Origin of the sequence: Micromonospora sp. NPDC049047 (assembly GCF_040649135.1) — a bacterium.
Classification (GTDB): domain Bacteria; phylum Actinomycetota; class Actinomycetes; order Mycobacteriales; family Micromonosporaceae; genus Micromonospora.
The window spans coordinates 18,371-131,252 of the sequence record NZ_JBEZEY010000007.1 but is presented as its reverse complement, the minus strand read 5'-3'; the positions used below and the strand labels follow the sequence as shown (position 1 = coordinate 131,252).

106 protein-coding genes and 1 tRNA gene (1 of these 107 only partly in view) are annotated in these 112,882 nt (G+C 71.2%); 48 read left to right on the top strand and 59 right to left on the bottom strand.

Going from position 1 to position 112,882, the window contains the following annotated elements; genetic code table 11:
* The 3 genes from AB0B86_RS13910 to AB0B86_RS13900 all read right to left on the bottom strand — a co-directional run.
* Nucleotides 1–444, bottom strand: partial view of an ABC transporter ATP-binding protein gene (locus tag AB0B86_RS13910; protein ID WP_357418036.1) — the beginning only. Its footprint begins 447 nt before the window's first position; 444 of the gene's 891 nt are visible here — the first part of the coding sequence; it begins with the start codon at nt 442–444; its stop codon lies beyond the left edge, outside the window.
* A gap of 183 nt (nt 445–627) precedes the next feature.
* Nucleotides 628–1,491: a hypothetical protein gene (locus AB0B86_RS13905; protein ID WP_357403629.1), complete on the bottom strand. Its 864-nt coding sequence runs from the start codon at nt 1,489–1,491 to the stop codon at nt 628–630.
* A gap of 37 nt (nt 1,492–1,528) precedes the next feature.
* Nucleotides 1,529–3,373, bottom strand: coding sequence for a phosphoenolpyruvate carboxykinase (GTP) (locus AB0B86_RS13900; RefSeq protein ID WP_357403631.1), 1,845 nt, complete (start codon nt 3,371–3,373; stop codon nt 1,529–1,531).
* Nucleotides 3,374–3,800: 427 nt separating this feature from the next.
* On the opposite strand from AB0B86_RS13900, the gene AB0B86_RS13895 reads away from it, so the two are divergent.
* From AB0B86_RS13895 to AB0B86_RS13885, 3 genes are all read left to right on the top strand, one after another.
* Nucleotides 3,801–4,349 carry a GtrA family protein gene (locus tag AB0B86_RS13895; protein WP_357403633.1) on the top strand — a complete coding sequence of 183 codons (549 nt, stop codon included), beginning with the start codon at nt 3,801–3,803 and terminating at the stop codon, nt 4,347–4,349.
* Between the two features lie 63 nt (nt 4,350–4,412).
* Complete coding sequence (locus tag AB0B86_RS13890; protein ID WP_357403635.1) at nt 4,413–5,111, top strand: GtrA family protein; 699 nt, start codon at nt 4,413–4,415, stop codon at nt 5,109–5,111.
* Complete coding sequence (locus AB0B86_RS13885; protein ID WP_357403637.1) at nt 5,108–5,827, top strand: MaoC/PaaZ C-terminal domain-containing protein; 720 nt, start codon at nt 5,108–5,110, stop codon at nt 5,825–5,827. Before AB0B86_RS13890 ends, AB0B86_RS13885 begins: the two co-directional genes overlap by 4 nt.
* A gap of 102 nt (nt 5,828–5,929) precedes the next feature.
* Here the strand turns inward: AB0B86_RS13885 and AB0B86_RS13880 are convergent, their stop codons facing one another.
* Both AB0B86_RS13880 and AB0B86_RS13875 read right to left on the bottom strand, forming a co-directional pair.
* A complete protein-coding gene (locus AB0B86_RS13880; RefSeq protein ID WP_357403639.1) occupies nt 5,930–6,502 on the bottom strand; it encodes a PH domain-containing protein in 573 nt (190 codons plus the stop codon).
* Nucleotides 6,503–6,688: 186 nt separating this feature from the next.
* On the bottom strand, nt 6,689–7,564 hold the full coding sequence (locus tag AB0B86_RS13875) for a biotin--[acetyl-CoA-carboxylase] ligase (protein WP_357403641.1): 876 nt from the start codon (nt 7,562–7,564) through the stop codon (nt 6,689–6,691).
* Nucleotides 7,565–7,648: 84 nt separating this feature from the next.
* Between AB0B86_RS13875 and AB0B86_RS13870 the strand changes: the two genes are divergently transcribed.
* Nucleotides 7,649–9,232 (top strand): acyl-CoA carboxylase subunit beta, encoded by a 1,584-nt coding sequence (locus AB0B86_RS13870; RefSeq protein WP_357403643.1) that lies wholly within the window; start codon nt 7,649–7,651, stop codon nt 9,230–9,232.
* Nucleotides 9,233–9,243: 11 nt separating this feature from the next.
* On the opposite strand, the gene AB0B86_RS13865 is transcribed toward AB0B86_RS13870, so the two are convergent.
* From AB0B86_RS13865 to AB0B86_RS13850, 4 genes are all read right to left on the bottom strand, one after another.
* Complete coding sequence (locus tag AB0B86_RS13865; protein ID WP_357403645.1) at nt 9,244–10,098, bottom strand: hypothetical protein; 855 nt, start codon at nt 10,096–10,098, stop codon at nt 9,244–9,246.
* Nucleotides 10,091–10,591, bottom strand: a complete 501-nt coding sequence (locus AB0B86_RS13860) for a SigE family RNA polymerase sigma factor (RefSeq protein WP_357418033.1) — start codon at nt 10,589–10,591, stop codon at nt 10,091–10,093. The genes AB0B86_RS13865 and AB0B86_RS13860 overlap by 8 nt, the downstream gene beginning before the upstream one ends.
* Before the next feature lie 62 nt (nt 10,592–10,653).
* Nucleotides 10,654–11,637 carry a 2-dehydropantoate 2-reductase N-terminal domain-containing protein gene (locus AB0B86_RS13855; protein ID WP_357403649.1) on the bottom strand — a complete coding sequence of 328 codons (984 nt, stop codon included), beginning with the start codon at nt 11,635–11,637 and terminating at the stop codon, nt 10,654–10,656.
* Between the two features lie 165 nt (nt 11,638–11,802).
* Entirely contained in the window at nt 11,803–12,546 is a 744-nt protein-coding gene (locus tag AB0B86_RS13850; RefSeq protein WP_357403651.1) for a M50 family metallopeptidase, read from the bottom strand.
* Nucleotides 12,547–12,647: 101 nt separating this feature from the next.
* Here AB0B86_RS13850 and AB0B86_RS13845 point away from each other — a divergent pair, with 101 nt between their 5' ends.
* Together AB0B86_RS13845 and AB0B86_RS13840 are read left to right on the top strand one after the other, a co-directional pair.
* Entirely contained in the window at nt 12,648–13,199 is a 552-nt protein-coding gene (locus tag AB0B86_RS13845; RefSeq protein ID WP_357403653.1) for a Uma2 family endonuclease, read from the top strand.
* A gap of 125 nt (nt 13,200–13,324) precedes the next feature.
* Nucleotides 13,325–14,077, top strand: a complete 753-nt coding sequence (locus AB0B86_RS13840) for a GH25 family lysozyme (RefSeq protein WP_357403655.1) — start codon at nt 13,325–13,327, stop codon at nt 14,075–14,077.
* Between the two features lie 81 nt (nt 14,078–14,158).
* On the opposite strand, the gene AB0B86_RS13835 is transcribed toward AB0B86_RS13840, so the two are convergent.
* Entirely contained in the window at nt 14,159–14,386 is a 228-nt protein-coding gene (locus tag AB0B86_RS13835) for a hypothetical protein (RefSeq protein ID WP_196928367.1), read from the bottom strand.
* Nucleotides 14,387–14,451: 65 nt separating this feature from the next.
* Nucleotides 14,452–16,452 (bottom strand): protein kinase, encoded by a 2,001-nt coding sequence (locus AB0B86_RS13830; RefSeq protein WP_357403657.1) that lies wholly within the window; start codon nt 16,450–16,452, stop codon nt 14,452–14,454.
* Between the two features lie 90 nt (nt 16,453–16,542).
* On the opposite strand from AB0B86_RS13830, the gene AB0B86_RS13825 reads away from it, so the two are divergent.
* From AB0B86_RS13825 to AB0B86_RS13800, 6 genes are all read left to right on the top strand, one after another.
* On the top strand, nt 16,543–16,737 hold the full coding sequence (locus AB0B86_RS13825; protein WP_357418030.1) for an acyl-CoA carboxylase subunit epsilon: 195 nt from the start codon (nt 16,543–16,545) through the stop codon (nt 16,735–16,737).
* 89 nt (nt 16,738–16,826) lie between these two features.
* Nucleotides 16,827–17,285, top strand: a complete 459-nt coding sequence (locus tag AB0B86_RS13820; protein ID WP_357403661.1) for a hypothetical protein — start codon at nt 16,827–16,829, stop codon at nt 17,283–17,285.
* Nucleotides 17,282–18,649, top strand: coding sequence for a hypothetical protein (locus tag AB0B86_RS13815; protein ID WP_357418028.1), 1,368 nt, complete (start codon nt 17,282–17,284; stop codon nt 18,647–18,649). Before AB0B86_RS13820 ends, AB0B86_RS13815 begins: the two co-directional genes overlap by 4 nt.
* A gap of 11 nt (nt 18,650–18,660) precedes the next feature.
* Nucleotides 18,661–19,797: a type VII secretion-associated serine protease mycosin gene (gene mycP, locus AB0B86_RS13810; protein ID WP_357418118.1), complete on the top strand. Its 1,137-nt coding sequence runs from the start codon at nt 18,661–18,663 to the stop codon at nt 19,795–19,797.
* Nucleotides 19,798–20,001: 204 nt separating this feature from the next.
* Entirely contained in the window at nt 20,002–20,670 is a 669-nt protein-coding gene (locus AB0B86_RS13805; protein ID WP_357403665.1) for a Maf family protein, read from the top strand.
* Nucleotides 20,667–21,320: an O-methyltransferase gene (locus AB0B86_RS13800; RefSeq protein WP_357403667.1), complete on the top strand. Its 654-nt coding sequence runs from the start codon at nt 20,667–20,669 to the stop codon at nt 21,318–21,320. The genes AB0B86_RS13805 and AB0B86_RS13800 overlap by 4 nt, the downstream gene beginning before the upstream one ends.
* Nucleotides 21,321–21,521: 201 nt before the next feature.
* On the opposite strand, the gene AB0B86_RS13795 is transcribed toward AB0B86_RS13800, so the two are convergent.
* The 3 genes from AB0B86_RS13795 to AB0B86_RS13785 form a co-directional block, all read right to left on the bottom strand.
* Nucleotides 21,522–22,277: an ABC transporter permease gene (locus AB0B86_RS13795; RefSeq protein ID WP_357403669.1), complete on the bottom strand. Its 756-nt coding sequence runs from the start codon at nt 22,275–22,277 to the stop codon at nt 21,522–21,524.
* A 17-nt stretch (nt 22,278–22,294) separates the two neighbouring features.
* Nucleotides 22,295–23,254 (bottom strand): ATP-binding cassette domain-containing protein, encoded by a 960-nt coding sequence (locus AB0B86_RS13790; protein WP_357403671.1) that lies wholly within the window; start codon nt 23,252–23,254, stop codon nt 22,295–22,297.
* 123 nt (nt 23,255–23,377) lie between these two features.
* Nucleotides 23,378–23,986: a PadR family transcriptional regulator gene (locus AB0B86_RS13785; RefSeq protein ID WP_357403759.1), complete on the bottom strand. Its 609-nt coding sequence runs from the start codon at nt 23,984–23,986 to the stop codon at nt 23,378–23,380.
* 139 nt (nt 23,987–24,125) lie between these two features.
* On the opposite strand from AB0B86_RS13785, the gene AB0B86_RS13780 reads away from it, so the two are divergent.
* Together AB0B86_RS13780 and AB0B86_RS13775 are read left to right on the top strand one after the other, a co-directional pair.
* Entirely contained in the window at nt 24,126–25,877 is a 1,752-nt protein-coding gene (locus tag AB0B86_RS13780; protein ID WP_357403673.1) for a biotin carboxylase N-terminal domain-containing protein, read from the top strand.
* 124 nt (nt 25,878–26,001) lie between these two features.
* Nucleotides 26,002–27,441: a GuaB1 family IMP dehydrogenase-related protein gene (locus AB0B86_RS13775; RefSeq protein ID WP_357403675.1), complete on the top strand. Its 1,440-nt coding sequence runs from the start codon at nt 26,002–26,004 to the stop codon at nt 27,439–27,441.
* A 142-nt stretch (nt 27,442–27,583) separates the two neighbouring features.
* Here AB0B86_RS13775 and AB0B86_RS13770 read toward each other — a convergent pair whose 3' ends face one another.
* The gene (locus tag AB0B86_RS13770) at nt 27,584–28,135 is read right to left on the bottom strand and encodes a TetR/AcrR family transcriptional regulator (RefSeq protein ID WP_357403677.1); all 552 of its coding nucleotides are present in this window, start codon (nt 28,133–28,135) and stop codon (nt 27,584–27,586) included.
* 84 nt (nt 28,136–28,219) lie between these two features.
* Between AB0B86_RS13770 and AB0B86_RS13765 the strand changes: the two genes are divergently transcribed.
* From AB0B86_RS13765 to AB0B86_RS13750, 4 genes are all read left to right on the top strand, one after another.
* Nucleotides 28,220–28,666: a DoxX family membrane protein gene (locus AB0B86_RS13765; RefSeq protein ID WP_357403679.1), complete on the top strand. Its 447-nt coding sequence runs from the start codon at nt 28,220–28,222 to the stop codon at nt 28,664–28,666.
* A 24-nt stretch (nt 28,667–28,690) separates the two neighbouring features.
* Nucleotides 28,691–29,173, top strand: a complete 483-nt coding sequence (locus AB0B86_RS13760) for a MarR family transcriptional regulator (RefSeq protein ID WP_357403681.1) — start codon at nt 28,691–28,693, stop codon at nt 29,171–29,173.
* A complete protein-coding gene (locus tag AB0B86_RS13755; RefSeq protein ID WP_357418024.1) occupies nt 29,167–30,900 on the top strand; it encodes an ABC transporter ATP-binding protein in 1,734 nt (577 codons plus the stop codon). The genes AB0B86_RS13760 and AB0B86_RS13755 overlap by 7 nt, the downstream gene beginning before the upstream one ends.
* A 146-nt stretch (nt 30,901–31,046) precedes the next feature.
* Complete coding sequence (locus AB0B86_RS13750) at nt 31,047–32,969, top strand: ABC transporter ATP-binding protein (protein WP_357403761.1); 1,923 nt, start codon at nt 31,047–31,049, stop codon at nt 32,967–32,969.
* A 63-nt stretch (nt 32,970–33,032) separates the two neighbouring features.
* Here AB0B86_RS13750 and thrS read toward each other — a convergent pair whose 3' ends face one another.
* A complete protein-coding gene (gene thrS, locus AB0B86_RS13745; RefSeq protein ID WP_357418022.1) occupies nt 33,033–34,250 on the bottom strand; it encodes a threonine--tRNA ligase in 1,218 nt (405 codons plus the stop codon).
* A 520-nt stretch (nt 34,251–34,770) separates the two neighbouring features.
* On the opposite strand from thrS, the gene AB0B86_RS13740 reads away from it, so the two are divergent.
* The 3 genes from AB0B86_RS13740 (at nt 34,771) to AB0B86_RS13730 (ending at nt 37,035) form a co-directional block, all read left to right on the top strand.
* Nucleotides 34,771–35,391, top strand: a complete 621-nt coding sequence (locus AB0B86_RS13740) for a DedA family protein (RefSeq protein ID WP_357403687.1) — start codon at nt 34,771–34,773, stop codon at nt 35,389–35,391.
* Between the two features lie 94 nt (nt 35,392–35,485).
* Nucleotides 35,486–36,232 carry a phosphotransferase gene (locus AB0B86_RS13735; protein ID WP_357403689.1) on the top strand — a complete coding sequence of 249 codons (747 nt, stop codon included), beginning with the start codon at nt 35,486–35,488 and terminating at the stop codon, nt 36,230–36,232.
* Nucleotides 36,233–36,381: 149 nt separating this feature from the next.
* Complete coding sequence (locus tag AB0B86_RS13730) at nt 36,382–37,035, top strand: DUF998 domain-containing protein (protein WP_357403691.1); 654 nt, start codon at nt 36,382–36,384, stop codon at nt 37,033–37,035.
* Between the two features lie 40 nt (nt 37,036–37,075).
* Here the strand turns inward: AB0B86_RS13730 and AB0B86_RS13725 are convergent, their stop codons facing one another.
* A complete protein-coding gene (locus AB0B86_RS13725) occupies nt 37,076–38,479 on the bottom strand; it encodes an NAD(P)H-quinone dehydrogenase (RefSeq protein ID WP_357403693.1) in 1,404 nt (467 codons plus the stop codon).
* A gap of 106 nt (nt 38,480–38,585) precedes the next feature.
* On the opposite strand from AB0B86_RS13725, the gene AB0B86_RS13720 reads away from it, so the two are divergent.
* On the top strand, nt 38,586–39,041 hold the full coding sequence (locus AB0B86_RS13720) for a gamma-glutamylcyclotransferase (RefSeq protein WP_357403695.1): 456 nt from the start codon (nt 38,586–38,588) through the stop codon (nt 39,039–39,041).
* A gap of 75 nt (nt 39,042–39,116) precedes the next feature.
* Here AB0B86_RS13720 and AB0B86_RS13715 read toward each other — a convergent pair whose 3' ends face one another.
* The 3 genes from AB0B86_RS13715 to AB0B86_RS13705 all read right to left on the bottom strand — a co-directional run bounded on the left by AB0B86_RS13715 (nt 39,117) and on the right by AB0B86_RS13705 (nt 41,552).
* On the bottom strand, nt 39,117–39,860 hold the full coding sequence (locus AB0B86_RS13715) for a hypothetical protein (protein ID WP_357403697.1): 744 nt from the start codon (nt 39,858–39,860) through the stop codon (nt 39,117–39,119).
* An 80-nt stretch (nt 39,861–39,940) separates the two neighbouring features.
* On the bottom strand, nt 39,941–40,915 hold the full coding sequence (locus tag AB0B86_RS13710; protein ID WP_357418018.1) for a hypothetical protein: 975 nt from the start codon (nt 40,913–40,915) through the stop codon (nt 39,941–39,943).
* Nucleotides 40,916–40,919: 4 nt separating this feature from the next.
* Entirely contained in the window at nt 40,920–41,552 is a 633-nt protein-coding gene (locus AB0B86_RS13705; RefSeq protein WP_357418015.1) for an MBL fold metallo-hydrolase, read from the bottom strand.
* A gap of 113 nt (nt 41,553–41,665) precedes the next feature.
* Here AB0B86_RS13705 and AB0B86_RS13700 point away from each other — a divergent pair, with 113 nt between their 5' ends.
* The gene (locus tag AB0B86_RS13700; RefSeq protein ID WP_357403703.1) at nt 41,666–42,709 is read left to right on the top strand and encodes a DUF4349 domain-containing protein; all 1,044 of its coding nucleotides are present in this window, start codon (nt 41,666–41,668) and stop codon (nt 42,707–42,709) included.
* Here the strand turns inward: AB0B86_RS13700 and AB0B86_RS13695 are convergent.
* Together AB0B86_RS13695 and AB0B86_RS13690 are read right to left on the bottom strand one after the other, a co-directional pair.
* Nucleotides 42,666–43,925, bottom strand: coding sequence for an amidohydrolase (locus AB0B86_RS13695; RefSeq protein ID WP_357403705.1), 1,260 nt, complete (start codon nt 43,923–43,925; stop codon nt 42,666–42,668). The two genes, AB0B86_RS13700 and AB0B86_RS13695, sit on opposite strands and share 44 nt — an antisense overlap.
* Before the next feature lie 444 nt (nt 43,926–44,369).
* The gene (locus AB0B86_RS13690; protein WP_357403707.1) at nt 44,370–45,953 is read right to left on the bottom strand and encodes a methylmalonyl-CoA mutase family protein; all 1,584 of its coding nucleotides are present in this window, start codon (nt 45,951–45,953) and stop codon (nt 44,370–44,372) included.
* A 205-nt stretch (nt 45,954–46,158) separates the two neighbouring features.
* On the opposite strand from AB0B86_RS13690, the gene AB0B86_RS13685 reads away from it, so the two are divergent.
* Both AB0B86_RS13685 and AB0B86_RS13680 read left to right on the top strand, forming a co-directional pair.
* The gene (locus tag AB0B86_RS13685) at nt 46,159–48,219 is read left to right on the top strand and encodes a serine/threonine-protein kinase (protein WP_357403709.1); all 2,061 of its coding nucleotides are present in this window, start codon (nt 46,159–46,161) and stop codon (nt 48,217–48,219) included.
* Between the two features lie 47 nt (nt 48,220–48,266).
* Nucleotides 48,267–49,943 carry a phospho-sugar mutase gene (locus tag AB0B86_RS13680; protein ID WP_357403711.1) on the top strand — a complete coding sequence of 559 codons (1,677 nt, stop codon included), beginning with the start codon at nt 48,267–48,269 and terminating at the stop codon, nt 49,941–49,943.
* Between the two features lie 130 nt (nt 49,944–50,073).
* Here the strand turns inward: AB0B86_RS13680 and AB0B86_RS13675 are convergent, their stop codons facing one another.
* Both AB0B86_RS13675 and upp read right to left on the bottom strand, forming a co-directional pair.
* The gene (locus tag AB0B86_RS13675; RefSeq protein WP_357403713.1) at nt 50,074–50,751 is read right to left on the bottom strand and encodes a GPP34 family phosphoprotein; all 678 of its coding nucleotides are present in this window, start codon (nt 50,749–50,751) and stop codon (nt 50,074–50,076) included.
* A 74-nt stretch (nt 50,752–50,825) separates the two neighbouring features.
* Nucleotides 50,826–51,458 (bottom strand): uracil phosphoribosyltransferase, encoded by a 633-nt coding sequence (gene upp, locus AB0B86_RS13670; RefSeq protein WP_357403715.1) that lies wholly within the window; start codon nt 51,456–51,458, stop codon nt 50,826–50,828.
* Between the two features lie 123 nt (nt 51,459–51,581).
* Between upp and deoC the strand changes: the two genes are divergently transcribed.
* The 10 genes from deoC (at nt 51,582) to AB0B86_RS13620 (ending at nt 63,416) form a co-directional block, all read left to right on the top strand.
* Nucleotides 51,582–52,541: a deoxyribose-phosphate aldolase gene (gene deoC, locus AB0B86_RS13665; protein WP_357418012.1), complete on the top strand. Its 960-nt coding sequence runs from the start codon at nt 51,582–51,584 to the stop codon at nt 52,539–52,541.
* A gap of 6 nt (nt 52,542–52,547) precedes the next feature.
* The gene (locus AB0B86_RS13660; protein ID WP_357418010.1) at nt 52,548–53,978 is read left to right on the top strand and encodes an aldehyde dehydrogenase family protein; all 1,431 of its coding nucleotides are present in this window, start codon (nt 52,548–52,550) and stop codon (nt 53,976–53,978) included.
* Nucleotides 53,971–54,795, top strand: a complete 825-nt coding sequence (locus AB0B86_RS13655) for an aldehyde dehydrogenase family protein (RefSeq protein ID WP_357403721.1) — start codon at nt 53,971–53,973, stop codon at nt 54,793–54,795. The genes AB0B86_RS13660 and AB0B86_RS13655 overlap by 8 nt, the downstream gene beginning before the upstream one ends.
* 438 nt (nt 54,796–55,233) lie before the next feature.
* Nucleotides 55,234–55,695 (top strand): BlaI/MecI/CopY family transcriptional regulator, encoded by a 462-nt coding sequence (locus tag AB0B86_RS13650; protein ID WP_357403723.1) that lies wholly within the window; start codon nt 55,234–55,236, stop codon nt 55,693–55,695.
* Nucleotides 55,696–55,705: 10 nt separating this feature from the next.
* Nucleotides 55,706–56,611 carry a M56 family metallopeptidase gene (locus AB0B86_RS13645; RefSeq protein ID WP_357403725.1) on the top strand — a complete coding sequence of 302 codons (906 nt, stop codon included), beginning with the start codon at nt 55,706–55,708 and terminating at the stop codon, nt 56,609–56,611.
* Between the two features lie 308 nt (nt 56,612–56,919).
* Nucleotides 56,920–58,173 carry a cytochrome ubiquinol oxidase subunit I gene (locus AB0B86_RS13640; protein WP_357403727.1) on the top strand — a complete coding sequence of 418 codons (1,254 nt, stop codon included), beginning with the start codon at nt 56,920–56,922 and terminating at the stop codon, nt 58,171–58,173.
* A gap of 18 nt (nt 58,174–58,191) precedes the next feature.
* The gene (locus AB0B86_RS13635; protein ID WP_357403729.1) at nt 58,192–59,199 is read left to right on the top strand and encodes a cytochrome d ubiquinol oxidase subunit II; all 1,008 of its coding nucleotides are present in this window, start codon (nt 58,192–58,194) and stop codon (nt 59,197–59,199) included.
* Entirely contained in the window at nt 59,196–60,872 is a 1,677-nt protein-coding gene (cydD, locus tag AB0B86_RS13630) for a thiol reductant ABC exporter subunit CydD (protein WP_357418007.1), read from the top strand. Before AB0B86_RS13635 ends, cydD begins: the two co-directional genes overlap by 4 nt.
* Nucleotides 60,869–62,674 carry a thiol reductant ABC exporter subunit CydC gene (gene cydC / locus AB0B86_RS13625; RefSeq protein WP_357403733.1) on the top strand — a complete coding sequence of 602 codons (1,806 nt, stop codon included), beginning with the start codon at nt 60,869–60,871 and terminating at the stop codon, nt 62,672–62,674. Before cydD ends, cydC begins: the two co-directional genes overlap by 4 nt.
* A gap of 67 nt (nt 62,675–62,741) precedes the next feature.
* Nucleotides 62,742–63,416 (top strand): permease prefix domain 1-containing protein, encoded by a 675-nt coding sequence (locus AB0B86_RS13620; RefSeq protein ID WP_357403735.1) that lies wholly within the window; start codon nt 62,742–62,744, stop codon nt 63,414–63,416.
* Nucleotides 63,417–63,510: 94 nt separating this feature from the next.
* Here AB0B86_RS13620 and AB0B86_RS13615 read toward each other — a convergent pair whose 3' ends face one another.
* Nucleotides 63,511–63,852 (bottom strand): helix-turn-helix transcriptional regulator, encoded by a 342-nt coding sequence (locus tag AB0B86_RS13615; protein ID WP_357403737.1) that lies wholly within the window; start codon nt 63,850–63,852, stop codon nt 63,511–63,513.
* Nucleotides 63,853–64,012: 160 nt separating this feature from the next.
* On the opposite strand from AB0B86_RS13615, the gene AB0B86_RS13610 reads away from it, so the two are divergent.
* Together AB0B86_RS13610 and AB0B86_RS13605 are read left to right on the top strand one after the other, a co-directional pair.
* Nucleotides 64,013–64,969 carry a DNA primase gene (locus tag AB0B86_RS13610; protein ID WP_357403739.1) on the top strand — a complete coding sequence of 319 codons (957 nt, stop codon included), beginning with the start codon at nt 64,013–64,015 and terminating at the stop codon, nt 64,967–64,969.
* 39 nt (nt 64,970–65,008) lie between these two features.
* Nucleotides 65,009–67,435, top strand: a complete 2,427-nt coding sequence (locus AB0B86_RS13605; protein ID WP_357403763.1) for a transposase — start codon at nt 65,009–65,011, stop codon at nt 67,433–67,435.
* A gap of 255 nt (nt 67,436–67,690) precedes the next feature.
* Here AB0B86_RS13605 and AB0B86_RS13600 read toward each other — a convergent pair whose 3' ends face one another.
* The 4 genes from AB0B86_RS13600 to AB0B86_RS13585 form a co-directional block, all read right to left on the bottom strand.
* Entirely contained in the window at nt 67,691–68,284 is a 594-nt protein-coding gene (locus AB0B86_RS13600; RefSeq protein WP_357418005.1) for an ATP/GTP-binding protein, read from the bottom strand.
* Between the two features lies 1 nt (nt 68,285).
* A complete protein-coding gene (locus AB0B86_RS13595; protein WP_030329021.1) occupies nt 68,286–68,663 on the bottom strand; it encodes a DUF742 domain-containing protein in 378 nt (125 codons plus the stop codon).
* Nucleotides 68,664–68,761: 98 nt separating this feature from the next.
* Nucleotides 68,762–69,166, bottom strand: coding sequence for a roadblock/LC7 domain-containing protein (locus tag AB0B86_RS13590; protein ID WP_030329023.1), 405 nt, complete (start codon nt 69,164–69,166; stop codon nt 68,762–68,764).
* Nucleotides 69,163–72,780 carry a nitrate- and nitrite sensing domain-containing protein gene (locus tag AB0B86_RS13585; protein ID WP_357418002.1) on the bottom strand — a complete coding sequence of 1,206 codons (3,618 nt, stop codon included), beginning with the start codon at nt 72,778–72,780 and terminating at the stop codon, nt 69,163–69,165. Before AB0B86_RS13585 ends, AB0B86_RS13590 begins: the two co-directional genes overlap by 4 nt.
* A 503-nt stretch (nt 72,781–73,283) precedes the next feature.
* On the opposite strand from AB0B86_RS13585, the gene AB0B86_RS13580 reads away from it, so the two are divergent.
* Nucleotides 73,284–73,577, top strand: coding sequence for a hypothetical protein (locus AB0B86_RS13580; protein ID WP_231924438.1), 294 nt, complete (start codon nt 73,284–73,286; stop codon nt 73,575–73,577).
* A gap of 6 nt (nt 73,578–73,583) precedes the next feature.
* Here AB0B86_RS13580 and AB0B86_RS13575 read toward each other — a convergent pair whose 3' ends face one another.
* Together AB0B86_RS13575 and AB0B86_RS13570 are read right to left on the bottom strand one after the other, a co-directional pair.
* Nucleotides 73,584–74,657: an adenosine deaminase gene (locus AB0B86_RS13575; protein ID WP_357418000.1), complete on the bottom strand. Its 1,074-nt coding sequence runs from the start codon at nt 74,655–74,657 to the stop codon at nt 73,584–73,586.
* A gap of 63 nt (nt 74,658–74,720) precedes the next feature.
* Entirely contained in the window at nt 74,721–75,137 is a 417-nt protein-coding gene (locus AB0B86_RS13570) for a PPOX class F420-dependent oxidoreductase (RefSeq protein WP_357412022.1), read from the bottom strand.
* A 58-nt stretch (nt 75,138–75,195) separates the two neighbouring features.
* Between AB0B86_RS13570 and AB0B86_RS13565 the strand changes: the two genes are divergently transcribed.
* Nucleotides 75,196–75,690 (top strand): MarR family transcriptional regulator, encoded by a 495-nt coding sequence (locus tag AB0B86_RS13565; protein WP_357412021.1) that lies wholly within the window; start codon nt 75,196–75,198, stop codon nt 75,688–75,690.
* 1 nt (nt 75,691) lies between these two features.
* Nucleotides 75,692–76,675 (top strand): putative RNA methyltransferase, encoded by a 984-nt coding sequence (locus AB0B86_RS13560; protein WP_357412020.1) that lies wholly within the window; start codon nt 75,692–75,694, stop codon nt 76,673–76,675.
* 4 nt (nt 76,676–76,679) lie between these two features.
* Here AB0B86_RS13560 and AB0B86_RS13555 read toward each other — a convergent pair whose 3' ends face one another.
* The 3 genes from AB0B86_RS13555 to AB0B86_RS13545 form a co-directional block, all read right to left on the bottom strand.
* Nucleotides 76,680–77,360: a DUF4272 domain-containing protein gene (locus tag AB0B86_RS13555; RefSeq protein WP_357412019.1), complete on the bottom strand. Its 681-nt coding sequence runs from the start codon at nt 77,358–77,360 to the stop codon at nt 76,680–76,682.
* 112 nt (nt 77,361–77,472) lie between these two features.
* Nucleotides 77,473–78,756: a thymidine phosphorylase gene (locus AB0B86_RS13550; RefSeq protein WP_357417998.1), complete on the bottom strand. Its 1,284-nt coding sequence runs from the start codon at nt 78,754–78,756 to the stop codon at nt 77,473–77,475.
* Between the two features lie 136 nt (nt 78,757–78,892).
* Nucleotides 78,893–79,603 (bottom strand): cytidine deaminase, encoded by a 711-nt coding sequence (locus AB0B86_RS13545; RefSeq protein WP_357412017.1) that lies wholly within the window; start codon nt 79,601–79,603, stop codon nt 78,893–78,895.
* An 89-nt stretch (nt 79,604–79,692) separates the two neighbouring features.
* Here AB0B86_RS13545 and AB0B86_RS13540 point away from each other — a divergent pair, with 89 nt between their 5' ends.
* Nucleotides 79,693–80,286, top strand: coding sequence for a TetR/AcrR family transcriptional regulator (locus AB0B86_RS13540; RefSeq protein WP_357412016.1), 594 nt, complete (start codon nt 79,693–79,695; stop codon nt 80,284–80,286).
* Nucleotides 80,287–80,290: 4 nt separating this feature from the next.
* Entirely contained in the window at nt 80,291–81,301 is a 1,011-nt protein-coding gene (gene gap / locus AB0B86_RS13535) for a type I glyceraldehyde-3-phosphate dehydrogenase (RefSeq protein ID WP_357412015.1), read from the top strand.
* Nucleotides 81,302–81,395: 94 nt separating this feature from the next.
* Here gap and AB0B86_RS13530 read toward each other — a convergent pair whose 3' ends face one another.
* The 5 genes from AB0B86_RS13530 to AB0B86_RS13510 all read right to left on the bottom strand — a co-directional run bounded on the left by AB0B86_RS13530 (nt 81,396) and on the right by AB0B86_RS13510 (nt 87,531).
* On the bottom strand, nt 81,396–82,676 hold the full coding sequence (locus AB0B86_RS13530; RefSeq protein ID WP_357412014.1) for an ABC transporter permease: 1,281 nt from the start codon (nt 82,674–82,676) through the stop codon (nt 81,396–81,398).
* Between the two features lie 3 nt (nt 82,677–82,679).
* Nucleotides 82,680–84,050: an ABC transporter permease gene (locus AB0B86_RS13525; protein WP_357412013.1), complete on the bottom strand. Its 1,371-nt coding sequence runs from the start codon at nt 84,048–84,050 to the stop codon at nt 82,680–82,682.
* Nucleotides 84,047–85,594: an ABC transporter ATP-binding protein gene (locus AB0B86_RS13520; RefSeq protein WP_357412029.1), complete on the bottom strand. Its 1,548-nt coding sequence runs from the start codon at nt 85,592–85,594 to the stop codon at nt 84,047–84,049. Before AB0B86_RS13520 ends, AB0B86_RS13525 begins: the two co-directional genes overlap by 4 nt.
* A gap of 249 nt (nt 85,595–85,843) precedes the next feature.
* Nucleotides 85,844–86,911 carry a BMP family ABC transporter substrate-binding protein gene (locus AB0B86_RS13515; RefSeq protein WP_357412028.1) on the bottom strand — a complete coding sequence of 356 codons (1,068 nt, stop codon included), beginning with the start codon at nt 86,909–86,911 and terminating at the stop codon, nt 85,844–85,846.
* A gap of 278 nt (nt 86,912–87,189) precedes the next feature.
* Nucleotides 87,190–87,531, bottom strand: coding sequence for a hypothetical protein (locus AB0B86_RS13510; RefSeq protein WP_357412012.1), 342 nt, complete (start codon nt 87,529–87,531; stop codon nt 87,190–87,192).
* A 212-nt stretch (nt 87,532–87,743) separates the two neighbouring features.
* On the opposite strand from AB0B86_RS13510, the gene AB0B86_RS13505 reads away from it, so the two are divergent.
* The gene (locus AB0B86_RS13505; RefSeq protein WP_357412011.1) at nt 87,744–88,790 is read left to right on the top strand and encodes a LacI family DNA-binding transcriptional regulator; all 1,047 of its coding nucleotides are present in this window, start codon (nt 87,744–87,746) and stop codon (nt 88,788–88,790) included.
* A gap of 245 nt (nt 88,791–89,035) precedes the next feature.
* Entirely contained in the window at nt 89,036–89,404 is a 369-nt protein-coding gene (locus tag AB0B86_RS13500; RefSeq protein WP_357412027.1) for a VOC family protein, read from the top strand.
* Between the two features lie 9 nt (nt 89,405–89,413).
* Here the strand turns inward: AB0B86_RS13500 and AB0B86_RS13495 are convergent, their stop codons facing one another.
* The 6 genes from AB0B86_RS13495 to AB0B86_RS13470 all read right to left on the bottom strand — a co-directional run bounded on the left by AB0B86_RS13495 (nt 89,414) and on the right by AB0B86_RS13470 (nt 94,100).
* On the bottom strand, nt 89,414–89,851 hold the full coding sequence (locus AB0B86_RS13495) for a hypothetical protein (RefSeq protein WP_357412010.1): 438 nt from the start codon (nt 89,849–89,851) through the stop codon (nt 89,414–89,416).
* 79 nt (nt 89,852–89,930) lie between these two features.
* On the bottom strand, nt 89,931–90,299 hold the full coding sequence (locus AB0B86_RS13490; RefSeq protein WP_357412009.1) for a GntR family transcriptional regulator: 369 nt from the start codon (nt 90,297–90,299) through the stop codon (nt 89,931–89,933).
* Nucleotides 90,300–90,316: 17 nt separating this feature from the next.
* A complete protein-coding gene (locus AB0B86_RS13485) occupies nt 90,317–91,243 on the bottom strand; it encodes a YhjD/YihY/BrkB family envelope integrity protein (protein ID WP_357412008.1) in 927 nt (308 codons plus the stop codon).
* A gap of 79 nt (nt 91,244–91,322) precedes the next feature.
* Nucleotides 91,323–91,904: a 2'-5' RNA ligase family protein gene (locus tag AB0B86_RS13480; RefSeq protein ID WP_357412007.1), complete on the bottom strand. Its 582-nt coding sequence runs from the start codon at nt 91,902–91,904 to the stop codon at nt 91,323–91,325.
* A 12-nt stretch (nt 91,905–91,916) separates the two neighbouring features.
* Complete coding sequence (trpS, locus tag AB0B86_RS13475) at nt 91,917–92,942, bottom strand: tryptophan--tRNA ligase (RefSeq protein WP_357412006.1); 1,026 nt, start codon at nt 92,940–92,942, stop codon at nt 91,917–91,919.
* Between the two features lie 33 nt (nt 92,943–92,975).
* On the bottom strand, nt 92,976–94,100 hold the full coding sequence (locus tag AB0B86_RS13470) for a hemolysin family protein (protein ID WP_357412005.1): 1,125 nt from the start codon (nt 94,098–94,100) through the stop codon (nt 92,976–92,978).
* 248 nt (nt 94,101–94,348) lie between these two features.
* Between AB0B86_RS13470 and galE the strand changes: the two genes are divergently transcribed.
* Nucleotides 94,349–95,281, top strand: a complete 933-nt coding sequence (galE, locus tag AB0B86_RS13465) for a UDP-glucose 4-epimerase GalE (protein ID WP_357412026.1) — start codon at nt 94,349–94,351, stop codon at nt 95,279–95,281.
* On the top strand, nt 95,278–96,447 hold the full coding sequence (gene galK / locus AB0B86_RS13460) for a galactokinase (RefSeq protein ID WP_357412004.1): 1,170 nt from the start codon (nt 95,278–95,280) through the stop codon (nt 96,445–96,447). The genes galE and galK overlap by 4 nt, the downstream gene beginning before the upstream one ends.
* A 199-nt stretch (nt 96,448–96,646) precedes the next feature.
* Here galK and AB0B86_RS13455 read toward each other — a convergent pair whose 3' ends face one another.
* The 8 genes from AB0B86_RS13455 to AB0B86_RS13420 form a co-directional block, all read right to left on the bottom strand.
* The gene (locus tag AB0B86_RS13455; protein WP_357412003.1) at nt 96,647–97,942 is read right to left on the bottom strand and encodes a GTP-binding protein; all 1,296 of its coding nucleotides are present in this window, start codon (nt 97,940–97,942) and stop codon (nt 96,647–96,649) included.
* Nucleotides 97,942–98,853 (bottom strand): sulfate adenylyltransferase subunit CysD, encoded by a 912-nt coding sequence (cysD, locus tag AB0B86_RS13450; RefSeq protein ID WP_357075637.1) that lies wholly within the window; start codon nt 98,851–98,853, stop codon nt 97,942–97,944. The genes AB0B86_RS13455 and cysD overlap by 1 nt, the downstream gene beginning before the upstream one ends.
* Before the next feature lie 75 nt (nt 98,854–98,928).
* Nucleotides 98,929–99,759, bottom strand: a complete 831-nt coding sequence (locus AB0B86_RS13445; RefSeq protein ID WP_357417994.1) for an inositol monophosphatase family protein — start codon at nt 99,757–99,759, stop codon at nt 98,929–98,931.
* 135 nt (nt 99,760–99,894) lie between these two features.
* The gene (pth, locus tag AB0B86_RS13440; RefSeq protein ID WP_357412001.1) at nt 99,895–100,488 is read right to left on the bottom strand and encodes an aminoacyl-tRNA hydrolase; all 594 of its coding nucleotides are present in this window, start codon (nt 100,486–100,488) and stop codon (nt 99,895–99,897) included.
* A gap of 94 nt (nt 100,489–100,582) precedes the next feature.
* Nucleotides 100,583–101,281 (bottom strand): 50S ribosomal protein L25/general stress protein Ctc, encoded by a 699-nt coding sequence (locus AB0B86_RS13435; RefSeq protein ID WP_357412000.1) that lies wholly within the window; start codon nt 101,279–101,281, stop codon nt 100,583–100,585.
* Nucleotides 101,282–101,615: 334 nt separating this feature from the next.
* Nucleotides 101,616–102,596 (bottom strand): ribose-phosphate diphosphokinase, encoded by a 981-nt coding sequence (locus tag AB0B86_RS13430; RefSeq protein WP_030329105.1) that lies wholly within the window; start codon nt 102,594–102,596, stop codon nt 101,616–101,618.
* Nucleotides 102,597–102,654: 58 nt separating this feature from the next.
* Nucleotides 102,655–104,187: a bifunctional UDP-N-acetylglucosamine diphosphorylase/glucosamine-1-phosphate N-acetyltransferase GlmU gene (gene glmU, locus AB0B86_RS13425; protein ID WP_357411999.1), complete on the bottom strand. Its 1,533-nt coding sequence runs from the start codon at nt 104,185–104,187 to the stop codon at nt 102,655–102,657.
* A gap of 110 nt (nt 104,188–104,297) precedes the next feature.
* A tRNA-Gln gene (locus tag AB0B86_RS13420) sits at nt 104,298–104,369 on the bottom strand.
* A gap of 370 nt (nt 104,370–104,739) precedes the next feature.
* Between AB0B86_RS13420 and AB0B86_RS13415 the strand changes: the two genes are divergently transcribed.
* Together AB0B86_RS13415 and AB0B86_RS13410 are read left to right on the top strand one after the other, a co-directional pair.
* Nucleotides 104,740–105,705 carry an acyl-CoA desaturase gene (locus AB0B86_RS13415; protein WP_357411998.1) on the top strand — a complete coding sequence of 322 codons (966 nt, stop codon included), beginning with the start codon at nt 104,740–104,742 and terminating at the stop codon, nt 105,703–105,705.
* Nucleotides 105,706–105,925: 220 nt separating this feature from the next.
* Nucleotides 105,926–106,615 (top strand): TetR/AcrR family transcriptional regulator, encoded by a 690-nt coding sequence (locus tag AB0B86_RS13410; RefSeq protein ID WP_357411997.1) that lies wholly within the window; start codon nt 105,926–105,928, stop codon nt 106,613–106,615.
* Between the two features lie 7 nt (nt 106,616–106,622).
* Here the strand turns inward: AB0B86_RS13410 and AB0B86_RS13405 are convergent, their stop codons facing one another.
* The 6 genes from AB0B86_RS13405 to AB0B86_RS13380 form a co-directional block, all read right to left on the bottom strand.
* On the bottom strand, nt 106,623–107,099 hold the full coding sequence (locus tag AB0B86_RS13405; RefSeq protein ID WP_357411996.1) for a DUF4383 domain-containing protein: 477 nt from the start codon (nt 107,097–107,099) through the stop codon (nt 106,623–106,625).
* Between the two features lie 207 nt (nt 107,100–107,306).
* Nucleotides 107,307–107,762 carry a DUF4383 domain-containing protein gene (locus AB0B86_RS13400; RefSeq protein WP_357411995.1) on the bottom strand — a complete coding sequence of 152 codons (456 nt, stop codon included), beginning with the start codon at nt 107,760–107,762 and terminating at the stop codon, nt 107,307–107,309.
* A 102-nt stretch (nt 107,763–107,864) separates the two neighbouring features.
* Complete coding sequence (locus tag AB0B86_RS13395) at nt 107,865–109,670, bottom strand: ABC-F family ATP-binding cassette domain-containing protein (protein WP_357411994.1); 1,806 nt, start codon at nt 109,668–109,670, stop codon at nt 107,865–107,867.
* A 119-nt stretch (nt 109,671–109,789) separates the two neighbouring features.
* A complete protein-coding gene (locus AB0B86_RS13390) occupies nt 109,790–110,740 on the bottom strand; it encodes a 4-(cytidine 5'-diphospho)-2-C-methyl-D-erythritol kinase (protein ID WP_357417990.1) in 951 nt (316 codons plus the stop codon).
* A 77-nt stretch (nt 110,741–110,817) separates the two neighbouring features.
* Nucleotides 110,818–111,687: a 16S rRNA (adenine(1518)-N(6)/adenine(1519)-N(6))-dimethyltransferase RsmA gene (rsmA, locus tag AB0B86_RS13385; RefSeq protein ID WP_357411992.1), complete on the bottom strand. Its 870-nt coding sequence runs from the start codon at nt 111,685–111,687 to the stop codon at nt 110,818–110,820.
* A 46-nt stretch (nt 111,688–111,733) separates the two neighbouring features.
* Nucleotides 111,734–112,633, bottom strand: coding sequence for a TatD family hydrolase (locus tag AB0B86_RS13380; RefSeq protein WP_357411991.1), 900 nt, complete (start codon nt 112,631–112,633; stop codon nt 111,734–111,736).
* Nucleotides 112,634–112,882: the final 249 nt, after the last annotated feature.

Sequence of the window (112,882 nt, the reverse complement as noted above, 5' to 3'; positions counted from 1 at the left end):
CGGGCCGCCGGCCAACGCGAACGCGAACCGGGCCCGCTGCGCCTCCCCACCGGAGAGTCGGTCCAGCCGACGATTCGCCTGGCCGGTCAGCCCCGCCGTCGTCAGGATCCGATCGGTGGCCGACGGGCGCGGATACAACGCGCGGGCCAGCTCGATCACCTCTCGAACGGTGGCGGCGGACACGGCCCCGGCCCCCTGCGGCATCGCGCCGACCCGGCCGGCCCGGGCCGCCTCGGTGGGAGACCCGCCGAACAGGGCCACGGTCCCGGCATCGGCCAGGGCGAGACCGAGCATGATCGAGATGGCTGTCGTCTTGCCCGCGCCGTTGGGCCCGAGCAGCGCGACGATGCTGCCCCGCGCGATGCTCAGGTCGATGCCGGCAAGGGCTCGCACAGGTCCGAACGATCGGGTCAGTCCAGTGAGACGTACAACGATGTCACCCATGCCCAGAACGCTACGAACGCCCAGAGCCCGCCGGCAGAGCCGCCAATACCGGCCGGGCAGTGACAAATGTCCCAGGCTACCGCCCCCCGACCGCTATTTTGCACTTCTGTCGCCGCTTAGCACCTTTCGCACCTGTTTGTCGCGACAGAGCCGTGCAAGATCGACGGGGGCCAGGGTGGGGGGTCAGGGTGGGGTTGGGGCGGGGTGCGGGGCGTGGGCCGCGCGGCGCAGGCCGTAGAGCGTCAACGCCGCGGCGGCGAGCAGCGGGGCGCCGTCGCGGACCAGGCCGTCCACGCCCAGCAGCCACCAGCACAGCGGCAGATCCACGGCGAGCACTACCACTGTGACACCGACAAGCAGGCCCCGCGCCCAGTCCTTGCCGCGCATCAGGAACGCGGTGCAGAACAGCACCGCGTAGCTGGCCGCGATGCCGGCGCCGAACCAGAACAGCACGGCCGGCAGCGCGGTCAGTCGACCGTCCAGGATCGAACCACCGGCCACCAGGGCTGGCACCAGCATCAGTGGGCTGTAGGTGAACGCCGCCACCCGGCTGGTCAACAGCCAGGCGTTCGCCTCCGGCCGGCGCGGCGGGGTTTCCCGCCAGGAGAAACCGTCGCGGTCGATGACCAGCCGGGGCCGATGTCGGACGAGGTGCCCGGCGAGCGCCGACGAGCGGTACAACAGCCAGACCACCGCCACGCAGAGCGTGGTGAGCACGGCGAAGCCGAGCAGGCCGGGCAGCGGCGGCACCCCCTGCCGGGGCACGATCAGCCGCCCGACCGCGAAGACCGTGGTGACCGCGAGGATCAGCCCGAACGGGCGGGCCACCGTCCGACCCCGACGCACGTGCCCGATCAGCAACAGGAAGCCGAACGAGCGCAGCATCGCCCAGCCGGTCCGCACGGCCAGCCCGAAGCCCTGCTCCGGGGCGTACCACCAGTTGAGCAGCTCGACCACGACGGTGGCCGCGGCCGTGGTGGCGAGCAGGATGGTGAGCACCCGGACGGCGGACGGCCGCCGGACCTGGGTCTCGGCGGCCGTCCTCATGGGATCAGATGATGCCCGCGCGGGGCGATCTTCACACCTACCGCTGCGGCTGCGTGGCGTCCAGGCGGGCGCGCAGCGCGTCCAACTCGGCCCAGAGCACGCCCGGCAGCTTGTCACCGAACTTCTCGAACCACTCGGTGATCATCGGCAGCTCGTTGCGCCACTCGTCGGGGTCGACCTTCAGCGCGATGCGGACGTCCTCCGGGGTCATGTCCAGACCCTCGACGTCGAGCGCGTCCTGTGCCGGGACCATGCCGACCGGCGTCTCGACCGCGTCGGCAGTGCCCTCGATCCGCTCGACGATCCACTTGAGCACCCGGGAGTTCTCCCCGAAACCCGGCCAGAGGAACGAGCCGTCGGGGTCCTTGCGGAACCAGTTGACGTAGTAGATCTTCGGCAGCTTCGCCTCGTCGCCGTCGGTGCCCTTGCCCATCTCGATCCAGTGCCGGAAGTAGTCGCCCGCGTGGTAGCCGATGAACGGCAGCATGGCCATCGGGTCGCGGCGGACCACGCCGACCGCGCCGGACGCGGCGGCCGTCGTCTCCGACGACAGCGTCGCGCCCATGTAGACGCCGTGCACCCAGTCGCGGGCCTCGGTCACCAGCGGGATGGTGTCCTTACGGCGGCCACCGAAGAGGATCGCGTCGATCGGTACGCCGTTCGGGTCGAAGTACTCGTCGGCGAGGATCGGGCACTGGGTGATCGGGGTGCAGAACCGGCTGTTCGCGTGGGAGGAGAGGCTGTCGCTCTCCGGCGTCCAGTCGTTGCCCTTCCAGTCGATCAGGTGCGCCGGTGGCTCCCCCATGCCCTCCCACCAGACGTCCCCGTCGTCGGTGAGGCCGACGTTGGTGAAGACGGAGTTGCCCCGGTCCAGGGTGCGCATGGCGTTGGCGTTGGTCTTCCAGTCGGTGCCGGGCGCGACGCCGAACAGGCCGTACTCCGGGTTGACCGCGTAGAGGCGGCCATCCGGGCCGAACCGCATCCAGGCGATGTCGTCGCCGATGGTCTCGACCTTCCAACCCGGGATGGTCGGCTCCACCATGGCCAGGTTGGTCTTGCCGCAGGCCGAGGGGAACGCGCCGGCGATGTGGTGGACCTTGCCCTCCGGCGAGGTGATCTTGAGGATCAGCATGTGCTCGGCGAGCCAGCCCTCGTCGCGACCCATCACGCTGGCGATCCGCAGCGAGTAGCACTTCTTGCCGAGCAGCGAGTTACCGCCGTAGCCGGAGCCGTACGACCAGATCTCCCGGGTCTCCGGGAAGTGCGAGATGTACTTGGTCTCGTTGCACGGCCAGGCGACGTCCTGCTGACCGGGGGCGAGCGGGGCGCCGATCGAGTGCAACGCGTGCACGAAATTGGCGTCGTCGCCCATCGCCTCCAGGACGCGGGTGCCCATCCGCGTCATGATGCGCATCGAGGCGACCACGTACGGGCTGTCCGTGATCTCGACACCGAACATCGGGGACTCGGCCTCGACCGGGCCCATCACGAACGGGATCACGTACATGGTCCGGCCCCGCATCGAGCCGCGGTACAGCTCGGTCATCGTCCGCTTCATCTCGGCCGGCGCCATCCAGTTGTTGGTGGGGCCGGCGTCCGCCTCGTCGACGGAGCAGATGAAGGTGCGTTCCTCGACCCGGGCCACGTCGGTCGGGTCGGTACGCGCGTAGAACGAGTTGGGCTTCTTCTCCGGGTTCAGCCGGATCAGGGTGCCGGCTTCGACCAGCTCGTCGGTGAGGCGGCGCCACTCCTCGTCGGACCCGTCCACCCAGACGACCCGGTCGGGGGTGGTCAGTTCCGCGACCTCGCGGACCCAGGCGAGCAGTTTCGGATGGGACGTCGGGGCCTGATCAATACCCCGCACAACAGCCGGAGCAACCATGACACATCTCCTTGTGGTCGACGCTGACCGATCTATGGGATGCACGAGACTCGGCGGCGCGATGCGTCGCCTTCGTGGAAACCTGGGATTGGCCTCAGCGTAAACCGGGCAGCCTTCCGAGTCAGTGGGACTGGTTGTGAAGAACTGCACAAGCTACGGTCACGCTGCGGCATCACGATCTGATACCCGCTTTCCTGCGCAGTTTCACGCAAATCTTGTTGTGCACCCCGGCAGACGCTTGGTGTGGTCGGGCCGTGGACCTGCCCCGCCGACCGGTGCGTGGATTCCCGCTCCGAGCCGCGTCAGTCCTCCCAATTGGTTACGCTGCGTACGACGGTTTCGCGCACGGTGATCAGCTCCGTCGGCCGACCACGCCCGCTTGCGGTAGCTACCCCGCTGACCGGTCCAGAGCCGGTAGGCTCGCTCCGTGGCCGCCACGATGACCGGGGAGCAACCGGGTCCCCGGCAGACCCGACGGGGTCTCGCTGGCAAGCTGCTGGACCGCTTCGGTCACCTCGTCCGCGAGCTGAGCAAGTTCGCCACGGTGGGTGGCATCGCCTTCCTCGTCGACTTCGCGCTCTTCAACTACCTGACGAGCACCCGCGACGTCGAGGAGCTGACCGCGAAGACGGTCTCCACCGTCATCGCGGCCACCGTCGCCTTCGTGGGCAACCGGTTCTGGACCTGGCGGCACCGCCAGCGCAGCAACCCGGCCCGCGAGTACGCGCTGTTCTTCTTCTTCAACGTGGTCGGCCTCGGCATCGCGGTGGCCTGCCTGGCCATCAGCCGGTACGGGCTCGGCAGCATCTGGCCGGCAGTGTTCCAGACGCGCCTGGCGGACAACGTCGCCAGCTACATCGTCGGCACCGGCCTCGGCACGCTGTTCCGATTCTGGTCGTACCGGCGGTTCGTCTTCGTCGAAGCGGGAACCCGAACCGTTCCGCAGGTAAGACCCGACCCCGACCTCGGGGCGTGACCTGCCGCTCACCCCGTTTGGCCGGTGATCGCCGGTCACACCGACTGCCCTAAGGTGTTTCGCATGCGTCTTGTCCGTCTGCTGCCTGAGCGCTGGCAGAAGTTCATCCACGAGGCGCTCAAGTTCGGCATCGTCGGTGGCATCAACACCGTCATCAATTACGCGGTGTTCAATGCCCTTGCACTAACCGTTTTCGTCAACGGTCAGCTGAAGGCGACGGTGATTGCGACAGTCGTCGCCACTATCACCTCGTATCTGATGAATCGGCACTGGACGTACCGGGATCGCCCGAAATCGGCGTTGCGCCGGGAGTACGTCCTGTTCTTCCTGTTCAACGGGGCTGGCCTGCTCATCGAGCTGGGTGCCGTGGCGGCCGCCAAGTACGGCCTCGGCGTCCATGGCCTGCTGGCGCTGAACGTGGCAAAGACCGCCGGCGTCCTGCTGGCCACGCTGTTCCGCTTCTGGTCGTACCGGACCTTCGTCTTCCAGCCCGTCACTGGCGAGGACGAGACGAAGCCCGAGCCCACCTGGCACGACATCCCGCGCGACGAGTGGGACACCATGGCGGGGATGGACCCGGTCGCCGAGCTTGCCGAGTCCGTCTCGGAGTTGGAAGAGGCGGAGGCCGCGCGCCGCGCCGACCCACCGCCCGGCGCACCCACCCAGGGCCGCCCCCGCTTGAGTGTCAGCCCCGCCGCCGACCTTGACGCGGAACTCGCCGCGGAGTTGCACGTCGGCACTCGCCGCGCGCCCCGCCGGTGACGTCTCCCGACGCCCGCTCCGGCACCGGGCAACCCGCCGAGCTGTTCTTCGAAGATCTTGTCCCGGGGCTCACCGTCGACCTCGGTGTGGTCACCGTGGAGGGCGACGAGATGGTCGCCTTCGCCCGCCGCTTCGACCCGCAGTGGTACCACGTCGACGCCGACCTGGCCGGGGCCAGCCGGCACGGTGGGCTGATCGCCAGCGGCTTCTACACGGTAAGCCTGTTCATGCGCGCCTACGTCGACCATCTGCTGTCCCGGGCGGCCGCGGACGCGTCCCCCGGCCTGGAGGAGCTGCGCTGGCTCGCCCCGGTACGCGCCGGTGACCGGCTGGCCGTTCGGGTCGACGTGATGGGCGCCCGACCGTCGACCGCCCGTCCGGGGCTCGGCACCGTCAGCCTCACCGGCACCATGCTGCGTCTCGGCCCGGACGGCAGGCCCGAGCAGGAGGTGCTGCGGACCCGCTTCCGCGGCTGGTTCGCCGTCCGGCCAGCCGACGCCGACCCAGCCGCAGTTGACCCAGCCGCAGTTGACCCCACCGGGGCCGATCCAGCCGCAGCCGACCCCACCGCAGCCGGCCCGGCCAAGACCGACCCCGCCGAGGGTGGATCGTCCGACGCCGGCCCGTCGGCCGGTGGGCCAGCCGACGCGGGCCCGGCCGAGATCAGCCCCGAACGACCAGGAAACGGCCCGCCCCGGACCGAACCACCCGACTGACCCGCCCCGACCCTTGGGGTCCGGTTCATAAGAGCTGGCCGGCCGCCCTTATGAAACAGACCCTGGGCCCCAGGGGCGGGCCTCGACCGCGGTCGACCCGGATCAGGTGGTGGTGTCCCGCAGCGGCTTGCCCTCGCGCATGTCGGCGAGGATGTCGCGCATCTCCCCGTCGCCCAGCGAGTGCTTGTCGTGCTGCGCCTCGACCAGCTCGTAGAGGGTGGTCTGCACCCGGCTGACACCCGGCACGTCGGCGAGCACCGACTGGCCCCGTTCGCCTGCCGACTCGATGGTGAGCGTGCCGCAGCCGAGCAGACGCTCGACGAACCGCTGGTTCATCGAGTGGTCGTTGACCCGGGTGAGCGGGAGATCCCGCCGGTCGCGGGAGAAGACACCCTGCTGGATCAGCACCCGCTCGTTGGTGAACAGGTAGTGGGTGGTGCGCCAGACCAGGAACGGCCACAGCCCGAGCCAGAGCACCCCGACCAGGGCGATCACTCCGATCACGGCCAGCGCGATCGAACCACCGCTGCTCTCGGGCAACAGGAGCACACCGACCACCACCGCGGCGATGGCCAGCACCAGCACCACGATCGGCCGAATCAACGCCTTCCAGTGCGGGTGCAGATGGAGCACGACATGCTCGTCCGCGGTGAGCACGTCTTCAGGAAACGCCACGACAACCTCCATCGCCATTTTTCCGACGCGCAGACGGTAAGCCCCCAGGACGCGCCAGCACATCCGCCACGCGGCCCCACCCGAGTCTTCACGATCTTGCGCGCCGCTCGCCGCTCGCCGCGCGCCGCTCGCTGGCCTCCGCCCGTTCGACCCGGGGCAGCGGGCGCGGCGCCCCGGATCGGGTGGTCAGCGCAGGTGCAGGACGTCGCCGGCCGCGAGCGTCCGGGGCCCCGTCGGGGTGCTGAGCTGGAGTTGGCCGTCCGGGTCCACGCCGGTGGCGGTGCCGGTCAGGGTCTCGCCGTCGGGGAGCAGGACGCGTACCTCACGGCCGACCGTCGCGCAGGCCGCCAGGTAGGCGTCGCGCAGGCCGCTGGCCACCGCGTCCCCACCCGCCGAGCGCCAGCGGTCGTACCAGTCGGCGACCCCCCGCAACAGCGCCCGCAACAGCGGATCCCGGTCGGTCGCCGCCGCACCGGCCAGTTGGAGCGAGGTGGCCGACAGCCCGGTCGGGTTCACCGGCAACTCGTCGGCGCGCAGCGTCACGTTCAGCCCGATGCCCAGCACGATTGCCGGCGGCTGCTCCGGTGCCCGACCGGGCACCGCCTCGGCCAGCACGCCCGCGCACTTCGCGTCGTCGACAAGCAGGTCGTTCGGCCACTTCAGGGTGGCGTCCAGCTCGGCCAGCCGGGCCACCGCCTCGACCAGCGCCACGCCGGCCAGCAACGGCAGCCACCCGTACCCGGTGGGTGGCACCGGCAGCCAGTCGCGGTCCGGCACTGCCGCACCGGGCCGCAGCAGCACGCTCGTCGCGATGCCGGCCCGCGCCGGTGACTGCCAGACCCGTCCGCGCCGACCACGCCCGGCGGTCTGCCGCTCGGCCACCACCACCAGACCCTCGGGTTCGCCGGACCGGGCCGCCTCGGCCACGTCGGCGTTCGTGGAGCCGGTCTCGGCGCGCAACTCCAGGCGGGCCCACGGTCCGTTCGGCGCGACCAACGCCCGGCGCAGCCGGGCCGCCGACAGCGGCGGACGGTCCAGATCGGTGTACGGGGAGCCCGACATTCCGCCAGCCTACGACGGTGGCGGCGTCGACACTGAGGGGTACTGCACAGCGGCACCTACCTGAACCATCGTTATATTCCGTGGGTGACTACCGAGACCGGGACCAACATCCACAGCACCGCGGGCAAGCTGGCGGACCTGGAGCGCCGGGTCGACGAGGCGGTGCACGCCGGGTCGGCCCGTGCCGTGGAGAAGCAGCACGCCCGCGGCAAGAAGACCGCCCGCGAGCGGATCGAGATGCTGCTCGACGAGGGCTCCTTCGTCGAACTCGACGAGCTGGCCCGGCACCGCTCCACGGCGTTCGGGCTGGAGCGCAACCGCCCGTACGGCGACGGTGTGGTCACCGGCTACGGCACTGTCGACGGCCGGCAGGTGTGCGTGTTCGCGCAGGACTTCACGGTCTTCGGCGGTTCGCTCGGCGAGGTCTTCGGCGAGAAGATCGTCAAGGTGATGGATCTGGCCATGAAGATCGGCTGCCCGGTGGTCGGCATCAACGACTCCGGCGGTGCCCGCATCCAGGAGGGAGTGGTCTCGCTCGGTCTCTACGGCGAGATCTTCTTCCGCAACGTGCGGGCCTCCGGTGTCATCCCGCAGATCTCCCTGGTGGTCGGGCCCTGCGCGGGCGGCGCGGTCTACTCCCCGGCGGTCACCGACTTCACGGTGATGGTCGACCAGACCTCGCACATGTTCATCACCGGCCCGGACGTGATCAAGACGGTGACCGGCGAGGACGTCGGCATGGAGGAGCTGGGCGGGGCCCGCACGCACAACACGCGCAGCGGCAACGCGCACTACCTCGCCACGGACGAGGACGACGCCGTCGACTACGTCAAGGCGCTGCTGTCGTACCTTCCGTCGAACAACCTCGACGAGCCGGTGGTCTTCGAGGCGCCGGCCGACCTGGCGATCAGCGACGAGGACCGGGAGTTGGACACGCTGATCCCGGACTCGGCCAACCAGCCGTACGACATCCACACCGTCATCGACCACGTCCTGGACGACGGGGAGTTCCTGGAGGTCCAGCCGCTCTACGCGCAGAACATCGTCATCGGCTACGGCCGGGTCGAGGGCCGGCCGGTGGGCGTGGTCGCCAACCAGCCGATGCACTTCGCCGGCACCCTGGACATCGCCGCGTCGGAGAAGGCCGCCCGGTTCGTGCGCACCTGCGACGCGTTCAACATCCCGGTGCTGACCTTCGTGGACGTGCCCGGCTTCCTGCCCGGCACCGGCCAGGAGTGGGACGGCATCATCCGCCGGGGCGCCAAGCTCATCTACGCGTACGCCGAGGCGACAGTCCCGAAGGTCACCGTGATCACCCGCAAGGCGTACGGCGGGGCGTACGACGTGATGGGTTCCAAGCACCTCGGCGCGGACCTGAACTTCGCGTGGCCGACCGCCCAGATCGCGGTGATGGGCGCGCAGGGCGCGGTGAACATCCTCTACCGCTCCGAGCTGGCCGGTGCCGACGATCCGGCGGCGGTCCGGGCCGAGAAGATCGCCGAGTACGAGGACACCCTGGCCAACCCGTACGTGGCCGCCGAGCGCGGGTACGTCGACGCGGTGATCCCGCCGCACGAGACGCGTACCCAGATCGTCCGCGCACTGCGGGTGCTGCGCACCAAGCGGGAGACGTTGCCGCCGAAGAAGCACGGCAACATCCCGCTCTGATCGGGCCGGGGTCAGCAGGCCGGGTTGGCGGCGACGCACATCCGGCGCGCGGCGACCTCCGCCAGCTCGCGTAGTTCCCGCTCGGTGCCGGCCTGCCCCAGGCTGAGCACGGTGATCAGATCGCCCACCCGGACCACAGCCGTGGTGGTCGGCCGGGGGGCCGCACCGATCGGCTCGCCCGTCTTCTGGTCGACGGGCGGCGAACCGGTGTGCCGCAGCAGCGCGGCCCCGTCGCCGGCGAAACCCCGTTGGACCACCGTCCAGCGGTGCGTCGCCGCTCCGGTGCCCGTCGCACCCCCCACCTTGTACCCTCCGACGCTTGTCCACTCGGCGCACGGGGCGACCACGTCGTCCAGGGTGGCGAGCAACTGGACGGCCTCGTCGGGAGTCAGCCGGAAGAGATCCTGCGTGACCAGACCGTCCGCCTCGGTGAGGATCGTCGAAGCTCGCTTCGGCAGCAGGGTCTGCGAGCGGGACAGGATCGACATCTGCCAGCCGTCCGACAGCCCCTGGCTCGTCCGGCACGAGCCGAGCATCGAATCCAGCAGCACCGGCTCGCCCAGCCCTGACTGGCTGAGCTGCACGTGAACCGGCTGCGGCAGGTCGGCCGGCTGCAACAGGGCGTCGGTGGTGATCTCGTGCCGGGCCGGCGGGGCCGAGGCGACCGGCTGAACCGGTGGCGGGGACTGCCGCGGCGCGGCGACCGCCACGGCGGACACCCCGGCGACGGCCAGCACGACGGTGGCCACCACCACTCGGCGCTGGCTGCGGCGGCGGGCCCTGGAACGGAGTTCCTCCGGGGCCAGCCAGCGCACGTCCCGCAGGTCCCGCTGAACCTGTTCGACGAATCCCGGTTCGTCACGCATCGGTGGCCTCCTCCAGATCAGAGACGGCAAGCAGCCCGGCGAGCGCGGTCCGCCCCCGGGAGAGTCTGGCCTTGACCGTGCCCACCGGCGCGGCGGTCTCCCGTGCCACCTCGGCGACCGGCATACCCATCAGGTAGTAGAGGGCGATCGCGGTGCGTTGCTCCTCGGGCAGCCGACGCAGGGCGGCCACCACCTCGACGGTGTCGGTGCCCGGCCCGGGAACGGTTTCGGTGGCCCCGTGCCGCAGGTACGCGCGGGCGCGGCTGCGCAGACTGCGCCACCGGCTGACCGCGATCCGGCTGGCCACCACCCGCACCCACGCCTCCGGTTCGTCGTACGCACGGACCGTCGACCAGCGCTGCCACGCCCGGATGTACGCCTCCTGCACGGCGTCCTGAGCCTCGACCCGGTCACCGGTCAGGGCGTAGACGAACCCGAGCAGCCGTTGCCGGCTCCCCCGGTAGAACTCGTCGAACTCGTCGACGTCCGGCACCCGCTACCTCCCCGTGTCGGTCGCAGGGAACACGCGCCGCGACGGGCCGTCGGTTGCCCCGATCAGGAGATCATCTTGTCCAGTTCGGCGAGCGGGAACGCGCCGGCCGCGATCCGCTCCCGAACCGCCCGGCGTACGGCCCGCTGGACGGCCACGTTTGCCGGCGTCGGTACGCCGTGCAGCCGGCCGAGCAGCGCGATCTCACCGTTGAGGTGGTCGACCTCTGTCGAGCCGGCGCCCCGGGCCAGACTCTGCCAGGTGGAGCCACCGGAGCGGGCCTCGCCGTCGACCGGGCGGTGCTGCACCAGGTCACCGCGTTCGGCCTGCTCCTGCTCCGGCGTGGTGTGCGCGATCCCGGCCGCGGCAAGCGCGGCGACACCTTCGGCGCGTACCCGCTCGGCCAACGCGTCCGGGATGTCCCGGCCGAGCAGCGCCTGGAGGCCGTTGCCGAGGTTGCTGAGCAGCTTGCCGTACTTCCAGCGCAGCACGTCCGCGCGGACCGGTGCGACGAACCCGGCGGCGCGCAGATCGGCGGCGATGGCCCGGTCGGTGTCGTCGGCCCTCTCCGGGTACCGTCCGATGTGGAGCATCCCCGGGTGCGGGTAGCCGTTGGCAACCACCACACCCGGGTCCAGGTGGGTGGCCGGCAACCAGACGCAGACCGGGTGCACGTCGGCGAAGAGCCGCAGCGCGGCCCGCTCGTTCGCCACCCCGTTCTGGGCGGTCACCAGGGGCAGCCGCTCTCCCGCCGTGCCGCCACCGACCACCGGCGCGTCCACCCAAGCGGCCAGCGCAGCTGCGGTGTCCTGCGACTTGACGGTGAGGATCAGCACGGTATCCGCCGGCAACGGCTGGTCGCCGGGCCCGGCCAGGGCGGCGAGCCGGGCGGTGACCTCCCCGTCGGGCTGCCGCAGGGTCAATCCCCGCGCCCGGATCGCCTCCAGGTGGGCACCACGGGCCACCACTGTCACGTCCCGCCCGGCCCCAGCCAGCCGCACGCCGATGGTCCCGCCAACCGCCCCAGCCCCGACAATCACGTATCGCATGCGCCTAATCCTCCCCTCCCCGCCCCCCGTCCCGCCCCACCCTCCAACCCCGTCGATCATGGAGTTGTGGTGCCCGAGTCAGGAGTTTTTGCGGCTTTTATTACCACCACAACTCCATGATCGACCGCGTGAGGGGGCGGGGGTGGGGGCGGGGGCGGGGGGCGGTCAGAGCGTGGGGTCGGGGTTGGTGACGATGGGGCCGGCTAGCAGGAGCGCCCCGGCGACCAGGGCGAGCACGTTGACAATGGCGAAGACCGTCACCCAGAAGAACGCCGGAAACGGGGTGAGGCCGGCGAGCTGGTCGGCGTCGGAGGCGGGCATCCGGCCCCGCGACCGCAGCCGTTGCAGCTCGACCACCGGTCGCACCCCGCCGAGCAGCAGGAACCACACCCCGGTGTACGCGAACGCGGCCTGGACCTGCGGTGTCGCGTACCACGAGACGGCGAACACCAACGCGCCGGTGACAAGCAGTGACACCACGCCGAAGGCGTTGCGGATCATGATCAGCATGGCGAGCAACAGCACCACCGCCACCCAGAGCAGCAGGGTGATCCGGTTGCCGCCGAGCAGCCAGGCACCGGCCAGCCCGACCAGCGGCGGGGCGACGTAACCGGCGAGCAGGGTGAGGATCATGCCCGGTCCGGTGGGACGGCCGGCGGAGAGCGTCAGGCCCGAGGTGTCCGAGTGCAGCCGGATGCCGCGCAGCTTGCGGCCCGTGAGCAGGGCGACGAGGGCGTGCCCACCCTCGTGCGCGATGGTGATGGCGTTGCGGGCGATCCGCCACGGCAGCCGGGTCGACACCACCACCAACGCGACAGCCGCGGTGATCAGCACCAGCAGCGGGGGCGGGTCCGGCTGAGCGCCGAACAGCGTGTCCCACTTCTCGCCCAGCCCGTCGATCGACATCATGGGGCGCGAGCCTACCGGCGGCGTTCCGGGTCGCTCCCGGAGCACCGGCTCGTATCCTGGAAGACTGATCGGGTGGCGAGTGAAACGGGAGGTGAGCGCCGATGAGTGCGGAACCCCTGGAACACCACGTCGGGCTCTGGACCGAGGCCGATTATTTCGCCCTGGGCGAGACGCCGGACCGCATCGAACTGCTCGACGGGAGCCTGCTGGCGAGCCCTGCCCCGAGCCGACGGCACCAGCGGGTGTCGCGCCGGCTGGCGAACAGCATCGAGGCCGCAGCAGATCCCAATGGCCTCCTGGTCTACGACGCGATCAACGTCCGGCTCGGCATCGACCGGGTCGTCATACCGGATCTCGTCGTGACCGACTTGGACGACGAGGGCACTTTTCTCGACGCCGACCGGGTGTGCCTGGTTGGGGAGGTCGTCTCGCCCGGCAACGCCGCCGCGGACCGGCTGGTCAAGATGCAGCTCTACGCCATCGCGCGGATCCCCTGGTATCTGCTTGTCGAGCAGGACGGCGACGACCATTCGTTGCGGCTGTTTCGGCTCGACGGTGAGCACTACGTCGAGGACCAGGTGGCCAAGCCCGGAGAGACGCTGAGCGTCGTCGAGCCGTTCCGTTGGCAGCTCGACCCGGCCACGCTGCGCTGACCCGTCCCGCCCCGGCCATCGGGCCTTCACGATCCGTCAATGAAGCTTTTTTCAGTCACCCTTGCGATCTAGGGCACTTATCTCCAAAGATGGTTGTCGATAGAGCGACCCTCTTGGAGGCACTCATGGCCCGTACCCCGTCATCGCTGCGCCGCGCCCTCGCGGCCAGCCTCACCGTCCTCGCCACCGCGGCGGCGGCCCTGGTCGCGACCGCCGGACCGGCCGCCGCCGCCACCACAGCCGGCGTCGACGTGTCCCGCTACCAGGGCAGCATCAACTGGACAAGCGTCCGCAACGCGGGTATCGAGTTCGCGTTCATCAAGGCGACCGAGGGCACCAGCTACAAGGACCCCAACTTCAACGCCAACTACGTCAACGCGTACAACGCCGGGGTGATCCGCGGGGCGTACCACTTCGCCCGGCCCAACATCTCCGCCGGCTCCACCCAGGCCAACTACCTGGCCTCCAACGGCGGCGCCTGGTCGGCGGACAGCCGCACCCTGCCCGCCGCGCTGGACATCGAGGGCAACCCGTACGCCGGTGGCTACTGCTACGGCCTCAGCACGACCGGCATGCGCAACTGGGTACAGGACTTCCTGAACACCTACCGCTCCCGCACCGGCCGGTACGCGGTCATCTACACCACCACGAGCTGGTGGAACCAGTGCACCGGCAGCTGGACCGGCCCGTGGGCGAACCACCCGCTCTGGCTGGCCCGCTGGGCGAGCGCGCCCGGCACCCTGCCGGCCGGCGCTCCGGTGTGGAGCTTCTGGCAGTACACGAGCAGCGGCGCCGTCTCGGGGATCAGCGGCAACGTGGACCGGAACTACTGGAACGGTGACCGCAGCCGACTCATCGCACTGGCCAACAACACCTGATCGGGTCGTTGGCGGCAGCGGGATCGACGGTCACCACACGGTTGACAATCGGTCCGGCTGCCGCCACACACCGGTTGCGGGTCAGGCCCGCCGTCGGCTCAACGCCGGCACCACGGCTTCCTCGCGGGCCAGCGCGCCCCGGCGGGTCAACCGCCAGGCGGCCACGCCAAAGCCGGCAACGATCACGACGCCGAGCAGTGCGACGAGCACCGAAACCCCCGCGCTGACCAGCAGCAGGATCGCGTCGCCGAGCGCCACGAGCATCCACAGTGCCAGCCGAGGCCGGGTGTCCCTCCGTCGGTAACCCATGTCGTGCCTCCCTCCGTCGTCGACTGTCAATTACCCAGAACGACAGAGAGTCATGCGAATGAGTTTCAGTCCTGGCGGTCGGGCACGAACCCCTTGGCGATCCGGTCGAAGTTGGGCAGGTTGGCCTGCCAGTCCTTCTCCGCGATCTCCCACCGCAGTGCGTAGCCGCGGTTACTCGCAGTCACGAACCCGCGGTTACGAACGTGGATGCGCGTCCCGTCGCGGGTCTCCAGCCACTCCCAGTCGGCGCAGGTCTTCCAGAAGTTGCAGTGCTCGATGCTGAGGTACTGGTAGTTCGTGACTTCGTCCTTGCGGTAGCCCTCGATGCTTTGCCAGTCGGCATATGCGTCCTTCTTCGGCGTGGGGGTCCACTGCACGAGCAGCTCCCCCGGCCCGTTGGACTCGTCGAAGACGACGGTGTCGCTGCGGGGCTGCCGGCGCACCCAACCGTCGGGGATCGGCAGGGCGAAGCCGGCCGGGTCCTTGTGCAGCTTCCAACCCGCCGGCAACGCGTTCGGGTCGACCGAGGGCGAGGCCGAAGGTGTCGGACTCGGTGCGCCAGCGGTGGGTGGGGGCACCGCAGCGGCCGAGGTCGGCGCCGCTGCCGATGTCGCGGCGGCCCCGGTCGGGTCGGCCTGCGGGGTCTTGTCGTCGTCGCCTTTGCTGAGCAACGGCACGACCACCGCGAGGCCGATCAACAGCAGGACGACCACCGCCCCGATCAGCAGGTTGCGCCGGGTGTTGTCCGGCTTCGTGCCGTCCTGCAGCGGCACCGCCGCACGACCGGAGGGACCCACCGGGGGCATCAGCGCCGTGGGCGTCGACGGCTTGCGCTGCTCCGGTGCCACCGGCGGACCGTCGACGACAGTCGGCTCGTCGTCGTCGGTCGTCGTACCCCCGCCGGTCGTGTCGCTCGTCGCCGTGACCTTCGCGGTCGGGTCGGCGTCGGACGAGGCCGGTCGGTCGATCGTGGCGGTCGGCTCCGACGTGGCCGGGTCGGCGGCCGCACCGGACGCAACCACTGCGGTGGGGGTGGCGTCGGTGGCCGTCGGCGTGGCGGCGGCCGGAGCCGGGTCAGCGGCCGGGGTGACGGCGGCGGCCGAAGCGGCGGCGGCCGGTGGCGGCGACACCGGGCGGTCGGCCCGCTCGGCCGGTCGCGGTGCCGGCACCAACGGCGGGCGCGGCTCGCGCGGACCGTTCGGCCCCGGTCGGCGTACGCCATCAAGCAGCGAGATCCCCCGCGCACGCTTGCCACCGGCGCGGCGCAGCAGGCGTTCGGCCACCTCGGCGGTGATCCGCTCGTTCGGATCCTTCCGCAGCAGCCCGTTGAGCACCGCCTTGAGTGGACCGGCGTTCTTCGGCGGCGGAATCGGCTCCGTCGCCAGCGCCGCGAGGGTGCCGATCGCCGACGGCCGGGCGTAGGGCGACTTACCCTCGACCGCCGCGTAGAGGGTCGCGCCCAACGACCACAGGTCCGCCTCCGGACCGGCGGTGCCGTCGCGGGCCCGCTCCGGCGAGATGTACGCGGGCGAGCCCAGCACCATGCCGGTGCGGGTCACGTTCGGGTCGCCCGGGATGGTGGCGAGACCGAAATCGGTGAGCACCACCCGACCGTCCTCGCCCAGCAACACGTTGCCGGGCTTGACGTCGCGGTGCATGACGCCCGCCTTGTGCGCGGCGCTGAGCGCACCGAGCACGCCGAGGCCGATCTCCACAGTGCGGGCCACCGACACGGGACCATCTTCGGCGAGGGTGTCCTGCAACGACTTCGACGCCACGTACTCCATCACGATCCACGGATCGCCATCGGTGCGCAGCACGTCGAAGATGCGGACGACGTTCGCGTGGTTGAGGCGGGCGATGGCCCGCGCCTCCCGCAACGAGCGCTCGCGCATCTCCCGGCGCTCCTCGTCGGTGAGACCCGGCGGCGGCACCAACTCCTTGATGGCGACGTCCCGGTGCAGCACCTCGTCGCGCGCCTTCCACACCCGGCCCATGCCACCCTGGCCGAGCGGCGACAGAAGCCGGTATCGGTCAGCGACGAGTTGGGGAAGCGCGTTCGACATCGGTGAGACGGTACCCGGACCCGCCGACGCTCACACCGCCGGCACGCCACTGTCCGCATCCCGTAACTTCGCGCCGCGTACCCTGGCGTCATGTCTGCCGAAGAGCCGCTGTTCCGGGTCGTCCGGGGCGTGCCCACCGCGGAGGAATTGGCCGCCCTGGTGGGGGCGGTCATCATGCGATCCCGCCCTGCCGCCGCACCCACGCCGCCGGCCACGTCCGCCTGGGCGCGCAGCGGCCGGCCGGTCGGCCCCGGCGGGTGGCGCAGCACCGGCCTGCCCCGCTGACCCGACCCTCCCGGGCGGGGGCTGCCAGGGGCGCGTGCAGCGGTTACCCTCACTCAGGGAGACGGCGTCGTGACAGTTAGGGAGGGCCCGTGATCCCCGAAGAGGACCGGCCAGCGCCCTGGTTACGCGACTACGGCGGCATCGAGGCCGACATCAGCCAGCTCAGAGAGTTCGCCGACCGGCTCGCCGACGAGGTCGAGAGCAACTACGCGCCGCACCTTCCGTACATCGCCGAAGACATGTCCGCGCGGCTACCCAACCCGTGCGACGCCTTCATCGAGCTGGTCCACTTCCTGCACGCGCACCACGAGACACAACAGGCCACCGCCGACATGGTCTACGCGGTCCGCGGCGCCACCGGCCACCTGGCCGCCGCCGCCAACCAGGTCGCCACCCGGTACGCCGACAGCGACGCCTTCACCGCCGCGCGAGTGGTGGACGTCCGACAGGCCCTCGCCGACCCGACAAGCATGCTGCCCGGCGGCCCGACACCGCTGCTTACCGACCCGACCGGCCCCGACGTCGAAGGCCCGGTGATCCTGCCATGATCGAACGGGGCGCCGGCCGCACCTCCGGCCTCACCGACTGGCAACTGATGGACGTCAACAGCATGTGGGCGTGCCTTCAGGACCACGACACCGACAACCACTGGAAGCAGGTCGCCGGCTGGCGCAAGGTCTGCGACCTGGCGCAAACCCACCTCAGCCGCCTCCAGGAATACCGGCGCGGGCTCGCCGCGGCATGGCCGCCCGAAACCAGCGCCGCCGCCAGCGTCTACCTCGCCGAACTCGACGAGCTGATCGACAAGGTGCAGCGCACCCACGACGCCGCCGCCGCGAACTACACGGCGCTCGCCGCCGCCACCCAGGCCATCGGCACCACCCGCGCCGCGCTCCGCAGGATCCACGAGGAGTACGCGACCAAGTCCCAACAGAAGCAGGCATTCGAATCGATGGCCGCCGACCCGAAGGCGGTGATGGGTAATCGGGTCACCGAAACGCCCGTTACCGACGGGGACCTGGAACGGCTCAACGTTCAGGCCCGGACAGCCATGTTCAACCTCAGCGGCGAACTCCAACAAGCCCAAGCAACCCTCCAAAAACCACCAGCAGTTAGGCCTCCGATTCAGGCCGGGGATCCCGACGCTTTAGGCGCTACGCCCACGGCGCCAATCATTCCGCCAATCCTGCCAATACCCATGCCAACAAGCGACAGCCGCACAGCAGGCCGACATATAGCACCCGATACGGGCACGCCGATCCCTCGGACGCAAGGCGTCGGGCCAGTGCTGGGAGGCGCAGTCGCTGGCCTAACGAGCAATCCCACAAACCCGAACGCAGCGCCCGCATTTCCGCCAGCATCGACTGGTCCAAGTTCAAGCCTAGCGATGCCACCCGGCGCGCCCTTGCCGTCCCGCCTCACGGGGAAATCGAATTCGAGCAACCAATTCACGGGCGATGCCCTAAGGCGGCCTCATACGTCGACGCCGCAACACTCAGTTCCTCGCGGCGGAGTAATCGGCAGCATGCCGAGTCCAGGCGGTGGCCCTGTTGGGCCCAATGCGACACAACCTCGCAAGATCAATCCGATTGGCGGAGTAATTGGTGGCGGCGGCGGGGCGGGCACCGGGCCCACGGGCGGCGCCGGCTCTCGCCCGGGTAGCGGCCGTTCACCTCTCGCCCCAATCGGCGGCCCAACCCCCATCGGCGGTGCCCCGACAATGGGCGGCAACCCAAGCGTCGGGCACCCCCCAGGACCACGGCGTCAAGATCAGGAATATAACAGCGATGCCGCGAGCCGGTGGGACGCGGACAATCCATGGGAGACCGACCAAGGGGTTCCTCCCATTGTTCAGTCAAGCGACGAGCAGGGCCCGATCGATCCCGGCCCGGCCATTGGCTTCAATCGGTGAGAACAGGGCCTATCGGGCTGGTAGCAGCGTTTTCTACAGTAGTCACCCTCGCAGCGCCGACAATGCTCGCCTCATCCCCGAGTCCAGCAACCCCCGCCGCATTAATCCGCGACAAGCAGTGGCACCTCGCCTACTTGAGGGCAACTGAGGCCCAGAAGGTGAGCCGCGGCTCCGGAGTCATTGTTGCTGTGCCAGATACCGGAGTAGATCCGCATCCCGACCTTCGGAATAATTTACTCCCCGGAAAGGACACCATTCCTGGAGGAGTCGGCGATGGCCGAAGAGACTTGGACAGTCATGGCACATCAATGGCAGGACTTATTGCAGCTCACGGCCAAGGGGGAAATTCGGGGGCCCTAGGCATAGCACCCGAAGCGAAGATTCTGCCTATATTCGATTCTCCGCCTGGCGGCAACGGCGAGCCCGACGATTTGGCACAAGGAATAGAATTTGCGATCGCGAACGGCGCGGATGTAATAAGCATTTCTTCTGTTGGGAGCAGCAGCTCAAGACTGCGTCAAGCGGTGCGCGCCGCCCGGGAATCAAACATTGTTATTGTGGCTGGTGTAGGCAACCTCCCTCGGGATCAAACCATTGGATACCCGGCAAGCGAAGAGGGCGTAATCGCCGTTGGGGGTATCGGTCGAGACGGACTGCATGCCGCCATCTCGGTGACCGGGCCCAGAGTCGACGTGGCTGCTCCCGCTGTTGACATCTACAGCACCAGTTACGACGGAAAGTATTCGAAGGGTACTGGCACATCTAGCGCCACGGCGATTGTGGCGGGGGCGGCGGCGTTGATTCGGTCCAAGTACCCGCACCTGCCGGCGCGGGAGGTGGCGCACCGGCTCACTGCGACGGCGATCGACAAGGGTGCGCCTGGGCGTGACGACGAGTACGGCTATGGCGTGATCGATCTGGTGGCGGCGCTGACTGCGGACGTACCGCCGCTGGGGTTTGAATCTGTGACCGCGTCGGCTGGTGCTGGCCCGACGACGGCTGTTGCACAGCCCGGCGGCGACGAGGGTGCCGCGACGGCGCGCGGGCTGGCCACGCTTGGGGTGATTTTGGCCGCGGGGGTCGGATGGGCGGTGGTGGCGCGGCGGCGTCGGCGCGGTGATGATCCGCCGCCCAGGATTAGCCGCTGATTGGTCGGCGGTCTGGCGATCAACTCGGGTTTCTTGATGTCGCGGTGTCCGGGTCGCTGGGATGCCCCGATATCAGCGAAGGCGAGTCGATCATCGCGCGGCGGGCGCGGCGGACAGCGGACAGCGGACACGGCGGGCGCGGGCGCGCGGTGGTTGCGTGGCGGGAGGTCGTTGTGGGGGTGGGTAGCCGGTAACGTCGGACGGGTGTCTGAGAATCTGCCGCTCCGCCTTGTGCTCGCCTCGGCGAGCCCCGCTCGTCGCAAGTCCCTCCAGGCTGCCGGGATTGAGCCAGATGTGCTGGTCAGCGGGGTGGACGAGTCGTTGGTGGTGACCGATCGGGCTGAGGAGTTGTGCCTGGAGTTGGCGCGGCTCAAGGCGCAGGCGGTGTTGACCCGGCTGAGCCCCGGCGCCGACCAGCGGACGCTGGTGATCGGCTGCGACTCGGTGCTCGAGTTCGACGGGGAGATTCTCGGCAAGCCAGCGGATCCGACGGACGCTACCGGGAGGTGGCTGCGGATGCGGGGGCGCAGCGGCGTGCTGCACAGTGGGCACTGCCTCGTCGACGTCACCGCCGGCCGGCGCGCGGAGGCGGTCGCCTCGACAATTGTCCACTTCGCTGACATCAGCGACGACGAGATCGCCGCGTACGTGGCAAGTGGCGAGCCGCTGGCGGTGGCCGGCGCGTTCACGATCGACGGGTTGGGCGGGCCATTCGTGGAGCGGATCGAAGGTGACCCGGGGACGGTGGTCGGGCTGTCGATGCCGTTGCTGCGTCGACTCCTCGCGGAACTCGGCCTACGGATCATTGACCTGTGGACGAAGGTCGCGCCGGGGGGTCAGTCGGTCGATCCGGTCGGTAACGTCCGGTCATGACCACCAAGTCGATCCCGCTGACTGACGAGCTGCACGCCTACCTGGTCGCCCACGGTTCCCCGCCGGACGAGATCATTCAGGATCTGGCCGAGGAGACCCGGTCGGTGCTGCCAGAACACGCCACGATGCAGGTGGCACCCGAGCAGGCGGCCTTTCTGACGTTCCTCACCCGGCTCCTCGACGTACGGCAGGCGGTCGAGGTCGGCACGTTCACCGGCCTCTCGTCGCTGGCGATCGCCCGTGGCCTACCCGAGGGCGGGCGGTTGACCTGCTTCGACATCTCCGAGGAGTTCACCGGCATCGCCCGGCGTTACTGGGCGCGGGCCGGCGTACAGGACCGGATCGAGCTGCGCATCGGCCCGGCCGGTGAGACGTTGCGGGAGTTACCGCACGAGCGCTACCTGGACTTCGCGTTCATTGACGCCGACAAGACGGGCTACCCGGTCTACTGGGCGGAGTTGGTGCCCCGGATGCGCCCCGGTGGAGTGATCGCAGTCGACAATGTCCTGCGCGGCGGACGGATCGTCGCGCCGCAAGACGAGGGCGACCGGGCGATCGCCGCGTTCAACGATGCGGTGTTGGCCGACGTACGGGTGGACCCGGTGATGCTGCCGATCGCGGACGGCCTCACCCTCGCCCGGGTGCGCTGAGCGGCGACGCCACCCCTTGATCCTCTCGGTTTCCTGAAAGTCGCGGCATCCCACGCGGTAGGACACCCCGACTTTCAGGAAACCGAGTCGATCACGCCGGGCCGGGCCGGCACTCCGAGCGACCGGGCCCGCCGAGCCAGCCAGGCACGCCGAGCCAACCGGGCACACCGAGCCGGCCGAGCACGGCCGGGCACGAGCGGGTCAGCGGACGCTGCGGGCGAACTGGCGGGCGGCCCAGTAGACGCCCAGCGCGGCGAGCACTGCGGTGATGCCGAGGCCCTGCCAGACCTTGTCGCTGGCCAGGTCACCGGCGAAGAGCGCCCGGGTGCCGTCGACCGCCCAGGAGAACGGGTTCCAGTTGGCGATGCCCTGCAACCAGCCGGGGGCGTAGGTGAGCGGCAGCAGGATGCCGGACAGCAACAGCACCGGCTGCGCCACCGTGTTCATCAGGGGAGCCAGCGCGTCCTCGCTCTTGACCTTGAGGGCGACGCCGTAGGAGACGGCCGAGGTCATGAGGGCGATCAGGGCGAGCATCAGGTACGCCAGCAGCAGGTCTCCGATGAACACCCGCAGGTCGAACAGGAGCGCCAGCAGGGTGATGATGACCGCCTGCACGATGAGCGACACGACGTCGCGCAGCGAGCGGCCGAGGAGCAGGGCGAACCGGCTGATCGGGGTGACCCGGGAGCGTTCGATGACCCCGGCGCGCAGCTCGGCGATCAGGCCGAAGCCCTGGAACAGCCCACCGAAGATCGCCAGTAGCACCAACAGACCGGGTACGAAGATCTTGTAGGCGGCGGCCTGGGTGGGCGCGTTCAGGGCCGGCTTGAGCAGCGGGGCGAAGAGCAGTAGGTACATGACCGGCTGGAACACCCCGACGAAGACCCATACCGGGTTGCGCAGCAGGAGTTGAGTCTGGCGTTGGAAGATCAGCCAGGTGTCACGGGCGAATTTCATGAGTGATCTCCGGATTGTCAGGACTCGCGCAGCGAGCGACCGGTCTTGGTGAGGAAGACGTCGTCCAGGCTGGGGCGGTGCAGCTCGATCGAGCGCAGCTCCAGGCCCGCGTGGTCGAGTCGGCGCAGCACCTGCGGGATGGCGGTGGCGCCCTCGTCGACGTAGAGGCGCAGGCCGCCCTCGTCGACGGTCTCCAGCTTGTTGACGAACGGTTCGCCGTCGAGGGCCTTGGCGGCCTGCGGGGTGGCGGTCAGGTCGAGGCCGACAAGCACCACGTCGCCGGAGATCTCGCGCTTGAGCTCGGTGGGGGTGCCCTCGGCCACGACCTCGCCGTTGTCCATGATCGCGATCCGGTCGCAGAGCGCGTCGGCCTCGTCCAGGTAGTGGGTGGTGATGAAGACGGTCATCCCGTCGGCGCGTAGCCGCCGGATCTCGTCCCACATGTGCGCGCGGCTCTGCGGGTCGAGGCCGGTGGTCGGCTCGTCCAGGAAGACGATCTTCGGCTCGTGGATGATGCCGAGGGCGATCTCGACCCGCCGACGCTGCCCGCCGGAGTAGGTCTTGCACTTGCGGTCCGCGTACTCGGAGAGCTGGAAGGCGTCCAGCGCGCGGACGGCGCGGCGCTGCGCGTCGGCCTTGCCGATGCCGTACATGCGGGCGTGCAGCACCAGCTCCTCGCGCGCGGTGGACTCGTCCCAGGTGCTGCCGCCCTGCGGGACGTAGCCGATGCGACGGCGTACCTCGGCCGGGTCCTTGCGGAGGTCCGCGCCGGCGATGGTGGCTTCGCCGCCGTCCGGCTCGATGAGCGTGGCGAGCATCCGCAGCGTGGTGGTCTTGCCGGCGCCGTTGGGACCGAGGAAGCCGAAGATCTCGCCCTCGGCGACCTCAAGGTTGACGCCCCGCACGGCGTCCACCGTCTTCGTCTCTCGACCCGCGCGGGAGCGGAACGACTTCCGCAGCCCCCTGGTCTCGATCATTTTCGCTCCTGGTCGTTCGGGCCGGTCGAGCCGGCCGCCGAGTGGGACGACGCCGGACGGCGCACTCCCCCGCTGTGCCACAGCAGGGTAACGCGATATAACTTTCTTAGTCAACGTTGATTATTACGCGCTGGGCGCGGGTCGCTCCTCGCCGTCCCGCCACCCCGACCAACCATCCGCGTTCTCCATCTGAGCAGGCAGGTACGACACACCGGACTCGACCCGTTCCGCGATTCGCTCGCACCACGCCACCTCCGCCTCGGCGCGGGCGGACCAGAGCTCCACCATCCAGCTGACGTGCACCGGCTTGGCGTTTCGGACCCAGTCCGATTCGAGCGAGGCACGCATCGAGGCGACGTTGGCCCGGAGCAGGTTGGCCCGGTTCCGCAGGGCGGCCGCCGCCTCCGAACGGGGCATCGCCGGCAGGAAGGAGAACGCCGCCGCGAACGGGTCGGGCGGCTCGCTGAGGTTCCACCAGAGGTTGCGCAGCAACGTCTCGAACTCGTCCTCCCCCTTGGGGGTCACCTCATAGGTCGTCCGCGCCGGACGTCCGCCGACCTGCTCGGTCGCGACGGCGTTGAGCAGCCCTTCCTCGGTCAGTTTGCGCAACGCGTGGTAGATCGAGCCGGGCTGCACGTTCGCCCACTTGTCGGCACTCCAGCTCAACAGCTCACGGCGCACGTCGTAGCCGTGCACGGGCTGCATCCACCGCACCAGACCAAGGATCATCATTCGAGTCGCAGACACCCCGCAAGCGTAATAGCCAAGTTTGACTATAGTGAGTGCCACATTCCACACTGAGCGATCGTTAGGGCAACCGAGGCGGCCGATACACTCCCGGTCAGTAACCTGCCGGGGAGGAGCCACGAAGGTGCGCAAGGTACTCATCGCCAACCGCGGCGAGATCGCCGTCCGGGTGATCCGTGCGTGCCGCGACGCCGGCCTGGGCAGCGTCGCCGTGTACGCGGACTCCGACCGCGACGCGCTGCACGCCACGCTCGCGGACGAGGCGTACGCCCTCGGCGGAGACAGCGCGACCGACACGTACCTGCGCATCGACAAGCTGCTCGACGTCGCCGCCCGGGCCGGCGCCGACGCCGTACACCCGGGTTATGGCTTCCTCAGCGAGAACGCCGACTTCGCCCAGGCCGTCATCGACGCCGGGCTGACCTGGATCGGCCCCACCCCGCAGGCGATCCGCGACCTGGGTGACAAGGTCACCGCCCGGCACATCGCCCAGCGCGCCGGCGCTCCGCTGGTCCCCGGCACCCCGGACCCGGTGGCCAGCCCGGACGAGGTGATTGCGTTCGCCGTCGACCACGGCCTGCCGGTCGCCATCAAGGCCGCCTTCGGCGGTGGCGGACGCGGCCTCAAGGTCGCCCGGACGATGGAGGAGATCCCCCAACTGTTCGAGTCGGCCACCCGGGAGGCGGTAGCGGCGTTCGGCCGGGGCGAGTGCTTCGTCGAGCGCTACCTGGACCAGCCCCGCCACGTCGAGGCTCAGGTCCTCGCCGACCAGCACGGCAACGTAATCGTGGTCGGCACCCGCGACTGCTCGCTGCAACGCCGGCACCAGAAGCTGGTCGAGGAGGCCCCCGCGCCGTTCCTCACCGACGCCCAGCGTGCCCAGATCCACGACAGCGCCAAGGCGATCTGCCGCGAGGCCGGCTACCACGGCGCCGGCACTGTCGAATACCTGGTCGGCAGGGACGGCACCATCTCCTTCCTGGAGGTCAACACCCGGCTCCAGGTCGAGCACCCGGTCACCGAGGAGACCGCCGGCATCGACCTGGTCCGCGAGCAGTTCCGGATCGCCGACGGCGAGAAGCTGCGGAGCACCGAGGACCCGACGCCGCGCGGCCACGCCATCGAGTTCCGGATCAACGGCGAGGACCCGGGTCGCAGCTTCCTGCCCGCCCCGGGCACTGTCACCGCGCTGCGGCTGCCCTCGGGGCCCGGCGTCCGGGTGGACACCGGCATCTCGGCCGGCGACGTGATCGGCGGCAACTTCGACTCGCTGCTCGCCAAGGTGATCATCATCGGTGAGACGCGGACCGAGGCACTTGAGCGCGCCCGCCGCGCACTTGACGAGATGGTGGTCGACGGGATGGCCACCGCGCTGCCGTTCCACCGCCTGGTGGTGCGCGACGAGGCGTTCACCGCCGAACCGTTCACCGTGCACACCCGATGGATCGAGACCGAGTTCGACAACACCGTGCCGCCGTTCACCGCCGCCGCCGGCGCCGTCGACGCGCCGGCCGAACGCGACACCGTCGTGGTCGAGGTGGGCGGCAAGCGCATCGAGGTCAGCCTCCCCGCCGGCTTCGGCGGGAGTACGACCACCGCCGCACCCGCCACCCGCAAGCCGACTCGGCGCGGTGGCGCGGGCAAGGCGGGCGCGCCGGTAGGCGGCGACGCCCTCGCCTCCCCCATGCAGGGCACCATCGTCAAGATCGCGGTCGCCGAGGGGGACACGGTGGCCGAGGGCGACCTGGTGGTGGTGCTGGAGGCGATGAAGATGGAGCAGCCGTTGCACGCCCACAAGGCGGGCACGGTCAGCGGGCTCACCGCCGAGGTCGGTGCCGTGATCACCGCCGGTGCACCCATCTGCACCATCACCTGAAGGAAGGCGCCGGGCGCATAGGAACGGGCCCTTCCTTACGCTTTGTCGGGCTGCAGGGCGTGCGGCCGGGTGGTTTGCGGCACCGACGTGGGCGATGGCGACCGAGGGCGGGAATGATGGCCGGGTGCGGTTCCTACACGGCGCGGTTCCCGCGCACGACCTGACCTATACCGACGTCTTCATGGCGCCGGCCCGTTCCGACCTCGGTTCCCGGCTCGACGTCGACCTGTCCACCAGCGACGGCACCGGCACCACCATCCCGCTCGTGGTGTCGAACATGACAGCGGTCGCCGGCCGGCGGATGGCCGAGACGGTGGCCCGTCGGGGCGCGATCGCGGTGATTCCGCAGGACATCCCGATCGAGGTGGTGGCGAATGTCGTCGCCTGGGTCAAGCAGCGGCACCTGGTCTACGACACGCCCATCACGCTTGGCCCGACGGAGACCGTCGGGGACGCCATCCACCTGCTGCCGAAGCGCTCGCACGGCGCGGTGATCGTGGTCGACGAGGCCGGCCGGCCGGTGGGCGTGGTCACCGAGGCGGATACCACCGGGGTGGACCGGTTCGCCCAGCTACGTCATGTCATGTCCACCGAGCTGCACACCGTGCCGGCGGACGCCGACCCGCGTACCGGTTTCGACAGGCTCTCCGCCGGCCGTCGCCGGCTCGCTCCGGTGGTGGACGCCGACGGTCGGCTGGTCGGGGTACTGACCCGCCAGGGCGCGCTGCGCGCCACCCTCTACACGCCGGCGGTGGACGACCGGGACCGGCTGCGCATCGCGGCTGCCGTCGGGATCAACGGCGACGTCACGGGCAAGGCCCGCGCCCTGCTGGAAGCGGGGGTGGACACGCTTGTCGTGGACACCGCACACGGCCACCAGGAGCGGATGATCTCGGCGTTGCGGGCGGTCCGCAAGCTGGACCCGGGCGTCCCGGTGGCGGCTGGCAACGTGGTCACCGCCGAGGGGGTACGCGACCTGGTGGAGGCCGGCGCGGACATCATCAAGGTCGGCGTCGGGCCGGGCGCGATGTGCACCACCCGGATGATGACCGGCGTGGGCCGGCCGCAGTTCTCCGCAGTGCTCGACTGCTCGACGGCGGCCCGGGAGCTGGGCCGGCACGTCTGGGCCGACGGCGGGGTGCGGCACCCCCGCGACGTGGCACTCGCCCTCGCCGCCGGCGCGTCGAACGTGATGATCGGCTCCTGGTTCGCCGGCACCTACGAGTCTCCCGGTGACCTCTACACCGAGCCGGACGGTCGGCGGTACAAGGAGAGCTTCGGGATGGCCTCGGCGCGGGCGGTCAGTGCGCGTACCGCCGACGACAGCCCGTACGACAGGGCCCGCAAGGCGGTGTTCGAGGAGGGCATCTCCTCGGCGCGGATGTATCTGGACCCGACCCGACCCGGCGTCGAGGACCTGATCGACGAGATCATCGCCGGGGTACGCAGCGCCTTCACCTACGCCGGCGCGCGGGACCTGACGCAGTTCCACGAGCGGGCGATCGTCGGTGTCCAGAGTGCCGCCGGCTTCACCGAGGGAATGCCCCTCCCCACCAGCTGGTAACCCCACCCCCACCCCCACCCCACCCCACCCCCACCGCTCCACCTCGTTGATCATGAAGTTATTGCCCCGACACGCCGATGCGGAAGGCAATAACTTCATGATCAACCAGAGAGGGCGGGGGGCCGGGGGGCCGGGGGTGGGGTTAGGGGGTTAGGCGGCTTAGGACTTGGCGGGCTGCTTTGCTCGGGTTGTTGCCTACCCGGGCCGGGAGGGCGTTGGCCAGCCAGAGGGTTGCGAAACCGTGGGCGATCGACCAGGCGGCGAGGGCATCCCGGTCGGCGTCGCCTCCGGCTGGCAGTGCGGCGACCCCGGAACGCAGGGCGGCGCCAGCGCGCTCCCGAGCGGCGACCAGCTCCGCATCGTCGGCCCGGTACAGCTCGGGCCGGAACATCACCTCGAAGTGCGCGCGGTGCCCGACGGCGAAGTCGACGTACGCGACTCCGGCGGCCAGCAGGTCGTCTCCCGCCGCGCTCAACGCCTGGGCAAGCAGGTCGAAGCCCTGAGCGGCGAGGGCGGTGAGCAGGCCGGCCTTGTCGCCGAAGTGGTGGGCGGGCGCGGCGTGCGAGACACCGGCCCGACGTGCCAGGTCGCGCAGGCTCAACGCGGCCGGCCCGACCTCCTCGATCGCGTCGAGTGCCGCTGCGAGCAGGGTGCGCCGGAGGTCGCCGTGGTGGTAGCCGCGCGTCTCGGTCATGCCCAAATCCTATCTTGTCATTGACAAGATGCCACTCCGTCGCGCAATCTTGCCAATGACAAGATTGCGCTGAGGAGGATTTCGATGGCACCCCTGATGGCCCTTTTGATCGGCACCACGATGGCCCGACTGGCTGGCCTGGCCGGTGTCGCCGCACTCGACGGCTGGCACCCCGCACTGCGGGTCGGGCTGGCACTGCTGTTCCTGGTGACCGGCCTCGCGCACTTCGTCGGCAAGCGCCGGGACGGCCTGATCGCGATGGTCCCGCCCGGCCTGCCCCGGCCGGATCTGCTGGTCACCGTCACCGGCGCGCTGGAGCTGGTTGGCGCCGTCGGGCTGCTGATCCCGGCCACCGCCCGGTTGGCCGCGGCCGGACTCGGCCTGCTCATGCTCGCGATGTTCCCGGCCAACGTCTCGGCCGCGCGCCGGAGGCTGACCCTCGCCGGACGCCCGGTCACTCCGCTCGCGCAGCGCACCGTCCTGCAACTCGTGTTCGTCGCCACGGCTGCCGTTATTTCGTTTGGCCCCTGACTATCAGGGGGCTAATGTACTCCCGTGGAACTCATCACCCTCCAGGATGTGCCGCTCGGCCGGCTGCTGGTGGTGGCCGGGCACCTCGTTGGGCAGCGGTGGAACCGCTACCTCGCCGAGGAGCACGGCCTCACCCAGGCCGGCATGATCACCCTGATGACGCTCGCCCGACACGGCGAGCTGCCCCACCGCCAGGTCGCCGAGAAGGGGTTCGTCCGCCCGGCGACCCTGACCGGCATCGTCGACACACTCGAACGCGACGGTCTGGTCGAGCGGCAGCGCGACGACAGCGACCGGCGCAGCATCCGACTCGCCATCACCCCCGCCGGGCGGGAGCGGGTAGCCGCGCTCGGCGCCCTCATGCACACCGGACGCCCACTCACCTCGGTCGACGCCGACCCGGCGAAGGCCCAGGTGATCCGGGAGTTCCTACTCGAGGTCATCGGCAGCGGAGACGACCCGCGGATGACCGGACGACCCACCGACGCGGAGGAACCGTCGTGCTGATCCAACTGTTGCGCGGCCAACTGCGCCCGTACTCCAGACCGCTGTTGGCGGTGGTGCTGCTCCAGTTCGTGGGCACCATGGCCTCGCTCTACCTGCCCAGCCTCAACGCCGACATCATCGACAAGGGCGTGGCGCGGGGCGACACCGACTACATCGTGCACACCGGCGGCTGGATGCTGCTTGTCAGTCTGATCCAGATCATCTGCTCGATCGCCGCGGTCTATCTCGGCGCGCGGATCGCGATGGGCTTCGGTCGGGACGTCCGGGCCACGTTGTTCGGGCACATCAACCGTTTCTCCGCCCGCGAGGTGGCCCGGTTCGGGGCACCCTCGTTGATCACACGGAACACCAACGATGTGCAACAGGTGCAGATGCTCGTCCTGATGAGCTGCACCATGCTGGTCGCCGCGCCGATCATGAGCGTCGGTGGCGTGGTGATGGCGCTGCGCGAGGACGTCGGGCTCTCCTGGCTGATGCTGGTGAGCGTGCCGGTCCTGGCCGTCGCGCTGAGCGCCATCATCCGCCGGATGGTGCCGGGCTTCCGGTTGATGCAGACCCGGATCGACACCGTCAACCGGGTGCTGCGCGAGCAGATCACCGGCATCCGGGTCGTCCGTGCCTTCGTCCGCGAGCCGTACGAGACGGACCGCTTCGGTGTCGCCAACGCCGACCTGACCGCCACCGCCCTGCGGACCGGACGACTGATGGCGTTGATCTTCCCGGTGGTCATGTTGGTGCTGAACGTGTCGAGCGTGGCGGTGCTCTGGTTCGGCGCCCAGCGGGTCGACTCGGGTGCGATCGAGATCGGCGCGCTCACCGCGTTCCTGGCGTACCTGATGCAGATCCTGATGGCCGTGATGATGGCCACGTTCATGCTGATGATGGTGCCCCGGGCCGCGGTCTGCGCCGAGCGGATCGTCGAGGTGCTGGACACCGAGTCCTCGGTGGTCCCCGCCGCCGCGCCGGTCAGCGAGCTGACCACCCGGGCCGAGTTGGAGCTGCGCGGGGTGCGCTTCCAGTACCCGGGCGCGGTCGAACCGGTGCTGCGCGACATCTCCTTCCGGGCCGCCCCGGGCACCACCACGGCGATCATCGGCAGCACCGGCGCCGGCAAGACGACACTGCTGTCGCTGATCCCCCGCCTGGTCGACGTCACAGCGGGCGCGGTGCTTGTCGATGGGGTGGACGTGCGGCAGTTGGCGCCGGACGAGTTGTGGCGGCGGATCGGCCTGGTGCCGCAGCGGCCGTACCTGTTCACCGGAACTGTCGCCAGCAACCTGCGCTACGGCAATCCGGACGCCACCGACGAGGAGCTGTGGGCGGCACTGGAGATCGCCCAGGCCCGGGACTTCGTGGCCCAGATGCCCGGCGGCCTGGAGGCACCGATCGCCCAGGGCGGCACCACCGTCTCCGGTGGACAACGGCAACGCCTGGCCATCGCCCGGGCGCTGGTCCGGCAGCCGGAGATCTACCTCTTCGACGACTCGTTCTCGGCGCTCGACCTGGGCACCGACGCGCGGCTGAGAGCCGCTCTGCGGCCGGTCACCGCGCAGTCCGCGGTGGTGATCGTGGCCCAGCGGGTCTCCACGATCATCGACGCCGACCAGATCGTCGTGCTTGAGAACGGAGGGGTCGTCGGAGTGGGACGACACGCGGAGTTGTTGGAGTCCTGCCCGACGTACGCCGAGATCGTGGCGTCCCAGCAGACCACGGAGGTGGCGGCGTGAGCGAGCGCGACGAGCCGCGCACTGCGGCCGTACCCAGTCAGAAGCCCAGCGGGGAGACCGGGCCGCAACCCGGCGGCGACGCGGCGACGCCGAAGCGGCTGCCGGCCGGCCGGCCGGGCGGCGGTCCAGCCTGGATGAGTGCCGGGATGCCCGCCGAGAAGTCGATGAATTTCGGGCCCTCGGCCCGGCGGTTGCTCGGCCGGCTGCGTTCGCACCGGCTGCACCTGGCCGCGATCATCACCCTGGCCCTGGTCAGCGTCGGTTTCAGCGTGGCCGGCCCGAAGATCCTCGGCCACGCCACAGACATCATCTTCAGTGGGGTGATCGGTCGGCGACTGGAGGCGGGCACCACCGCCGAGCAGGCCGTCGCCGCAGCCCGGGCCAGCGGCAACGACAGCTTCGCCGACATGCTGGCCCGGATGGACGTGGTGCCCGGGATGGGCATCGACTTCGACGCCCTGGGCCGGGTACTCCTGCTGGCGCTCGGGCTCTATCTGGCCGCGAGCGTGCTGTCCTGGTGGCAGGGTTGGCTGCTCAACGGGGTGGTCCAGCGCACCGTCCTGCGGCTGCGCGCCGAGGTGGAGGAGAAGCTCAACCGGCTACCGCTGCCCTACTTCGACAGGCAGCCCCGAGGCGAGCTGCTCAGCCGGGTCACCAATGACATCGACAACATCTCGACGAGCCTCCAGCAGACCCTCAGCCAGCTGCTCACCTCGCTGCTGACGGTCATCGGCGTGCTGGCCGTGATGTTCTGGATCTCGCCGCTGCTGGCCCTGGTGGCGCTGATCGCGGTGCCGCTGTCGGTGCTCGTCACCCAGCGCATCGCGAAGCGGTCACAGAAACAGTTCGTGGCCCAGTGGACGCACACCGGCGCGTTGAACGGTCAGATCGAGGAGGCGTACACCGGTCATGAGCTGGTGAAGGTCTTCGGCCGGCAGCGTGAGGTGGAGGCCGCGTTCCACGCGAAGAACGAGGAGTTGTTCCGGGCGAGCTTCGGGGCGCAGTTCATCTCCGGGATCATCATGCCGTCGATGATGTTCATCGGAAACCTGAGCTACGTGGCGATCGCCGTGGTCGGTGGGCTGCGGGTCGCCTCCGGCACGATGAGCCTCGGTGACGTACAGGCGTTCATCCAGTACTCCCGCCAGTTCACCCAGCCGCTCACCCAGCTCGCCTCGATGGCCAACCTGCTCCAGTCCGGGGTGGCGTCGGCCGAGCGGGTCTTCGCGGTGCTCGACGCCGACGAGCAGACCCCCGACCCGGTCGCGCCGGCCCGGGTCACCGATCCGCACGGGCGGGTCGAGTTCGAGCACGTCTCGTTCCGCTACGAGCCGGACAAGCCGCTGATCGACGACCTGTCGCTGGTCGCCGAGCCGGGGCACACGGTGGCGATCGTCGGCCCGACCGGTGCCGGCAAGACCACACTTGTCAACCTGGTCATGCGCTTCTACGAGCTGGACGCCGGTCGGATCACGCTCGACGGGGTGGACATCACAGCGATGCGCCGCGACGACCTGCGGGGCCGGATCGGCATGGTGCTCCAGGACACCTGGCTCTTCGGCGGCACCATCCGCGACAACATCGCCTACGGGCGGCCGGACGCCACCGAGGAGGAGATCCTCGCCGCGGCCCGGGCCACCTTCGTGGACCGGTTCGTGCGTAGCCTGCCGGACGGCTACGACACGGTTATCGACGAGGAGGGCAGCAACGTCAGCGCCGGCGAGAAGCAGCTCATCACCATCGCCCGCGCGTTCCTCGCCGAACCGTCACTGCTGATCCTCGACGAGGCCACCAGCTCGGTGGACACCCGCACCGAGGTGCTGCTGCAACGGGCGATGGCCGCGCTGCGTTCCGACCGGACCAGCTTCGTCATCGCGCACCGGCTCTCCACCATTCGGGACGCCGACCTGATCCTGATGATGGAGAACGGCCGGATCGTCGAGCAGGGCACCCACGAGCAGTTGCTCGCGGCGCACGGCGCGTACCACCGGCTCTACCGCTCCCAGTTCACCGGCGCGGTGGCCGACGAGGAACCGGCCGACCCCGCCGCCCAGCCGGCGACGGTCTGAGGGCGGGTCGCCGCCGTGCGCGCCAAACGACCGGCGGCGACCCACCCCGGCTCAGCGAGGGAGTCAGCCCACCGGGAGCAGCTCGGTGGCCCGGGCGGCGACCTGCCCGCCGATCAGGGCCAGCGCCGCGGCGGCGGGCATCGGCTCCAGGGCCCGGCCGCCGCGCAGGCGCAGCGCGAGGAGGCCGTCGGCCGCCTCCCGGGCACCCAACACCCCGAGGTACGGGACGCGGCGGCGGGCCGCGTCCCGGATCCGGGCACCCAGCGAGCCGGTGGCGTCCACCTCGACCCGCAGGCCGGCGTCGACGGCTCGGCGGGCCAGGTCGGCCGCCGCGTCGGCCTGCCCGTCGTCGACCGGCAGCAGGACCAGTTGGACCGGCGCGTACCAGGCCGGGAAGGCGCCCTCGTGCACCTCGATCAGGTACGCGAAGAGCCGCTCCATGCTGCCGACCAGGCTGCGGTGCACCATGACCGGGCGACGCCGGCTGCCGTCCGAGGCGGTGTACGACAGGTCGAACCGTTCCGGCTTGTCGAAGTCGAGCTGGATGGTGGAGATGGTCGACTCCCGACCGGCCGCGTCGACGATCTGAATGTCGATCTTCGGGCCGTAGAAGGCGGCCTCACCGGGTGCCTCGACATACTCCACCCCGGCCAGCGCGCCCCGGAGCAGCTCCTGGGCGTGGGCCCACTGCGCGTCGTCGCCTACGTACTTCTCTCCCGGCCCGCGCAACGAGAGCCGGAAGCCGGCCGGGCGGACGCCGAGCGCGGCGTGCGCGGCGCGGATCAGCCCGAGGATCTCGACGACCTCCGCGCCGACCTGCTCGGGGGCGCAGAAGGTGTGCGCGTCGTTGAGCGAGATGGCCCGCACCCGGGACAGCCCGCCGAGCACCCCGGAACGCTCCGAGCGGTACATCCCGCCCAGCTCCGCGATCCGCAGCGGCAGCTCGCGGTAGGAGCGGCCCCGGGCGCGAAAGACCAGGGCGTGGTGCGGGCAGAGCGCCGGCCGGAGCACGAACTCGTCGTCGGCGCTCAGCCGCATCGGCGGAAACATGTCGTCGGCGAAGTAGCCGAGGTGCCCGGAGAGTTCGAAGAGTTCCCGCTTACCCAGTGGGGGCGAGTAGACGTGCTGGTGGCCGGAGCGGCGCTCCAACTCCCGGACGTACTCCTCGACGGCGTGCCGGGCGGCGGCGCCGGCGGGCAGCCAGATCGGCAGGCCGGCACCGGCCAGCGGGTCGGAGACGAAGAGGTCCAGCTCGCGGCCGAGCCTGCGGTGGTCGATCATGTCGGGCTCCTGGATCGGGTACGACCCGGAGGCGACCTGGTCTCCGAACGGCGCGCGGCCCTCGGGGGCGGATCGCCCCGGGGCCTGGTCGACTGTGGTTACGTCAGAGCGGCACGCCGGGGATTCCCGGCGTCGTGGTCACCACTACCGCGCTGCGCATACGGCGACCGTACTCGCGGGGCAGCCGGGGACGCACCCGGATTTGCGGCGGCGAGCAGAGAGATGGGCCGCCGGCGCGGGACCCGCCGGCGGCCCTCGCGGCCCGAATCGTCAGGAACGGGGGACCCGACGGGCATGGGCCGCGCGCGTCAACGGTACGCCGACGTACGCCGATCCGCCGACCGGTACCGGACGGGTGGGACAGGCGGTGAACCCGTCACCCGGGATCGGTTCGACTCGTTGTGCCTGGGTGGCCCCTGTCGTGTCGACCGTCACGACGGGCCGGGCCTGTTCTCGGTGACGCCGGACACGCCGTCAGGCTCAAGACACCCAATCGGCCGCATCCGGCGAGGTGGCAGGCGTGCCCGAACTACTCACTGACGTCGCATCGCCGACGTGGGCGTACCTGGTGCTGCTCGCCCTACTGGTCGCGGACGCCTTCGTACCGGTGATCCCCACCCAGATCGTCATGATCACCAGCGGCGCGCTCACCGTCTACGGCGGGCTCAACCTGCCCGTCACCATCGCCGTCGGCGCACTCGGCGTCTTCGTCGGCGACCTGGCCTGCTACCTGCTCGGACGGCTCGCACCGGACCGGCGGTCGCCCCGGCACGCCGAGCTGAGCCGGGCCCGCCGGATGGCGAGCCGGGTCACCCAGGGGCTCCGACAACCCGGACCGCTTGTCATCCTGCTCTGCCGGTTCGTGCCCGGCGGCCGGATGGCGGCCTGCTTCTCGGCCGGCCGCAGCCGTTACCCGTACCGGTTGTTCGTGCTCTACGAGGCAGTCGCCGCGCTGGGCTGGGCCAGCTACGGCGCGTTTGTCGGGCACCTCGGCGGCACCGCGCTCACCGAGTCGGCGTGGCGACTGGCCATCATCGCCACCGCCGCGGCGGCCGGCTTCGCCGCGGCAGGCTGGGCCATGACGCTGGTCAGCGCCCGGCACGCCCGCGCCGCCGCCGCAGCCAACATCCCGATCGACTGAGCGGACCCCACCGCAGGGCGTCGTCCGGACGGAGCGGAACCGACGGCGGTAAAGTCGGGCGACATCGGCAGCTGTCATTGCCAGGATGGCCGGTATGGACGAGGTTGAAGTCGTCGTCGCCCACCGCCAGCGGGCGACGCTGCGCGTCGGCGACGTGTTCCTGAAGGTCGACGGCGACCCCGCGCACGCCGACGTGGAGGTACGGGCGATGGCGATGGCGCCGGTACCGACCCCGGCGATCCGCTGGCACCAGCCGCCCGTGCTCGCCATCGCCGCCGTGCCGGGCACCGCGCTCGGCCTGCTCGGCGAACCGTCGTCCGCGTCGCCGGCGGCCTGGGCCGCGGCGGGTGCCACCATCCGGCGGCTGCACGACGCGCCGCTGCCGCCGTGGCCGGGGCGCCGGCTCGACGACGCGGCGGCGGAGCTGGACAGCGAGTGCGCGTGGCTGCTCGCCAACGCCGTGCTGCCGGTCGAGGTGATCCGGCGTAACCGCGAGATCGCCGAGGCCGCGCTCCGGCCGTGGAGACCGGTGTTCATCCACGGCGACCTGCAGATCACCCACGTGTTCGTGGACGGCGACGAGGTGACCGGCGTCATCGACTGGTCCGAAGCCGCCCCCGGCGACGCCATGTTCGATCTCGCCATCCTGACGCTCGGGCACGAGGAACGCCTGGACGACCTGCTCGCCGGGTACGGGCCCGACGCGGACCGGGAGGTGATCCGCGCCTGGTGGTCACTGCGCAGCCTGGTGGCGTCACGCTGGCTGATCGAACACGGCTTCGATCCGGACGCGCCGGGATGCGAATTCGACGTGCTCAGATCCCGGATGCGGGACCCCTAGGGTCCGCCGGGTGCGCTGATCACGTGGAACTCCGGGCCCGACCGCTCGGGTCGTCCCCGCCCGAACCGACTGACTAGGGGTGGTCCCGGGGTCCGAATTCGGTGGCCGTCCCGGATTCGGCTCGGGCGCCCCCGGCGACAGGCTGAGGCATGCCCGGAACCCGGAACACCGGTGTGCTGGCCCTCGGCGGAATCGCCCTGGCGGCGCTGCTCACCGTGATCGGCCACCTCGAAGTGAACGACGACCTCAACCCGTGGGCGCTGACCGTCAGCGACTTCGCCGTCTCCGACCGGGGCGGCGTCATCGACATCGCCATGGTGGTGCTGGCGCTCGCCACTGTGGCGCTGCTGTACGGGCTACGTCGCACCGGCCCACCACGGCCCGGTCGGCCGGTCGAGGTGCTGCTCGGGGGGTGGGTGGCCGGGCTGCTGCTGGCCGCGGTGGTGCCGACGAACGAGCCGGGCACCGCCATGACCACCGCCGCGTACGTGCACCGGTACGCCTCGGTGGTCGCCTTCCTCGCCCTGCCGGCGGCCGGTTGGCTGCTCGCCCGGCGACCCGACCTGGCCCCCGCTGCCCGGACGCTACGCACCCTGGTCCTCCTGAGCCTGACCCTCGCGGCGGCGATGATCTGGTCCGCCTACCCCGGTGACCGTCTGCTGATCGGCCTGGCCGAACGCCTCCTCATCCTCACCGAGGTGGCGGTGCTGGCGACCGTAGCCCTGACCCAAACCCGGTCAGCCACCGCTCACGCCGTCGATCATGGAGTTGTGGTGCCCCACAAAAGGGGCGTGACGACGTGAACCGCCCACCACAAGTCCATGATCGACGAGTGGGGGTGGGTTACTCCAGCTCGTGGAGCATTAGCTGGCGGGCCGCTTCGGTGATCGAACCGGACAGGCTCGGGTAGATGGTGATGGTCTGGGCCAGCTCGTTGACGGTGAGGTTGTTCTCCACCGCCATGGTGATGGGCAGGATCAGCTCGCTGGCCTTCGGGGCGACCACCACCCCGCCGATCACCTGGCCGCTCGCCGGACGGCAGAACAACTTCACGAAACCGTCGGCGAGATCGTCCATCTTCGCCCGGGCGTTGCCGGAGAGCGGCAGCATCACCTGCCGGGCCGGCACCTTGCCCGCGTCCACCTCGTCCTGCGAGACACCCACGGTGGCCAGCTCCGGGTCGGTGAAGACGTTCGCCGCGACGGTACGCAGCCGCAGCGGGCGCACCGCCTCGCCGAGCGCGTGCCACATGGCGATCCGGCCCTGCATCGCGGCGACACTCGCCAACAGCAGCACACCCGTGCAGTCGCCGGCGGCGTAGATGCCTGGCACGTTGGTCCGGGAGACCCGGTCGACAGTCACGTAGCCGCCCCGGCCCAGCTCGACCCCGTACTCGGCCAGGCCCAGGTTGGCAGTGTTCGGGACCGATCCGACAGTGATCAGCGCGTGCGAGCCGGTGACCTTCCGGCCGTCGGAGAGCTCCACCTCGACGCCGTCGGCGGTACGCCGGACCGCGTCGGCCCGGGAGTTGTTGAGGATCTCCATGCCCCGGTTGCGGAACACCCGCTCGATGGCGGACGCGGCATCGGCGTCCTCGTGCGGCATCACCCGGTCCCGGCTGGACACCAGGGTGACCTGGACCCCCATCGCCAGGTACGCGCTGGCGAACTCCGCGCCGGTGACCCCGGAGCCGACCACGATCAGGTGCTCGGGCAGCTCCGGCAGGTCGTACACCTGGCGCCAGGTCAGGATGCGCTCACCGTCCGGTACGGCGGTGGGCAGCTGGCGGGGTGTCGAACCGGTGGCCACCAGCACTGTGGTCGCGGCGATGGAGTATTCCTCGCCGCCGTCCGCGGGGGTCACGACGACCAGGTGGGTGTGCCCGAGGGCGTCCTCGCCGAGCCGGGCGGTGCCGGCCACGAAGGTGACCCCGGCCTTGAGCAGCTTGGCGTGGATGTCGGCGGACTGCGCCAACGCCAGTCGCTTGACCCGCTCGTGCACGGCCCGCGCGTCGACGGTGACCGCCTCCAGGCCGTCCGAGTGCACTCCGAACTCCTCGGTGTCCCGGTAACCGGTGACCACCCCGGAGCTGGCGATGAAGGTCTTCGACGGTACGCAGTCGGAGAGCACACAGGCCCCGCCGGCGCCGTCGGCCTCCACCACTGTGACATCGGCGTCCAACTGGGCGGCGACAAGCGCCGCCTCGTACCCGGCCGGCCCCCCACCGATGATCACGATCCGGCTCACAGCGTTTGCCCTTCGTCAGTGCTCACAGTGACTTTGTTCTCCCGAGCGCATCCGACACGCACCGTCGTATTCTCCCCCACCCGTCGACCGGGCTATCGTCATCGCCGTGCGTCATCACGCCGCCTACGGCTCAAATCTCGACCCTGCCCGGATGCGTGCCTACTGTCCGCATTCGCCGATGGTGGGCACCGGCTGGCTGGAAGGCTGGCGGCTGACCTTCGCCGGGGCGGACGTGATCGGCTGGGAGGGCGCGGTGAGCACCCTTGTCGAGTCGCCGGGTGACCGGGTCTTCGTGGCCCTCTACGACATCCACCCGTACGACGCGGGCCAGCTCGACGAGATCGAGGGGGTGACCGCCGGCACCTACCGCAAGCTGCACGTTCGGGTCTCCACCCTCGACGGCGACGTGACCGCGTGGATCTACGTCTTCAACGGGTACGAGGGTGGCCTGCCGACGTCGTGGTATCTGTCCGAGATCGCGAGCGCCGCCGAGAAGGCGGGCGCCCCGGACGACTACGTCACCGAGCTGCGGTCCCGCCCCACCGGCACCGCGTCGGCGTAGCAGCGCGTATCGCACCCCGCCAGTCTGCTACCACCGCCGACCGGAGCGCGGATCGGGTGCGCCGGGGGTCGTCAATCACACACCGGCGGCGAGCTCGGCCCGGGTGCGGTGCAGCAACTCGACAAGCTCGGCCCCGGCAGCCGGGCCGAGGGCCGTGAACGCCGGGGCGACGAGACGATTGGTCACCGCCTCCGCCCAGAGGCGCCGGCGCACCAACGGCCCGACCGGCGGGTAGGGCGGCGGCCAGCCGCAGGCCACCGCCCCGGCCTCGCCCTCGGGCCCGGCCAGCACGGCCTCCAGCGGGGTCATCCCGGCGGCGCGTACCGCCAGCAGGTAGGCACCTGTGAAGTGTTCGCGCAGCAGTCGCAGCCCGGCGGCGCTGCGGGCCCCGGCGGAGAGATCCGGCAGCGGCATGGCCCGCCACGCGGCGAAGAGCGGCATCGCGCTGGCGTCCGCAGCCACCACGGCCCGCTCGACGAGGACCGCCAGGCGTTCGGTGGCGGGCCGGGCGTCGAGCTGCTGCGCGCCCCACCGGCAGCACTCGGCGAGGCTCGCCGCCGCCACCTCGATCGGTGGGACGACCCGGGCAGCGGCGTCCCACCCGTCGGCGACCGCGTCCGGGGCGATGAACCCGAGCGCCGCGGCGGCCGTCTCGGCCCGCACGTCGCCGAGCGCACCCGCCCGGCCACTTATGTAGAACGCCCAGCCGGAGATGCCGAGCAGCCGGGCCCGCCGCAGGGTGGCCGGGTCCCTGGTGAACGCGTCGCCGAGGTCGAGCACGACCGGCTTACTTGCGGCGGCGACCTGCTCCGGCGTCATCCGGGCGGCCCGCTCGGGCAGGCCGGTCCGGCGTCCACGACAAGACCCCGGCCCGCGCACTCGTCGTCGTCCATCGATTGTCAGTCTGCCGCGCCACCGCCCGTGTCCGCATTCCCCTCTTCGGCCGCCAACGCCTCGACCGCCGCCTCAACCTCGCCGGCGCGCCGCCGAGCCACGGTTACCGCACGCTCCGCGGCACGCCGAGCGAGCTTGGCCCGGCTGAGATCCTGCTCGGCGACCGCCCGCCGCCGCTCCAGCTCGGCCAGTTCAGCCTCGATCGCATCGAGTACGGCAGCATCGTCGCGCTCCCGTCCGGCCGCCTCGGTCAGCTCGGCCGCCGCGCGCTGCTCGTCGGTCCGGGCCTTGGCCAACTCCCGATCCAGGGCGCGACGCTGCCGGGCCCGCTCGGCCCGGGCGGCCCGCTGCGCGGCCTGCTCGGCGCGCTCCGCGGCCCGATCCGGGCGGGGCACCGGCTCGGGACGCCCCCGCTGGGTGTCCGGTCGGCGGGCCGGACGTTCCTCGTCGGGCTCCTCGTCGTCGCCGGTGACCAACCTCAGCTGCGGCCGGGGCACCTCGCCGAAGCCGGCGTAGCTGGCCGCCCGGAGCAGGCGGCCCGCCCGGACCTGCTCGGCGACCTCGACGTCGGAGAACGCCGCGTTCAGTGTCGACTCCACCTCGGCCAGGGGCAGCCGACCGGCCGGTGGCGCGTCCGGCTCGGCCGCCGCGAGCTTGCGGACCTCGGCGACCAGGGCGCCGACCACCGCCCGGCGCTGCGCGGACAACTCCCGCAGTCGGGGCCCGCGCAGCTCCCGCTGGGCCGTCCGCAGGGCGTCGGCGAGCTGGACCAGGTCGCCGACCAGCTCCGGGCGTTGGATGGCGAGCAGGTTCACCAGCCAGGCCGCCACCGTCGGGCGACGCAGCCGGGCCAACTGTCGGGCGGTGGCCGGATCGCCGGCACTGCGGGCGTCGGCCACGGCGGCGTCCCGGGCGGCCACGAACCGGTCCGGTGGGATGCGGTAGAGCTGCTGCACCAGCTCCGCTGGGGGGCCGGGCATCAGGTCAGACGTCGACCCGGCTACCGGGCTCCAGCCGCTGGTAGTCGGTGCCGGACATCGCGGCGTACTGCCGGTTCAGCACGCCCAGACCGTTGTCGTTGAGCAGGGCGTCGTGCAGGGCGTACGCCCGCCGGGGCGCGACCGCGCGGATGAAGTCGAGCACCTCGGAGAACTTCGACCAGGGGGCGTGGATCGGTGCGAAGAGCGTGTCGACGGGTGTCTCGTCCGGCACCACCAGGGAGTCGCCGGGGTGAAAGACCACGTCGTTGATCAGGTAGCCGAGGTTGTCCACCACCGGGATGTCGGGGTGGATCACCGCGTGTTTCCCGCCGTACGCCCGGACGGCGACACCGGCTGCGGTGAACGACTCACCGGGGGCGACCGGGTGCAGCACCTCGGCCGCGTCGCCAAGGGTCTCGGCGAGCGAGGCGGGACCGTGGATCGGCAGCGGCTGCTTGTCGAGGCGCTGGCGCACCGCCGCCAGGTCGAGGTGGTCGGGGTGCTGGTGGGTGATGAGCACCGCGTCCGCGCCGGCCAACGCCGTCGCGGAGTCGCTGAACACACCGGGGTCGACGACGAGCACTCCCCCGTCGTGTTCCACCCGCAGGCAGGAGTGGGCGTATTTGGTGAGCCGCATCGTGACTCCTCAATTATCGAATCGTGACGTCCTCAGCGCAGTCTGCCGGAACCAGCCGACGTGCGCGCTGCGTCCGAGCTATCGCCACACCGGACGACAACGAGGGAGCGGGGATGGACGGACAGGTCATACGACGCCGCGGCGGACTGCTGGCGGTGACGGCACTGACGGCGGTATTCGCGTTGACCGGCTGCGGGGCCGGCGACAGCGGGTCGGCGGACACCGCGGCCGTGGCCCCGGCGAACGGGGACGTCGCCCAGCAGGACAAGGCGGCCGGCGCACCCGAGGCGGCCCGGGAGGCGCAACCGCAGCAGGGTGGGGCCGGGGCACCCCAGGAGGCCGGCGCACCCGAGGCGGCCCGGGAGGCGCAACCGCAGCAGGGTGGGGCCGGGGCACCCCAGGAGGCCGGCACCGGGGCACCGGACCTGCGCGTCGACCAGCGGGCCATCATCTACACAGGCTCGATGCGGGTGCAGGTGGACGATGTGGACGCCGCTGCCCGCGAGGTGAGCGCGCTGGTCACCCGCTCCGGCGGCTTCATCGGTGGCGACAACCGGCGCAGTGCCGACGCCGACGCGGTGGCCGAGTTGCAGCTGCGGGTGCCGGCCGCGAAGTTCACGGCGGTGGTGGACGAGATCGCGAAACTCGGCAAGCAACAGAGCCGGGAGATCAGCACCGAGGACGCCACCGAGGCGATCGTCGACCTCGACGCGCGGATCACCACTCAGCAGGCCCGGGTGGAGAGTGCACGGCGGTTGCTGGCCCGCGCCACCTCGATCACCGACCTGGTGTCGTTGGAGAACGAGCTGGGCCGTCGTGAGGCCGACCTGGCGTCGTTGGAGGCCAAGAAACGGCGACTGGCCGACCTGACCGCGCTCTCCACGATCACCGTGGCACTGGCCGGGCCGGCGGCCAAGGTCACCGAGGAGAAGACCGAGACCGGTTTCCTGGCCGGGCTCAGGGGCGGTTGGCAGGCGTTCGCCGCCTCGTTGACCGTCCTGCTCACCGTGCTCGGGGCACTACTGCCGTGGCTGGTGCTGGTCGGCGTGCCGGTGGCGGTGCTGCTGCTGGTGCTGCGGCGGCGGAAGCGGACGTCGGCCCCGACCGCTGCGGTCAGCGCGCCGCCGCCAGTGCCCGCAGCGCGGTCTGCACCATGACGCGTACGCCGGCGGGGATGGCCCGCTCGTCCACGTCGAAGCTGGCCCGGTGCAGGTCGACGTTGGGACCCGAGCGGCCCACCCCGAGCCGGGCGAGGGCGCCCGGGACATACTCCAGATACCAGGAGAAGTCCTCGCCGCCCATGCTCTGCGGTGTCTCGGCGATCCCTTCCGGACCGAGCGCGGCGGCGGTGGCCGCCGTCAACACCTGGATGGCCCGCGAGTCGTTCGACACCGGCGGCCGGCCGCGCAGGTATTCCAGGTCGACAGTGGCGCCGGTCGGCGCGATGACGTCCCGGACCACCTGAGCGACGATCTTCGGCGCCTGCTCCCAGGTGTCGCGGTCCATCACCCGCAGGGTGCCGGAGGCACTCGCCTCCGAGGGGATGACGTTGTAGCGGGTGCCGGCCGAGGCGTGGCCGAAGACCAGCAGCAGGCCGCTGTTGGCCGGCACCCGGCGGCTGACCAGGGCGGGCACCTCGGTGACCAACCGGCCGAGCGCGTCGACCAGGTCCACGGTCAGGTGCGGCCGGGCGGTGTGCCCACCCGGGCCGGAGAGTCGGACGGTGACGTTGTCGGCAGCCGCGGTGATCGGACCGACCCGCAGGCCGACCCGCCCGACCGGCAGGTTCGGGTCACAGTGCAGCGCGAAGATCTGCACCACGTCGTCCAGGCCGCCGGCCTCGATGACCTCCAGCGAGCCGCAGGGCAGGATCTCCTCGGCCGGCTGGAAGATCAGCCGGACCCGCCCGTCCAACTCGCCCAGGTCGGCGAGTTGGGCCAGCAGCATGCCGACGCCGAGCAGGATCGAGGTGTGCACGTCGTGCCCGCAGGCGTGGCAGACGCCCGCCACCGTCGACCGGTAGGGCACGTCCTTGACGTCGTCGAGGGGCAGGGCGTCGATGTCGGCGCGCAGCGCGACAACGGGGCCGTCCGGGCGACCGTTGACGTCGCAGATCACGCCGTTGCCCTTGGGCAGCAGGCGCGGGTTGAGCCCGGCCAGCGAGAGTTCCCGGGCGATCAGGGCGGCCGTCTCGAACTCGTTGCCGGACAACTCGGGGTGCGAGTGGAGGTGACGGCGCGTAGCGATAAGCCCCGGAACCCGCAGGGCGAGGAGGTGGTCCAGGTCGCGGGGCAGCGGCTGGGAGCCTGGCGACGTCTCCAGCCAGGACGACGCCAGCTGGCCATCCGTGGGCAGCGTCAACGCACTCGTCACGTCGAATTCTCGATCACTAGAGATGGATGGATCATCGGGGACAGCAGACAGCCTAGACCTCCGACGGTGACGCTGCGCAACCTCGTTACGGTAATGATCAGACCGCGCAGCGTCAGGAATGCCCTGCTCGGGGCGCTCAGAGATGTGTGGGACAGCAGGTAGATCGCTATCGAACGCCGACATCCGCCCCTCACCTCCTACAACGCGTAACCGATCGCGGAGGCTCCGGATTCGGCGGAACACGTGCGGCTCCTGGTGCAAATTGTCGCATTAGTCGGTGTGATGAACTGACACTCCGACAATTAGCCGACCACACTCCGCAACGCGCCGGATAGGGACGCTCACACGGCGTCGCCCACCACGGGCGCACACCCTGTGCGTCCGCGCTCCGCCAACCCGGTACCCGCCGAACGCGATGGACACACCGCCGCGGCGAACGGACGCTCAGAACCGATCGGACGGCCGGTACAGCCCCCACACCTCGCGCAGCGTCCCGCAGACCTCACCCACCGTGGCCCGGGCCCGCAGCGCCTCCTTCATCGGGTAGAGCACGTTGTCCGAGCCCTCCGCGGCGGCCCGCAGCTCGGCGAGCGCCCGCGTCACTGCCGCACCGTCCCGCTCGGCGCGCAACCGCGCCAGCCGCTCGGCCTGGGCCGCCTCGATCGTCGGGTCGACGCGCAGCGGCTCGTACGGCTCCTCCTCGTCCACGGTGAACCGGTTGAGCCCGACCACCACCCGCTCAGCCGAGTCGATCTCCTGCGCGATCCGGTACGCGGACTGCTCGATCTCCCGCTTCTGGAACCCGGCTTCGATTGCGTCCACCGCCGAGCCGTGATCGGCCACCCGCTCCATCAACTCGAGCGCGGCGGCCTCGATCTCGGCGGTCATCGCCTCCACCACGTACGACCCGGCGAACGGGTCGACGGTGGCGGTCAGGTCGGTCTCGTACGCCAGCACCTGCTGGGTGCGCAGCGCGAGCCGGGCCGCCTTCTCGGTGGGCAGCGCGATGGCCTCGTCGAAGCTGTTCGTGTGCAGCGACTGCGTGCCGCCGAGCACCGCGGCCAGCCCTTGCACCGCCACCCGGACCAGGTTCACCTCCGGCTGCTGGGCGGTGAGCTGCACGCCAGCGGTCTGGGTGTGGAACCGCAGCATCATCGACTTCGGATCCTTCGCGCCGAAGTCGTCGTGCATCAGTCGGGCCCAGATCCGCCGGGCGGCGCGGAACTTCGCCACCTCCTCCAGCAGGGTGGTGCGGGCCACGAAGAAGAACGACAGCCGGGGCGCGAAATCGTCAACCGCGAGCCCGGCGGCGAGCGCCGCCCGCACGTACTCCACGCCGTTGGCCAGGGTGAACGCGATCTCCTGCGCGGGCGTCGCGCCGGCCTCGGCCATGTGGTAGCCGGAGATGGAGATGGTGTTCCACTTCGGCACCTCCTTGCGGCAGTACGCGAACGTGTCGGCAACCAGGCGCAGCGACGGCTTCGGCGGGAAGATGTACGTGCCCCGGGCGATGTACTCCTTGAGGATGTCGTTCTGGATCGTGCCGTTGAGCGCCGAGCCGGGCACCCCGTTCTCCTCGGCCACGAGCTGGTAGAGCAGCAGCAGCACCGAGCCGGGCGCGTTGATGGTCATCGAGGTGGAGACCTTGTCCAGCGGAATGTCGGCGAAGAGCAGCCGCATGTCCTCGATGGAGTCGATGGCGACACCCACCTTGCCGACCTCGCCGTGCGCGATCGGATCGTCGGAGTCGTAGCCCATCTGGGTCGGCAGGTCGAACGCCACCGACAGGCCCATCGTGCCGGCCCGCAACAGATGGTGGTACCGCGCGTTGGACTCGGTGGCGGTGCCGAAGCCGGCGTACTGACGCATGGTCCACGGACGGGAGGTGTACATGGTGGGGTAGACGCCCCGGGTGTACGGGAACTCGCCGGGCGCGCCCAGCCTGGAGTCCAGATCCTCCGGGAGGTCCGCGCCCGTGTAGACGTCCTGGATCGGGAAACCGGACTCGCTTGACCGCCGTTCGTTCATCCCCGGATGGTAGGACGCCCGGGCATCTCGGCGGGTGAGGGATACCGCACAGCCCGTCCCGAACCGTCGACAGGAGGTGAACGACGTGGCACTTTCTGTCGACTTGAATAAACGTCCGCCGCGTCGGCTTTCGCATCAGGCGTCGGAACCAGCAAGATAGGGGGGTTGTGTCCCAGCCCCCTCGATTTCCCCCGGTGGCTTTTCTGTGACTCAGATCCCGACGTGGAGCGGCGGACCGGTAAGTCCCGCCAACGGCCGCGCAGCACCCGGCACCACCATCGGTGACCGGTACTCGCTGCGGTCCTCGGTGGGCAACGGCGGCATGGGCACGGTGTGGCGTGCCACCGACACCCTGCTGCGCCGCGACGTGGCGGTGAAGGAGGTCGTCCTGCCCCCAGGGCTGGCCCCCAGCGACCGCGACGCCATGTACGAACGCACCCTGCGCGAGGCGCGGGCCGCCGCCGCCATCCAGCACCCGGCAGTGGTGCAGGTGTACGACGTGGTCACCGAGGCCGGTCGGCCGTGGATCGTGATGGAGCTGCTGGACGCCCGCAGCCTCGCCGACATGGTGATCGAGGACGGGCCGGTCGCACCCCGCGCCGTCGCCAAGATCGGCATAGCGCTGCTCGGCGCGTTGGAGGTGGCGCACGCGATCGGCGTGCTGCACCGCGACGTCAAACCGGCAAACGTGTTGATCTGCTCCGACGGGCGGTGCGTGCTCACCGACTTCGGGGTCGCCCGGATGCCCACCGACGTGCAGCTCACCACCCCCGGCATGGTGCTCGGCTCGCCGCACTTCATCTCGCCCGAGCGGGCCATGGGCCAGGAGTTCGGCCCGCCGAGCGATCTCTTCTCGCTCGGGGTGACGCTCTACACGGCGGTGGAGGGGCGTCCCCCGTTCGACAAGGGTGACCCGATCGAGACCATGCACGCGGTGGTCGAGGACCCACCGGCCCCGCCGCAGCGCAGCGGGCCGCTGACCCGCGTACTGATGGGCCTGCTGGAAAAGGACCCGGCCCGCCGGCTGGACGTGCACACCTCCCGGGCCATGCTGCGCGAGCTGCTCGCCGGCCCGCTCGGCAGCACCGCCACCGCTGTGCACTCGGTCACCGACCCGTACGCGGTGGTGCCGGTGCAGCAACGCCCGGTGCCGGTCCTCCCGCCGCCTGCGGCAGAGCCGAAGTCGGACAACCAGATCGGTGGCCCGGCGATGCTGGCCCCGAACGAGTCCCTTACCGACCGGCTGGCCGCGCTACGCCGGGGTGAGCGTCCACGGCCGGCCGCGTCGGCCGGTGCCACCGGGTTCGACGAGACGAGCGCCGACGCGTTGGCCGGTCCGCTGCACACGCCCACCGGCGCGATGCCCGGCCCCGACCGGCCGCTCTCCGCGCGCACCTACGGTGGCAGCGCCGACACCACCCAGCGGGTGGACGCCGGCGGGCACCCGGACGCCACCCAGCGGGTCAGCTACGGCAGCCCGGCCGAGGCCACCCAGCAGGTCGGATACGGCGGCGCGCCGGAGGCCACCCAGCGCGTCGGCGGCACCTACGGTGGCGGCAACCAGTGGTCGGTGCCGGGCACCGGTCAGCCCTGGGCCACCCCGCCCGCCGCTTCGGACGGCGGCGCGCTCGGCAAGGTCCGCGCCACCGGTGGTCAGCTCGTCCGCACGGTGCAGGGCTGGCCTCGCAAGACGCAGCTCGCCGCGGCCGGCGGGTTGGTCGTCGTGCTGCTACTCACCGTGGTGGCCCTGTCCAGCGGCGACGACCCGCCGCCGAGCACCCCGGCCGCGCTGCCCACCGCGTCCGCCCCGGCGGCTCCCCCGGTCGAGATGCAGGAGCACGCGGCCCGCGGCATCCAGGTCATGGTGCCGAAGGGCTGGAAGAAGGCCACCGGCCCTACGTACACCGACTACATCGACCCGGAGGACAGCGGCCGCAAGGTCCGCATCATCACCGAGAAGTGGTCGACCGACTCCAACCGCTGGGCGGAGACGGCGGAGAACGGTCTCAAGACCAGGAGCACCTCCTGCGTCAAGCCGTACCAGCAGATCAACGCCGCCGAGACCGAGCTGGCCAGCAAGCCGGCGGCCGAATTCGAATACACCTGCGGCCAGGGCGACGTCATGCGGCACGGCGTCTGGCGTGGCGTGGCCGAGGGCGGCAAGGCGTACTCGTTCTACCTGACCGCCACGGACGCCAAGTTCGCGGAGAGCAAGCCGATCTTCGACGAGATGGTGCGCACGTTCCAGCTCACCGGCGACGGCTGAGCCGAGGGAACCGGCAGCGGTGATCCGCCGTCGTGCTATCAAGGGGCATGGCGGCGGACACCACTGACATCGACGACATTCGCGAGCAAGCCAGGCGCTGGCTGGCTGACGACCCCGACCCGGCGAGCCGGGACGAGCTGACGGCGGTACTCGACGGGCTGCCGGCGAGCGCCCCGGAGCTGGCCGACCGGTTCGCCGGCCCGCTGACCTTCGGCACGGCCGGCCTGCGCGGTCCGCTGCGCGCCGGCCCGAACGGCATGAACCTCGCCGTGGTCACCCAGGCCGCTGCCGGCCTGGTCACCTGGCTCGCGGCCCAGGGTGGCACCGGCCCGCTGGTGATCGGGTACGACGCTCGGCACGGCTCCCGGCAGTTCGCCGAACGCACCGCCCAGGTGGCCACCGGCGCTGGCCGTCCGGCGCTGCTGCTGCCCCGCCCGCTGCCCACCCCGGTGCTGGCGTACGCCGTGCGTCACCTCGGCGGGGTCGCCGGAGTGATGGTCACGGCCAGCCACAATCCGCCGCAGGACAACGGCTACAAGGTCTACCTCGGCGCGGAGCTGGGCGGGGAGCTGGGCGCCGGCGCGCAGATCGTGCCGCCCGCCGACGCCGGGATCGAGGCGGCCATCCGGTCGGTCGGACCGCTGACCCAGGTGCCGCTCGGCGGGCCCGGTCAGGTGCTCGGCGACGACCTGGTCGCCTCGTACGTCGAACGGGCCACCGCGGTGATCGACCCGGACGGGCCCCGGGACCTGACTGTGGCGTACACCCCGCTGCACGGGGTGGGCGCGGCCGTGCTCACCGCCGCGTTCGCCAGCGCGGGTTTCCCGACCCCCGGTGTGGTGCCCGACCAGGCCGAACCGGACCCGGCGTTCCCCACCGTGTCGTTCCCCAACCCGGAGGAGCCGGGTGCGGTGGACCGACTGATCGCCCTTGCCGACTCCACCGGCGCGGACCTCGCCATCGCCAACGACCCGGACGCCGACCGGTGCGCGGTGGTCGTCCGCGACAGCGTGGGCGACGGGCAGACCTGGCGGATGCTGCGGGGCGACGAGGTGGGCGTGCTGCTCGCCGACCACCTGATGCGCCGTGGGGTGACCGGGCTCTACGCCACCACCATCGTGTCGTCGTCACTGCTGCGGGCGATGTGCGCGGCGCGGGGCCTGCCCTACGACGAGACACTTACCGGCTTCAAGTGGATCGTGCGGGCCGGCGGTGGCAGCACGCCGCTCGTCTTCGGCTACGAGGAGGCGCTCGGCTACTGCGTCGCCCCGGAGCACGTCCGGGACAAGGACGGCATCACCGCCGCGTTGACAGTGGCCGAGTTGGCCGCCGGGCTGAAGACGCAGGGCCGCACGCTCACCGACCGGCTTGACGAGTTGGCAGCCGAGTTCGGCGTGCACCACACCGACCAGCTCTCCGTCCGGGTGGACGACCTGCGGGTGATCACCGACGCGATGGCCCGGATCCGGGCGGCCACGCCGACCACCCTGCTCGGGCAACCTGTCGACAGCGTCCGGGACCTGCTACCCGAGGCGGACGTGGTGATCCTGCGTACCGCGGAGGCCCGGGTGGTGATCCGCCCTTCCGGGACCGAGCCGAAGCTCAAGGCGTACCTCGAGGTGGTGGAGCCGGTGCCGGACGGCGATGTCGCGGCCGCGCGCAGCCGGGCCGGCGCGGCGGTCGCGCGGTTGCGGGCCGACGTCGCCGCCGCCCTCGGCATCTGACCACGACCGACCCCACCTCCCTGTCCTGCCCCCTTTGCTCTGCTTCAGCGGAGGCAACACCCGGCAGCCGTTTGTGTTGCGTGGGTTGAAGCAGAGCAAAGGGAACAGCGGAGGCGGGCTGGCCCGGCGGTCAGGCGCGCTTGCCGAGCGCCGCGTCGACCGCCGTGGCCAGGGCGGCGACGACCAGGCCGACCGAGGGGCGGACCACGGAGTCGTCGGTGCTCACCTGACCGGAGAAGCCCGCACCGGTGGCGATCTCCTCCAACCGCCGGCGGGCGGTGGCGGCCTCCTCGCCGCTCACCCCCAGCGCGGACTCCATCCGCAGCACCGCGACCAGGGTGGCCAACGCGGCGGTCCGCTCGTCCGGGGCCGCCGCGCCGGTGAGCGCGTCGGCCAGCCGCTGCCGGGTCTCCGCCTCGACCGAGGAGTCCACCACCGGATACCGGTGTACGTGAATGAAGCCCAACTCGGTCTCGTCGACGTCCTGCACGACGCCCCGGGCGCACAGGTCACCGAGGATGCGGTCGCGCAGTCCGTGCCGCAGGCGCTGCACCCAGGAGGCCGGGGTGTGCGGGGTGTCGGCGGCGATCCGGCCGAGCACCTCGTCGGCGACCGGCTCGCCGGTGGGCGTGGGGTCGATCATCGCCAACGATCCGTCGGCGTACGCGATCCGGCCGGCCAGGGCCAGCTCGACCAGCACCGCGGCGGCCATGCCCAGGTCCAGGCTGATTCGCGGCATGGTCGCCTTGCCGGTCGTGTCGTCGTAGGCGAGGAGCAACAGTTCCTCGGCGAGCGCAACACCAGTCATGGCCGGAGACGGTAGCGGGTCCGTGCACGACTGCGCACGGACCCGCCCGACCCGGTGCCGACCGGGTGCGGTTCTCAGAAGCGGGGCATGCCGCCGAACTGGCGGTCGCCAGCGTCCCCGAGGCCGGGGACGATGAACATGCGGTCGTTGAGCCCTTCGTCGATCGAGGCCGTGACCAGGCGCAGCGGCAGGCCGGAGCGTTCCAGCCGCTCGATGCCGACCGGCGCGGCGAGCACGCAGAGCACTGTGATGTCGGTGCAGCCCCGGTCGGCGAGCAGCCGGCAGGAGTGCTCAAGCGAGCCACCGGTGGCCAGCATCGGGTCCAGCACCAGCACCGGCAGCCCGGCCAGATCCCGGGGCAGCGACTCCATGTAGGCGCGCGGCTTGTAGGTCTCCTCGTCGCGGGCCAGGCCGACGAAGCCCATCGAGGACTCCGGCAGCAGGCCGAGCGCGGCGTCCGCCATGCCCAGACCGGCCCGCAGCACCGGGACGAGCAGCGGCGGGTTGGCCAGCCGGGTGCCCTCGGTGCTGGTGACCGGCGTCTGCACCGGGTACCGCTCGACGGGGAAGGTGCGCGCCGCCTCGTACACCAGCATGGTGGTCAGTTCGTGCAGGGCGGCCCGGAACGTCGAGGAATCGGTGCGCGCGTCCCGCATGGCGGTCAGTCTCGACTGGGCCAGCGGGTGGTCAATGACGTGTACGTCCACGATCGCTCAACCTACCGGTCCGTTCGGCGCGCTGGTGCGGGTGCGGTCGGACCGGCGACGCCGCTCACGTCGGGCCAACCGTGACCAAGATCACTCAGGGGTTCCGTGCGTAGACTTCTGGGCATGACGGCGACAACGACGTCGGCCCGGTCGGAGCTCTCCGAGCTGGGACGATCCGAGACCGCTCTGCGGACCTTCCTGCACGGCCTACCGGGCGTGGACCAGGTCGGCGCGGAGCAGCGGGCGGCACAGCTCGGCACCCGATCCATCAAGACCACCGCCAAGGCCCAGGCGATCGACCTGGCGATCCGGATGGTCGACCTGACCACCCTGGAAGGGGCGGACACCCCGGGCAAGGTGCGCGCGCTGGCCGCGAAGGCGCTGCGCCCCGACCCGGCCGACCCGTCCTGCCCGCACGTCGGCGCGGTCTGCGTCTACCCGGCGATGGTCCCGTACGTCGCCGAGGTGCTGCGCGGATCCGCAGTCCACCTGGCCAGCGTCGCCACCGCCTTCCCCTCGGGTCAGGCGCCGTTGGAGATCAAGCTGGCCGACACCCGGGCCGCCGTGGCGGCCGGCGCCGACGAGATCGACATGGTGATCAACCGTGGCGCGTTCCTGGCCGGGCGGTACCAGGAGGTCTACGACGAGATCGTGGCCACCAAGGAGGCCTGCGGGGACGCCCACCTCAAGGTCATCCTGGAGACCGGCGAGCTGGCCACGTACGACAACGTGCGCCGCGCCTCGTGGCTGGCCATGCTGGCCGGCGGTGACTTCATCAAGACCTCCACCGGCAAGGTTCCGGTAGCGGCGACGATGCCGGTGACCCTGGTGATGCTGGAGGCGGTCCGCGACTTCCGGGCGGCCACCGGACGACAGGTGGGCGTGAAGCCCGCCGGTGGCATCAAGACCACCAAGGACGCCATCAAGTACCTGGTGATGGTCAACGAGACAGTCGGCCCGGACTGGCTCGACCCGGACTGGTTCCGCTTCGGCGCGTCCAGCCTGCTCAACGACCTGCTGATGCAGCGCACCAAGCTGACGACCGGCGTCTACTCCGGTCCCGACTACTTCACCCTGGACTGATAGCCGATGTTCGAATACGCCCCCGCCCCCGAGTCCCGCTCGGTGGTGGACCTCAAACCCTCGTACGGGCTGTTCATCGACGGTGCCTTCGTCGACCCGACCGACGGCGGCAGCTTCAAGTCGATCAACCCCGCCTCCGAGGAGGTGCTCGCCGAGATCGCCGAGGCCGGCGCGGCCGACGTGGAGCGCGCGGTGCGTGCCGCCCGCACGGCGTACGACAAGGTGTGGGGTCCGATGCCGGGCCGGGACCGGGCGAAGTACCTGTACCGGATCGCCCGGCTCATCCAGGAGCGCTCCCGCGAGCTGGCCGTCCTGGAGTCCCTGGACAACGGCAAGCCGATCCGGGAGTCCCGCGACGTCGACCTGCCGCTGGTCGCCGCGCACTTCTTCTACTACGCGGGGTGGGCCGACAAGCTGGGCCACGCGGGCTTCGGGCCGAACCCCCAGCCGATCGGGGTGGCCGCGCAGGTCATCCCGTGGAACTTCCCGCTGCTCATGCTGGCCTGGAAGATCGCCCCGGCGCTCGCCGCGGGCAACACCGTGGTGCTCAAGCCGGCCGAGACGACCCCGCTGACCGCGCTGCTCTTCGCCGAGATCTGCCAGCAGGCCGACCTGCCGGCCGGTGTGGTCAACATCCTCACCGGCGCCGGTGACACCGGCCGCGCCCTTGTCGAACACCCCGGCGTGGACAAGGTGGCCTTCACCGGCTCCACCGACGTCGGCCGGGCCATCGCCCGGTCCGTGGCCGGCACCCGCAAGAAGCTCACCCTGGAGCTGGGCGGCAAGGCCGCCAACATCGTCTTCGACGACGCCCCCATCGACCAGGCCGTCGAGGGCATCGTCAACGGCATCTTCTTCAACCAGGGGCACGTCTGCTGCGCCGGCTCCCGACTGCTGGTGCAGGAGAACGTGGCCGACCGGGTGCTGGAGTCGCTCAAGCGGCGAATGGCCCAGCTGCGGGTCGGCGACCCACTGGACAAGAACACCGACGTCGGCGCGATCAACTCGGCCGCCCAGCTGGAGCGGATCCGCGATCTGTCCGACGCCGGCTCCGCCGAGGGCGCCGAGCGCTGGTCACCGCCGTGCGAGCTGCCCGAGCAGGGCTTCTGGTTCGCGCCGACGATCTTCACCGGCGTCACCCAGGCCCATCGGATCGCCCGCGAGGAGATCTTCGGCCCGGTGCTGTCGGTGCTCACCTTCCGCACCCCGGCCGAGGCCGTGGAGAAGGCGAACAACACGCCGTACGGGCTGTCGGCCGGGATCTGGACCGACAAGGGCTCCCGCATCCTGTGGATGGCCGACCGGCTGCGCGCCGGTGTGGTCTGGGCCAACACGTTCAACAAGTTCGACCCCACCTCGCCGTTCGGTGGTTACAAGGAGTCGGGCTACGGTCGCGAGGGCGGCCGGCACGGGCTGGAGGGCTACCTCAATGTCTGAGCGGGTCGCGGTACGCAAGACGTACAAGCTCTTCATCGGCGGGAAGTTCCCGCGCAGCGAGTCGGGACGGTCGTATCTCGTGCAGTCCTTGAATGTGTCACTGGCCTCCCGCAAGGACGCCCGGGACGCGGTGGTCGCCGCCCGCGCCGCCGTCAAGGGCTGGGCCGGTGCTACCGCGTACAACAGGGGTCAGATCCTCTACCGGGCCGCCGAGATGCTGGAGGGCCGCCGCGAGCAGTTCGTCGCCCTGGGCATCCCCGGCGACGAGGTGGACGCGGCGGTGGACCGCTGGGTCTGGTACGCCGGCTGGGCCGACAAGCTCGCCCAGGTGTACGGCGGCGCCAACCCGGTCGCCGGCCCGTACTTCAACATCTCCGCCCCGGAGCCGACGGGCGTGGTCGCTGTGGTCGCCCCGGACCGCCCGGCACTGCTCGGCCTGGTCAGCGTGATCGCCCCGGCGATCGTCACCGGCAACACGGTGGTAGTGGCGGCCTCGCCGTCGGAGCCGCTGGCGGCGGTGACGCTTGCCGAGGTGCTGGCCACCTCGGACCTGCCCGGCGGTGTGGTCAACATCCTCACCGGCGCGATCACCGAGACCGTGCCGGCGTTGGCCGCGCACATGGACGTCAACGCGCTCGACCTGACCGGGGTGACCGACGCCTCGCTCGCCACCGACTTGGAGATCAAGGCTGCGGAGAACCTCAAGCGGGTGCTCCGACCGGCCCCGGCCGACCACGACTGGTCCGCCGATCCGGGCCTGGCGCCGATGACCGCGCTCCTGGAGACCAAGACGGTGTGGCACCCCAAGGGGGTGTGATCGCCTGTCTCTCGGCCTTGGGGTTTTCCGGGGGAGCCCGCCCACTCCGGGCGGTCAGGCTTGATCCCTGCGTGGGCGGGCTCCCCCGGAAAACCTGACGTGGCCATGGCCCGTCGGGTGGGTCAGCTCACGGGTGTTGCCTCGGGTCGGCTTGCGGTCGACGGGGTTGCCGGGTCGGGCCGCGCGCCGGGCCGCGCCGCGGCGGGTCGCGGCGGGTCGCGGCGGGTCGCGCCAAGATTCACGCAACATCAGGGATGTTGCTGCTTCCGGAGCGCTGGAGGCAACAACATCCCCGTTCTTGTGCGGATCTTGGGGTGCGCGGCGCGCGCGGGAGCGGATCTTGGGGTGCGTGGCGCATGGGGTGCGGATCTTGGGGGCGCGGCGCGGGCTTCGGGTCGGGGGTGAGCTGCGTTCTACTACCGGGGGTAGGATTGGGGCGTGACTCGGCTGGGCGATCTTGAGCGTGCGGTGATGGACGTGCTGTGGGACGTGGTCCCCGGCACGTCGGACGGTGTGACAGTGCGCGAGGTCGCCGACGCGCTGGACGGTCGCGAGCTGGCGTACACCACGGTGATGACAGTGCTGGACCGGCTCGCCGGCAAGGGCATGGTGCAGCGGGAACGCGAGGGCCGGGCCTGGCGGTACCGGCCGGCGGCCAGCCGTGAGGCGCACATCGCCCAGCTCATGCTCGACGCCCTCGACCTCGGCGGCAGCCGGGACGCCGCGCTCGTGCGGTTCGCCCGTTCGGTGACTGGCACCGAGGCCGAGGTGCTGCGCGCGGCCCTGGGCAGCGAGGCCGGGCTGGCCGGTCCGGGTTCCGCCGACGGCGGCTCCGAGCTGACCGACCGCCTGGACGGGCCGGCGGGCCGCCGGCCCGCCGGCGAGGCAGCGGAGCGGTAGGACACACGCCATGGCGTACGCCGTGCACTTCGCCGCCACCATGCTGGCCTGCTATCTGACCGCTCAGGTGCTGGCCCGCTCCACCTGGACGTGGCGCAGTCCCCGGGTGGCGATCGTCTGCTGGCAGGCCGTCGGTCTGGCGCTGGGCCTGTCCGCGATGGGTCTGCCGATGGCTCTCGGGTTGAGCGCGTACGACCTGCCGACCGGGAGCGCGCTGCTCGCCCTGACCTCCGATCTCGCGCACGGCACCCTGCCCGTCGGGGAGACCGCCTTCCACCTGGCTGGGGTCGGGGTGGGCTTCGGCATCGGCGCGGTGCTGCTCACCACTACCGTGCGCAGCATCCACGGCACCGTACGCGCCCAGCGCCGCCACCGGGACCTGCTCACCCTTGTCGCCCGGGACGACCCGGCCGCCCCCGGCGCGCTGGTGCTCGACCACCCGAGCGCCGCCGCGTACTGCCTGCCCGGCGTGAAGCCGCGGGTGGTGGTGAGTGCCGGCACGTTGAGCCTGCTGGACCACGCCGAGTTGGCGGCGGTGCTCAGTCACGAGCGGGCGCACGCCCACGAACGGCACGATCTGGTGCTGTTGCCGTTCACCGCGCTGTGCCGGGCGTTGCCCTGGTTCGGCTGGGTCCGCGACGCCCACGAGCGGGTCGCCCTGCTTGTCGAGATGCGCGCCGACGACAAGGCTCGTGAGCTGCACGCGGATGCGCCGCTGGCAGGCGCGCTGCGCCGGTTCGCCGCCGCCGGTCACCGGATCACCCCGGCCGGCGCGTTGGGCGTGGGCGACCGGGATCTCGACGTACGGGTGCAGCGGCTTCTGGTCAGCGACCGGCCGCCCCGGGTGCTCGGCGCAACCGCCCTCGCGGTCGCCAGCACGCTTGTCGCCCTCCCGATCACCCTCTTCCTGTCCTGAGCTGACCCGGCACCCCCACGCGGGGCCGCCTGGGCCCCTGCCCTGCAACCCGCGCCGCGCCCTGCCCCGCGCCGCGCCCTGCGCTGCGCGTGCCGCCCCCCAGGCCCGAGATCGCGCTCGATCCAGGATCGAGTGGCATCCCGGGCGGACGAGGCCACTACATCCAGGATCGAGCGCGATCTTCCCGGACGCACAACTACTACGGCTTGTCGTAAACTTTTCTACGACAGGTTGTAGTAGGCGGACATGTAGTGAAGCTACGTGTAGGGTGCCTATGACAAGGGAGCCAACACTACGGAGAGCTGGCCATGGACACCCTGCTCCTCGCCCGCCTGCAGTTCGCCACCACCACCTCGATCCACTTCCTGTTCGTGGTAGTCACGCTCGGGCTGGTCACCCTGCTGGTCGGGATGCAGACCGCCTGGGTGCTCACCGGCAACCCGAAGTGGGAGCGGCTGACCCGGTTCTGGGGCCAGCTCTACGTGATCAATTACGTGCTCGGCATCGTCACCGGCCTCGTGATGGAGTTCCAGTTCGGGCTGAACTGGAGTGGCCTGTCGCGCTACGTCGGCAACGTCTTCGGTGCGCCGTTGGCCATCGAGACGCTCGTGGCGTTCTTCCTGGAGTCCACGTTCCTCGGGATGTGGATCTTCGGCTGGCACCGGCTCGGCAAGGGTGTCCACCTGGCGCTGCTCTGGGGCGTGGCGGTCACCGCGTACGCGTCGGCCTTCTGGATCATGGTGGCCAACTCCTGGCTGCAGCACCCGGTCGGGTACGAGGTCCGCGACGGGATCGCCCACCTCACCGACTTCGGCGCTCTGCTCACCAACCCCAGCCTCGGCATGGCGTTCGGGCACGTGGTCTCGGCGGCGTTGCTGGTGGGCGGAATGCTGATGGCGGCGGTAAGCGCCTGGCACCTGATCCGGCGCACTCCGGACTTCGCGCTCTTCCGCACCTCGCTGCGGATCGGCGTGACCACGTCGGCCTTCGCGATCACCATGGTGCAGGGCTTCGGCTTCGCGCAGTTCGGCCCGGTCGGCGCGGTACAGCCCACCAAATTCGGCGGCCAGAGCCCGGAGGCCCAGGCGCAGATCGCCGAGTGGACCGCCCGGTTCGGCTCCGGCGACTACACGCCGCCGGTGCTGGCCAGCGTCGGGCTGGGCTTCATGATCCTGATCGGCTTCACCCTCGGCTGCGTGTGGTTCCTGCTCCCGCTGCTCTTCCGCGACTGGATCATCCGACTGCGCTTCCCGCTCTGGCTGGTCCTGCTGGCCCTGCCGCTGCCGTTCGTCGCGGTGATCCTCGGCTGGATCGCCCGCGAGGTCGGCCGCCAACCCTGGGTGGCGTACGGGTTGCTCCCCACCGAACAGGCCGTCTCCGGAGTCGGCGCGCCGGTGATGCTCACCTCGCTGATCGGGTTCAGCTTGCTGCTCGGCACCCTCGCCGTCACCAACTGGATGCTGCTCGCCCGGCACGCCGCCCGAGGCGCCGCCGACCCGGCGCTGGGCCGCCCACCCGCGCCCCCGAACGAGTCGGCCCACCCCGAACCCGCCCTCGTCTGAGCACCTGAGGAGAAGACAGTGGACCTCGCCTGGTACGCCCTACTCGGCTTCTTCTTCGCCACCTACCTGGTGCTCGCCGGCTACGACTACGGCGTTGGACTGCTGCTCGCGCGAGGCGGAAGCCCGGCCGGTCGGCGGGCCGCGCTCACCGCCCTCGGCCCGTTCTTCCTGGGCAACGAGGTCTGGCTGGTGGCCGCCGTGGGCATCCTGTTCGGCGCGTTTCCGGTGCTGGAGGGTGAACTGCTCGCCGGCTGCTATCCGGCCGTCGCCGGCGCTCTGGTCGGCGTCATCCTGGTCACCGCTGGGGTGCAACTGCGCAGCCGCAACGCCGATGAGCGGGTCCGCGCCCGCTGGGACCGCATCGTGACGATCGGCAGCGCGCTTGCCGCACTGGGCTGGGGCACGGTGCTCGCCGCGCTGCTCCAGGGCGTGCCCCGCCAGGCCGACGGGCACGTCGCCGGGATATCGCACCTGGCCACCCCGTTCGCGGCCGCCGCCGGGCTGGCCATGGTCACGCTCGTCGCGGTACACGGTGCGACCTTCCTCACCCTGCGACTGCCGACCGCCGAGGCCGCCGCTGTCGGCCGCACGGCCCGCCGACTGGTGCCGGTGGCACTCACCGCTGTCGCGCTGGCCACCGTCGTGGGCGTGCTCTCCGCCCGGGTACGCGACGCGGTCCAACGGCCGACGGTGGCCGTACTCCTGCCGGTGCTGCTCGTGATGGCGCTGCTGGCGGCCCGCGCGGCGTTGGCACGGCGGCGGCCGGGGTGGGCTCTGGTCGCCACCGGCGCGGCCCTGGCGCTGCCGGTGGTGCTTGTCGGCGCCGCCCTCTGGCCCTACGTGCTGGTGTCCACTACCGATCCGGGTGCCTCGCTGACGGTGGCCGACGCCGCCGCTAGCGCACCGACCCTGCGGCTGCTGGGCTGGGTGGCGCTGCCGCTACTTCCGGCCCTACTAGGCTTCCAGGCGATGTGTTTGTGGGTTTTCCGAGGACGGACCGACAGTAGGGCACCGGTGTACTGGTGAACCGCCGTCCGTTCGACAGGCGTCTGCTGCACCGGGTCCCCGCGGCCCGGCGCGACCTCGCCGTGCTCGCGCTGCTCGGGGTGCTCACCGCCGGCTTGATCGTCGCGCAGGCCACCGCGCTGGCGGCGGTGCTTGCCACCGCCGTCGACGGGCGGCTCGACCGACAGGCGCTGGCCGGCTTCGTGCTCGCGGTCGCCGCCCGTTCGGCGCTGGTCTGGGCGCAGGGCACCGTCTCCGCGCGGGTCGCCGCAACGGTCAAGGCCACGCTGCGGGCCGACCTGCTCGGCGCGGTCGGCCGGCACGGCCCCGGCTGGGTGGCCGGGCAGCGGGCCGGCGAGATCGCCACCCTGGCTGGGCGCGGGTTGGACGCGCTTGACGCGTACTTCACCGGTTACCTGCCGCAGCTGGTGCTCAGCGTGACAGTGCCGCTGGCGGTGCTGGCCCGGGTCGTCTTCGCCGACTGGAGCTCAGCGGTGATCATCGCGCTGACCCTGCCGCTGATCCCGGTCTTCGGCGCACTGCTCGGCTGGCAGGCGCAGGCCGCCACCGAACGGCAGTGGCGGCGGCTGTCGCTGCTCGGCGGTCACTTCCTGGACATGGTCGCCGGGCTGCCCACGCTGCGCGCCTTCGGGCGGGCCCGCGCACAGACCGACGTGGTGCGCCGGATGGCCGACGGGCACCGCGTCGCCACCATGAAGACGCTGCGCATCGCGTTCCTCTCCGCGCTCGTGCTGGAGCTTGTCGCCACCCTCTCGGTGGCCCTGGTCGCGGTGCCGGTCGGCATCCGGCTGCTCGGCGGCGGGCTGGCCCTGCAGACCGCGCTGCTGGTGCTGCTGCTCACCCCGGAGGCGTACCTGCCGTTGCGGTCCGCGGGCAGCCGCTTCCACGCCAGCATGGAGGGGCTCACCGCGCTGGACGAGGCGCTGACCATCTCGGCCGCGCCCGTCGCACCCCGCGCCGCCGAGGGCGCCGCCACCCCTGATGCGCGAGGCGAGATCCGGTTCGAGGGGGTGACAGTGGCGTACGAGCGGACCACCGCGCTGCGCGACGTCACACTGACCATCCGACCCGGTGAACGGATCGCCATCATCGGCCCCAGCGGCGCTGGCAAGAGCACACTGCTCGGCCTGCTGCTCGGCTTCGTGACACCGACCAGCGGCCGGGTCACCGTGGGCGGGGTCGATCTCGCCACCGCCGACCCGGACGCCTGGCGCCGGCAGCTCGCCTGGGTGCCGCAACGGGCCCACCTCTTCGCCGCCTCGCTCGCCGACAACATCCGGCTCGGCGCACCGGAAACCCCGCCCGACGTCCTGGCCGCGGCGGTGCGCGCTGCCGCCCTGGACGACGTGGTGGCCGGCCTACCGGACGGTCTGGACACCCTGCTCGGCGAACGCGGGCACGGGCTGTCCAGCGGGCAACGGCAGCGGGTCGCCCTGGCGCGGGCCTTCCTGCGCGCCGCACCGCTGGTGCTGCTCGACGAACCCACCGCCCGGCTGGACACGGCCGCCGAGGCGGTGGTGCTCGACGCCACCCGCCGGCTGGTCGCCGGGCGGACCGCGCTGTTGGTCGCCCACCGACCGGCGCTACTCGCCGACGCCGACCGGATCCTGCGGGTCGAGGACGGTCGGGTCACCGAACTGACCCCCGAGCCGGCCGGAAAGGCGCCCCGATGAGCGCGGCACCCGGGCCTGGCCCGGCAGACCCGACGCGGGTCGCCGACCCGGCACCGCGCGGGCGGGCCGACGCCGAACGGGCAGTGCTGCGGCTGGCCCGGCCCTACCTGGGCCGCCTGATCGGTGCCGGGCTGCTCGCGGCGGCCACCGAGTTCGCCGGGCTGGCACTGATGGCCACTGCCACCTGGCTGCTGATGAGCGCCGCCGGCCAACCCCCGCTGGACCGGCTCACCGTGGCGATCGTCGCGGTCCGGGCGCTGGCGATCGGTCGGGGCGTGCTGCGCTACACCGAACGACTCGCCGGGCACGACGCGGTGCTCCGCATGATCACCGACGTGCGGGCCCGGGTCTTCGGCACCCTCGCGGCCCGGCGCGGCGCCGTGCACCGCTCGGGAGACGTGCTGAGCCGGCTTGTCTCCGACGTCGAGGCGGTCCAGGACCTGCTGCTGCGGGTGCTGGTCCCGGGCGCGGGCGCGGCCCTGGTCGGTGTGCTGGCGGTCGCCGGGGCCGCGCTGATCTCACCGCCGGCCGCCGGAGTGCTCGCCGTCGGGCTGCTGGTCGCCGGCGTGGGGCTGCCCGCGCTGGCCACCGCTGTCACCCGCCGCAGCGCGGCCGAGGTGGCACCGCTGCGCGGCGCACTCGCCACGGACGCGGTCGACCTCACCCACGGCGCCGCCGACCTGGCCGCGTTCGGGGCGACCGACGGTGCGCTGCACGCCGCCGAGGAGCGCGCCGGTCGGCTGGCCCGACTGGAACGTCGGCTGGCCGCCACCGGGTTCGCTGTGGACGCGGCCGGGGTGCTGACCGCCGGGTTGACCGCCGCGGCGGTGGTGCTTGCCGCGCTGGCCGCCGACGTGCCCGGGGTGCTGGTGGGCGTCCTGGCCGTCGGGGTGCTGGCCGCCGTCGAGGTGACCCTGGCGCTCGTCACGGCGGCCCGACAGTGGACCCAGCTGCGGCCCGGCCTGGCCCGGGTGGCCGCCCTGCTCGACGCCGGGCCCCCGACGCGCCCGGCCCCGAGCGACGGCACCGACCTGACCGGGCCCGCCGAGCTGCGCTTCGACGACGTGACGGTGCGGTACCGGGCCGGCGCGGCGCCCGCCCTCGACGGCATCAGCCTGGACCTGCCGGCCGGGCGGCGGATCGCGGTGGTGGGCCCGAGCGGCGCCGGCAAGAGCACTGTGGCCGCCGTGCTGACCGGCACCGTCCGGCCGGTGTCCGGCCGGGTCATCCTGAACGGCCGGGACCTGTCGGCGTACGCCGAGGAGGAGTTGCCCCGCGCGGTCGGCGGGCTACTCGCCGAGGCGTACGTCTTCCATGCCACGGTGCGGGAGAACCTGCTGCTCGGGCGGGCCGGGGCCGACGAGGAGGAGTTGACAGCGGCCACCGCGGCGGCCGGCCTGTTGGAGTGGGTACGCGCCCAGCCGGCGGGCTGGGACACGCTCGTCGGCGAGGAGGGCGGGCAACTCTCCGGCGGCCAACGGCAGCGGCTGGCGCTGGCTCGGGCACTGCTCGCCGCACCGCCGGTGCTGGTGCTGGACGAGCCCACCGAAGGGCTGGATCCGGCCGCCGCGGACGCGGTGCTCGCGTCCGCCCTCGCCGCCACCCCCGCCGGGCACTCGGTGCTGCTGATCACCCACCGGCTCAGCGGGCTCGCCGACCTGGACGAGATCGTCGTGCTGGACGGCGGTCGGGTGATCCAGCGCGGCCGGCATGCCGACCTGGTCACCACCGACGGTTGGTACCGGGACCAGTGGCTGCTCCAGGCGGCGGCCGAACGGGGTTACCTGGCGCTCGCACCCTGACCGGCTCGGGGACGGACCAGGGTTCTCCCCGACGTCGGGGCTCCGGTGTCCGTGGCAGGGTGGTGCCATGCCGCGCTGTGAGGATGGGTTTGTCGACGAGCACCTGCGGGATCTGGCCGCCCGGTTGCAGGGTCCGGCGCGACTCAAGTCCGACCTGCTGACCGAGGCCCGGCACGGGCTGTGGGACGCGGTCGAGGCGTACCAGGAGAGCGGCGTGCCGCCCACCGAGGCGCAGCGGCGGGCGGTTGTCGAGTTCGGCTCACCGGCGCAACTGCTGCCCTCCTGGCAGGCCGAGCTGGCCGTGGGCGCGCTGCGGGGCCTCTCTCTCCGGATGCTTGCCGTCGCCGGGGTGGGGATGGCGGCCGGCGACCTGACCTGGCGTGGGGCCAGTTGGAGCGACGGCCCGCGCCCGCCGGCCGGTTACCTGCTGCTCGCCAACTCGGTCGACTGGATCTGGATGAGCACGCTGCTGCTCTCGGTGGCCGGTCTGCTCGTGGTCGCGGCGAGCGCCCGGTCGGCCCGACCGGGCCTGGTCGTGGCGCAACGCGCGGTGGGCGCCGGCCTGACCGGCCTGCTGGCCCTGGCCATGGTGACCGGGTGTGCCCTCTTCGGCTGGTCACTCAGCCTCTGGGAGGCGGCGTTGAGCTGGCCACCGATGATCATCGGCGCGGTGCTGGTCAGCGCTGCGTACTTCTCGCTCACCCGGGCGACGCGCGGCTGGTTGCTGGCCGTCGCCCGCTGACCCGCGCCACCCCGCCGCGCCGCCCACCCCCGCCCTGCCGCGTCGGACGCGGGCCGGACACTCCCGGTCGGTCGACAACAGCCGGCCGGCGGGATCAGGCCGGGGTGGTGGGTGGGTTGCCGGGATCGAGGAACCGGCCAACTGTCAGTCGGAACTCGTGCCAACCGGCGCGCTCTCCGGCCAACGCCCGTCGGCCCGAGTCGGTGAGCTGGTACGTCCGCCGCTCCCTACCGTTCACCGTGCTCCAGGTGCTCGCCACGTGCCCGGCACGCTCCAGGCGACGGAGCGCGGGATAGATCGTGCCGGTGGGCAGATCGAGGCTGCCGTCACTGCGCTCACGTAGCGCCTCGATGATGGCGTAGCCGTGCAGCTCGCCCTGCTCCAGCACGGCGAGCAGCAGAGCGTCGAGATGGCCGTGCAACGACTGGGCCTTCATGTGTAGCTACGCTACTTGTCGAGCGGCCCGTCCGCCAGCGCCAGCTACCAGCAGGTCGAACCCGTGCACCAGCCGACCACCGGGGTGCGGGCATCGGCCACCCAGGTCTGCCGACTAGGGTATGTGCCCAGAGTCACTCGTCGGACAGAGACCCCGGCGGGTGGGCAACCCGAAGCACACGGAGGTCAGCGTGGCCCGCCAGTCGCCCCAACGGCCCGACGCCGACGAGCCAGAGCTCGACGACACCACGAGCGCGGCCGAGCCAGATGAGGCCGCGGAGACGGACCGCCCGTCGGCTTCGGTCGACAGGTCGCTCTGGGACGAGCTGCGCATCGATCCGGTGGAGATCGCCCTGCCCGCCGGCACCGGCTTCACGCTGCGGGCGTACCGGCCGGCCAGCTCGCTGACCCCGACCGATGTGACCGAACGCGACCAGGACGACCCGTTCCTCGCCCGCCGCCAGGTCGTCGAGGACGAGGACGACGAGACGGTAGTCATCCTCGACGAGGAGCTGGCCGAGGAGTTCGCCGACAGCGACGAGGACGAGGCGACGCGCCGACGCGCCGACGCCACCGCCGACGATGAGGCCGACGGCGAGGCCGACGAGGACGTCCCGGACGAGGCGGACGACGAGGAGGTGCCGGTCTTCCTCAGCAACCAGGGCAAGCTGCTGCTGTTCAAGACCCCCGAGTCGCTCGTCAGTTTCATCAGGTCCGGTGCGCCGAACGATCTGTCCCAACTGGACAGCTGGAATGAATTGGCCGAACGGGTGGAGCCGGCCGACATCGCCCCACTCGACGAGGACACCTACGAACTCGACCTGGTCGTGGAGAACCTGCGCGGCGGTCACGACACCTGGGATTCGACCCTGCTGATCGAGGCCGGCGAGATCGCACGTGACATCTCGTACGCGTTGCGGCTGCCTGCGGTCCTGGACATGCTCTCCGCCGGCTCCAGCCTCGACGACCTGGACGAGGCACTGCGGGCCACCGCCAACGGTGGCATCGGTGCTTTCATGGGTCGGCGACGGCTGAAGAAGATCGGAGCGCAGACCGCGAGTTTGGGTTGGCGCACCATTGTCGGCAAGATCTCTGCGGTGGTGGACTGGCGCGACTGACCCGTACCGGGGAGCATCAGTTGCTGGCAGAGGAAAGACCTGTCCCGGGAGGAGGACGACGCCGTGGCGCTCGTGCGCGTTTACTGCGGTCTGGCCTCGGCGGATCCGGCTGACCGACCGGCCTCCGCCGGTTCGACGCTGACGTCCGCTGTGGTCGACGACGCAGGCCGTCTGCTGCATGTCTGCGAGATCAGCGACGACGCCGCTGGCTACGCCCAGCTCGTCGCGCTGCTCGTGGAGCGGTCAGGCGGGCCGAGCGGTGCGGCAATCGCCGCCGACAGCGACGACCACACCGTCACGTCGCTGTTGAGCGCGGCGGGTCGACCCTTGGCCATCGCCGACGACGATTCGGTGGACGACTTCGCCGAGCGGTTCGCCGACGACGACTCGCTGGAGGAGATGCAGTCACCTCCGGCCGAACGACGGGCCGTCGGCTTGGCCCGCGCGTTGCAGGCCGGCGCGCTCTCCGCCGTCACCCTGCCGGCACCCCGGGACCTCGCCGGCTACAAGCAGGTGCTCGCCGCCCACGCCGCCCTGGCCAGCGGTCGACACTCCGCGGCCGTGGCGCTGCGTGAGGTGCTGCGTGAGCTCTACCCGGCGGCCCTGCGGGCGTACCCGGACCCGGCCGAGCCGGTCTCGCTGGCGGTGCTTGACGCGCTGCCCGAGCCGGGCATGCTCGGCGGCACCGTCGCCCGGGGCCGTGAGGTGTCGGTCGCGGCGGATGCGATAGCCGCGCACCTCGCCGCCGACGGAGTCGCCGACGCCGAGGAGATCAACGAGGCGGTCACCGCGCTACGGGTCGCCATCTCCGAGACGCCGCGCCGCGCCGCTGTCAATCGGGCGCTCACGTCCGCGGTGGCCGAGACGGTCCGCCAGGCCGTCGCCTCCGTGCGGGCCTGCGACGCGGGCTGTGAGGCGCTGGTGAGCGCGCTCAACTCCCGGGTCAGCACACCGGACCAGGCACCTGGCCGCCGCGCCGCCGCCCGCCGTGGCGAGTCGGTCGGCGAGTTGACAGGTCTGGCCGGCACCGGTGCCGGTCTGCGGTCGGTCCGACCCACCCCGCCCGCTGTCGAGCCCGCGCCCGCCGTCGGGCGCCGCAGCCGCCCCGAGCCGATTCCGGGTAACGCACCACTGGCGTCGCCCCGTCCACTCGGGCCGCCACCGGTCGCCCCACCGCCGGTCACGCCGCCGCCTGTCGCACCCGCGCCGATGGCCCCGGCAGCGATGGCCGCTCCGCAACCGCCCACCCTGCCCGGGCGCGGTGAGCAGGTCGCCAACCGGATCGACGGTCCGACCAACCGACCGGTCTCGTCGCCGCCTCCCCCGCCGCCCGGGATCACCCCGATCGCACCCGCGCAGCGGGGTCTGGTGCCGCCGGCCGAGGCCGGTGAGCCGTTCCGGCCGACGCTCACCACCGCCGCGATCAACCACGCGCGGGCGGAACGGCAGCGTACGGTCATCCCGCCCCGGCCGAAGACGAACGGCGAGCCCCGGCCGAGTCACCTGCAACGCCCGGTCGACGAGCCACCGACGGGCGGGTTCAGCGCCACCGACCTGAGCATTCCGGTGCCGGCACCCCGGCCCGGTCAGGAGTCGGCGCCGCCCGGCTCCCGCGCCAACTGGCCGCTCGTCAACAACCCGGAGGACCCGGCCGACACTCCGGCGAACAACCCGGCGCCCTACTCCTACGGCGGCAGTCGCGGCATCGAGGCTCCGACCGACCCGGGTCGCGCCGACGGTCGGGTCACCCCGCCCTGGTTGGCGGACGATTTGCCGCAGGAGCCGCCCATGCTGCGGCTGGTGGAGCCACCGCCACTCGCTGACCGGGCGCTGCGCGAGGGGCTCAACCCGCCGGCGGACCCGCACCTGGAGACGCCGCCGCTGCGGCTTGTCGACCGGGAGCAGGCCGCTCGGAACGGCCGGGCAGCCACCCGTGCCGCCGAGCACCGGCCAACGCCCCCGGTGGAGCACCGGCCACCACCGTTGCCGCACCGGCAGCCCCCGGTCGAGCACCGGCCACCGCCGGTCGCCGACGAGGGCGACGGCGACCTGCTGATCTTCGCCCAGACCAAGTCGGCCTGGTTCGTGGGGCAGGCCGAGGAGACCGACCTGGACTGGTCGACAACTGCCGACACGGGCTGGCAGGCCGCCGAGCAGGCAGCTCGCCCCGCGGTGGGTGCCGAGACCAACGCCGGGCTCCCCAAGCGCGTGCCACAGGCCAATCTGGTCCCTGGTTCCCCGCTGCGCGAGGAGCGCCCATTGCGGATAGTGCGTGATGCGGCAAGCCTTGCGGAAAACACCACGGGCTACTTCCGCGGTTGGCGACGCGGGCAGGAGATCGGTGGTTTCGCGGTGGGCGGCCGGCCGGGTCGCGAGGCAGCCGGTGGCTGGGACTTCAGCCGCGACCACGGTGACCGCGACGACGACCGGGAGTACGAGTACCGCTCCGCCGGTTACCAGTCCTGACCGTCAGCTCTCTTCCACACCCGCGAATCGCGCCCCCGGTCGGTCGACCGGGGGCGCGCTCGTGTCAGCGGGATGGGTGCCGAGCGGCACGGAAACGCCGCCCCGCGCAGACCCGAGGGCCGGCCCACCCCGGAGCGGGGCGGACGGCTTCCAGATCTTCAGAGGGCGGCGTGGGGCCCGCCGGCACGAGCAGTGCGGCGGACAGCGCGAAACGCCCGGTGGCGGCCGGAGCCACCACCGGGCTTGCGACGGCGATCAGGCCGGGGCCACCGCGCGGGTACGGCGCATGGTGAGCACGTACTCGACAAGCGAGATCAGCACGTGCTTCGTCGACTCCCGGTTACGGGCGTCGCAGGCCACCACCGGCACGTCGCTTGAGATCGCCAAGGCGTCCCGGACGTCCTGCGGGTCGTGGTACTGCATCCCGTCGAAGCAGTTGATCGCCACCAGGTACGGAAGGCGTCGGTGCTCGAAGAAGTCGATCGCCGCGAAGCAGTCGGCCAGCCGGCGAGTGTCCACCAGTACCACCGCACCGATGGCACCCCGGACCAGTTCGTCCCACATGAACCAGAACCGGGTCTGACCCGGCGTACCGAACAGGTACAGAATCAGGTCACGGTCGATCGAGATCCGGCCGAAGTCCATAGCCACCGTGGTCGTCGTCTTACCCGGCACCTGCCGGGTGTCATCGACGCCCACGCCGGCAGAGATCATGATGGCCTCGGTGGTCAGCGGCGTGATCTCCGAGACCGAGCCGACCAGCGTCGTTTTGCCGACGCCGAATCCACCGGCGATAACGATCTTCGCCGACGTCACGCGCCCACTCGGGTTCGGTGGGCGGTGCGACATGTCAGAGCCTGCGAAGTCCACTCAGCACCCTCTCCAGCAGTTCAGTGCCCACCGCGTCGTCGGAGTCGTCCAAAATGGTCGGCTCGTGGACCGCGACTAGGCCGTCCGTCGCCATGTCGGCGATGAGCACCCGGGCCACACCGAGCGGCAGCTGCATCCGCGCCGCGATCTCTGCGAGCGATTGCACGCGACCGTCACACAGCGCGGCGATGTACTGGTGTTCGCGGCCCTGGCCGCCGTTGCCATTGGCAGCGGCCCGGCCGCGCACCGTCGTCTCGACGAGCGCCTCCAGCGCGATGTCGAGCCGGGGACGGGTACGACCACGGGTCACGGCGTATGGACGGACCAACGCTCCGGTTGGTTCGTCACGATCAGCCATCTCGCCGTTCACCTCCTTCGCACCCGCTACCGGCTCCCACCGGTGAAACCCGTCGTTGTCGTCGTTGCAGTCGTGCCGACCTCACGATCGGCGAGGCGTCAGCCCAGCATGCCCGCGGCCGCACGCGGCTGCGGGGTCAGCGCGTCGCCCACCCGGTCGACGAGCAGCGCCATCTCGTAGCCGACCTGGCCCACGTCGGAGCTGCGGGCGGCCAACACGGCGAAGGACGAGCCGTCCGAGATGGACATCAGGAACAGGAAGCCATTGTCCATCTCCACGACGGTCTGCAACACCGCCCCTCCCTCGAAGCAGCGGGCTGCACCCTGGGTCAGGCTGACCAGACCCGATGAGATCGCGGCAAGCTGATCTGCCCGGTCGCGCGGCAGATCCCGTGACGACGCGAGGAGTAGGCCGTCCGCCGAGACGGCGACCGCATGCGCGACGCCGGGCACCCGGTCAGCGAAGTTGGCAAGCAGCCAACCAAGATCCTGCGTAGTTGTCATCCTTCTTGCTCCTTCTGCCCGCTCCCGGCCACCGGGCCTGAGCCAGACTGCGAGGATTGCCCTCCCGGAGTTGCCTCCGGGCTGGTCGGGTTGTCCGAGGTGCTACGCCCTCGCTGCACGCCCCGGTGGTAGGCGGAGAGCAGGCCGCGGACTGCTTCCGGGGATCGGCGCTGGACCGAGGGGGCGGGCTTCTCCACCGCACCCGGCACCAGCTGCGCCATCGGCTTGCGCTTGGGCAGACCGGTGGTGGTGGTCTCGCTCACCGGTACCGCACCGGCGGCCGCCGAGGCGGCACGCCAGCCGTCGTCAGCAGCGGTCTGCCAGCCGTTGCTCTGCGGTTGGGGCCGGCGGTTCGGCAGGCTCTCGGCGAGGCCGGGGCGGTTGCCCTCGTTCGCTGTGGAGCTGTTGTCCCGCGGCGCTCCTCCGGCCATCGGAGTGTCTGCCATCGGTGTGTTACCTGTCGTCCCGGGTGCTGTCTTCTGGACTGTCCGACCGGTGGCCTCGACCGCGGCGAACTGCTGGGTCGCGGTGTCGCCGTTCGTGCTCGGCTGGGCGCCAGCCGCGGACTCCTCCGAGCCCGGACGGCGGGTGCGGAACCAGGCCGACTCCAGCTCCCGGAAGATCGGCAACTCCATCGTCTCGTCCGCGTACCGCTGCCGGTTCTGCGCCTGCGGTTGCTGCGGCGCCGGTCGGGCCGGCGGTGCCGCGGCCGGAGCTGGTGCCGGCACCGGAGGTTGGGCTGCGGCGGCCGGCTGCTCGCCGGGTCGCGGCACCCGTGGCAGCTCCGTCGTCATGTCCAGAGCGGCAGCGAGCCGCTCGGGCACCGGCGGAGTGGCCACGTCCCGGTCGCCGCCCGGCACCGGCGGCCAGGCCGGCGGTGCGGGCGCGCTCGGCGCCGGCGCGGGCGGCGCCGAGCGGGGTGCGAACCCGCTGAACGACTGGCTGGAGGCGGGCGGCACCGAGAACGGCTGACCCGGGTACGGCTGACCGGAGGCCGGGGCGGCGGAGACCGGCGCACCACCGTACGGCTGACCGGAGGCCGGCGACGCCGACACCGGCGCGCCGCCGTACGGCTGGCCCGAGGCTGGGGCGGCGGAGACCGGTGCACCGCCGTACGGCGCACCCGAGTAGGGGTGCCCGGAGTACGGCTGACCCGAGGCCGGCGAGGCGGACACCGGCGGGCCGGAGTACGGCTGCGCGGAGACCGGCGGCGCCGAGTACGGGTGCGTCTCGGGGCTGCTCGGCAACTGCCGGGGAATGGACGGCTGCTGGCCCGGGGTGTCGTCCCCGGCGCGGCGCTGCGGCAGCGGGTCGATCGGCTGGCCGTTGGCCGGCCGCGGGGTGAACCCGTCACCGCCGTTGACGCCGTTGGTCCCGGCCGCACCGGTCAGATCCGACCAGGCCGGCATCGAAGCGTAGGCACCGGTGTTGGCGGGGGTGCCGGCACCGTTTCGCGCGGCCGGCTCGAACGGGCGACCGCCGAGGGTGACCTGGTTGCCGGATTCGCTTGAGCGCGGGTGGTTGCCGAGCGCGGGCAGCGCACCGAAGACCGGCGCGGGTCCACCCTGCTGGGGGCCGCCGGCAGCGGGCAGGGCCGGCGGCTGCTGCACCCGGCCGGAGAGCGCCCGGGGCACCAGCACCGAGGTGGGCAGGGTCACGTCGGCGACAGTGCCGCGGTCGGAGCCGGGGCGCAGTTCGACCCGCACTCCGTGCCGGGACGCCAGCCGGGCGACCACGACGAGGCCCATCATCCGGGACACCGCCACGTCCACCTGCGGCGGCGTCGCGAGCCGCTCGTTGAGGTCCTGCAACTGCTCGGCGCTGATGCCGATGCCGCGGTCCTCGACGTAGAGCGAGGAGCGGTCGCCGACCCGGCGGGCCTCGACCATCACCTGCGAGTCGGGCGGCGAGAACGCGGTGGCGTTGTCGAACAGCTCGGCGACGAGGTGCACCAGGTCGTTCACCGCGTGCGCGGCCACCTCGATGTCGCGGTCGATGACACCGAACTCGATGCGGGTGTAGTGCTCGACCTCGGACTGCGCGGCGCGCAGCACGTCGATGAGCGCGGCCGGCTCCCGCTGGACACGGGTGGAGTCGGCACCGGCGAGGACCAGCAGGTTCTCGTCGTTGCGGCGCATCCGGGTGGCCAGGTGGTCGAGCTGGAACAGCTCGGCGAGGCGGTCCGGGTCCTCTTCGCCGCGCTCCAGCCGGTCGAGGTGCCCGATCAGGCGGTCGACCAGGATCTGTGAACGACGGGCCAGGTTGACGAACATGGTCGCGACGGAGGCACGCAGTGCGGCCTGCTCCGCGGCCGTTCGAACGGCTTCCAGGTGGACGGCGTTGAACGCCTCGGTCACCTGACCGAACTCGTCCTTGCTGCGGACCGGCAACGGCTCGGCGATCTGGTTGGCCAGCTGCACCGGGGAGAGTTGCCCGACGACCTGCGGGTCGCGTAGCCGGGCGACCGCCTGGGGTAGGCCGTACTGGGCGACGGAGAGTGCACCCTGTCGCAGTTCACGGAGCGAGCGGGCCATCGAGCGAGCGACCAGGTACGCGAAGAGGATGGCCAGCAGCAGCATGCTGAGCAGCAGGCCGGTCTCCAGGAACACCTGACGCTGGACGTCGGAGCGGAGATTGTCGGCCTCGGCGACCACTTCGCTGTCGAGCTTGCGCTCGACGGTGCGGATCAGCCGGGCGTTGGCCGTCATCGCGGCTTCCCACTGGTCCGGCTTGAACGGCGCGTCGCGCATGTCGCCGGTGGTGTTGCCGTCGATCCAGCCGGTGTAGTTCTGCGCCTCCCGACGGTCGCCGCCCGCGACAGTCTGGTCGTGGAACTTCGCGTCGTCCGGGGTAGCGACGGCCTTGAAGCTCTGCAGCGCCTGCTGCTGGCCGGTGCCGCTGGCGATGTAGTCGGTGCGCAGCGCGGGGGTCAGCCGCTGGCCACCCTTCTTGCCGAGCGCGCGGTGGACCACGACCCGCCGGGCGGCGAGGAACTCCTTCTCCCGGGCGACCGCCGCGGCGGCGCGCATCCGGTCGCTCAGGTCGTTGTTGCCGGCGAGCTGCGTGGCCGAGTCACGGATGGCGAGCAGGTCGCTGATCAGGCCTTCGTAGGCCTGGACGGTCTCGGTGAGCGCGAGCTTGCCGTTGAACACCTGGCTGCGGATGCCGGAGAGGTCCTGGAGGTTCTGGTCGATGCCGTCGAGCAGCGAGTCAAGGCTGCCGGGCAGGTCATCGAGCTCGGTCCGCTGCTGTCGGTAGGGGACCGCGTCCTGGTCCACCCGGGAGTTGACCCGGTTGTAGGCCTCCTGGTACTGCGCCGTCGGCTGCGTCCCGTCCGCGCCCAGCAGCAGCACGGCGGCGGTCCGCTCGTCCTGCAGGCTGTCGACCAGGTCACCTGAATAGCTCGACAGGTTCGCCAGGTCGCCGGCTCGGTTGGCATTGTTGAGCGTCTCCACGTGGTCGACCAGACCACTTGTGCCCACCACGACCGTGGCGATGGTCGGCACGATCATGATGAGACCGAGCTTGGACCAGATCGGCATGTCCCGGAGCCGGCTGGCCGGCCGGCGCAGCCGCGACAGGAAGGAGCCCGCCGTCTTTGGCCGTTTGCTCACGTCACCGCCCTCGCGATTACAGCTTGAACGCGTTGCCTCCGGGCAACGCCCAGCGACCGACCCGGCGGGTCGGACCCCCGAGATTCCATCACGCCGGTCGACAAGAAGAAAGCCCAGGTTGTCACCTACCGAAGGTGTGATGAGATGTTGATGCGATTTGATAGCAGTCCGTCTGGCCGGAGTAACTGAAGGTAATGAAACATCCGCACCGCGTTGTCCTGCTCGCCGGTCCTTCGGGGTCCGGAAAGTCGTACATAGCGCAGCAAACCGGCCTACCGGTGCTCTGCTTGGACGACTTCTACAAAGACGGCGATGACCCTACGTTGCCGCGACGAAACGACCAGGTGGATTGGGAATCACCGCAGTCCTGGGACGCGCTGAGTGCGGTGGAAATCATTGCGCGACTAGCTCGCGAGGGGCGAGCTGATGTGCCGGTTTATGCGATCGGCGCGGATCGACGGGTGGCCACCCGGTCATTTGATCTCGCCGGATCGCCACTTTTCGTGGCCGAAGGGATCTTCGCCGCCGAGATCGTCGAGGAGTGCCGCCGTCGCGGGCTGCTGGCCGGGGCGTACGCGCTGCGCCGGCCGCGTGGGGCGACCTTCCTGCGCCGGCTGGCCCGCGACCTGTCCGAGCAGCGCAAGGCACCCCGGGTGCTGGTCCGGCGCGGCGTGGCCCTGCTGCGGGCCGAGCCCGCGGTGCTGCGTCGGCAGACCGGGCTGGGTGCGGAGGCGGCCCGCGCCCGGGAGGTGCTGCGTCGGGTGGCCGGCCTGCTCGCCGGCCACCCGCACGGCTGAGCGAGGTCAGGCCAGCAGCTCGGCGTACGCCGGCTTGATCACCTCATCGATGATCCGCAGTCGCTCGTCGAACGGGATGAAGGCGCTCTTCATCGCGTTGATGGTGAACCACTGCAACTCTTTCCAGCCGTAGCCGAACGTCTCCACCAGCAGCGACATCTCCCGCGACATCGAGGTGCCGCTCATCAGCCGGTTGTCGGTGTTGACGGTGGCCCGGAACCGCAGGTCCCGCAGCAGGCCGATCGGGTGGTCGGCGATCGAGGCCACCGCGCCGGTCTGCACGTTGGACGAGGGGCACAACTCCAGCGGGATCCGCTTGTCCCGCACGTACGCGGCCAGCCGACCGAGCGAGCCGTCGGGGGCGATGTCGTCGACGATCCGGACCCCGTGGCCGAGCCGGTCCGCCCCGCACCACTGGATCGCCTGCCAGATCGACGGCAGACCGAACGCCTCACCGGCGTGGATGGTGAAGTGGAAGTTCTCCCGTTGCAGGTATTCGAACGCGTCCAGATGCCGGGTGGGCGGGAAGCCCGCCTCGGCACCGGCGATGTCGAAGCCGACCACCCCGGCGTCCCGGTGCCGGACGGCCAGTTCGGCGATCTCCTGCGAGCGGGCGGCGTGCCGCATCGCGGTGAGCAGCGTGCCCACCCGGATGGTCAGGCCGGCCTCGACGGCCTGGGCGGTGCCCTCGGCGAACCCGGCCAGCACCGCCTCGACGACCTCGTCCAGGCTCAGGTCCTGTTCCAGGTGCTGCTCCGGGGCGAAGCGCACCTCGGCGTAGACCACGCCGTCGGCGGCCAGGTCGAGCGCGCACTCGCGGGCCACCCGACGCAGCGCGGACGGGGTCTGCATGACCGCCACCGTGTGCGCGAACGTTTCGAGGTAACGCTCCAGGGAGCCGGAGTTGGCGGCGTCCGCGAACCAGCGTCCGAGCGCCTCGGGATCGGTGGTGGGCAGTTCGTGGCCCGCCTCAGCGGCCAGGTCGACGATCGTCGCCGGCCGCAGCCCGCCGTCGAGGTGGTCGTGCAGCAGCGCCTTCGGGACCTTGACGATGTCCTCGTACCGGATAGTTGCGACCATGCTCAGACCCTAGTCAGCCGGCTCCCGCCCATCCGACCAGGCCACTCATCCTCACCGGGCCACTCATCCGGACCAGCCGTAGACGCGGTCGACGGCGAGTCGGATGACCACCCGACCGTCGGCGACCATGGCGGCCCGGTACTCCGCCCAGTCGGGGTGCTCGCCACGAATGCGCCGGTAGACCTCGACCAGTTCGGCGACTGTGGCGTCGTCCTCGCTCCGGGCGGGTGGGGTGAGTGTGGCGATGCCGTCGGCCACCGCGTACGCGCCACCGTCGCCGGTCGTCACGTGGAAGCTCGCCCGGGGGTCCCGGCGCAGGTTACGGGCCTTGGCCCGGTCGCCGACCGTCGAGCATCGGATGAGCCCCGGCTCGGCCAGGTAGTCGAGGTTCGACAGCTGGGGCCGGCCGTCGCGGCGCAGTGTGGCAAGCACCCCACGCCCGCGTTGGCCGAAGAGCTGCCAGAGATCATTCGTTGACATGTCATCGACCGTAGGGGGCAGTTCGATGACATGTCAACAATCTGGGTAGGCTGCCGGCATGGACGCGCCACGGTGGTTGGACGAGCGGGAGGACCGCGCCTGGCGGGGCTACCGCCGGATGCGTCGCCTGCTCGACCTGGAGCTGGCCCGGCAGCTGACGCAGGACAGCGGTCTCTCCGAGCCCGACTACGACGTGCTCTCCGACCTCTCCGAGTCGCCGGAGGGTCGCCTGCGCCTGCGCGACCTGGCCGATCGGATGCTCTGGTCCCGCAGCCGACTCTCGCACCACCTAACCCGGATGCAGCAACGCGGCCTGGTGACCCGACAGGAGTGCCCGGACGACGCCCGCGGCTCGATAGTCGCGCTCACCCCGGCCGGCCGGGAGGCCATCGAGGCCGCGGCTCCCGGTCACCTGACCGCCGTCCGTCGGAACCTCATCGACCTGCTCACTCCGGCCGAGGTCGAGGCGCTCGGCGCGCTCACCCACCGGGTGGTCGACCACCTCGCCGGTCAGCAGCCCCGACCACGCCCACGGCACGAACCGGCGGCCTGACGTGGATCCCCGCATCCTGCACCGGCTGCGCTGCCCGGTCTGCGGCGAACCGCTGAGCGAGACGACAGCCGGCACCACCCGGGCGCTGCGCTGCCCACGTCGGCACAGCTTCGACATCGCCCGCCAGGGTTACGTCAACCTGCTCGCCGGTCGTGCGCCACACGTCGGGGACACCGCCGAGATGATCGCGGCGCGGGCGGACTTCCAGGCCGCCGGTCACTACGACGTCATCTCCGCCGCCCTCGCCACCGCCGCCACGGAGGCCATCGGCCGTCTCGACGCGTCGCGCCCCCGGGGCTCTGCTCCCACCGAGGCACCGGTCTCCGCCCAGGAGTGTCGCCTGGAGGTAAGCAGAGCAAAGGACACACCAGCGGAGGTACGCGCCGACCCCTCGAAGCCCCACGTCGGCGCGTACCCCCTGGTGGTGGATGCCGGCGCCGGCACCGGCCGCTACCTCGGCGCGGTGCTGGCGGCGCTGCCGGACGCCGTGGGCCTGGCCCTGGACGTGTCGAAGCCGGCGCTGCGTCGCGCGGCCCGCGCGCATCCCCGGGCCGCCGCCGCCCTGGCCGACACCTGGCAGCGGCTGCCGCTGGCGGACGCCTCGACCGCCGTGCTGCTCAACGTCTTCGCCCCGCGCAACGGTCCGGAGTTCCACCGGGTGCTCGATCCGGCCGGCACCCTGCTGGTGGTCACGCCGGACGACGACCACCTCACCGAACTGGTGGGGGCCCTGGACCTGCTGCGGGTGGACCCGGACAAGGCCGACCGGGTGAGCGGCAGCCTGGGCGGGCACTTCACAGCGGTCAGCTCGGCGGTGCACCGGGCGGAGCTGGCCCTGACCCGGCCGGAGGTCGCCACGCTGGTCGGCATGGGCCCGAACGCGTGGCACACCGACCCGGCGGCGCTCACCGCCCGGTTGGCAGCGCTGCCCGAGCCGGTCCGGGTGACGGTGGCGGTCCGGGTGGACGCGTACCGACCTCGCTGAACGCTCAGGTGGAGAGGTCGACCTCTTCCCAGCCGGGCGGCTCGTCGTGGTACGGACCGCGCAGGATCACCGCCCACTCCAGCGCCCACCGGCGCTGCCCGATGGCGTTCGCGTCGATCAGGCCCGGTGCCCGCCGACCGTCGCGCTCGGTCTCCAGGTACGCCCAGTCCAGGCAGTAGTGCAGGTCGAGCAGGGCGGCCGCGTCGGCCGGGTGCTGTGGCGCGGTGAGGATCCGGGACCGCCAGTGCGGAAACGTCTCCCCCTCGGCGATGTGCGGCAACTGCTCGACCAGCCGCTCGTCCACGGCCAGCGTCGGGTCGAGCTGCTTGCTCAACCCGAGCACCCAGGCCAGCGCGAAGAGCGCGTCGTGGTGCAGCACGAACGAACGGTGGTCGCCCTTGCCGCCCATCACGAACTGCCACTCGGGCGGCGTGACCATCTCGACCAGGTGTGAGCCGAGCAGCCAGCTCATCGCCGCCTCCGGGGGCATCCCGAAGCAGCGCGCCAGGATCAGGTGCAGCACGGCGATCCGTGCCTCGATCTCCACAGTGGGCCGCAGGTCGATCTGGTCACCCGGCTCCCAGACCAGCGGGAACTGGGCCGGCGGCAACGGCAGGCCGAGCCGGGACAGCTCGTCCAGGCTCGCCTCACGCACCTCACGTGGGTTGGGGGCAGCAACTGTCACGGCGGGTCTTCCTGTCTGCTCGCGCCGGCTCAAGGCCGGTTGTCCCCCCTTGGCCTGCGACAATAGCGCTCCCAGGTGACCGGCACCATGGCACCCCGACCCCCGGTTCGGGTCAGCCGACGCGCTCGATGACAAGCGGCGTCGCGGTCGGCGCGGACGACGCGATCCGTACCGCCTCGGCGGCCTCGGCCAGCGCCCCCGGAATCCGCGACGGGTCCTCGGCGCGCAGCTCGTAGAGGGGGTCACCGGCCCGTACCGGGTCACCCGGCCGCTTGTGCAACACCACCCCGGCCGGCACGCTCACCGGGTCCTCCTTGCGGGCCCGACCGGCGCCGAGTCGCCAGGCCGCGACCCCCATGGCGTACGCGTCGACGGCGGCGACGTGCCCGTCCCGCTCGGCGCGGACCACCTCGACCTCGTTGGCGGTCGGCATCGGCGCGTCCGGGTCGCCGCCCTGCGCGCGGATCATCGCCCGCCAGGAGTCCATCGCCCGACCGTCGCGCAACGCCGCCGCCGGGTCGGCGTCCGGCAGACCGGCCGCGTCGAGCATCTCCCGGGCCAGGGCCAGGGTCAGTTCCACCACGTCGGCGGGTCCACCACCGGCAAGCACCTCTACCGACTCGGTCACCTCGACGGCGTTGCCGATGGCCAGGCCGAGCGGTGTGGACATGTCGGTGAGCAGGGCGACCGTCCGGACGCCGTGCGCGCCGCCCAGCTCGACCATGGTGCGAGCCAGCTCGCGGGCCTGGTCGACGGACTTCATGAAGGCCCCCGAGCCGACCTTGACGTCGAGGACCAGCGCTCCGGTGCCCTCGGCGATCTTCTTGCTCATGATCGAGCTGGCGATCAGCGGGATCGCCTCCACTGTGCCGGTGACGTCGCGCAGCGCGTACAGCTTGCGGTCGGCCGGGGCGAGTCCGGCGCCGGCCGCGCAGATCACCGCGCCGACCTCGTCCAGTTGCTTGATGAACTCGTTGTTGCTGACCGTGGCCCGCCAGCCCGGGATGGACTCCAACTTGTCCAACGTGCCGCCGGTGTGCCCGAGGCCCCGGCCGCTCAACTGCGGCACGGCCGCGCCGCAGGCCGCCACCAGCGGGGTGAGCGGCAGCGTGATCTTGTCGCCGACGCCGCCGGTGGAGTGCTTGTCGACTGTCGGCCGGTGCACCGCCGAGAGGTCCAGTCGCTCGCCGCTGGCGATCATCGCGGCGGTCCACCGGGCGATCTCCGGCCCGGTCATCCCGTTGAGCAGGATCGCCATCGCCAGCGCCGACATCTGCTCGTCGGCGACAACCCCCCGGGTGTACGCGTCGACCACCCAGTCGATCTGCGCGTCGGACAGCACCCCGCCATCCCGCTTGACCCGAATGACGTCAACAGCAGCAAAACCAGAACTCATCAGAAGATCTTCCTAAGTCGAATGGCGAAACCCACACAGGGTCGGTGACCACGTCAGGGCGGGGGCCGACCGTGCCCGGCGGAGGGATCAAGCCTGACCGCCCGGAGCCGGGCACGGTCGGCCCCCGCCCCCAACCTCAGCCACCAGACCACCGAACAGGGATCTCCAACGGCGGCTCACCCTCGCCGGCCCAGAAGATGGTGCCGGTGGCGTCCACCACTACCACCCGCGGGGTCCGCGCCATTCCCCAGGTGATCGCCTCGGCCGGGTCGTCCCAGCTCGGCGCCTCCTCCAGCACACCGGTCTCGGCACCGACGTCGTCGCCGGCCGACCGTTCCCAGTACGCGGTCCAGACCTGCTGGCCGGCGGACATGTCCGGGTGCACGAAGACGGTGCCGCGCCCACGCCAGGCGGCCAGCCGCTCCGGCACCACCGGCACCGGCGTCTCCCCGGTGACGGCTTCCAGGTCCTCCACACCGAAGGCGTGCGGCAACAACTCGGCCATCCGCAGCGGCCGGGTCTTGCTCTCGACCAGGCACTCCGGACCGCCGTGCTCCCAGAGCAGTTGCCGGCACCGACCACACGGCATCAGCGGCTCACCTGTGGCGTCGACGCAGGAGAGCGCGACGAGGCGCCCGCCGCCGGTGGCGTGCAGGCTGGAGACCACCCCGCACTCGGCGCAGAGGGTCACCCCGTACGCGGCGTTCTCCACGTTGCAGCCGACCACCACGCGGCCGTCGTCGACAAGCGCGGCGGCGCCGACCGGGAACGTCGAGTACGGCGCGTACGCGTGCCGCATCGCCTCGGTGGCGGCGGCCCGCAGCCGCGCCCAGTCAATGTCGGTCATGCCGCCATTCTGCCGAAGTAGTCCAGGTCAGGAGCGGGCAGGGCCGGGTCGACGAGCGGTCTGTACCTACTGGTATGTACAGTGATGCCATGGACACCCGACGACTACTTGTCGAGACCATGAGCGAGCTCATGTGGGAGCGCGGCTACGCCGACACCAGCCCGCGTGATGTTCGCCAACGGTCCGGCGTGGGCCAGGGCAGCATGTACCACCACTTCCCGACCAAGCGCGATCTCGCGCTCGCCGCCCTCGAACGCAACGTCGCCGACCTGCTGCCGGCCGCGTCCGAACTCGACGATCCGGGCGACCCGATGGCCCGGATCGAGGCATACCTGATGCGCCCCCGCGACGCCCTCAAGGGCTGCAAGGTCGGCCGGATGACCCAGGATCCGCAGGTCCGCGAGGATCCGGTGCTGCTGGCCCCGGTGGCCCGCGCGTTCGCCCAGGTCCGTGTCAGCTGGGTCAAGGTGCTCCGCGAGGCCGTCGCCGCCGGCCAACTGCGGGACGACCTCGATCCTGAGCAGCTCGCCAACACCCTGATGGCCGTCCTGCAGGGCGGCTACGTGCTCGCGATCGCCCAGCAGGACCCGGGCCCGTTCGACGATGCCCGCGCCGGCGCACTCGGCCTGCTCCGGGCCGCGGCACCGACCGGGCTCACCCAGGAAAACAACGGGAGGAAGTGAAGCCATGACGGTACGCATCGGCATCAACGGGTTCGGGCGGATCGGGCGCACCTACCTGCGCGCGGCCCTGGCCAACAACGCCGACATCGAGGTGGTCGCGGTCAACGACCTCACCGATGCCCGCACGCTTGCCACCCTGCTCGAGTGGGACTCGGTCTCCGGCCATCTGGACGGCGTCGCCGTCGACGGCGACACGATCACCGTTCAGGGCACGCGCATGAGGGTCTTCGCCCAGTCCGACCCGGCCACCATCCCCTGGGGCGACGTCGACGCCGACGTCGTGATCGAGTCCACCGGCCACTTCACCGACGGCGGCGCGGCGGCGGCCCACCTCAAGGGCGGTGCGAGGAAGGTCGTCATCTCGGCGCCGGCCAAGGGGGACGTCCCCACGTTCGTTCTCGGAGTGAACGACGACAGGCTCGACCCGGACAGCCACGACGTCTTCTCCAACGGCTCCTGCACCACGAACTCGTTGGCGCCGCTGGCGAAGGTGCTCAACGACTCGTTCGGCATCGAGTCGGGACTGATGACGACGATCCACGCCTACACGGGTGACCAGCGGCTCCACGACGCGCCGCACTCCGACCTGCGCCGGGCCCGCGCGGCAGCCGTCTCGACCATCCCGACGTCGTCGGGCGCGGCGAAGGCGATCGGAAAGGTCATCCCGGAGCTCGACGGGCGTCTCACCGGCGCCGCGCTACGCGTACCTGTGGCGGCGGGCTCGATCACCGACCTCAGCGTGGTCCTCCGCCAGAGCGCCGACGTCGAGGACGTCAACGCCGCGTTCCGGGAGGCCGCCGCCTCCCAGCGGCTGCGGCGCTACCTGCAGTACTCCGAGGCACCGTTGGTCTCGGCGGACATCGTCGGCAACCCGTACTCGTCGATCTTCGACGCGCCGCTGACCCAGGTCGTCGGCAACCAGGTCAAGGTGTTCGGCTGGTACGACAACGAGTGGGGGTTCTCCAACCGCCTCGTCGAGTTCTCCGAGCGGATCGGAGCGACCGCGGCGGCCTGACGCCGAGGGCCACCAGGGCGTACCCGGGTGGGCTCGGCGGGCGACCGCGGTGCTCGTGCCCGGCGGGGAAAGCCCGCCGGGCACGGCTGGGGTGTCAGCCCTTGATGTACGGCTTGCCGTCGGCGGCCGGTGCCCGGACCCGGCCGACCAGCCCGGCGACGGCCAGGATGGTCGCCAGGTAGGGCAGCATGGCCAGGAACTGGCTGGGGATCGAGCTGCTGATCGCGCCCAGGTAGGTGGCGAGCTGGTCGGCGAACCCGAAGAAGAGGGCGGCGAGCAGCGCGCCGGTCGGGTTCCACCGGCCGAAGATCAGCGCGGCCAGGGCGATGAAGCCCTTACCACCGATCATGTTCTTGGTGAACGAGTAGAGCGCCAGCGTGTAGGACGCGCCGCCGATGCCGGCGACCACACCGGCCAGCAGCACGTTGCGGTAGCGCACCCGCAGCACCTTGACGCCGAGCGTGTCGGCCGCGATCGGGTGCTCGCCGACGGACCGGGTACGCAGCCCCCACCGGGTGCGGAACAACGCGATGTGGATCACCAGGACCAGGAGCAGCCCGAGGTAGAGGAAGATGTTGCCGCGGAACAACGCCGGCCCGAGCACCGGGATGTCCTTCAGCAGCGGGATCTCCCAGTTGCTGAAGCGGGGCGCGCTGTTGTACCTCGCGGCGTCGGTCTGCATCAGCCGCTCGTAGAGGAAGCCGGTGACGCCGACCGCCAGCAGGTTGAGCACGATGCCCATGACGACCTGGTCGACCAGGTAACGGATGGCGAAGACGGCGAGCAGCAGCGAGATGAACGCGCCGCCGATGGCGGCGGCGACCAGGCCCACCCAGACGCTGCCGGAGATGCTGCCGAAGAGGGCGCCGCTGAACGCGCCCATCAGCAGCTGGCCCTCGATCGCCACGTTGACCACGCCGGAGCGTTCGCAGAGCACACCGGCGAGCGCGCCGAAGATCAACGGCAGGGCCAGGATGAACGTGCCCCGGATGATGTTGACAAGCGGCATGAAGTTCTGCCCGGTCGGCGCGGCGGAGACCTGCCAGCAGAGGAACGACAGCACGAAACCGACAAGCCCGACGGCGAGCACGGGAAGGAACCACCGCTTCGGCACCCCGGCGAGGAGCGCCGCACCGGCGGCGATCGCGATGATCCCGAACAGGATCGCCCCGATCGTGCCGTTGATCTCCAACGCGGCGCCGGCCGCGTCGTCGCTGAGGGTGAACCGGGCCTGCTGGTCGGTGGCGAGCGCGCCGAAGAGCACCGCGGACAGCAGGCCGAGCCCCAGCAGCGTGAGGCCGACCTTGCGGCTGCGGGTCCAGAAGCCCTCGTCTACCGGGGCGACCGCGATGTCGGGGACAGCCATGGTGGACATCAGTTACCAGCCCTTCGCCAGGCTCGTCTGCAACCGGGCGGCGCGGGCGGCCCGGAGCTGGAAGATCGCCTTCACCAGGGCCGGCGCGGCGATGAAGATGACAATCAGCGCCTGGAGCACCGTCACCAGCTCCAGCGAGATCCCGGAGTACGACTGCATCCGGTTACCGCCGGCCTGCAGCGCCCCGAACAGCAGCGCGGCGAGCAACACCCCCCAGGGCTTCACCCGCCCGAGCAGCGCCACCAGGATGCCGTCGAAGCCGATCTGCGCGACCACCAGCGGGGTCAACGCGCTGGCGGTCGAGCCGAGCACCATGTTCGAGCCGCCGAGGCCGGCCAGGATGCCGGCAAAGACCATGATCAGGATGTACGTCCGGGTGACGCTGATGCCGGCGGTCCGGGCGGCGTCCGGGTTGGCACCGACCGCACGCAGCTCGAAGCCGAGCGTCGAGCGGTTGAGCAGCCAGGCGACCGCCCAGGTGGCCAGCACGGCGAGCAGGATGCCGGCGTGCACCCGCAGGTTGTCGCCGAGCAGTCGGGGCAGCTGGGCGGAGGTGTCGACCGCCTTGCTGATCGCGTCGGTACGGGTCGGGTCCTGCACGCCGTTCTGCACGATCAACCAGGTGAGAAAGTACGTGGCGACGTAGTTCAGCATGATCGTGTTGATCACCTCGTGCGCGCCGGCCCGGGCCTTGAGGATGCCGGGGATGAACCCCCAGATCGCTCCGCCCAGCGCGCCGGCCAGCACCGCCACCAGCAGGTGCAGGCCGGGCGGCAGCGGCAGCAGGAAGCCCGCCAGCGCCGCCATGATCACGCCGATCGTGGCCTGACCCTGGGCGCCGATGTTGAACAGGCCGCCCCGGAAGGCCAGCGCCACCGACAGACCGGTGAAGACCAGTGGCGCGGCGTAGGTGAGCGTCTCGGAGATCGGCGCGAGCACGGCCTGCCAGCTACCGGTGCCGTCCAACCAGCCGGAGAACGCCTCGGGGTCGAAGATCGAGCCCTTGAACAGGTTCGCGTACGCCTCGCTGACGAGCGTCCAGCTGGAGTTGATCGCGTCGGACGGGCGGGAGGTGATGTACGAGTACGTGGAGAGCACGTCGGGATCAGAAATGATCATCAGCACCGCGCCGACCACGATCGCCAACACCAGCGACAGCAGGGTCACCGTGAAGGTGTTGGCCGCCCAGAGGTTGTCCAGGAACAGCCGACCCAGGCTCGGCTTCGACCCCGGCTCCGGCTTCGCCGCCGGGCGGTCCGGCTCGGTCGCCACCTCGGCCCGTTCGGTGTTGCCGAGCGCGTTCTGCGCGGCCTGCGCCTCGCTCGCCGGCTCCTTGTCCGGCGAGCCGGACTGCGGGGTTGGGGGGTTGGTCATGCCTCGTCCTCGCTCGCGGAGCCCGGGTCGCTCGCCGGGCTCCCGTCGGTGGCCGGCCTGTCGCCGGGCACGGCGTCCGTGTTGCGCTCGTTCGCCGCGTCCGGGGTGATGCCGGCCATCAGCAGGCCGATCTCCTCACGCGGGGTGTCCGGGCCGACGATGCCGATGATGCGACCGCGGTACATCACCGCGATCCGGTCAGCCAACCCGATCACCTCGTCGAGTTCGCTGGAGACCACCATGACGGCGGTGCCGACGTCCCGTTCGTGGATGATCTGGCTGTGGATGAACTCGATCGACCCGACGTCGACACCACGGGTCGGCTGGGCGGCGATGAGGAGCTTCAGCGGCCGGGACAGCTCCCGGGCCACGATCACCTTCTGCTGGTTGCCGCCGGAGAGAGTGCCCACCGCCGCGTCGGCCGATGACGTGCGGACGTCGAACTGCTCGATCCGCTCCTTCGCCGAGGCGGCGATCGCGTCCGGCTTGAGCGCGAGCCCGGCACCGAACGGCGGCCGGTCGTAGATGTCCAGCACCAGGTTCTCCGCGACGCTGAACTCCTTGACCAGGCCGTCCACGCTGCGGTCCTCGGGCACGTAGCCGACGCCCGCCCGGAGCACCCGCTTGGGCTTCCACCCGTTGATCCGGTCGCCGACCAGGCTGACCGTGCCGCCGAGCACCGGGCGTAGGCCCATGATCGCCTCGATCAGCTCGGTCTGACCGTTGCCCTGGACGCCCGCCACGCCGAGCACCTCACCCGCCCGCACGGTCAGGTCGATGCCGTCGACGGCGCGGATCTGCCGGTCGTCGTCGACGACGAGCCCGGACACCTCCAGCACCGGCTCGCCCGGAGTGGCCGGGGTCTTGTCGACGGTGAGCCGGACGTTGCGCCCGACCATCAGCGCGGCCAACTCGTCCCGGCTGGCCTCCGGCGAGGCGGTGCCCACCGTCTTTCCGCGTCGGATCACGGTGATCCGGTCGGCGATGGCCTTGACCTCGCCAAGTTTGTGGGTGATGAAGACGATCGACTTGCCGGCCGCCTTGAGCGACCGCATCACCGTCAGCAGTTCCTCGGTCTCCTGGGGGGTGAGCACCGCGGTCGGCTCGTCCAGGATGAGCAGGTCGACGTCGCGGGTGAGCGCCTTGACGATCTCGACGCGTTGCTGGATGCCGACCGGCAGGTCCTCGATCACCGCGTCCGGGTCGACCCGCAGGTTGTACCGCTCGGACACCTCGGTGACCTCGCGCCGGGCCCGCCGCCGGTCCAGGAAACCGGCGATGCCGCCTCGGACCTGCTCGGCGCCGAGCATGATGTTCTCGGTGACGGTGAAGACCGGCACCAGCATGAAGTGCTGGTGCACCATGCCGATCCCGGCACCGATCGCGTCGGACGGGCCCTTCAGCTTCAACGGCTTGCCGTCGACCAGGATCTCGCCCTCGTCGGGCTGGTAGAGCCCGTAGAGCACGTTCATCAGTGTCGACTTGCCCGCGCCGTTCTCGCCGAGCAGGGCATGAATCTCTCCAGGCTCCACCGTCAGGTCGATGTGGTCGTTGGCGACCAGATCACCGAACCGCTTGGTGATGCCGCGCAGTTCGAGTCTCAGCGCAACCTCCTGGAGTGCGAGCGATGGTGCAGCCTAGCTGCCGTCAACCCGGCCGGAGCGGCCCGGCTGACGTGGTGCGCGATCGGCCGCTCCGACCCCACGGTCACCCGCGGGGCCGAAGCGGCCGATCGGTCGTACCTGTCCCCCGCCGACCTCCCCGATGATCTCACCGGAGGGGCCGTGCGGTTGTCACTTGGTCGGCTGAGCCTTCGAGGTGACGGTGATGGTGCCAGCGGCGATGTCCGCCTTGATCTTGTCGACCTCAGCCTTCAGCTCGGCCGGAACCTTGCTGTCGAAGTCGTGGTACGGGGCGATCGAGACACCGTTGTTGGCCAGGGTGCCGACGAAGCCCGGGTTGGCCGGCAGCTTGTCACCGGCGGCGGCCTTCACCACGGCCTCCTTGACGGCGTCCGGGATGTTCTTGACCACGGTGGTGATGATCGCCGAGCAGTCCGGGGTGCTCTCGCAGCCGTCGACGTCCACCCAGATGGTGCTGTACTTGCCACCCGAGGCCTTGGCGGCGGCGGTGGTGCCGAGGCCGGAGCCGCCGGCGACCGGCATGATGATGTCCGCGCCCTGGGCGACCAGCGCGTCGGAGACCTTCTTGCCCTCGTCCTGCTTGTCGAAGGCGTTGGAGAAGGAGCCCTTCTGGGTCTCCTTGTTCCAGCCCAGGGCCTGGACGTTCTTGCCCTTGGTCTTGTTGTAGTGCGCGACGCCGTCGACGAAGCCGTCCATGAAGATCGTCACCGGCGGGATCGGCACCGCACCGTAGGTGGCCACCTTGCCGGACTTGCTCATTCCGGCGGCCAGGTAACCGGCCTGGAACGCGGCCTGCGCGGTGTCGAACTGCATCGGGTAGACGTTGGCGTCACCCGGGTTCGCGTCGACGATGCCGAACTCCTGGTTCGGGTTCGCCTTGGCGATCTTCGAGGTGGCGTTGGACATCAGGCCACCGACCGCCAGGATGAAGTCGCACTTCTGGTTGACGAACTGCGTCAGGTTCGGCTCGTAGTCCGCCTCCGCCTTCGACGCGACGTACTTGATGTCGATGTTGTCGTTGGCGGCCTTGGCCTCCTGCAGGCCCTTCCAGGCCGAAGCGTTGAACGACTTGTCGTCGATGCCGCCGACGTCGGTCACCATGCAGGCGCTGAACTTCTTGGCGCCACTGCCGGCGTTGTTGTCATCCTTGGGCGCCTCGCCACAAGCGGCGGCGGTGAGCGCGAGCCCACCCACCGCGAAGATCGAGGCGATCCGCATCCCACGCACCGAGCGCAAGACGTCTCCTTCCCATTGCTCACCGCGCCTTGTGCGGTGGCAGCCCATCAGCCGGCCTGCGGGTGTGCCGCCGGCTGTCCCACGTTACGGACGGGAGCGTACGCCCGCGCCCACCCACCGGCCGACAATCGTGCACGACTGTTGAGCGCCTGTTACCCGGGTGTAACCCTTGGGTGGGGAACGTCACTCCCGGTGCTGGTGATGGCGCGTGCAGGCGTCCTTAACGTCCGTTTCCGCGGGGACGGCGGCCCCCTCGGACGTTACCGCCAAAAGACCGCGACCGCCGCGTTGACCAGGGTCAGACCGACTATCGCGAGGAAATGACCACGGTTCACCACGTCCCGCTTCCGCGAGAAGAAGACCATGACGAAGATCAGTAGGGCGATTACCAACTTCGTCACAAGTTTCGCGGGTGCAGGCTCGTCGCCGTCGCGCAGCGGCGCGGAGAGGCCGAGCCCGGTCAGCAACTGGATCACCGCCCCCCAGAGCATCGCCGGGTTGATCCGCAGTCGGCCACTGAGGTATTGGGCGATCGAGCCGCCGAGCAGCAGGGCGAAGCCGATCAGATGGACATAGAGAAGGATGAGTCGCAGCGCTTCCACGCTGCCCATCCTGCCCCATCAACGACACTTCGTAGTAGGGGGTCCGACCGGTCGGCGCGTCGGCGCCACCCCGTACGGCCGCCGACCCCGGCCGGAAGTCGCGCGGCGAGCCGGGCGTCCGGACCACCACCGCCGGTCGGCAAGTTCTTGCCGACCATGCAATGGCTTGCAGGGCACGCGGCAAGAACTTGCTGGTGGGCTAAAGTGCCGCCATGCGCGCTCGACTGTCCGACATCGCCCAACAGGCCGAAGTCAGCGAGGCCACGGTGTCGCGGGTGCTCAACGACCGCCCCGGCGTGGCGCCGGAGACCCGGCAGGCCGTCCTCACCGCACTGGACGTGCTCGGCTACGAGCGCCCCGCCCGGCTGCGCAAGCGCAGCGCCGGACTGGTCGGTCTGGTGGTGCCGGAGCTGGACAATCCGATCTTTCCCGCCTTCGCCCAGGTGATCGAGTCGACCCTGGCGCAGAGCGGGTTCACCCCGGTGCTCTGCACTCAGACCGCCGGCGGCGTGACCGAGGACGAGTACGTGGAGATGCTGCTGGACCGGCAGGTGTCCGGGATCGTCTTCGTCTCCGGTCGGCACGCCGACACCGCCGCCAACCACGACCGCTACCGCGCGCTGCTCGCCCGACCGCTGCCGATCGTGATGATCAACGGGCACACGCCGGACATCGGCGCCCCCTTCGTCTCCTGCGACGACCGGGAGGCCGCCGAGCTCGCCGTCGCCCACCTGGTCGCGCTCGGGCACCGACGGATCGGCCTGGTCACCGGCCCGGACCGGTTCGTCCCGGTGCAGCGCAAGGTGTCCGGCTGGCGTTCGGCGATGACCCGCCTCGCCGGTGTCGGGGAGGCCGGCCTCGGCCCCCTTGCCGAGCTGTCGCTGTTCGGTGTGGAGGGCGGCGAGGCGGCGGCCGGCCGACTGCTCGACCGCGGTGCGACAGGCGTGGTCTGTGGTTCCGACCTGATGGCGCTCGGCGCGATCCGGGCCGCCCGCCAACGCGACCTCCGGGTGCCCGAGGACGTCTCGGTGGTCGGCTACGACGACTCGCCGCTGATGGCCTTCACCGACCCGCCGCTGACCACAGTGCGGCAGCCGGTCGCCGCGATGGCGGTGGCCGCCGTCCGGGCCCTGGTGGACGAGATCAACGGGTACGGCGCTCCGCACTCGGAGTACCTGTTCCGCCCGGAGCTTGTGGTACGCGGCTCCACAGCGGTCGTGCCGAGCACGGCACGGCTGCCTTACGCAAGAACTGCTTGACTCCTGCAGACCGGGCCGGCTGGTTACAACGGCGCTGAGCGGGTAACAACCTCTCGACCTGGTCGTTCGTCGTGCCCCGCGCCGGCGGGCGACTGGGCTACCGGCCCCTTGTGGTGGGGGGTGAGGTGCCACCGGCACCGCGCGGAGTCCGCTCCGCGCGGTGCCGGTGTCCGTCTGCCGCCGATGGTGTGGCCAGCCGCCGTCGCGGGTACCGCATCGGGCACCATCGCTACGGAGGTGAACCCATCGTGGTACGGATAGCGCAGTGCACGCTCGACGTCGAGGATCTGGACCTGATGGTCGCGTTCTGGTCAGCGGCGCTCGGCTACCAGGTCGACCAGGGCGACGACGGCAGCGCCAAGCTCCGGCCGCCGGGACGGTCGGCCGGCGCGCCCACCGTGTGGTTGCAGGGCTCGGGCACCGCCAAGCGGGGCAAGAACCGGCTGCACCTCGACCTGGTCGCGGACGCCGACCCGGAGGCCGAGGTACGGCGACTGCTGAGCCTCGGTGCGCGGCCCGTCGACGTCGGGCAGACCGGGGCCGAAGGGTTCACGGTGCTCGCCGACCCGGAGGGCAACGAGTTCTGCGTGCTGGACGGGCCGCCGACCCGCTGACGCTCGGAGTCACTTCGCGGTGAGCAGCGCCGCGATCCGGGTGAAGCCGGCGCGCACCTCGGCCTCGTCCGGCGGCTCGGCGGGCGCACCGTGGCCAGCCTCGTCGGCGGCGGCGTCCAACTCCTCGTCGATCACGTCCTCGAAGTCGCCGTACAGGTCGGCGCCCTCGACCTGCCTCGCCTCGTCCTCGGCGGCGACCTGCGCGGCGGCGATCTCATCGCGGATCTCGTCGGCGGAGAGCGCCGGCAGCAACGGCTCCACCACCGCCATCAGTTGCTCCTCGGCCACCACCGCCTCGGCCAGCGCCAACGCGTGCGGCCGCTCGTACGGCCCGCAGACCACCGGCTCCCACTCGTCCAGCTCGCCGAGCGGACCGAAGGTGATGATCCAGGGCAGCCCGAGCAGCGGCGAGTCGGCCGGTAGGTCCAGAGTCATGAGTGCGCCCACCGGCTCATCATGGTCCGCGAACGTGAGCACCGGTGGCTTTCGGCTCAGTTTCCGCCGTCCGGTGCGCTGCCGGCGACGGTCAGCCGGGGCGGACGGCATCCAGGGCGGCGCGGACCAGGGCGAGCGCGGTGGCCGGCGGTACGCCGAGCCGGGTCGCCTCGGCCGCGTAGCCGGCCGCCGCCCGCTGCAACCTGTCGACGGCGTCGTCCCGGCCGGGGGCGACGAACGTGCCGTTGCGCCCCCGGGTCTCCAGCAGCCCGGCCGCCTCCAACTCCCGGTACGCCCGGGCCACCGTGTTCGCGGCCAGGCTGAGGTCGGCGGCGAGCTGCCGGACGGTGGGCAGTCGACATCCGACCGGCAGCCGACCGTCGCCGATCAACTCGGCGAGCTGCCCACGGACCTGCTCGTACGGGGGCACCGACGAGTCCGGGTCGACCGAGATCAGCATCTGCACACCTTCCGTCCTCAGCTCGCACCACCCGGCGTACCGGGATCGGTGTCCTCGTCGACCCCGCCCGTCGGGGCGGCGGCCTCCGCCAGGTCCACCACCCGCCCGTTCCTGCTTGTCGCGAGGAGCGCGGCACCGAACAGCACAAGTTGGTTGAGCAGGTAGAGGTAGAGCAGCAGACCGACGGCACCGGCCACCACCGTGTACGCCGGGTTCCGCTCGGTACGCACCACGTAGTAGCGCCCCACCGTGTTCAACAGGGTGATCCCGACCGCCACCACCAGCACCACCGGGCGCAGCCGGGACCTGCTCATCCGCAGCCGGGGCACCGCGAGGAGCAGCGCGGTGGCCAGGACCGCGTTGACAAGCACGCTGAGCACCGCGCTGATCGTGGTGAGGCCTACCGACCCGGTGCTGCGCAGGAGGAAACGCAGCAACGACTCCAACGCGTCCACGGCCGCGACCGAGAGGCCGAGCAGCACGAAGACACCGATCATCACGCCCAGGTCGACCAGCCGTCGGATCACCAGGTTGCCGGGCTGCTGGTTGAGTTGGTACATCAGCCGCTGCGAGGACCGAATGGCCTCCACCCACCCGATCCCGGTGAACACCAGGATGACCAGACCGACCACACCGACAGTGCCGCTGGAGTTGGCGATCTGCTGGGCGTCCAGGAAGGGCAGGTTCTCCCGGAGGAAGCCGGCTGCCGCCGCGCTCACCTCGTCGTTGTCCTCCAGAATCGCGCCGAAGATGGAGAACGCGACAAGGGCGAGGGCGAACACCGCGAAGAAGCCGTAGTAGGCGATCGCGGCGGCCAGCCGCCCGGCCAGCACCTCGGCGTACAGGGCGCCGGCCCGCCACACGTGATCGAACAGGCTCGACCGGTGGCGCGCGGCGCTCACCCAGCGGTCGATGCCCGCTTCGATCCAGCCGATCACGTTCACGCGATCATCCTCGCCGATCTCGCACCGCCGTAGTGGCAACCGGCTCCCGCTGCTCACCTACCGGCGCGTCGCCGACGGTTCAGGTGCCGAGGCGGAAGTCCCGACGCGGCTGCCACCGAGCCTCCCCGCTGTGCGAGAAGAGGGTGAACGCCTCGACCTCGAACATCGCGGAGAAGTCGGCCAGGTCCTCGTACACCTTGTCCAGGGTCTCCGGTGCCACGTCCTGCGCCACTGTGACGTGCGGATGGTACGGGAAGCGGGCCTTGCGGTGTAGGTCCGGCGTCGCGGTGATGGCTGCGGCAAGCAACTCACACTCGCTGATGCCGGCGGCCACCGCGACGAACACCACCTGGGTGACCGGACGGAACGTGCCGGCGCCCCGCAGGTGCAGCGTGAACGGCAGGTGCGTGGCGGCGACGGCGGCCAGGTGCCGCTCGACGGCGGGCAGGCTGGCCGTCCGGATCTCGGTGGGCGCGAGCAACGTCACGTGTGCGGGGACCGCGAGCGGGTCACCGGCCTCGACCCGCCGCCTGGTGAGCTGGGCACCCCAGGGCTCGGGAATGTCCACCGCGATGCCGATCTGGATGGTGTCGCCGGTCGGCGACACCCCGCCACTGCGATCCACGCTTCGCGCCGCCCCTCCGGCCACCGACCCGGTCATCTGCGCGCGGCGCTACTCGCCGCGCACGGGCGGGAAGAACCCGACCCGCTCGTACGTGGACCGCAGGGTCGCCGAGGCCACCGCGCGGGCCTTCTCCGCACCGGCGGCGAGCAGCTTGTCCAGCTGGGCCGGGTCGTCGAGGTAGGCACGGGTGCGTTCCTGGACCGGACGGACGAACTCCGCCACCACCTCGGCCAGCTCCTTCTTCAGGTCGCCGTAGCCGCGGCCGGCGAACGCGGCCACCAGCTCGTCGATGCCGCGGCCGCTCAGCGCCGAGTAGATGGTCAGCAGATTGGACACCCCCGGCTTCGTCTCGGTGTCGAAGACGATCTCCCGGCCGGTGTCCGTCACCGCGGATCGGATCTTCTTGGCCGATCGGGCCGGATCGTCCAACAGGTCGATGATGCCGGAGGGCGAGGACGACGACTTGGACATCTTCGCCGTCGGGTCCTGGAGATCGGTGATCTTCGCGGTGTCCTTCACGATGTGCGGCGCGGGCACCGTGAACGTCGGGCCGAACAGCGAGTTGAACCGCTGGGCCAGATCCCGGGAAAGCTCCAGGTGCTGGCGCTGGTCCTCGCCGACCGGCACCGCGTTGGCCTGGTAGAGCAGGATGTCGGCGGCCTGCAGGACCGGGTAGGTGAACAGCCCGACGCTGGCCCGCTCGTTGCCCTGCTTCTGCGACTTGTCCTTGAACTGGGTCATCCGGCTGGCCTCGCCGAAACCGGTGATGCAGCCCAGCACCCAGGCCAGCTGCGGGTGCTCGGGCACCTGCGACTGCACGAACAGTGTGCTGCGCTCCGGGTCGAGCCCGACCGCGAAGAGCTGGGCGGCGGCCACCCGCGTCCGCTGCCGCAGCTGCGCCGGGTCGTGCCCCGCGGTGATGGCGTGCAGGTCCACCACGCAGTAGAACGCGTCGTGGGTCTCCTGCAACGCCACCCAGTGCCGCACCGCGCCCAGATAGTTGCCGAGATGGAACGAGTCGGCCGTCGGCTGGATGCCGGAGAAGACGCGGGGACGGGCGGGAACGTCGGACATGGCGATAATTCTGTCAGCAACCAACCCGGTCCGTCATGACGGGCCGGCGGGTCGGCCGCGGCCCGCCGGTGTCGGGGCGCTGACCTCGGGTGGTACGCCCGGATCGACCCGGCGCGTCGACCCGGTCGGCAACCCGTGGTGCCGCCCGGCCACCGTCTCCCGCGCCGGGCCGACACTGTGCTCGCGGCGCTGCTGCTCCGGCACCCGGACGGCGGAGACCGCGAGCCGCGCCACCCGACGGCCGTCCAGCGCGAGGACCCGCAGCAGCCAGCCGTCCGGCGGGTCGGCGGGATCCGGCCCGCCGGCATCGGCCGGCTCACCGGGCACCGGCACCTCGTCACCGGTCACCGGAAGCCGCCCCAGCGCCGCCATCACGTACCCGCCGACCGTCTCGTACGGCCCGGCGGGGAGCACCACCCCGGTCCGCTCGGCGAAGTCGGCGAGGTTGAGCCGGCCGTCCACCACGGCCGGCAGACCGACGTGCACCGGGTCCGGCGTGGTGTCGTACTCGTCGCGGATCTCGCCGATCACCTCCTCGATGAGGTCCTCAAGCGTGACGATGCCGGCGGTGCCGCCGTACTCGTCGACCACCACCGCCAGGTGCTGGCCCTCCCGGCGCATCTCGGTGAGCGCGGGAAGCACCCGCTTGCTTCCGGGCAGTCGCTTCACCTCCCGGGCCAGTTCGCCGACTGTGGCACACGGGTCGGCGTCCGGACGCAGCAGCACGTCCCGCAGGTGCACGAAGCCGACCACGTCGTCGTGGGTGCCGTCGGTGACCGGGTAGCGGGTGTGCGTCTCGGCGCGGACCAGCCGGGCGGCCTCGGTGATGGTGAGCCGGGCCGGGAGGAAGACGACCTCGGTGCGCGGCATCATCACCTCGCGGACCAGGCTGGCGCCGGCCACCAGTACCTCGTCGATGATCCGGCGTTCGTCGGGGTCGAGCACCGTGTTCGCCGCGACCAGATCGCGTAACTCGGCCTCGGTGATGCGCTCCCGGCCGGCCGCCGGCCCGGCCCCGAGCAGGTCGGTGACGAGTCGGGAGGCGCCGTCGGCGGTGCGGACCAGCACCCGGGCGACGGCCCGGGCGAGCGGCCCGGGGTCGCGGCGGGGTCGTTCCCGCACGCGTCGCCGGAGCCCGGTACGGGCCGCTTCCCGCATGACAGAGATGGTAGACACCGTTCGCTCGCCCCACCGGGAATCGGCCGGAGCGGACCAGCATGTGCGGGTCTGTTTAATCATGAGAGTTTATGATGGAATAAGGATGGCGGTGCCGTCGGTCAGGGCACCGGCCGCCACCCTAGGGTGATCAGCGAAGGCCACGTCCCGGGCGGGCCAGGCAGGAGGCAAACGACGTGAAACTGCTCGTGACCGGGGGCGCCGGCTTCATCGGCAGCGTGGTGACCCGAATGCTGCTGGACGCGGGTCACCAGGTGGTCGTCCTGGACGACCTGCGCACCGGGCACCGCGAGGCGCTCGCCCCGGACGCGACCCACGTCGAGGCGTCCATCCACGACGCCGCCCGCGTCCTCACCCCCGACGCCGGCTTCGACGGGGTGCTGCACTTCGCGGCCCTGATCGCCGCCGGCGAGTCGATGGTCAAACCAGAGCTCTACTGGCAGACCAACACCGTCGGCACACTCGCCCTGATCGACGCGGTCCGGGCCGCCGGCGTGCCCCGCATGGTCTTCTCCTCCACCGCCGCCGTCTACGGCAACCCCACCCAACTGCCGATCACCGAGAGCGCGGTCAAGGCACCCACAAGCACGTACGGCGCCACCAAGCTCGCCGTCGACATGGCGCTCACCTCCGAGGCCATCGCGCACGGGCTGGCCGCCGTGTCGCTGCGCTACTTCAACGTCGCGGGCGCCCACCTCGACGGCGACGTCGCGATCGGCGAACGACACGACCCGGAGACGCACCTGATCCCGATCGCGCTCGAGGTCGCCGCCGGCCGGCGGGAGAAGCTCCAACTCTTCGGCGACGACTACCCCACAGTGGACGGCACCTGCGTCCGCGACTACATCCACGTCGCCGACCTGGCCCGCGCGCACCTGCTGGCGCTGGACGCGGCCACCGGCGGCCAACACCGGATCTACAACCTCGGCAACGGCAACGGCTTCACCAACCGCCAGGTCGTCGACGTGGTCCGCGAGGTCACCGGGCACCAACTACCCGTCGAGGTGGCCCCGCGCCGCGAGGGTGACCCGGCCGAGCTGGTCGCCTCCTCCGCGTTGGCCCGCGACGAGCTGGGCTGGGTGCCGCGGAAGCCGACCCTGCACGACATGGTCGGCGACGCCTGGGCCTTCTACCGCACGCACATCCTGGAGCAGCAGCCGTGACCGACCCCACGCGTGCCGTGGCCGACCGGGCCGCCGCCGGCTTCACCACGCAGTACGGCGGTCCGGCCACCGGCCGCTGGGCCGCGCCCGGCCGGGTCAACCTGATCGGCGAGCACACCGACTACAACGACGGGTTCGTGCTGCCCTTCGCGCTGCCACTGCGTACCGTGGTCGCCGCCGACCGGCAGGACGGCGAGCGCTGGACGGTCTGGTCCGAGCTCTCCGACGAGACGATCACCTTTGGCGCGGACGACGTGGCCGAGCCCGGCCGGGTGACCGGCTGGGGCGCGTACGTGGCCGGGGTGGTCTGGGCGCTGCGCGACGCCGGTCACGCGGTGCCCGGCGCCCGGCTGGCGATCGCCTCCGACGTGCCGCTGGGTGCCGGGCTCTCCTCCTCGGCCGCGCTGGAGTCGTCAGTGCTCGCCGCCCTGCTCGACCTCGGTGGGCTGGACCTGTCCCCCGAGCGCCAGCCGCGGTTGGCGCAGCGGGCGGAGAACGTCTACGTGGGCGCGCCGACCGGCATCATGGACCAGTCCGCGGTGATCCGCTGCCGCGAAGGGCACGCGCTCTTCCTCGACTGCCGCGACGAGTCCGTCGAGCACATTCCGTTCGACCTGGACGCCGCCGGTCTGGCCGTGCTCGTCATCGACAGCCGCGCACCGCACCGGCACGCCGACGGGGAGTACGCTGCCCGCCGCCGCTCCTGCGAGGCGGCCGCCAAGGCGCTCGGCGTCGCCGCGCTGCGCGACGTGACAGTCGACCAACTCGACAGCGCCCTGGCCAGCCTCGACGACGAGGAGACCCGACGGCGCGTCCGGCACGTGGTCACCGAGGACCAGCGGGTGCTGGACACTGTGGCGCTGCTGCGCGCCGGCCGGGTCGGGGACATCGGCCCGCTGCTCACCGCCTCGCACGCGTCCATGCGCGACGACTTCGAGATCACCGTGCCGGAGATCGACACGGCGGTCGAGGCGGCGCTGTCGGCCGGCGCGCTCGGTGCCCGGATGACCGGCGGCGGGTTCGGCGGCTGTGTCCTGGCTCTGATCGAGGCCGACCGCGCCGACGAGACGACCGCAGCCGTCGAGGCCGCCTACGCCGAACGGGGCTTCACCACCCCCGCGACCCTGACCGCCCTGCCCTCCCCCGGCGCCACCCGCCTGGACTGATCCCCGCCCCGTCGCCCGGGAAGAGGCTCGCGTCAGCAACCGGGCTCGGGGTGGGAGCGGCATGACCGTGCTTGTTCATGGAAGTAGTGGCCTCCCTGTTCCGGGAGGCCACTACTTCACAGATCGAGCGTGATCTTGCGCCGAGTCGGGGACTTCGACTCGAGCGTGATCTTGCACGGAGTCGGGGGCCGGGGGCGGGTCAGGCGGCTTCGACGATCATGGCGGCCCCCACCGTGCGGTTTGTGGTTTCGTCGATGATGACGAAGCCACCGGTGGTGCGGTTGCGGCGGTACTCGTCGGCGAGCAGCGGCACCGTCGTCCGCAGCCGCACCCGGCCGATCTCGTTGAGCCGCAGCTCGTCGGCCGACTCGTCGCGGTGCAGCGAGTTGATGTCCAACCGGTAGTGCAGCCCCCGCACGATCGCCCGCGCCGACCTGGTGGTGTGCTTGATCGCGTACCGGGCGCCGACCCGCAGCGGGGCCGTCTCGTCCATCCAGCAGACCATCGCCTCGATGTCCTGGGCCACCGCCGGCGCGTTGTTGGGCCGGCAGATCAGATCACCCCGGGAGATGTCGATCTCGTCGGCCAGCCGTACCGTCACCGACATCGGCGGGAACGCCTCCGGCACCGGCCCGTCGGCGGTCTCCACACTGGCGATCCGACTGGTGAAGCCGGACGGCAGCACCATCACCTCGTCGCCCGGCTTGAGCACCCCGGAGGCCACCTGGCCGGCATAGCCGCGGTAGTCGGTGACAGTGGTGGACTGCGGCCGGATCACGTACTGCACCGGGAACCGGACGTCGACCAGGTTGCGGTCGCTGGCGATGTGCACCCGCTCCAGGTGGTGCAGCAGCGACGGGCCTTCGTACCACTGCATGTTCTCGGAGCGGGCGACGATGTTGTCGCCGCGCAGCGCGGAGATCGGCACCACTGTCAGGTCCGGTGCGTCGAGTTTCGCGGCGAACGCGGTGAACTCGTCGGCGATCCGCTCGTAGACCTCCTGCGACCAGTCCACCAGATCCATCTTGTTGACACAGAGGACCAGGTGCGGAACCCGCAGCAGCGAGCAGAGGAACGCGTGCCGGCGGGACTGCTCGACAAGGCCCTTGCGGGCGTCCACCAGGATCAACGCCAGGTCGGCGGTGGACGCCCCGGTGACCATGTTGCGGGTGTACTGGATGTGCCCGGGGGTGTCGGCGATGATGAACTTGCGGCGTGGGGTGGCGAAGTACCGGTACGCCACGTCGATGGTGATGCCCTGCTCCCGCTCGGCCCGCAGACCGTCGGTGAGCAACGCCAGGTTCGTGTATTCGTCGCCACGGGCCGCGCTGACCGCCTCCACCGCGGCCAACTGGTCGGTGAAGAGCGACTTGGTGTCGTAGAGCAGCCGGCCGATAAGTGTCGACTTGCCGTCGTCCACGCTGCCGGCGGTGGCGAAGCGCAGCAGGTCCATCGAGCGCGCCTCGGCGGTCGGGGCCATCGTCTCGGTGCTCATCAGAAGTAGCCCTCCCGCTTGCGGTCCTCCATGGCGGCCTCGCTCACCCGGTCGTCACCACGGGTGGCGCCGCGCTCGGTGATCCGGGTGGCCGCCACCTCCTCGATGACCTTCTCCACGGTGTCCGCGTCGGAGCGGACCGCCGCGGTGCAGGAGGCGTCGCCGACGGTGCGATAGCGCACCTGCGCCTTGAACCGCTCCTCCCCCGCGCGCGGGCGGAAGAACTCGTTCACCGCGTAGACCATGCCGTCCCGCTCGATCACCTCGCGCTCGTGCGCGTAGTAGATCGAGGGCAGCGGGATGCGCTCCCGGGCGATGTAGTGCCAGACGTCCAACTCGGTCCAGTTGGACAGCGGGAAGACCCGGATCGACTCGCCGGGGTGGTGCCGGCCGTTGTACAGCGACCACAGCTCAGGTCGCTGGTTCTTCGGGTCCCACTGGCCGAACTCGTCGCGGAAGCTGAACACCCGCTCCTTGGCCCGCGCCTTCTCCTCGTCGCGGCGGGCCCCGCCGAACAGCGCGTCGAAGCGGTGCTTCTCCACCGCGTCCAGCAGCACCGGCGTCTGGATGCGGTTGCGCATCCCGTCGCCGGACTCCCGGACCATGCCGCTGGCCAGCGCCTCCGGCACACTCGCCACCACGAGCTGCAACCCCAGCTCGGCGACCCGCTGGTCGCGGTATTCCAGGACCTCCGGGAAGTTGTGCCCGGTGTCGACGTGCATGACCGGGAAGGGGATGCTGGCCGGGGCGAACGCCTTCTGCGCCAACCGCAGCATGACGATCGAGTCCTTGCCGCCGGAGAAGAGCAACACCGGGCGTTCCATCTCGGCTACCACCTCGCGCATCACGAAGATGCTCTCCGCCTCCAGGGCGTCCAGGTGGGAGACCCGGTAGGCGGCGGGGGTGGTCATGACACCGGCTCGATTCGCTCGCTCATCCGATTTCCAGACCTTTCCGGTCGGACATGTCAAGAAAGTGCGCTCAGGCTACCCGGAATGCCTCTGCAGCGCTGCAAGCAACCGGCTGGCGAGATCCTTGCGACAGACCAGCAGGTCCGGCAGGCGCGGATCCGCCTCGTTGTATTTCAGCGCAGAACCATCGATCCGGGAAGCGTGTAGTCCGGTGGCCGTCGCCACAGCAACCGGGGCGGCCGAGTCCCACTCGTACTGCCCACCCGCGTGGATGTACGCGTCCACCTCGCCGGTGACCACTGCGGCGATCTTCGCGCCGGCCGATCCCATCGGCACCAGATGCGCCCCGACGTCCTCGGCCAGGTCGGTCAGGAAGACCGGCGGCCGGCTCCGGCTGGCCGCCAGGCGGATCTTCCGCTCGCCGGCCGTCGCGGCCTCCACAGTCATCGGCGGGTACGCCGGCGGGTAGTCAGTGCCCAGCACCCGGTGCTGCGCCGGCAACCCCACCGCCCCGGCGACCAGCCCGTGCGGGCTCGGCGCGCTGCGCGCCCAGAGCGCCACGTGCACCGCCCAGTCCGAGCGGCCCTCCTCGGAAAACTCGCGGGTGCCGTCCAACGGGTCGATGATCCACACCCGGTCCGCTGTCAACCGGGACACCGCCCCGGTGTTCACCTCAGCCGCCCAGGCCAGCCGCGATCCCTCGTCCTCCTCGGAGAGCACCGCGTCGCCCGGCCGCCACTTCGCCAGCTCCGTGCGGATCAGGTCGTGGGAAACCTTGTCCCCGGCCGACTTCAGCGCGCCGGTGTCCGCGAAGCCCATCTCGGCGCGTAGGTCGAGCAGCGCCTGCCCGGCCCGCGACGCCAACCACCGGGCGAACGCACCGTCGATCATCGGAGGACTGGTCATCTGCCCGCTCCTGTCGCCTCGCCGCGACCCGTGCCCGCACGGACCGATTCGCCACGACCCGCGTCGCCGGTCGCGGCACGCCGAAAGGCGCAGACTACCGGCCGACCGTTTCGGATCCGGTACGCCTCGCCCGGCTCAGCCCCCGTGGTAGAGGTTCTGCGTCGGCTCCACGCCCTTGACGATCACCGACTCCACCACGTCGGCGGCCCGGTCGACAAGGAAATCCAACTCCTTGCGCTCCGCGGTGCCGAAATCCGACAACACGTAATCCGCCGGATCCTGCCGCCCCGGCGGCCGGCCGACGCCGAACCGGACCCGGGCGTAGTCCTTCGTGCCCAACGACTTCGACATCGAACGCAGGCCGTTGTGCCCGCCCTCACCGCCGCCGAACTTGATCCGCACCTGCCCGAAGTCGATGTCCAGCTCGTCGTGCACCGCGATCACCTGCGCCGCCGGCACCTTGTAGAACTGGGCCAGGGCGGCCACCGGCCCACCGGAGAGGTTCATGTACGTCAGCGGCTTCGCCAGTACCAGCTTCGGCCCCCCGAAGCCCAACCGCGTCTCGGCCACCTCGGCCACCGCCCGCTTGTGCCGGCCGAACCGCGCGCCGAACCGCCCGGCCAGCAGATCGGCCACCATGAAGCCGACGTTGTGCCGGTTCCCGGCGTACTCCCGACCCGGGTTGCCCAGGCCGACCACCAGCCACGGCCCCGCCGCCTCGTCCGTCACGACCCGTCCCTCCCGACGCTCATCCCACCGACTCCCGATACGCCGACAGGCGCCCCCGAACGTCCGGGAGCGCCTGTCGCAGAGCTTGAACCGATCAGGCCTCGGTGCGCGCCTCGGCGTTCTCGTCGCCCTCGGCGGCCGGAGCCTCGTCCGCGCCCTCGGAGCCCTCGGTGGTCTCGCCGGCCTCGGCCTCGGCCTCGTCGGTCGCGACCTCGACCTCGGGCAGCGTCGCCTCGAGCTGCTCGGCGGTGGGGGCGGCGGTCACCGACGCGACGGTCAGGTCGGAGTCGGCGGCCAGCTCGACGCCGGACGGCAGCTCGACGTCACCGGCGGTCACCTGGGTGCCCGCCTCCAGGCCCTCGATCGACGCCTCGAGGTGGTCCGGCACCTTGGTGGCGTCGGCGGTCACCGAGAGGGTGTCGTGGTCGTGCACGATCAGGGTGTCCCGGGCGGCCTCGCCGGTCAGCTGCACCGGAACCTCGACGGTGACCTTCTCGCCCCGACGGACCAGGATCAGGTCGACGTGCTCGAAGGTGTCCCGGATCGGGTCCCGCTGGATCGCCTTCGGCAGCGCCAGCACCTGGGTGCCGTCGGTGATGTCGATCGCGAAGAGCTGGTTGGCACCGCCCTTGCGGATCGCCGCGGCGAACTCCCGCGACGGCAGCGCGATGTGCTTGGGCTTCTCGCCGTGGCCGTACAGCACGGCGGGCACCTTGCCGGCCCGGCGGGTACGGCGGGCACCACCCTTGCCGAACTCGGTGCGGGGCTCGGCGCTGATCTTTACCTCGGACACGGGGAAACTCCTGATGCTTTTCGCTGCGGCGGCTTGTCGTCTGGCGGTGCTGGGGCGAGGGGCTCGCTGGGGCTCATGCGTCATGAACGACTGCCCGGAGCACCGCGTCGATGACGGTGCCTCCGTGCGGCGCTTTTCAGCGGCCCGCCGGGCACCCTCGCCGTGGCAACCGCACCAGTCTACCCGAGCTGTTTCCAGGGTTTCCGGCAGTCCCCGTTCACGGCTCCAGACCGGCGCGTCGGTGGTATTCCCACCAACGTGCCGGCCCCGTTTCCACAAGTTTGACAGCCCCGCCCCCGCCGGAATGCTGAGTGGCGGAAACGGGGCCCATCAATCAGCTCAGGCCGCCGAACAGGGTGGTCACCGAACCGTCGTCGAAGACCTCTCGGATCGCCCGCGCCAGCAGCGGCGCGATCGACAACACGGTCAGCTTGTCCAACTGCTTCTCCGGCGGCAGCGGCAACGTGTTGGTCACCACGATCTCGCTTATCGAGCTGTTCTTCAGGCGCTCCGTGGCCGGGTCGGAGAGCAACGCGTGGGTGGACGCGACAACGATCTCCGCCGCCCCGGACTCCTTGAGGATGTCCGCGGCCTTGGCGATCGTGCCACCGGTGTCGATCATGTCGTCGACGATCAGACAGACCCGGCCCTCCACCTCGCCGACCACCCGGTTCGCCACTACCTGGTTCGGCTTCATCGGGTCGCGGGTCTTGTGGATGAACGCCAGCGGGCAACCGCCGAGCCGGTCGGTCCACCGCTCGGCCACCCGTACCCGGCCGGAATCGGGGGCCACCACTGTCATCGGTCGGCCGGCGTACTTGTGCTCCACGTACTCGGCCAGGATGTCCATCGCGAAGAGGTGGTCCACCGGACCGTCGAAGAAGCCCTGGATCTGCGCGGTGTGCAGGTCGACGGTGAGGATGCGGTTCGCGCCCGCGGTCTTCAACAGGTCCGCCACCAGCCGGGCCGAGATCGGCTCCCGGCCGCGGTGCTTCTTGTCCTGCCGGGCGTACGGGTAGAACGGCAGCACCACGGTGATCCGCTTGGCGGACCCCCGCTTCAGCGCGTCCACCATGATCAGGGTCTCCATGACCCACGTGTTCACCCCGTGCGTGACGGACTGCACCACGAAGGCGTCCGAACCACGCACCGAGTCCTTGAACCGTACGAAGATCTCGCCGTTGGCGAACTCGTACGCGTCGGCCGGGGTCGGCGCGACGCCGAGCACCTCGCCGATCTCCTTGGCCAACTCCGGAAAGCCACGTCCGGAAAAGAGCATCAGGCTTTTGCGGTTTTCGGCGACGATGCTGCCCATGGGCCCGTCTGCTCCCGTTTTGTCGGCGGTACCCGACCCGGTGGTGGGGGGTCGGGGACTATTCGGTTGCAGTATCTCCCGCGCCGGATGTGCCGCCCACCGTCTCGGTCACCCCGTGCATTGCCTCACTGTCGCTTGCGGCTCCGGCCATTCCCGACGCACCCTTCGCGTCGGCGGCCCGCTGCGCGGCCTCGGCCGCCGGCGTACCGGCCCGCCGCTTCACCACCCAGCCCTCGATGTTGCGCTGGCGGGCACGGGCCACACCCATCGCACCCGCCGGTACGTCGTCCACGATCACCGAGCCGGCCGCCGTGTACGCGCCGTCGCCCACCTCGACCGGCGCCACGAACATGTTGTCCGCACCCGTCCGGGCGTGGCTGCCGATCACCGTGCGGTGCTTGTTGACCCCGTCGTAGTTGACGAAGACCGACGCCGCGCCGATGTTCGTCTGCTCCCCGATCGTCGCGTCACCCACGTACGTCAGGTGCGGCACCTTCGCGCCGGGCCCGATCTCGGACTTCTTCACCTCGACGAACGTGCCGACCTTCGCCTTCTCGCCCAGCCGGGCCTCCGGTCGCAGGTACGCGTACGGGCCCACGCTGGCGCCCGCGCCGACCTCGGCGCCGACGGCGTGACTGCGGACCACCGACGCCCCCGGGCCGACGATCGTGTCGATGAGCGTGACGTCCGGCCCGACCGACGCTCCCGCACCGACCACCGTCGCACCGCGCAACTGGGTGTTCTGGTCGACCACCGCGTCGCGGTCCAACGCGACCGTCACGTCGATCCAGGTGGTCACGGGGTCGAGCAGGCTCACTCCGGTACGCATCCACGCCTCGTTGACCCGGTCGCGCAGCAGCCGGCGCAGCGCCGCCAACTCCACCCGGTCGTTGCAGCCCAACGTCTCGACGTGATCGGCGGCCAGGTGCACGGCGACCGGCTCACCGGCGGAACGGAGCAGGCCGAACACGTCGGTCAGGTACTCCTCGCCCTGGTCGTTGTCGGTGGAGAGCTTGCCCAGCGACTCGCGCAGCCGCACCGCGTCGAACGCGTAGATGCCCGCGTTGATCTCCCGGATCGCGCGCTGCGCCGCGTCGGCGTCGCGCTGCTCGACGATCTGCTCCAGGTGACCGTCGGCGTCCCGGACGATCCGTCCGAGCCCGGTCGGGTCGGGCACCTCGGCGGCCAGCACGGTGGCCGCCGCAGCCGCCTCCTCGTGCGCTGTCACCAGCGCGCCGACCGTCTCGGGGCGCAACAGCGGCACGTCCCCGTTGATCACCACAACCGTGCCGGCGCCGTCCGGGACGGCGTCCAGCGCGATCCGCACGGCATGTCCGGTGCCGAGCTGTTCGGCCTGGAGCACGGGCATGGCGGCCGGGGCGATCTCGGACAGGTGCTCCCGAACCTTGTCGGCGCCGTGCCCCACCACGACGACGGTCCGGTCCGCGGTCAACGGCGCGGCAGCGCTGAGCACGTGACCGAGCAGCGTCCGACCGAGCAGGGGGTGCAGCACCTTGGGTAGCGTCGACTTCATCCGCTTGCCCTCACCGGCGGCGAGTACGACGACGGTACGAAGGTGGGGCTGGGGCACGACGTGGCTCCCGTCGGGACGGCGGACACTTCCGCGGCCATGCTAACCGCGAGGACCGGCACCTTCCCCTCTTACCCCCACCCGAGCCCAAAACGGACGTAGGTGGGCAGCTCGGCCGCCAGGGTTCGAACCTGAAATACGGGTACCAAAGACCCGGGTGTTGCCAATTACACCACGGCCGATCAACGACGCGAGGACGTCGCGCGGGGAATTGGGTGTCCCGCCGCTACACCTTAGCGCCCCGGCCGGTGGACGCCATCGCTCATCCCGCCGCACACCGGCAGCGACGCGAAAGCGGACGGCGGGAACGATGCGGCAGGCCGGTGCCACAAGCCACCGGTTTCGTGCCTTCGAGGCATCCAGGCCACGTTTCGAGCGAGCCCCGAGTCGAACAGTCGGCTCCCCCTCCCACTCACCACGACGGCACCTGACCTGCGGATTTCGGCGATGAAGTGAGGGCCGCTCGAAACTTCCCCGTGCGATCTACGGAGCCGTAAGTTACGGTGACGTAGGCGTAGCTTTGTGATCGTCACCGTCCCCCTGCGAGGTCTCATGTCCACCACTCTGCTCGATCCGAACCCGGCCGCCAGCGGCCCCAAGCCACTCACCGACGGCAGCCAGTCCCCCGGCATCCTGGCCGCCCTCTATGCCTTCGTGGTGATCCCCTTCGTGGCCCTGCTTGTCGCCGTCCCGCTGGCCTGGGGTGGCTGGCTGGGCTGGACCGACGTGATCATCGGTCTGGTCTTCTACGTGGTAAGCGGGCTCGGCATCACCGTCGGCTTCCACCGCTACTTCACGCACGGCTCGTTCAAGGCCAAGCGGTGGCTGCGCGTCTCCCTGGCGGTGGCGGGTTCGCTCGCGGTGCAGGGCGACATCATCCAGTGGGTGGCCGACCACCGACGGCACCACGCCTTCTCCGACCTGGAGGGCGACCCGCACTCCCCGTGGCGCTTCGGCACCAGCTTCTGGGCACTGACCCGGGGCCTGTTCCACGCACACGTGGGCTGGTTGTTCCGTCGGGAGCTGTCCAACCGGGAGCGGTTCGCCCCGGACCTCATCGCCGACCGCGACATCAGCCGGGTGGACCGGCTGTTCCCGGTGCTGGTGATGGTTTCGCTGCTCGGTCCGGCGCTGATCGGCGGCCTGGTGACCTGGTCGTGGCAGGGCGCGCTCACCGCGTTCTTCTGGGCCGGGCTGGTCCGGATCGGCCTGTTGCACCACGTCACCTGGGCGATCAACTCGGTCTGCCACGTCTACGGCGAGCGTCCGTTCGCGATGCGTCAGGGCGACCGTGCGTCGAACTTCTGGCCGCTGGCGATCCTGTCGTTCGGCGAGAGCTGGCACAACCTGCACCATGCCGACCCCACGAGTGCCCGGCACGGTGTGCTCCGCGGCCAGGTGGACATCTCCGCCCGGGTGATCTGGTTGTTCGAGAAGGTCGGCGCGGCGACGCAGGTGCGCTGGCCAAAGCCGGAGCGCCTCGCCGCCAAGCTGGTGAAGCCGGTCGCACCCCGGTAAAACCGGGCGGTACCGCGGGTTGCCGCCTGGCAGGATGGCCGGATGACCGAGCCACGCGGGGACCGGACGGCTCGGCGGACGGGGGCCGGCGCCGAGCCAGGTACGGTCGGACGGGCGGCAGGGCGGTCGGACCGCCGGCCAGTGAGGCGACGACGTGAACGGGCACAGCGGAGGCACCATTCCACGGCAGGGCGTAACCGAGCGCCAGCGAGGTGGCGACATGCCTGAGGTAACTGACGGTGACAGTGTCGGCGGCCGACGGGTGATACCGCCGGTTCCCGCGCCCAAACCCACCTCCCGGGTCCGCATGTCGGCGGCGCAGCGACGCGAGCAGTTGATTGCGACAGGTCGGCAGCTCTTCGCCGAACGCGGTTTCGACGCCACCTCCATCGAGGAGGTGGCGGCCCGCGCCAAGGTCTCCAAACCTGTGGTGTACGAGCACTTCGGTGGCAAGGAAGGGCTCTACGCGGTGGTGGTGGACCGGGAGGTCCGGGCCCTGCTGGACCGGATCACCACGGCATTGACCGCCGGGCACCCGCGGGAGCTGCTGGAGCAGGCGGCGCTGGCTCTGCTCACCTACATCGAGGAGGAGACGAGCGGTTTCCGGGTGCTGGTCCGCGAGTCGCCACTGATGTCCGGCACTGCCAACTTCAGCAGCGTGATGAACGACGTCGCGCACCAGGTCGAGCACATCCTGGGCGCCGAGTTCAAGAGCCGGAGCTACGACCCGAAGCTTGCCGAGCTGTACTCGCAGGCGCTCGTCGGCATGGTGGCGCTCACCGGCCGCTGGTGGCTCGAGGTGCGCAAGCCGCGCAAGGAGACGGTGGCGGCACACCTCGTGAACCTGGCCTGGAACGGGTTGTCGCACCTGGAGGCGAAGCCGACGTTGATCACCGCCCGGCGTCGCTGACCGTTCGTCAGCGGCGGTGCACGTCCGCCACCGGGTGTTTGCGGTTCGCCAGCTCGGCCTCTGCGTGTTCCTGTGGGCCGACCTTGTCGTACAGCCCGGTGCCGAGCAGGATCAGGCCGAACAGCATCGACACGACAACTGTCGACATCGAGAAGTTGAGAAAGTTCGCCCGGGTCTGCAGCACCGACATCATCAGGATGCTGGTGACCAGGAACACCACGCCGGCCGTGAGGTTCATGTAGTGGCCCAGGTTGGTGCGCTGGGACGCCCCGATGATCAGGACGATCCCGAAGACCACCGAGGCGAGTGAGAAGGCCAGGTTGGTCCGCAGCCCGAGGGCCCAGGTGCTGCTCCGGTCAAAGAGCGGGTCGCCGATCGTCTCGGCGACGCCCCAGACGCCGAAGACCAGGATGTAGACGCCGATCAGACCGGAGAGGACCCGGTAGAGCGGCCGTGCCGGATGGTTCACCGGAAAGTGCGGCATAGCGCCAACCCCCTGAATCGACCGTTTCAGGAGGATTGTCACTCAGGGCAGAGCTGACTGTCCGAAGAACCACGAAGCCGAAGGGGTCCGCCGAAGGTTGGACCAGGTCAGGTTTCGCCGGAGCCCGAGCTGCACAGGGATCAAGCCTGACCGCCCGGAGCAGCTCGGGCTCCGGCGAAAACCCACTACCGCAACCAGAGAAAAGCTTCAGAGCACCAGCCGAGCCTTGTGGAAGGCCTCCGCCTCCTCCTCCGACCCGACCTTGCCGTACATCCCGACCATGAGCAGCACCAGGGCGATGGCCATCACGACGATGACGGTGACGATGCTGAAGTTGAGGATGTTGGCGTCGGTCCGGATGAAGGCCAGGCTGGCCAGGCTGATCGCCATCAGGATGTACGACAGCCACTGGTTGATCGCCACGTCGATGTTGCGGCCGAGCACGGTGCCGACCAGCACGACGACGCCGAGCAGCACGCTGAGCAGCGAGAAGCCGAGGTTCGTGCCCTGGCCGAGGACCCGGGTGTCATCCTGGGCGAGGATCTCGTTGCCGGCGCTCGCGATGATGCCGAGCACGCCGAAGACCACCAGGTACAGACCGGTCAGCCCGCCGATCGCCCGGTAGATCGGCCGCGCGGGGTGGTTGACGGGGGTGTGGGCCATGTCTGAGTCTCCAACGCCGTGGGGTAGGTGTCGCCGACGATTGTCCCGCACGTGGTGGTGTGACGCCGCACACGGCCCCCGGGCCGGCGTGGCCGGGCCCGGTCAGCTCTCGGGAAGCTCCTCGGCGAGCGTCATCCAGGTCTCCTCGATCCGCTCCCGCTCGGCGCGCAGATCCTTGAGCTGAGCGTCCAGGTCGGCGACCCGGGCATAGTCGGTGGCGTCCGCCGCGAGCTGGTCGAGCAGGCTGGTCTCGCGTTGGTCGAGCTTGCCGAGCTGTCGTTCCAGCCGGGTCAGCTCCTTGCGGGCCTGACGGACCTCGGCTGCGGACATGCCGCCGCCCGGGGCGGCAGCGGGCGCGGAGGGCGACGTGCCGCCCGCCCGAGCCGAGCCGGCCCGCTCCGCGGTCCGGGCGAGGTACTCGTCGACGCCGCCCGGTAGGTGCACCAGCCGGCCGTCGCCGAACATCCCGTACGCGGTGTCGGTGACCCGCTCGATCAGGTAGCGGTCGTGACTCGCCACGATGATCGTGCCGGGCCACGAGTCGAGCAGGTCCTCCAGCGCGGCGAGGGTGTCGGTGTCCAGGTCGTTCGTGGGCTCGTCGAAGAGCAGCACGTTGGGCTCGCCAGCGAGCAACCGCAGCATCTGCAACCGACGGCGTTCCCCACCGGAGAGGTCACTGACCGGGGTCCAGAGCCGCCGGTCGTCGAAGCCGAACACCTCGGCGAGCTGGGACGCGGAGACCTCCCGGTCGCCGAGCTGCACCCGACGGGCGACCTCCTCGACGGCCTCGAGCACCCGCAGGTGCCCCGGCAGCTCGCTGAGCTCCTGCGACAGGAACGCGGGCCGTACCGTGGAGCCGGTGCCGAGGCGACCACCGTCGGGGCGGGTGATGCCGGCGAGCATCCGCAGCAGCGTGGTCTTGCCGGCGCCGTTGGCACCGAGGATGGCGATCCGGTCACCCGGGCCGACCAGCCAGGTGACGTCGCGCAGGATCTCCTTGGGGCCGGCGTGCAGCTCGACGTTCTCCAGCTCGTACACCTGCTTGCCGAGCCGGGAGACGGCCATCCGCTGGAGGGACATGGTGTCCCGGGCCGGTGGCACGTCGGCGATCAGCGCGTTCGCTGCGTCGATGCGGAACTGCGGCTTGGAGGTCCGGGCCGGCGGCCCACGGCGCAGCCAGGCGATCTCCTTGCGGAGCAGGTTCTGCCGGCGGGCCTCGGTCGCGGCGGCGACGCGCTCGCGCTCGGCGCGGGCCAGGGTCCAGGCGGCGAAGCCGCCCTCGTAGGCGCGGACGGTCTGGTCCGCGACCTCCCAGGTGTTGGTACAGACAGCGTCGAGGAACCACCGGTCGTGGGTGACCACCACCAGGGCACCCTTGCGGCCGACCAGGTGCCGGGCCAGCCAGTCGACACCGCCGACGTCGAGGTGGTTTGTCGGCTCGTCGAGAATCAGCAGGTCGGAGTCGCGGACGAGGAGCGCGGCGAGCGCCACCCGCCGCCGTTCGCCACCGGACATCGGACCGACCGGCTGGTCGAGGCCGAGGTGCGGCATGCCGAGGCCGTCGAGGATGGCGCGCACCCCGGCGTCGCCGGCCCACTCGTGCTCGGCGCCCATGCCCTCGTCCAGCCAGGCGGTGCCGAGCACGACATCCCGGACGGTGGCGTCGGGCGCGAGGGTGAGCTGCTGGGGCAGCCAGAGCACGCGCAGGTCACGGCGGTGGGTCACCCGGCCGTCGTCGGGGTCCTCCTGCTTGGTGAGCAGCCGCAGCAGGGTGGACTTGCCGGCGCCGTTGAGGCCGACCACGCCGATCCGGTCGGCGTCGTCCAGGCCGAGCGAGACGTCCGTGAGCAGCCGCCCTGCTGCGCCGTACCCCTTGGACACCCGGTCCAGATTGACGATGTTCGCCACGTTCCACCCTTCATGATCAAGGCGTCCGGGTGCCGGCGGGCACCTGGACGCCTGACCCAAGGGTACGCGGACGCCCGTGCCGCCCGCGCCGCGCGCCGGCAGGACGGCGGGACGTGCCGTCAGCCGACGCGCGCGCCGGCGACCGGACCGTGCGCGACCCACGCCTCCCGACACACACCAGCAGCGTTCAGCTCGGCGGCGATCCGCTCCGCGTCGGCCGCGTCGGCGGCGAGGAACACGCAGGTCGGGCCGGAGCCGGAGACGATGCCGGTGAGCGCGCCGGCAGCCTCACCGGCCTTGAGCGTGTCGGCAAGCGCCGGGCGCATGGCCAGCGCGGCGTCCTGGAGGTCGTTGCCGAGCGTCCGGGCCAGCACCCGGGGGTCGCGCTGGCGCAACGCGCCCAACAGGGCGTCGGTGGAGCCCAGCGGGGCACCGGCGGCACCCGAGTCGCGCAGCCGATCCAACTCGCGGTACGCGGCGGGGGTGGACAGGCCACCGTCGGCGAACGCCACCACCCAGTGCCAGGAGGTGGGGCGGACCAGCACCGGGCTGATCGCCTCGCCCCGGCCGGTGCCCAGCGCGGTGCCACCGTAGATCAGGAACGGCACGTCGGAGCCCAGGTCGGCGGCGATCCCGGCCAGCTCGTCGCGGGACAGCCCGGTGCCCCAGAGCGCGTCGCAGGCCACCAGGGCGGCAGCCGCGTCGGCGCTGCCACCGGCGAGCCCACCGGCGAGCGGGATCTGCTTGCGCAGGTGCAGCCGGGCGTGCGGCAGCACCCCCGCGTACCCGGCGAGCGCGTGCGCGGCGCGGATCGCCAGGTTGCTGTCGTCAAGCGCCAGCTCGCCGGTGCCCTCGCCCTCCATGGTCAGGGCGAGCGTGTCACCCCGACGGGCGGTCAACTCGTCGTAGATCGAGATGGCGTGGTAGACGGTGTTCAGCTCGTGGTAGCCGTCCCGGCGCAGCGGGCCCACCCCGAGGTGCAGATTGACCTTCGCCGGCACCCGGACCTTCACCGGACCGATGGCCCCGCGCCGCTCGTCCTCGCCGTCCGGTCGCCAGGCCTCGGTCACGGGGCGAGGTCCCGGACGCGCGGACGGATGTCGAACGACTTGCGCAAGATCAGCTCCTCGGCGGGCACGGCGTCAGCCTACTTCGCGGTACGCGTACCGAGCGAAGCCGACGCGGCGATGGCGGCGAACTGCTCGACGGTCAGGGACTCCCCCCGGGCGCCGGGGTCCACGCCGGCCCGGGTGAGGGCGGCGGCGGCCCGGTCCGGGCCGCCGGCCCAGCCGGCCAGGGCGGCGCGCAGCGTCTTGCGGCGCTGCGCGAACGCCGCGTCGACAACGGCGAAGACCTGCTCCCGGGGTACGTCGGCTCGGGGTGGCGGGTGACAGCTGAAGGCGACCAGACCGGAGTCGACGTTCGGCACCGGCCAGAACACGTTCGGGGGCACCTTGCCGGCGCTGCGGGCCTGGGCGTACCAGGCGAGTTTGACCGACGGGATGCCGTACACCTTGGAGCCGGGACCGGCGACGAGCCGGTCGGCGACCTCCTTCTGCACCATCACCAGGCCGTGCCGCAGGGTGGGCAGCACGGCGAGCAGGTGCAGCACCACGGGCACTGCCACGTTGTAGGGCAGGTTCGCCACCAGCGCGGTCGGTGGCGGGTCGGCCAGCTCGGCGGGGGCGATGCGCAGCGCGTCGGCACGGTGCACGGTGAGGCGGCCGGCGTCCGCGCCGGCGCGCTGGGCGACGGTCTCCGGCAACGCCCCGGCGAGCACCGGGTCGATCTCCACGGCGTGCACGTGCCCGGCTGCCGGCAGCAGGCCGAGCGTCAGCGAACCGAGCCCGGGGCCGACCTCCAGCGCCACATCGTCGGGGGTCAGCCCGGCTGCGGTGACGATCCGGCGCACGGTGTTCGGGTCGTGCACGAAGTTCTGGCCCAGCTTCTTGGTGGGCGCGACGCCCAGCCGGGCGGCGAGTTCCCGGATCTCCGCCGGGCCGAGGAGACCGGTCATGACGGGCAGCGTAACTGCGGCGTCCGGGCCGGCCGTCGGGCCGGGCTCACCACGGGCCGAAGGCCCGGTCACCGGTGGCGGAGATCGCCGCGCACAGCTCGTCCAGGTCGGTGCCGGTGGTCGCGGCGAGCGCGCGGACGGTGAGCGGGATCAGGTACGACGCGTTCGGCCGGCCCCGGTGCGGGGTCGGCGTGAGGTACGGGGCGTCGGTCTCCACCAGCATCTGCTCCACCGGGGTGAGCGCGGCCGCCTCCCGCAGCGCGGTGGCACTGCCGAAGGTGACGGTGCCGGCGAAGCTGAGCAGGTAGCCGCGGCGGACGCACTCGCTGGCGAACTCGGCGTCACCGGAGAAGCAGTGCAGCACCACCGTGTCCGGTGCACCCTCGTCGTCGAGGATCCGCAGCACGTCGGCGTGGGCGTCCCGGTCGTGGATGACAAGCGTCTTGGCGTACCGCTTGGCGATGGCGATGTGCGCCCGGAAGCTTGCCTCCTGGGCGGCCCGCCCCTCGTCGCCGGTCCGGAAGAAGTCCATGCCGGTCTCGCCGATCCCCCGGACCCGGTCCCGGGCGGCCAGCGACTCGATCTCCCGCAGCGCCTCGTCGAGGTCGCCGAGGCGCGGCGCCTCGTTGGGATGCAGCGCCACGGTGGCCAGCACGGCGGGATACGCCTCGGCGGTGTCCGCTCCCCACCGGGACGACTCGACGTCGACCCCGACCTGGACCAGCCGGTCCACGCCGACCTTGGTGGCCAACGCGATCGCCACACCGACCGGGTCGTCGGCCGGCCCGCCGCCGGGCACACCGGCCTCGCTGACCGTGATGTCCAAATGGGTGTGGCTGTCCAGTACCGGCCGGGGCAGCGGCTCGGGGGCGGGCGGAAACTCTCCGGCCCGCCGGGCGGCACGCTCTCGACGGGATTCAGTGGGCTCGCTCATCAGCGACAGCATCACACACCGGGCCTGTCCATCTGCCCGCCACCCGACGTTCACCCCGACTACGCCGCGCGACTCTACCGTCGCCGCGTGAGCGAGCGCAGCGAGCGAACCAGCAGGTACAGCAGCGTCGCGGCTCGCGCTGCTGCCGAGCGCAGCGAGGCGGCGGCGTGAGCGAGCGCAGCGAGCGAACCAGCAGGTACAGCAGCGTCGCGGCTCGCGCTGCTGCCGAGCGCAGCGAGGCGGCGGCGTGAGCGAGCGCAG

What these genes read in the sequence shown, in the direction of transcription:
- AB0B86_RS13905 (WP_357403629.1), bottom strand. Translation starts at nt 1,491, where the DNA reads ATGAGGACGGCCGCCGAGACCCAGGTCCGGCGGCCGTCCGCCGTCCGG.
- AB0B86_RS13900 (WP_357403631.1), bottom strand. Translation starts at nt 3,373, where the DNA reads ATGGTTGCTCCGGCTGTTGTGCGGGGTATTGATCAGGCCCCGACGTCC.
- AB0B86_RS13890 (WP_357403635.1), top strand. Translation starts at nt 4,413, where the DNA reads ATGCGTCTTGTCCGTCTGCTGCCTGAGCGCTGGCAGAAGTTCATCCAC.
- AB0B86_RS13875 (WP_357403641.1), bottom strand. Translation starts at nt 7,564, where the DNA reads ATGTCGGGCTCCCCGTACACCGATCTGGACCGTCCGCCGCTGTCGGCG.
- AB0B86_RS13865 (WP_357403645.1), bottom strand. Translation starts at nt 10,098, where the DNA reads ATGCGTGACGAACCGGGATTCGTCGAACAGGTTCAGCGGGACCTGCGG.
- AB0B86_RS13855 (WP_357403649.1), bottom strand. Translation starts at nt 11,637, where the DNA reads ATGCGATACGTGATTGTCGGGGCTGGGGCGGTTGGCGGGACCATCGGC.
- AB0B86_RS13850 (WP_357403651.1), bottom strand. Translation starts at nt 12,546, where the DNA reads ATGATGTCGATCGACGGGCTGGGCGAGAAGTGGGACACGCTGTTCGGC.
- AB0B86_RS13845 (WP_357403653.1), top strand. Translation starts at nt 12,648, where the DNA reads ATGAGTGCGGAACCCCTGGAACACCACGTCGGGCTCTGGACCGAGGCC.
- AB0B86_RS13840 (WP_357403655.1), top strand. Translation starts at nt 13,325, where the DNA reads ATGGCCCGTACCCCGTCATCGCTGCGCCGCGCCCTCGCGGCCAGCCTC.
- AB0B86_RS13835 (WP_196928367.1), bottom strand. Translation starts at nt 14,386, where the DNA reads ATGGGTTACCGACGGAGGGACACCCGGCCTCGGCTGGCACTGTGGATG.
- AB0B86_RS13830 (WP_357403657.1), bottom strand. Translation starts at nt 16,452, where the DNA reads ATGTCGAACGCGCTTCCCCAACTCGTCGCTGACCGATACCGGCTTCTG.
- AB0B86_RS13825 (WP_357418030.1), top strand. Translation starts at nt 16,543, where the DNA reads ATGTCTGCCGAAGAGCCGCTGTTCCGGGTCGTCCGGGGCGTGCCCACC.
- AB0B86_RS13815 (WP_357418028.1), top strand. Translation starts at nt 17,282, where the DNA reads ATGATCGAACGGGGCGCCGGCCGCACCTCCGGCCTCACCGACTGGCAA.
- AB0B86_RS13800 (WP_357403667.1), top strand. Translation starts at nt 20,667, where the DNA reads ATGACCACCAAGTCGATCCCGCTGACTGACGAGCTGCACGCCTACCTG.
- AB0B86_RS13795 (WP_357403669.1), bottom strand. Translation starts at nt 22,277, where the DNA reads ATGAAATTCGCCCGTGACACCTGGCTGATCTTCCAACGCCAGACTCAA.
- AB0B86_RS13790 (WP_357403671.1), bottom strand. Translation starts at nt 23,254, where the DNA reads ATGATCGAGACCAGGGGGCTGCGGAAGTCGTTCCGCTCCCGCGCGGGT.
- AB0B86_RS13785 (WP_357403759.1), bottom strand. Translation starts at nt 23,986, where the DNA reads ATGATGATCCTTGGTCTGGTGCGGTGGATGCAGCCCGTGCACGGCTAC.
- AB0B86_RS13770 (WP_357403677.1), bottom strand. Translation starts at nt 28,135, where the DNA reads ATGACCGAGACGCGCGGCTACCACCACGGCGACCTCCGGCGCACCCTG.
- AB0B86_RS13765 (WP_357403679.1), top strand. Translation starts at nt 28,220, where the DNA reads ATGGCACCCCTGATGGCCCTTTTGATCGGCACCACGATGGCCCGACTG.
- AB0B86_RS13750 (WP_357403761.1), top strand. Translation starts at nt 31,047, where the DNA reads ATGCCCGCCGAGAAGTCGATGAATTTCGGGCCCTCGGCCCGGCGGTTG.
- thrS (WP_357418022.1), bottom strand. Translation starts at nt 34,250, where the DNA reads ATGATCGACCACCGCAGGCTCGGCCGCGAGCTGGACCTCTTCGTCTCC.
- AB0B86_RS13735 (WP_357403689.1), top strand. Translation starts at nt 35,486, where the DNA reads ATGGACGAGGTTGAAGTCGTCGTCGCCCACCGCCAGCGGGCGACGCTG.
- AB0B86_RS13730 (WP_357403691.1), top strand. Translation starts at nt 36,382, where the DNA reads ATGCCCGGAACCCGGAACACCGGTGTGCTGGCCCTCGGCGGAATCGCC.
- AB0B86_RS13715 (WP_357403697.1), bottom strand. Translation starts at nt 39,860, where the DNA reads ATGACGCCGGAGCAGGTCGCCGCCGCAAGTAAGCCGGTCGTGCTCGAC.
- AB0B86_RS13710 (WP_357418018.1), bottom strand. Translation starts at nt 40,915, where the DNA reads ATGCCCGGCCCCCCAGCGGAGCTGGTGCAGCAGCTCTACCGCATCCCA.
- AB0B86_RS13705 (WP_357418015.1), bottom strand. Translation starts at nt 41,552, where the DNA reads ATGCGGCTCACCAAATACGCCCACTCCTGCCTGCGGGTGGAACACGAC.
- AB0B86_RS13700 (WP_357403703.1), top strand. Translation starts at nt 41,666, where the DNA reads ATGGACGGACAGGTCATACGACGCCGCGGCGGACTGCTGGCGGTGACG.
- AB0B86_RS13690 (WP_357403707.1), bottom strand. Translation starts at nt 45,953, where the DNA reads ATGAACGAACGGCGGTCAAGCGAGTCCGGTTTCCCGATCCAGGACGTC.
- AB0B86_RS13680 (WP_357403711.1), top strand. Translation starts at nt 48,267, where the DNA reads ATGGCGGCGGACACCACTGACATCGACGACATTCGCGAGCAAGCCAGG.
- AB0B86_RS13675 (WP_357403713.1), bottom strand. Translation starts at nt 50,751, where the DNA reads ATGACTGGTGTTGCGCTCGCCGAGGAACTGTTGCTCCTCGCCTACGAC.
- deoC (WP_357418012.1), top strand. Translation starts at nt 51,582, where the DNA reads ATGACGGCGACAACGACGTCGGCCCGGTCGGAGCTCTCCGAGCTGGGA.
- AB0B86_RS13660 (WP_357418010.1), top strand. Translation starts at nt 52,548, where the DNA reads ATGTTCGAATACGCCCCCGCCCCCGAGTCCCGCTCGGTGGTGGACCTC.
- AB0B86_RS13655 (WP_357403721.1), top strand. Translation starts at nt 53,971, where the DNA reads ATGTCTGAGCGGGTCGCGGTACGCAAGACGTACAAGCTCTTCATCGGC.
- AB0B86_RS13645 (WP_357403725.1), top strand. Translation starts at nt 55,706, where the DNA reads ATGGCGTACGCCGTGCACTTCGCCGCCACCATGCTGGCCTGCTATCTG.
- AB0B86_RS13640 (WP_357403727.1), top strand. Translation starts at nt 56,920, where the DNA reads ATGGACACCCTGCTCCTCGCCCGCCTGCAGTTCGCCACCACCACCTCG.
- cydC (WP_357403733.1), top strand. Translation starts at nt 60,869, where the DNA reads ATGAGCGCGGCACCCGGGCCTGGCCCGGCAGACCCGACGCGGGTCGCC.
- AB0B86_RS13620 (WP_357403735.1), top strand. Translation starts at nt 62,742, where the DNA reads ATGCCGCGCTGTGAGGATGGGTTTGTCGACGAGCACCTGCGGGATCTG.
- AB0B86_RS13615 (WP_357403737.1), bottom strand. Translation starts at nt 63,852, where the DNA reads ATGAAGGCCCAGTCGTTGCACGGCCATCTCGACGCTCTGCTGCTCGCC.
- AB0B86_RS13600 (WP_357418005.1), bottom strand. Translation starts at nt 68,284, where the DNA reads ATGTCGCACCGCCCACCGAACCCGAGTGGGCGCGTGACGTCGGCGAAG.
- AB0B86_RS13595 (WP_030329021.1), bottom strand. Translation starts at nt 68,663, where the DNA reads ATGGCTGATCGTGACGAACCAACCGGAGCGTTGGTCCGTCCATACGCC.
- AB0B86_RS13590 (WP_030329023.1), bottom strand. Translation starts at nt 69,166, where the DNA reads ATGACAACTACGCAGGATCTTGGTTGGCTGCTTGCCAACTTCGCTGAC.
- AB0B86_RS13575 (WP_357418000.1), bottom strand. Translation starts at nt 74,657, where the DNA reads ATGGTCGCAACTATCCGGTACGAGGACATCGTCAAGGTCCCGAAGGCG.
- AB0B86_RS13570 (WP_357412022.1), bottom strand. Translation starts at nt 75,137, where the DNA reads ATGTCAACGAATGATCTCTGGCAGCTCTTCGGCCAACGCGGGCGTGGG.
- AB0B86_RS13565 (WP_357412021.1), top strand. Translation starts at nt 75,196, where the DNA reads ATGGACGCGCCACGGTGGTTGGACGAGCGGGAGGACCGCGCCTGGCGG.
- AB0B86_RS13550 (WP_357417998.1), bottom strand. Translation starts at nt 78,756, where the DNA reads ATGAGTTCTGGTTTTGCTGCTGTTGACGTCATTCGGGTCAAGCGGGAT.
- AB0B86_RS13545 (WP_357412017.1), bottom strand. Translation starts at nt 79,603, where the DNA reads ATGACCGACATTGACTGGGCGCGGCTGCGGGCCGCCGCCACCGAGGCG.
- AB0B86_RS13540 (WP_357412016.1), top strand. Translation starts at nt 79,693, where the DNA reads ATGGACACCCGACGACTACTTGTCGAGACCATGAGCGAGCTCATGTGG.
- gap (WP_357412015.1), top strand. Translation starts at nt 80,291, where the DNA reads ATGACGGTACGCATCGGCATCAACGGGTTCGGGCGGATCGGGCGCACC.
- AB0B86_RS13530 (WP_357412014.1), bottom strand. Translation starts at nt 82,676, where the DNA reads ATGTCCACCATGGCTGTCCCCGACATCGCGGTCGCCCCGGTAGACGAG.
- AB0B86_RS13525 (WP_357412013.1), bottom strand. Translation starts at nt 84,050, where the DNA reads ATGACCAACCCCCCAACCCCGCAGTCCGGCTCGCCGGACAAGGAGCCG.
- AB0B86_RS13515 (WP_357412028.1), bottom strand. Translation starts at nt 86,911, where the DNA reads ATGCGGATCGCCTCGATCTTCGCGGTGGGTGGGCTCGCGCTCACCGCC.
- AB0B86_RS13505 (WP_357412011.1), top strand. Translation starts at nt 87,744, where the DNA reads ATGCGCGCTCGACTGTCCGACATCGCCCAACAGGCCGAAGTCAGCGAG.
- AB0B86_RS13490 (WP_357412009.1), bottom strand. Translation starts at nt 90,299, where the DNA reads ATGCTGATCTCGGTCGACCCGGACTCGTCGGTGCCCCCGTACGAGCAG.
- AB0B86_RS13480 (WP_357412007.1), bottom strand. Translation starts at nt 91,904, where the DNA reads ATGACCGGGTCGGTGGCCGGAGGGGCGGCGCGAAGCGTGGATCGCAGT.
- trpS (WP_357412006.1), bottom strand. Translation starts at nt 92,942, where the DNA reads ATGTCCGACGTTCCCGCCCGTCCCCGCGTCTTCTCCGGCATCCAGCCG.
- AB0B86_RS13470 (WP_357412005.1), bottom strand. Translation starts at nt 94,100, where the DNA reads ATGCGGGAAGCGGCCCGTACCGGGCTCCGGCGACGCGTGCGGGAACGA.
- galE (WP_357412026.1), top strand. Translation starts at nt 94,349, where the DNA reads ATGCTGCTGGACGCGGGTCACCAGGTGGTCGTCCTGGACGACCTGCGC.
- AB0B86_RS13455 (WP_357412003.1), bottom strand. Translation starts at nt 97,942, where the DNA reads ATGAGCACCGAGACGATGGCCCCGACCGCCGAGGCGCGCTCGATGGAC.
- cysD (WP_357075637.1), bottom strand. Translation starts at nt 98,853, where the DNA reads ATGACCACCCCCGCCGCCTACCGGGTCTCCCACCTGGACGCCCTGGAG.
- AB0B86_RS13445 (WP_357417994.1), bottom strand. Translation starts at nt 99,759, where the DNA reads ATGACCAGTCCTCCGATGATCGACGGTGCGTTCGCCCGGTGGTTGGCG.
- AB0B86_RS13430 (WP_030329105.1), bottom strand. Translation starts at nt 102,596, where the DNA reads ATGGGCAGCATCGTCGCCGAAAACCGCAAAAGCCTGATGCTCTTTTCC.
- AB0B86_RS13415 (WP_357411998.1), top strand. Translation starts at nt 104,740, where the DNA reads ATGTCCACCACTCTGCTCGATCCGAACCCGGCCGCCAGCGGCCCCAAG.
- AB0B86_RS13410 (WP_357411997.1), top strand. Translation starts at nt 105,926, where the DNA reads ATGCCTGAGGTAACTGACGGTGACAGTGTCGGCGGCCGACGGGTGATA.
- AB0B86_RS13405 (WP_357411996.1), bottom strand. Translation starts at nt 107,099, where the DNA reads ATGCCGCACTTTCCGGTGAACCATCCGGCACGGCCGCTCTACCGGGTC.
- AB0B86_RS13400 (WP_357411995.1), bottom strand. Translation starts at nt 107,762, where the DNA reads ATGGCCCACACCCCCGTCAACCACCCCGCGCGGCCGATCTACCGGGCG.
- rsmA (WP_357411992.1), bottom strand. Translation starts at nt 111,687, where the DNA reads ATGACCGGTCTCCTCGGCCCGGCGGAGATCCGGGAACTCGCCGCCCGG.
- AB0B86_RS13380 (WP_357411991.1), bottom strand. Translation starts at nt 112,633, where the DNA reads ATGCTGTCGCTGATGAGCGAGCCCACTGAATCCCGTCGAGAGCGTGCC.